Here is a 115,343-nt window from a genome sequence, read left to right as displayed (position 1 = left end):
GCGTTGAAGCCAATGCAGACCGTCAGGGTGCCGAAGTGGTCAGCGGGCCGTTGCTGCCTGGCATGCCGAATCTGCACTCTCATGCGTTCCAGCGGGCGATGGCCGGGCTGGCTGAGGTCGCGGGTAATCCCAACGACAGTTTCTGGACCTGGCGTGATTTGATGTACCGCCTTGTCGGGCGTATCAGCCCGCAACAATTGGGTGTGATCGCGCGTCAGCTGTACATCGAGATGCTCAAGGGCGGTTACACCTCGGTGGCCGAGTTTCATTACGTGCATCAGGACCTGGACGGCAAGCCCTACGCGGACCCTGCCGAACTGGCCGTGCAGATCAGCCAGGCGGCGAGCGCGACGGGTATCGGTCTGACCTTGCTGCCAGTGCTTTACAGCCATTCCGGGTTTGGCGGGCTGGCGCCGAACGAGGGCCAGCGCCGGTTTATCCACAGCACCGACAGTTATCTGGAGTTGCAGGCTCGTCTGCGACCGGTTCTGGCGGCTCAGCCAGCCCAGCAGCTTGGCCTGTGTTTTCACTCGCTGCGCGCGGTCACTCCGCAGCAGATCAGTGAAGTGCTGGCGGCCAGCGACCCGCAGTGTCCTGTGCACATCCATATTGCCGAGCAGCAAAAGGAAGTCGATGACTGCCTGAGCTGGAGCGGTCGGCGCCCACTGCAATGGCTGTACGAAAATACCCCTGTGGATAACCGCTGGTGCCTGGTCCACGCGACCCACGCCGCTGCGGATGAAGTGCAGTTGATGGCGCAGAGCGGCGCAGTGGCAGGTTTGTGCCTGACCACCGAAGCGAATCTGGGAGACGGGATCTTTCCTGCGGTGGATTACATCGCCCAGGGAGGACGCTGGGGGATCGGCTCCGACAGCCACGTTTCGCTCAGCGTGGTCGAAGAACTGCGCTGGCTGGAGTACGGGCAGCGTTTGCGTGATCAACGCCGCAACCGGTTGTATCGGAGTGACCAGCCCATGGTTGGCCGCACCTTGTACGACGCCGCGCTGACCGGTGGCGCGCAGGCGCTGGGCCAGCCGATTGGCAAACTGCAAGCAGGTCAGCGCGCCGACTGGCTGGTGCTGGATGGCAACGACCCGTACATCGCCACGGCGTCCGGCGACGCCATTCTCAACCGCTGGCTGTTCGCTGGCAACGACCGGCAGATTCGCGACGTGGCGGTGAATGGACGCTGGGTCATCCGCGAAGGAAGGCATGCCGCAGAAGAGCAGAGCAGTCGAGCGTTTGCGCAGGTGCTGAGGGAATTGCTGGGCTGATGCAAGGGAGGACGCAGAGCGTCCGGAACGGCATGCCCACGCGGAGCATGGGCACGATAGGTGTTCTCCCTGACACCTATCGTTCCTCACGCTCCAGCGTGGGAATGCCTTGAGTGACGCTCCGCGTCACAGATCTGCGCCGCGCCGCATGCTCAGGATAGGACGCAGAGCGTCCGGAACGGCGTGCCCACGCGGAGCGTGAGCACGATAATCATACACACGTGCTTTTGATTCTGGCCGAAGGCCGTAGGAGCGAACTTGTTCGCGAACTGCCGGGAACCGGCAGCAAAACCCGCTTACTTCTCGCCCTTGCCGATCTTCGAATCATCCTCGCGCCAGATCAGGCGGGTGGTGTCGTAGCCCTGCTGGCGGGCTTTGCTCAGCATGTTTTCCCTGTCTGCCTGGGACACAACCGGTGTACGCGACAGCAGCCACAGGTATTTGCGATCCGGGTTGCCGACCACCGCCGTGCGGTAGCCTTCGCTGACGTCCAGAATCCAGTAATCACCCTTGGCTACGCCCGGTAACAGACGTGAGAACCAGTTATCGAACACCACCCACAACTTGTCGGTCTTGCCCGGAACCTGTGGCGAGGCGGTGCCGGTGGCTTCTTCCCACTTGCCTTCGAGGGTGCGGCAGCGGTTGGTGACTGCCATGTTGCCGTCACCCTTGAGCGTGTACAGCGCTTCGGACTGCGCGCATTTGCGCTGGAAGAACATCGGCAAACGGGCGATCTCGTACCAGGTGCCCTGATACTGCTTGAGGTCGACGCCATCCACCGTCTTCGGCTCCAGATTGTCAGCCGAGTGAGCGAAACCGATGGCCAGAAAGCTGGCCATGACAAAAATTCCAAAACGAACCAGTAGCTTGATCATGGGTTATTTCAGACCCTGACCCGAGAACAGTACGACCTTGTCTGCCGCGTATTGCACGCTGATAAAGGTGTTCTGGTCGCCCCATGTGCAACTGGACATTCCCAGTGCGCCGGAACACTCCGTCGGGCTGCCCAGCAAGGACTCGACCTGAGCCTTCGGCATACCGGCGGAAATCTTCGAATAGTTTTCCTGAGTGATCTTGCTGCAGGCAGCCAGCAGCACGCAGAACGACAGTAACGCGACAGAGCGCAAGGACATGGATGTAGCTCCTGAACGGAAGGGGGTCGCGTCGCAGTGCAAGCTAGAGCAGTCTGGCGCTGGCGCATTACCGCAAGCTTAGAAGAGAAAAAGGGGATCTGGTTCCCGGAGCGGGAAAGGATTTGTGCGCTGTAGCCGTTGCATGGCCCGCAGCCTTGCGCTGCTGGCGTCGCCGGAATGCTCATCCGCCGAGCATTCTATGGCGTGCTGGCGATTCGACTGAGCCGAATCGCCCCTCAGGCAGTACCTGATGCGCTTACTCTTTGTGATACGCCGTAATGCGCTCGACTTCCTGTTTCGAACCCAGATACACCGCCACACGCTGGTGCAGGCCGTCCGGCTGAATGTCGAGAATACGCTGGTGGCCATCGGTCGACGCGCCGCCGGCCTGCTCGACCAGGAAGGACATCGGGTTGGCTTCGTACATCAAGCGCAGCTTGCCCGGCTTTGACGGCTCGCGGCTGTCGCGCGGGTACATGAACAGACCGCCACGGGTCAGGATGCGATGCACGTCGCCGACCATCGCGGCAACCCAGCGCATGTTGTAATTCTTGTTCAACGGACCGTCTTCACCGGCCAGCAACTCGTTCACGTAGCGCTGCACCGGCGCTTCCCAGTGACGCTGGTTGGACATGTTGATGGCAAATTCCTGAGTGGCCTCAGGGATTTTGATGTCTTCGTGAGTCAGCACGAAACTGCCCATTTCACGGTCCAGCGTGAAGCCTTTGACGCCGTCACCCAGAGTCAGCACCAGCATGGTCTGCGGGCCGTAGATCGCGTAACCGGCAGCCACCTGCTCGGTGCCGGGCTGCATGAAGGCTTTTTCGTTCAGCGGTTCGTTCTGGGTCAGGTACTGGTTAGGGCAGCGCAGGACCGAGAAGATGGTGCCGACTGGCGCATTGATGTCGATGTTCGACGAGCCGTCCAGCGGGTCGAACACCAGCAGGTACGCGCCCTTCGGGTATTTGCCCGGAATCTGGTAGGCGTTGTCCATTTCTTCGGACGCCATACCGGCCAGGTGACCGCCCCATTCGTTGGCTTCGAGCAGGATCTCGTTGGAGATCACGTCGAGCTTTTTCTGCACTTCGCCCTGTACGTTCTCGGTGCCCATGCTGCCCAGCACACCGCCCAGCGCGCCTTTGGAGACGGCGTGGCTGATTTCCTTGCATGCGCGTGCCACAACTTCGATCAGGAAGCGCAGATCGGCAGGGGTGTTGTTGCTGCGGGTCTGCTCAATCAAGTAACGACTCAGTGTGACGCGGGACATGGATAGCTCCGAAAATAGGGGGTATGAAAACCCGCGCAGTTTAACGCGAGTGGCGACGTAATACTGCTATCAGACTGGCTGATGACTGTTTCAGTTCAGATGTCGGGCAAACCGACCCTGATGAGCCGTGCGTTTCAGCGTTTCGACGCACGCAAGGTGCTGACTGCCATCCAGCCCAGAAACAGCACGCCCACCACCAGAATCGCCCACAGCCCCATGCGTTTGAAGTCGACGCTCTGCTCTGCCACTGCCGGTGCCGCCGTCATGTTGGCGACAGCGGCCGTGGCGGGTTGCGCAGTGCCGATCAACGCGAGCTTTTCCGGGCTGAAATCGGGAATAAGGGTCGCCAGCGACAGGTTCGCCGCCTTGACCGTCGGGTTGCCCACCGCCAGCGTAAATGGCCCGTTGCCGCGTGCCAGAAACACCACTTCGGTCGCAGGCACGGCCACGCTCAACTGCGGAGCCTCGCTGCCCAGCCCGCCACCGCGGTCATCCACCACCAGCTTGAGCTGCTGAACAACACGCCCGGACAGTTGCAGTTGATCCTGCAAGACATCGCTGTTGTTCTGCGACAAGCGATACAACAGGCCGCTGCTGATGGGTTGCCAAGGCTGTCTGGCATCGACACGGCCATACAGAACGGCCGGAGCGAGGCTGTTGGGCTGGGCGATGTCGACTTTCACGCGCGCTATCGGCAAGCCTGCCGGTAACTGCCAGACATACTCATTGGCGCTTTCGACGGCGCCCTTGACCGGTGGCGACCAGGTCAGTGGCGGTGTGGGAATGTTGCTGCTGGCGCTCAGCAGATGCGCGGAGATCAACAACGGAGCGCTGTGGGGCGCACGCCATAGCAGGCGCAGATAGCGCGCGCTTTGACCGGGCAGGCCGACTTCGCGCTGCTCGACCACTTCGTCGGCAAACGACAGGCGCGCCACTTGCCCCTCGCCCCAGTCGCGCCAGTGCTGCAGGTCATCGCTGGCCTCGATGCTGAAGTGCTGAAAGCCTTCACGCTCGGTGCTCCAGTCGATGATCAACTGTTCCAGCGGTGCTTTGATGGCGCTGGTGTCCAGCAGCCAGCCACGCAACACCTCTTCGCCAGCCTCGATATCGCTTTGCGGCTGGACCTCGATCACGCTGCCGTTGCTGGAGCGTTCGATGCGAATGACGGGCACCGCGTCGCCTGCTTCCTGAGTGCTGTACAGCGCGAACCATTTGACCTCGATCGGCGCGGGCTCTTGCTCGCGTGCAGGCTGACGCGGCGTGATCGCGTAGGCCTGCGGCTGACCCTCGGCGTTGAACACGCGCACATCACCGAGATCGGCCTGTCGCGCATTCAACTGCACGGCGAGCGGCAATTCGATGCGATACCACGGCCCTTCGCCGCCAAGCGTCAGTGGCGTCTGGCTGGCAAAATCTGCCGGTTTGTCTTGAGCGCTGGCGGTTATCGCCGCACACAGGGCAAGGCCAAGCACGGCGATTTTCATGACAGGATGACTCAAGAACGGCTTCCTCATGGAGTGTCGGGCGCGGCGCTCGGGCCGGGGCCAAGGTCTTCGCCAGCGTTATGTGCAGGACGCTTCGGCGGTAAGGGTGCGAAATATCCCACCACCAGTAGCAAAATGCCAACTCCGATGAACGAGACGATGCGCTCCATGCCGCCGCGATTGCTCAGTTCGACGAAGAACAGCTTGATGACCACCACCCCGATCAACGCTGCGCCGCCCAGCCACAACTCGCGGTTGGCGCGCACATGACCGCCGATCATCAGGGCCAGCGCCATCAGCGTCCAGACGATCGACAGCCCGGCCTGCACGCGCATCGACGCCAGCAGATCCTCGCTGTACCACGGCACATCGGCCCAATGATGGGCGGTGCGCATGACCATGGCCGTGACCAGTGCGAACAGCGAAGCACCGGCCAGCAGCAGGGTGTGATTGCGTCGGCGTGTCAGGTACTTGCGCATCCACAGGCAGATGCCCGCCAGTGACAGCAGCAGGCCTGTTTCCAGCGGGTTGAGCAGCGGCACGTAAGGCAGCGGATCGGCCGCGCCATCGCTGAAGATGTTCGCCAGCCAGAACCACGCCAGCATCAGGATCGCCAGCGGCGCGGCAGCCCCCACATGATAAGCCTCAGGGCAGGCTTTCACGGGCCACGGCCACTCACGGCCGGAACTCATCGCCAGCAGGAACAGGCTTGGCAGGATCGCCCAGCCCAGCCAGCGCCATGCGTTGTAATACTCGGACACTTGCAGCAGGCCGAAGCGCAGCTCCAGCGCCAGCAAGCAGAGCAACAACAGGCAGCCAGCCGTGTGGGCGACACGTTTTGCGCGGATGGACTGTAGGTCCCTCAGGTGGCGCAGGGTCAGCAGATGCACAATGAACACCGCGCTCCAGGCCAGCCAGCCTCCGCTCGCTGCCGGATTGTCATGCTTGTCGAGCGAGAGCAGCAGCAAGGGTGCGCAAACGGGCGTCAGTACGCTGCACAGGGTGGCGAGATCCGCCCAGCGCAGGCGTCCGGCGATTGCTGCCCAGAGCGCCACGCTGAGGGCGGTAGCGATCAGCAGTGCAGACGTATGGTGAGGCACTGGCGCGTGCAGATCGACCGCAATGACCAGTGAAACCAGCCACCAGAGTGCGCCCCATATGACCAGCAGTGTTCTGGCGCGTTGGGGATCGATAAGGGTCAGGGAGTTGAAGTGGAACACGCACCAGGCGCTGACCAGCGCCGCGATGGCCAGGATCATCGGCGTCCAGTAGTCGCCGGCAAAGACCTGTGCCGACCTGTCGGCGCCAGCGTCACTGAGCAGAATCGCGCTGGCGCCCAGTTGCAACAGCAGGCCGAAAACCTGTGCCAGCCGGCGCTGCTGACGCAAGCCCAGCCAGAACACCGCTGCGCCTTCCACGGCCCAGGCGCTGGTGGTCCATTGCGAACCAAGGCCCAACGGGATCGCCAGGGTGGCAAACACCACGCCCAGCGCCAGACAGGTTTCCATCAGTAATACGGTGCGAGCAGGCGCGCGCGTGGTCAGCCAGCGCGCCAGCCCCATGTAGATCAGGCCCAGTGCAAGCGCACTGAAGGCGGCACCCAGCTCCAGGTGCTCAACCAGCGCGTATTGCAGGCCGAACCCGACAATAGGCATGCCGAACAGCAGCGTGCCGTCGACGTAATCGCCCTGACGTGCCGACCAGCGCAGCAGGTTTTTGCGGGTCTCGTCTGGCGGCGGGTCGCCGAGCTCCAGTAGCGTGCGGCGGGCGAACAACAGGCCGATGGCCAGGTACATCAGGAAAAACAGAATCAAGAACGGTTCGGTGCTCCAGAACAGCTCGGGCGTGTAGGCCCTGATGCCCCAGGCAAAGCCGATGCCGAACGTGCCGAAGAAGCCGATCAGGTTGAGGATGCGCCAGGCCTTGAACCAGGCAATGGCGATGATGCCTGCGTTGAGCAGGGCGAAATAACTGAACAGCGAAACATGGCTGCCTTCCCCGGTCGAGGCCAGAAGCGGTGCCGCAAATCCGCCGAGCGCGCCAGCGCAGGCCAGTGCCAGGGAATTCTGGGTCAGCGCGAGAATGGCCGAGAAGGTGGTGATTGCCACCAGCAGGACAAAGCCCGGTGCAGGGTCCAGCAGGGCGTGCAGTTTCATCGCCGCAAACACGGTCAGATACAGGACGCCGATGCCTGCGCCTTGCAACATCAGGGCATAAGGCCCGTTGCGCAGTCGCAGCCACCAGCCAAGCCCCAGCAACGCCAACGCGCTGGCGGCCACCCAGGCATATCGAGCTTCGATCGGCACCACCATCCCTTCGGTGGCGTAACGCAGCAGAAAAGCCAGGCCGAGAAACAGCACGACCACGCCGACCCGCAATACGGTATTGCCGCCCAGTAACCAGTCTTTGGCGCGGTTGATTGCAGTGTCCAGCAGATTGGGCTGTGCCGGAGGTAATGATGGGCGGGCCGGTATGACGGGCTCAACGGTCGGTGCGGACTGCGGCGTGTCGTCGGGCAGATCCCAGATCAGCTCGGGGCCTTGGGTGGGCGCTGCGAGAATGACGGCGTCCAGCGGCAGCGGCGCGTTGTCCTGAGCGGGTGGCACGCCAGGCGCGGGCTGACGTTCGAGCACGCTCAGGCGCTGCTGAAGAGCATCAAGGGAGGTGCGGGTGGCGAGCAGTTGTTGTAACTGATCAGCAGATTGCCTGCCGAGCAAGCGCACACGAATGCCCGCCCAGACTGCCCAGCCCATGAGCGCGCCAATCAGCGCACCTGTCCACTCGTCGTAACTCAACGAGTAGCCCAGCAGCGCACCGCCCACCAGCAGACAAATCCAGAGCACGCGACGACATCCTTTTCGGTGTGTGAAGGTTTATCGAGGGCAGTATATAGGGGCGGGCTGAGAACGTTCGTACTGTTTTATGCGGCCCGCAGGCACGAGAGTTCGGGACACCTCTCGTTCCTCACGCTCCAGCGTGGTAACGCATTGGGTGACGCTCCGCGTCACGGATCTGCGCCGCAGCGCGCATTCAAGATCGGACGCGGAACGTCCGGAACTGCATGCCCACGCGGAGCGCGGGCACGAGATTCAACTGGGCGCTCAGTTAGCGACAGGTCAGTCCAGCGCCTTCCAGATATCCCCGGCGTACTCACGAATGGTGCGGTCCGAAGAGAACCAGCCCATGCGCGCGGTGTTGAGTACCGCCGAGCGCCACCATTCCTTGGAGTCGTGCCAGCGCTCTTCGACCTTGGCCTGGGCTGCCCAGTACGAATCGAAGTCGGCACAGACCAGGAAGCGGTCATACGCCAGCAACTGATCGACCAGCCCGACATAACGGTTCGGATCATCCGGCGAGAACACCCCGCCACGAATCGCCTGCAATACATCATTCAGGCGTCCCGAAGCCGCCACGTCGGCATGCGCGCTGAAGTCGCCTGCCTGCTTGCGGGCTTCGACCTGTTGCGAGGTCATGCCGAAGATGAACATGTGTTCCAGCCCGACCTGCTCGCTCATTTCCACGTTGGCACCGTCCAGCGTGCCGATGGTCAGCGCGCCGTTGAGGCCGAACTTCATGTTGCTGGTGCCGGAAGCTTCCAGGCCGGCAGTGGATATCTGCTCGGAAAGGTCGGCTGCCGGGATGATGCTTTCTGCCAGGCTGACGTTGTAGTTGGGCATGAACACCACTTTTAGCAGGCCACGCACCGTCGGGTCGCTGTTCACGGTCCGCGCGATGTCGTTGGTCAGCTTGATGATCAGCTTGGCCGAGTGATAACTGGCGGCCGCCTTGCCTGCGAAGATCTTCACGCGCGGCACCCAATCCGTACCCGGCTCGGCACGAATGGCCTGATACAGCGCCACGGTGTGGAACAGGTTCAGCAACTGGCGCTTGTATTCGTGGATACGCTTGACCTGAACGTCGAACATCGCCGCCGGATTGACTGCAATACCCAAACGTTCGTGAATGATCGCTGCCAATGCACGCTTGCTGTGCAGGCGCTGATCGGCCATCTGCCTGCGAAACGACGATTTTTCGGCGAACGGTTCAAGTTCCTTCAGGCGCGTCTCGGCGTTATCCAGCACATCTTCACCCAGTGCCTCGACGAGCATTTCGGTGAGCTTCGGATTGGCCTGGAACAGCCAGCGGCGGAAAGTAATGCCGTTGGTCTTGTTGTTGATCCGGTCCGGATAGATCTTGTGCAGCTCGGCAAAAACGGTCTTGCGCATCAACTGGGTGTGCAACGCCGAAACACCGTTGACGCTGTGCGAGCCAAGGAACGCCAGGTTGCCCATGCGCACGCGGCGGCCGTTGTCTTCTTCGATCAGCGACACCGCACGCAGTACGTTGACGTCCTCGACCCCTTTGGCACGCAGCGTATCGATATGTTGCGCATTGATCAGGTAGATGATCTGCATGTGGCGCGGCAACATCCGCTCCATCAGGCCGACTGACCAGGTCTCCAGCGCTTCCGGCAGCAGCGTGTGGTTGGTGTAGCCGAGGGTGCCGACGGTGATTTTCCAGGCGGTGTCCCACGCAATGTTGTGGTTATCGATCAACTGACGCATCAGTTCGGCCACGGCGATCGAAGGGTGCGTATCGTTCATCTGGATCGCAGCGTGATCGGCCAGATCGGTCAACGTCGCGTGCTGGTTCAGGTGGCGACGCAGCAAATCCTGCAGCGATGCCGAAACAAAGAAGTATTCCTGACGCAGGCGCAGTTCCTGGCCTGCTTCGGTCGCGTCATTGGGGTAGAGCACCCGGGAAATACTTTCGGCGCGCACCACTTCGGCGACCGCACCAAAGTGGTCACCCGCGTTGAAGCGCTCCAGGTGCAGATCTTCGACGGCGCGGGCACGCCACAGGCGCAAGGTGTTGACGCTCTTGCCGCGCCAGCCCACAACCGGGGTGTCGTAGGCGATGGCCCGGACGGTTTCGCCCGGACGCCAGGCATGGCGTGACTCACCGGATTCCGACGTGATGGTGTCGACGCTGCCGCCGAAGCCGATGGAGTACACCACCTCAGGGCGTTCGAATTCCCAGGGGTTGCCGAAGTCCAGCCAGTTTTCAGTCTGCTCCTGCTGCCAGCCATCGACGATGCCCTGACGGAACAGGCCGTGCTCATAACGAATGCCATAACCGTGAGCGGCAACGCCGAGGGTCGACATGCTTTCCATGAAGCAGGCGGCCAGACGCCCCAGGCCGCCGTTACCCAAGGCTGCATCCGGCTCCAGCAAGCGGATGCGCTCGATGTCCACGCCCAGCTCGGTCAGTGCTTCACGAGCGATTTCCAGTAACCCGAGGTTGCTCAGGCTGTCGTACAACAGCCGCCCGATCAGGAATTCCAGCGACAGGTAGTAAACCCGTTTCTGCACCTTGCGGTAGATCTGTCGCGTGTGGTCCATCCAGTGCTCGACCATGTGGTCGCGCGCGGCAAGGGCGGTCGCTTCAAACCAGTCATGCTCAAACGCATGGTCGGGGTCCTTGCCCACCGAATAGGTGAGTTTGGCGAGCACAGCGGCGCGAAAAGCAGCCACATCAGCGTCACGAACAAGTGGTTCCTGAGACATCGATACAACCTCAAGTAGTCTGACGAATGGGATATGGGATTCTTAGACTGTAGGCGTGTCGTCAGTTATTTCCTGTAAATAGAGAAATAAATCGGCTTACGACTCACGCTTCGACCCAGCCTGACTGTTCTGGTTCGCGAACCTGGCAAATTGGCAAAACGCTTGCATTGATTGTTCCATGTTAATCAATGACGTGCAGCATGCTGATTCTTCGTTTCGGGTTTATGATGCCCGACAGCAGGACATCAGAAGCCTCTTAACCGGACTTATGGAGCACTTATGCAGACTTTGTACCCGCAGATCAAACCCTACGCCCGTCACGATCTGGCCGTGGAACAACCGCATGTGCTCTACGTCGACGAAAGCGGCTCGCCTGAAGGTCTGCCGGTGGTGTTTATCCATGGTGGTCCGGGTTCCGGGTGCGATGCAAACAGCCGCTGCTATTTCGATCCGAATCTATACCGCATTGTCACCTTCGACCAGCGCGGTTGCGGTCGCTCGACGCCGCACGCCAGCCTGGAAAATAACACCACCTGGAAGCTGGTCGAAGACCTTGAGGCGATCCGCAAGCATCTGGGCATCGAAAAGTGGGTGCTGTTCGGCGGTTCGTGGGGTTCGACCCTGGCGCTGGCTTACGCCCAGACCCATCCTGATCGCGTGCATGCGCTGATCCTGCGCGGCGTATTCCTCGCCCGTCAGCAGGAAATCGACTGGTTCTATCAGGCCGGTGCCAGTCGCCTGTTCCCGGATTACTGGCAGGATTACCTCGCGCCGATCCCGCTCGATGAGCGCAACGATATCCTCACAGCCTTCCACAAGCGTCTCACCGGCCCGGATCAGATCGCCCAGATGCATGCCGCCAAAGCCTGGTCCACGTGGGAAGGCCGCTGCGCAACCTTGCGTCCCAACCCTCAGGTCGTCGACCGCTTTACCGACCCGCACCGTGCGCTGTCCATCGCGCGCATTGAATGCCACTACTTTATGAACAAGGCGTTTCTGGAAGAGAACCAGCTGATTCGCGACATGCCGAAAATCGCGCACCTGCCGGCCATCATTGTCCATGGCCGCTACGACGTGATCTGCCCGCTGGATAACGCGTGGGAGTTGCACCAGAACTGGCCGGGCAGCGAGCTGCAGGTGATTCGCGACGCAGGCCATTCGGCGTCCGAAACGGGTATTGCCGATGCGCTGGTGCGTGCTGCGGCGCAGGTTGCGCAGAGCCTGCTTGATCTGCCACCTGAAGAAGCCTGACAGCGTCCTTATGTTCTTGCCGGGGTGTGGAACGTCTTTATGAAAGGTTTGTTGCAGCGTGTGCGCAGTGCGCGCGTCGAGGTCGGTACAGAGGTGGTCGGCGCGATTGATCAGGGCATTCTGGTACTGGTCGGAATAGAGCCTCAAGACACTCGGGCCAGTGCCGATAAGTTGCTGCACAAGCTGCTCAATTATCGGGTGTTCAGTGATGCCGACGGCAAAATGAACCTGTCGTTGCGTGAAGTGCAGGGCGGACTGCTGCTGGTTTCGCAGTTCACGCTGGCCGCAGACACCAAAAGCGGCATGCGTCCGAGCTTCTCGAAAGCGGCTGCGCCGGCATGGGGTGCCGAGCTGTTCGATTACCTGCTGAGCCAGGCCAGGATCGCGCATCCGGTTGTTGCGGCGGGCCAATTTGGTGCAGATATGCAGGTGCACCTGATAAACGATGGCCCGGTCACATTTTTGCTGGACACGTAAGCTACGATTTCATCTGCTTTTTTTGCCTAATTTAAAAATCGTGCGGAAGATAAATACTTTGTCATACCTGATGCGTTGTAACGCGAGCTACTGGATAATCGCGCGTTATGGGGATCGGCACTGGTTGGTCCATTTGGTATGACACAAGCGGTTCTGACGTCGGTTGGGGAATCATTAAGCCCATTCGGAGTCGGAACAATGCTCGCCAACCTGGCATTCAATAGCTGGCCGTTGGTTTTTTCATCTGTTTTCGGCGAGGGTTGCTCGTGATTGTTAGTCCCTGTGATGCTCCAAAGACACCCGTCAAGCGGTTGCGTAGTGCGCTTCTGGCAAGCTCTGCCCTTGTCTGCCTGTTCAGTGCAGGCCAGCTCTGGGCGTTCAGTCTTGATGATGTAACGGCGAAGGCCAAAGAAATGGCCGGGCAGAAGTTCGAGGCTCCGAAGAGTAATCTTCCGAACGAACTGCGCGAAATGAAGTTCGCCGACTATCAGAAGATCCGCTTCCGTGACGACAAGGCCGAATGGGCGGGCGACAAGACGCCGTTCAAAGTGTCTTTCTACCACCAGGGCATGCACTTCGATACGCCGGTCAAGATCAACGAAGTGACCGCGACCAGCGTTGACGAAATCAAATACGATGCGAGTCGTTTCGATTTCGGTGACCTGAAGATCGACCCGAAATCCACCGAGAAACTGGGTTATGCCGGTTTCCGTGTCCTGTATCCGATCAACAAGGATGACAAACAGGACGAAATCATGACCATGCTGGGCGCGAGCTACTTCCGCGTGATCGGCAAGGGTCAGGTCTATGGTTTGTCCGCGCGCGGCCTGGCCATCGACACGGCATTGCCGTCCGGCGAAGAGTTCCCGCGCTTCAAGGAATTCTGGATCGAGAAGCCAGGCCCGGATGATAACCATCTGGTGATCTTCGCTCTGCTCGACTCGCCACGTGCCACTGGCGCTTACCAGTTGACCCTGCGTCCTGGCACCAACACGCTGGTCGACGTCAAATCGCGCATGTTCCTGCGTGACAAGGTCACCAAGCTGGGTGTTGCGCCACTGACCAGCATGTTCCTGTTCGGTGCCAACCAGCCTTCGCGTGTGCCTAACTTCCGCCGCGAGCTGCATGACTCCAGCGGTCTGTCGATTCAGGCAGCCAATGGCCAATGGTTGTGGCGTCCGCTGAACAACCCTAAACACCTGTCCGTCAGCAGCTTCTCGGTCGAGAACCCGCGTGGTTTCGGTCTGCTGCAACGCGGCCGCGATTTCAGCCAGTACGAAGACCTTGATGATCGTTACGACAAGCGCCCAAGCGCCTGGATCGAGCCTAAAGGTGACTGGGGCAAAGGTACCGTCGATCTGGTCGAGATTCCGACTGCCGACGAAACCAACGACAACATCGTAGCGTTCTGGAAGCCTGACACTCTGCCTGCTCCGGGCGAGGAAATGAGCTTCGATTACCGTCTGCACTGGACCATGCAGGAAAGCTCGATTCACTCGCCGGACCTGGGCTGGGTCAAGCAGACTCAACGCTCCATCGGTGACGTGCGCCAGTCCAACCTGGTGCGTCAGCCTGACGGCAGCCTGGCGTTCCTGGTCGACTTCGTTGGCCCGGTACTGGCTGCCTTGCCGGAAGACAAGACCATCCGTAGCCAGGTCACCACTGACGACAACGTCGAGCTGGTCGAAAACAACCTGCGCTATAACCCGGTTACCAAAGGCTATCGCCTGACCCTGCGTGTCAAGGTCAAGGATGCTGGCAAGCCGACCGAGATGAGTGCTTACCTGTTGCGTGAAATTCCTGCCGAACCGGGCAAGGAACCTGCGCTGCTCGTTGCTGATAAAGCCGACGAGAAGAAGGCTGCCGCCAAGGAAGCTGCCAAGCCGGCAGTCGCCAAAGAGTCCGCCAACGACCAGGTAGAAGTTGCCAAGGCCGACGCGCCGAAGCCTGAAGCCGCCAAGTCCGAGACCGCCAAACCTGAAGCTGGCAAGGCTGATGCCTCCAAGGCCGATGCTGCCAAAGCTGACGTTGCCAAGGCTGATGCAGCCAAAGCCGCTGTAGCCAAGGACAAGGACGGTAAAGAGATCCAGCAGCCTGAAACCGAGGCCGCACCCACCCATCCAGAACCGGCCAAGACGTTGCAAGTCATGACCGAGACCTGGAGTTATCAGTTGCCGAGCGATGAGTAATTCTCTACCGGTGCCAGTGTCTCTGAACGAGTACCTGGCGCATTTACCGATGAGCGACGCGCAGCGGGCAGAACTTGCCGGCTGCAAGACCTTCGCCGAGCTGCATGAACGCCTTTCGGCCCAGCCGGCCATCGATCAGGCCGAGGCCGCTCAGGCTTCGGTGGGTCGTCGCCTGTTGCTGTCAACGGCAGACGAGTTGCAGGACGCCGAGATGCTCGACGTCGATGCGAGCGGCCGTCTGCGCCTCAAGGCTACGCCGCCGATTCACCGGACCAAGGTTGTGCCAGAGCCATGGCGCACCAACATTCTGGTGCGCGGCTGGCGTCGCCTGACCGGCAAGAAAAACCCGCCCAAGCCGGATCACAGCGATCTGCCTCGGGATTTGCCAAAGGCTCGCTGGCGTACCGTCGGCTCGATCCGTCGTTACATCCTGCTGATCCTTATGCTGGGTCAGACGATTGTGGCCGGTTCGTACATGAAAGGCATTCTGCCGTATCAGGGCTGGTCGCTGGTTTCGCTGGACGAAATCACCCGCCAGACCTTCGTGCAGACCGCTTTGCAGGTGCTGCCGTATGCCTTGCAGACCAGCATCCTGTTGCTGTTCGGGATTCTGTTCTGCTGGGTGTCGGCCGGTTTCTGGACGGCGCTGATGGGCTTTCTGGAACTGCTTACCGGACGTGACAAATATCGCATCTCCGGTGCCAGCGCTGGCAACGAGCCGATCGAGAAGGGCGCACGTACCGCGCTGGTCATGCCGATCTGTAACGAAGACGTACCGCGGGTTTTCGCCGGTTTGCGCGCTACGTTCGAATCGGTAGCGGCCACGGGTGACCTGGACCGTTTCGATTTCTTTGTGCTCAGCGACACCAACGAAACCGACATCGCCGTTGCCGAGCAACAGGCCTGGCTGGACGTATGCCGCGAGACCAAAGGCTTCGGGCGGATTTTCTATCGCCGCCGTCGCCGTCGCGTCAAACGTAAAAGCGGCAACCTCGACGACTTCTGCCGTCGCTGGGGCAGCGAGTATCGCTACATGGTCGTGCTGGATGCCGACAGCGTCATGAGCGGTGAATGTCTGACCAGCCTGGTTCGTCTGATGGAAGCCACGCCAGACGCCGGTATCATCCAGACTGCGCCACGTGCGTCGGGCATGGACACGCTGTATGCCCGCATGCAGCAGTTCGCGACCCGCGTCTATGGTCCGCTGTTCACTGCCGGTCTGCACTTCTGGCAGCTGGGTGAATCCCACTACTGGGGCCACAATGCGATCATCCGCATGAAGCCGTTCATCGAGCACTGCGCCCTGGCGCCGTTGCCCGGTAAAGGTGCGTTCGCCGGTGCGATCCTGTCCCACGACTTCGTTGAAGCTGCGCTGATGCGCCGTGCCGGCTGGGGCGTGTGGATTGCCTATGATCTGCCGGGCAGCTATGAAGAACTGCCACCGAACCTGCTGGACGAACTCAAGCGTGACCGTCGCTGGTGCCACGGTAACCTGATGAACTTCCGGCTGTTCCTGGTCAAGGGCATGCACCCGGTTCACCGCGCCGTGTTCCTGACCGGCGTGATGTCGTACCTGTCAGCGCCGTTGTGGTTCTTCTTCCTCGTGTTGTCCACAGCCCTGCTGGCGGTGAACACCCTGATGGAGCCGACCTACTTCCTGGAACCTCGTCAGTTGTATCCGTTGTGGCCACAATGGCACCCGGAGCGCGCTGTTGCGCTGTTCTCGACCACCATCGTTCTGTTGTTCCTGCCTAAACTGCTCAGCGTCATTCTGATCTGGGCGAAAGGTGCGAAGGGCTTCGGCGGCAAGTTCAAGGTCACCGTATCGATGCTGCTGGAAATGCTGTTCTCGGTGCTGCTGGCTCCGGTGCGCATGCTGTTCCACACTCGCTTCGTACTGGCGGCCTTCCTCGGCTGGGCCGCGACCTGGAACTCGCCGCAACGTGACGACGACTCCACGCCGTGGCTCGAAGCGGTCAAGCGTCATGGTCCGCAGACCTTGCTGGGCGCGTGCTGGGCACTGCTGGTGTTCTGGCTGAACCCGAGCTTCCTGTGGTGGTTGGCGCCGATCGTGGTGTCGTTGATGCTGTCGATTCCGGTGTCGGTGATTTCCAGCCGTACCGGTCTGGGCCTCAAGGCGCGTGACGAGAAATTCTTCCTGATCCCTGAAGAGTTCGAGCCACCGCAAGAACTGATCTCCACCGATCAGTACACCCACGAGAACCGTTGGCACGCCCTGAAACACGGCTTCATTCGGGCGGTGGTCGATCCTCGCCAGAACGCACTGGCGTGCGCCCTGGCAACCTCGCGTCACCGCCAGGCTCAGCCGATCGAAGTGGTGCGTATGGAACGCGTTGATCATGCGCTCAAGGTGGGGCCGGCGAAACTCGACAATCAGGAACGCCTGATGCTGTTGAGCGACCCGGTTGCCCTTGGCCGCTTGCACGAGCGTGTCTGGAGCGAAGGCCACGAAGAGTGGCTAGCCGCCTGGAGAGCTTCCATCGAAGCTGATCCACACGCGCCATTGCTGCCGTTGCAGCCTGTCGACAAAGCCTCGGAGCCGGTGTTGGTCTAAAACCACCCGGCGACGAAAAAGCCCCTGAAGCATAGTGCTTCAGGGGCTTTTTATTGGGCGCTGTCCCAAGAGCGGACGCAGAGCGTCCAGAACGGCATGGCGACGCGGAGCGTCGCACGATAGTTGAGGTTATCGTTCCTCACGCTCCAGCGTGGGAATGCCTGTCGTGACGCTCTGCGTCACCCATCCGCGCCTAGCGCACGTACCTGTCAGCTCACCCGGAATTTCCCCATCAGCCCTTGCAGATGGACGCCCAGCCTCGCCAGTTCAACGCTGGAGGCGGCTGTCTGTTCGCTGGCTGCGGCGGTCTGTTCGGAGATGTCGCGCACGCGGATGACGTTGCGGTTGATCTGTTCGGCGACCATGCTCTGTTCCTCGCTGGCGGTGGCGATCTGTTCGTTCATGTGCTGGATGGTCGCCACCGTACGGGTGATCTGCTCCAGCGAGCTGCCGGCGCGGCGGCTGAGTTCTACCGTGTTGTCGGTCAGGCTGCGGCTGCTGTCCAGCGTGCAGGCAACCTGCTGGGTGCCAGTCTGTAAGGCAGCGATCAAATCTTCGATTTCCTCTGTGGACTTCTGGGTTCGTTGTGCCAGGCCGCGTACCTCATCGGCGACCACGGCAAACCCGCGTCCGGCTTCGCCAGCCCGCGCCGCCTCGATGGCCGCATTCAGCGCCAGCAGGTTGGTTTGCTGGGAAACAGACTTGATCACGTCGAGAACACCGACAATCTTGCTGCTTTCCTGTTTGAGTTGGTTCATGGCCTGGGTCGAGCTGACCACCTCACGGGCAAGTTGCTCGATCTGGCCAATCGCCTGGCCCACGACCTCGTCGCCACTGCGCGCCTGTTGGTCAGCCTGAGCAGCCGCCTGAGAAGCATCCTGCGCACTGCGGGCCACTTCCTGCACGGTGGCTGCCATCTCGTTCATGGCCGTGGCCACCTGATCGGTCTCGTCTTTCTGACTGTTGACCCCTGAGCAGGTCTGCTCGGTGACTGCCGACAGCTGCTCGGCCGCGCTGGCGATTTGCGAAACACCTTCGCCAATACCACCGATCAACTCGCGCAGGCTGACGGTCATGGTCTGCATGCTTTGCTGCAACTGGCCCATTTCATCATGCCGTGTCACGTTCAGGTCCTGACTCAGATCGCCTTGAGCGATACGCGCAGCGGCAATCAGGCTCTGGCGCAACGGTGCGGTAATCTGCCGCGTCATGATCCAGGCCGCGAGCAGTCCGATCAACAAGGCCATTGCGGCAACGCTCATCAGCATGGCACTCGCGTTGTCTGCTTCGCTGTCACGCTGTGCGGTATGCAGGCGGGTCAGCGTGCTGACGGACTCCAGCAGCTTTTCACCAAGCTCGCGCATGCCCTCCTGTTCAGCTTCGGCTTTGAACTGGATCTGCTTGAACTCACCCAGTTGCTTGCGATATCCCTGCAGCGCCTCAGTGGCTGGCACCAGCCCCTCAAGTTTGTCTTCACTCTGATCCTGAGCAATTTGCTGAATCTCCTTGAGCGCTTCGTCGATAGAGGCGATAGCTGCAGTTTCATCTGCTTCTCGGGTGGTATAGGTGTAGGCCTGAACCTGATACCGGGCTGTCTGAATCTGCTCTCTGAGCTGCGAAATATTAGTGAACTCGTCCATTCGCTCGCTGCTGTCCTGCTCCTGGCTCACAGCCTTGAGCACCTCGGCTTCCACCCGGGCAATGGCTTTAAGCGCTTGTTCCGATCGCTGATTCAGTAGTCCGAGGACCTGATCGCGGGTCTGGCGATTGGCGCGGATAGAAATAAAAGACTTTTCCATGTCATTGACGAGCTGGCGTTGCGCGTTGAACAGTGCAATGGTCGTCTGCTCCTCGCTCAGCCTGTTCAATGAGTCGAGCAGCACTTTCATCTCGTCGAGCTTGTTCTTGACCAGCGCTGCACTCTCCGGGGTTTTTTCCACCCGATCCGTAATCCGCTCGGCACGCAGGTCTTTGGTCAGGCTGTTGAGCTGAGCAATTTCCGAGAGCGATTCGGAGCGGTCGATCATGGTGTACAGCCCGTGCCAGCCTGTCAGGGTGATGACCAGTGTCAACAGCAGCACCAGCCCGAACCCCAGTGACAGCTTGAATCTGACGTTCATGTTCTCAAGCGTGTGATTGATCAATCGAAACATTGCAACCTCCTGCAATAAGCCAACATAAGCAAGTCCCGAGCGAGTCTGGACATGCGTTGTGAGCGCATCGGCAGGGCAATGTGTCGCGTGACCTGAGAAGGTCGTAGGAGATTTCCGAGCAGAAAGCAGGGGTGACGGGCGTCACATTTTCAAGGGTATGAGCACCCCCGCACCCCCGGTGGAGCGCAGGAGCCGCTGCGTTTTATCAGACGGTGAAGCGACTCACCAATACCTGGAGATGATTACCCAGTCGCGCCAGCTCGACGCTGGATGCGGCTGTTTCTTCGCTGGCCGACGAGGTCTGTTCCGAGATGTCGCGCACATTGATGATGCTGCGGTTGATCTCTTCGGCGGTCGCGCTCTGCTGTTCAGCGGCCGCTGCGATCTGCTGGTTCATCGACTGGATCGCCGAGACGGTTTTAGTGATGTTCTCCAGCGACCCACCGGCGCGGCGCGTCAGTTCTACGCTGCTGGCACTCAGCTCGCGGCTGCTGTCCATGACGGTTGCCGCCTGCTGCGTGCCGCTTTGCAGACGAGCGATCAGGGCTTCGATCTCTTCGGTAGACTTCTGGGTGCGTTGCGCCAGGCTGCGCACTTCGTCGGCGACCACCGCAAAGCCGCGACCTGCCTCTCCGGCCCGGGCGGCTTCGATGGCGGCGTTCAGGGCCAGCAGGTTGGTCTGTTGGGCGACGGACTTGATGACGTCCAGCACGCTGCCGATCTGGTTGCTTTCCTGTTTCAGGGTGCCCATCGCATCGCTGGAATTGCCCACGGCAACGGCAAGACGTTCGATTTGCGCGATCGCCTCGTTGACCACTCGCTCGCCGTCCCGTGCCTGTTGATCAGCAGCTACCGCTGCTTCGGAGGCCTCTTCGGCGTTACGCGCAACTTCCTGAACGGTCGCGGTCATTTCGTGCATGGCCGTGGCCACCTGATCAGTCTCCACTTTCTGGCTGTTGACCCCGGCACTGGTCTGCTCGGTCACGGCTGACAGTTCTTCTGCGGCACTGGCGATCTGTGTCACGCCATCGCGAATCCCCCCGACCAGCTCACGCAGGTTGACCGTCATGCGCTGGATGGTGCTTTGCAGCCTGCCCAGCTCGTCCTTGCGATCAACCTGCAGGTTGCGACTCAGATCGCCCGAGGCGACTCGCTCTACCACTTCAAGGGTTTCATTGAGTGGCACGGTGATCTGACGGGTGATGACCCAGGCGGCCAGAATGCTCAACACCAGGGCCAGAGCGGTGGCAGCCGCGATCATCATCGCCGACTTGTCGCTTTCGATATCCCGGCTCTTGTTTTGCCTGGCGATCATGTCATTGCTGATAGCCAGCATGTCAGTGCCCAGCGTGGTCATCTTGTCCAGCGCGGCCTTGCTGGCCGCCTGAGCGTCACGGTATTGCCCTACGGCTTCACGATAACCCTTGAGGCCGACAACCGCTTGCTGCAGCAATGGCAGGTATTCAGAAGAAACGTCACCGGCCAGGGTATTGATCCCGGTAATCGCTTCATCAATGGCCTGATTGGCGTTCTTTTCAAAATCGGGACGGCCGCTGTAGGTGTAACCGCGAACCTGGAAGCGTGCCTGTTGAATCAGCTTGCTGACGCCAACAATGCCGTTGAAAGCGAGAATGTTGTCTGCCTTGAGCAGCTCGGCTTCGACCTTGTCTGCCTGATCCACCGCCTTGTCGGCGTTGGCGCCCATCTGGGTGCGGCTGGTCTCGCGCAGGCCAATGGCGTCGGTCATGTCCTTGAACGACCGGCGATACTCGTTCGTCGTCTCAATCTGGCGATCCAGAAGCTGGATGTTTTCAGCAGAGCGCAGCAGGCCTCTGGCGACCAGCAGGGCGGCGTCGAGTTGATCGAGGTTGGTTCTTACCGTGCCCGCGGTCTCTGCGTCGTACAGATCCTCATAGCGCATACGGTTGATGCGCAGTTGCAGTGTGAGCTCGTTGATCTCTGCAATGGCAGTCACGCGATCACCGCGGTCAATCAGCGCCTTGTTGCTGAACCAGCCGGTTGCCGAGATCATCAGGGTCATCAACAGCACCAGGCCAAAGCCTACTGCCAATTTCAGGCTGACACTCGCATTAGCGAGACTTCGAGATAACCCACGAGACATGACTGCTCCTTTGTCTATTATTCATTAATTCCATTTTCATCGGCTGCGCCCCAACTAACTGAAGCGGTTTAGTCGATGTAATAGAACTTAGAACAGACGGGCGAGCAGGGCCGTTACAGCCGTTTCGACACGCAGAATGCGTTCGCCCAGTTGCACGGGTTGCAACCCGGATTGACGCAACAAGTCGACTTCATACGGAATCCAGCCGCCTTCGGGGCCGATGGCGAGTGTGACCGGTCCTGTTACGGCGCGCGGGCAGGCAGGGAAATCGCCGGGATGACCAACCAGGCCCAGCGTATCGGCCGCCAGTTGCGGCAGGCGGTCTTCGACGAACGGTTTGAAGCGCTTTTCGATGACGATTTCGGGCAGCACGCTGTCGCGCGCCTGTTCCAGACCGAGAATCAACTGCTCGCGGATGGCAGCCGGTTCCAGAAAGGGCGTCTGCCAGAAGCTTTTCTCGACCCGATAGCTGTTCAGCAACACCACCCTGGGCACGCCCATAGTTGCAACGGTCTGAAAGACCCGGCGCAACATCTTGGGACGCGGCAGTGCGAGCAGCAAGGTCAGCGGCAGCTTTGCGGGCGGCTCGACGTCCAGTACAACACGCAGCTCGGCCTCATGGGTTTCAAGGCGCAGCAGTTCGGCACTGCCGAGCGGCCCGTTGATTCGGCCCACCCGCAAACTGTCGCCGACTTCGGCGCGATGCACCTCTTGCATGTGCTTGAGGCGACGATCGCGCAGGATAACCCGGTCGGCCGCAATGAAATCGGCTTCTTCAAGCAACAGCAGATTCACGGCGTGGTCGCGGGTGGCTGATCTGGCTTGTCGGTGTCTTGCGCTTGATCGTCCGGGTGTTCGCCGCGCTTCTTGATCATCGAACTGCACAGGATGCCCAGTTCGAACAGCAACCACATCGGTACCGCCAGCAGGGTCTGCGAGAAGATGTCCGGCGGGGTCAGAATCATGCCGATCACAAAGCAGCCAATGACCACATAAGGACGAATCTTCTTCAGGTACTTCACGTCGACGATGCCGATCCAGACCAGCAACACCACCGCCACCGGAATTTCGAAGGCCACGCCGAAGGCGAAGAACAACGTCATCACGAAGTCCAGATAACTGGCGATATCGGTCATCATCGACACGCCTTCCGGCGTCACGCTGGCGAAGAAGTGGAAGATGATCGGGAAGACCAGAAAGTAGGCGAATGCCATACCCGCGTAGAACAGGATGATGCTGGAGACCAGCAGCGGAATGGCCACACGCTTTTCGTGCTTGTACAGGCCCGGTGCAATGAACCCCCAGATCTGATGCAGGATCACCGGCATGGACAGGAACAGCGCAACCATCATGGTCAGCTTGAACGGCGTGATGAACGGCGAGGCCACGTCCGTGGCGATCATCGTTGCGCCTTCAGGCAGATAGACTCGCAGCGGTGCCGACACCAGCGTGTAGATCTTCTGCGTGAAGTAGAACAGGCCGGCAAAAATCAGGAACACTGCCGCAACACAACGCAACAGACGTGTACGCAGCTCGGTGAGGTGCGAGATCAGCGGCATCTGCTGATCGTTTTCCGGGATATCAGCGCTCATGGGGCTCGCGGTGGCAATGACGAATCGTGGACGGGAGGCGTCGGAGGCGGCACGGAAGCGTCAGTAGGCTTCGCGGTTTTTTCCAGCGACAGAGCGGTTTTCGGTACCGCAGGTTCTGCGGGACCGATCTCGTGATGGGCTGGGGCTGCGGGTTCCGCCTGCGCCGGTGCGGGTGCCGGGCTTACCGGTTCGTAAGGCGTTTCGGGGTGCTGATTCTGAGCGAACATTTTCCGCGCTTCGTCTTCCAGCGAAACAATATGCTCGTTGTGCAGCTGCCGACGAATTTCATCGGCACCGATTTCGCGTTCAACTTCCTGTTTGATCGCATTGAAGCTGCGCTTCAACCGACCGATCCATAAGCCTGCGGTGCGTGCGGCACCTGGCAGGCGCTCGGGACCCAGCACCAGCAAGGCAACCAGGCCGACAAGCAGCAGTTCAGAGAAGCTGATACCGAACATGGGCTTAAACCTGGTCTTTGCGAATCGGCTCGTCGACTTTATGCGCTTGCGCGTCGATGGTGTGCGGCTGGTTCAGAGGCGAGCCCTGAGGCGCAGGTTGTGCCTGCTGCGGTTGCGGAGCCGGTTGCTCTTCAGGTTTGTCATCGTCATGCATGGCCTTGCGAAAGCCTTTGATCGACTCACCGACATCACTGCCCAGGCCCTTGAGTTTCTTGGTCCCGAAAACCAGCACTACGACGATCAGGATGACGATCCAGTGTTTCCAGTCAAAAATACCCATGAAACAGTCCTCGTAGAAGATTTCAAGCTTGAAAGGGGGTAAGCGTTATTCTGCCGTGCGAGCGGCTTTTTCGGCGTGTCCGGACAGCCCGAAGCGGCGATCCAGCTCGTCGAGCACGGCCTGTGGATGCTGACCCAGTGCGGCCAGCATTACCATGCTGTGAAACCACAGGTCAGCCGTCTCGTAGATCACATCGCTGCAATCACCACTGACCGCAGCGTCCTTGGCGGCGATGATCGTTTCAATCGACTCTTCGCCCAGCTTCTCCAGAATCTTGTTCAGGCCCTTATGGTACAGGCTGGCCACGTAAGAGCTGTCGGCAGCTGCGTCCTTGCGTGACTCCAGCACCTCTGCCAGGCGGGACAACGTATCAGTCATGTTCAGTGGCCTGCAGGGTAAATAGCGTCAGGATCTTTCAAAACCGGGTCTACGGTTTTCCAGCCTGAATTGTCGTATATCCGGTAGAAGCAACTTTCGCGGCCGGTATGGCAGGCGATGCCACCGATCTGCTCGACCATCAGGATAATGACGTCGGCGTCACAGTCGAGGCGCAGTTCATGCAGCTTTTGCACATGGCCTGATTCTTCACCCTTGCGCCAGAGTTTGCCACGCGAACGCGACCAATAGATTGCACGATTTTCAGATGCCGTCAGGCTCAGCGCCTCGCGGTTCATCCAGGCCATCATCAGTACCCGACCGGTCTTGTGGTCCTGAGCGATTGCAGGCACCAGACCGTCGCTGTTCCAGTGAATCTCGTCCAGCCAGTCTTTCATATCTACTCCGGCAGCCGGACTTCAGGCCCGGCGGATTGAACAGTGTGCCAGCGCCATACGCTGCTGGCTATCGGCGAACGATCAGATACAACCCTGCGATCAGCATGATGGCGGCAGGCCAGGCCGTCAGCGTCAGCAGCTGCGTGGCGGCCTCGCTCATCACCCAGCCCTGGATCGCGCCGCCCACCAGCAGCGCGGCACCGATAAGCCGCAGGATCGGCTCGTCCTTGCGTTCGTGCCAGGGACGAGGCGGGTCCGAGGCGTGCGGGCGCGACATGCGTTCCAGCAGATCGCGGGTCATGCCTGCAATATGCGGCAGTTGCTCGACCTGTGATTGCAGGTTGCCCAGCAGGGTTTTCGGGCTGACCCGCTCACGCATCCAGCGCTCCAGATAGGGCTGCGCGGTGCTCCACAGGTCCAGCTCCGGGTACAGCTGACGACCCAGCCCTTCAATGTTGAGCAGGGTTTTCTGCAGCAGCACCAGCTGCGGCTGGACTTCCATGTTGAAACGACGCGCGGTCTGGAACAGGCGCATCAGCACCTGACCAAAGGAAATGTCCTTGAGCGGCTTTTCGAAGATCGGCTCGCAGACCGTGCGGATTGCTGCCTCGAATTCGTTGAGTTTGGTTTCTGCCGGGACCCAGCCCGAGTCGATATGCAGCTGCGCAACCCGACGATAATCCCGTTTGAAGAAGGCAAACAGGTTGCGCGCCAGATAATCCTGGTCTTCCGGGGTCAGGCTGCCGACGATGCCGCAGTCGATGGCGATGTATTTCGGGCTCCACGGGTTGACCGTGCTGACGAAAATGTTGCCGGGGTGCATGTCGGCGTGGAAGAAGCTGTCCCGGAAAATCTGCGTGAAGAAGATCTCCACACCGCGCTCGGCCAGCAGTTTCATGTCGGTGCGCTGATCGGCCAGCGCGGCCATGTCGGTCACCTGCAGGCCATAGATACGCTCCATGACCAGTACTTTCGGACGGCACCAGTCCCAGTAGACCTGCGGCACATAGAGCAGATCGGAACCTTCGAAGTTACGCCGCAGCTGACTGGAGTTGGCCGCTTCGCGCAGCAGGTCCAGCTCGTCGTAGATGGTCTTCTCGTAGTCCATCACCACCTGGACCGGGTGCAGCAGGCGTGCATCGGCGGATACGCGCTCGGCTATCCGGGCGAGAATGAACAGCCATGCGATGTCCTGGCCAATGATCGGCTTGAGCCCGGGCCGCACAACCTTGACCACCACCTCTTCACCGGTCTTCAGGCACGCCGCGTGCACCTGCGCCACCGACGCGGATGCCAGGGGTTTTTCGTCGAAACGGCTGAACACATCACAGATTCGGGCGCCCAGTTGTTCTTCGATCAGCTTGATCGCCAGTTGCTGATCGAACGGCGGGACACGGTCCTGGAGCAGCATCAGTTCGTCGGCGATGTCCTCGGGCAGCAGATCACGCCGGGTTGACAGCAGTTGCCCGAACTTGATGAAGATCGGCCCGAGGTCTTGTAACGCCAGGCGAAAGCGCACGCCACGGTTCAGCTCGGACTTGCGTCGCGGCAGCCAGCGCCAGGGCAGCACGAAGCGCACCGCGAGCATCCACCACGGCAGGGGCAGGGCGAACAACAGGTCATCGAGGCGATAGCGAATAACGACACGTTGAATGCGAAACAGACGGCGGACGGCAAGCAGCTTCATGCGTTATCGCTGGTATTAAGGGAGTGGGCGAGACGTGCAAAGCGCGCCTCAAGACGTTCCAGATCCAGTTTGATCTGATCGAGTTCGGCAAAACGTGCTTCGGCTTCGTGCTTGCCTACCAGTGTGCGCGATTCTTCGCTCAGATAGTCGGCCACATTCTGACTCAGGCTGGCGACGCTTTCACGCGTCCAGCGGCCGCTGTTGCGCAGTTGGCTGCTGAATACCTGGCTGGCAACCGGGCCCATCCACTTTGAAAGCTCGTGTTCCCAGTCAAGCTCAAGGTCCTGAAGGATGCCGACCAGCTCCAGCAGCACGCCGCTGTCACCGTCGAGTTCAACGTCAGGGCCATGCAGTATTGCGGTCTTGTCCTTGCTCAGGGCCAGGCGCAACAGGCTGGAAGCCGGCGCACGCAGTGTGCAATCGGCATCGGCCGCCCACTCAGGGGCCAGCAACAGACCTTCGTCGCTCGGCAGGATAAACAGTTTCAGGGACGGATCTCGGCAATCGACCGCAATGACGTGCCCGGACAGGCGCGCCATGCGCGGCAGCGCAGTGCTGTCGAGGCGCAACACCCGATTGATACCGTGCTCGATGCTGGCGAGCAGCCCCCGAAGCAACATCAGGGTTTGATACCGCGATGCAGGGCGACAATGCCGGAGGTCATGTTGTGGTAGGTCACCCGGTCAAAACCGGCTTCTACCATCATTGACTTGAGGGTCTCCTGGTTAGGGTGCATGCGGATCGACTCGGCCAGGTAGCGGTAGCTTTCCGCATCGTTGGTGACCAGTTTGCCCATCAATGGCATGAACGCGAACGAGTAGGCGTCGTAGGCCTTGGACATCAGCTTGCTGGTCGGCTTGGAGAATTCCAGCACCAGCAGGCGACCGCCTGGCTTGAGCACGCGCAGCATGGAGCGCAGTGCGTCTTCCTTGTGCGTCACGTTGCGCAGGCCGAAGGCGATGGTCACGCAGTCGAAATGGTTGTCCGGAAACGGCAGCTTTTCAGCGTCTGCCTGGACGAACTCGACATTGCCCGCCACCCCGAGGTCCAGCAGGCGGTCCCGCCCGACCTTGAGCATGGAGGCGTTGATGTCGGCCAGGACCACATGGCCGGTCGGGCCGACCAGTTTCGAGAATTTGCGGGTCAGGTCACCCGTGCCGCCGGCAATGTCCAGCACACGGTTGCCGCTGCGAACGCCTGAGAGCTCGATGGCAAAACGTTTCCACAGACGGTGCATGCCGCCAGACAGAAGATCGTTCATCAGGTCGTACTTGGCCGCAACCGAATGGAAAACCTCAGCGACTTTCTCTGCCTTCTGGCTTTCCGGCACATGTTTGTAACCGAAGTGAGTCGTAGGTTCGGCATCGCTGCCTTTGCGCTGATCGTTCATATCGCTTCACCGGAATAGAGTGCGGTCATTCTAATCGCCAAGGCCGGCTTTGTCTTGACAAGGCTCACCAGCAACGCTTTCTTGGATGCAGGCGGATGTATATAGTTGCGCCGCATTTCATCCGACGATCAAGGAACTCCCCCATGGCCAAGATAACCGTTGAACGCCCGCACACACTGGGCCTGGAAAAGGCGCGGACGAAGGCTGATCAGTTGGTCGAGAAACTGGCCGAAAAATATGGTCTGGCCCATGAGTGGGCGGGCGATACGGTAAAGCTTGAAGGCAAAGGCGCCAAAGGCCGGGTCGAGGTGGAGGAAGCGCTGATTCGCATCAACATCGAGCTGAACTTCATCCTCTCGGCGATGAGCGGTTCGATCAAGAGCGAAGTCGAGCGTGTGCTGGACAAGGCACTGGCGGCCTGAACCCGAATCCAGACTAGGGTGAGCATTCTAATTTTTCTCCGTAGCGTCAGGCCTATGCCCTTTGCAGGGGCGGTTCCTTCAACTTTCGAGCATGAGGTGCACCATGGCCAGAGCGAACACGAAGAAAAAAATCGAAGACGAACAGGCTTCCACACTCACTGACGTGCGGCTGTATGCGCGCAAGATCTGGCTGGCCGGCCTCGGGGCCTATGCCCGGGTCAATGAAGAAGGCTCGCAGTACGTCAGAGAGCTGATCAGGACGGGCGAAGAAACCGAGAAAGACGTCCGCAAAACCGTCGACGCTCAACGTCTTGCCGCCAACAGCGAGATCGATTCGATCAAGGGCGAAGTGTCTTACGCCAAGGGCCGCGTCGGGGCACAACTCGACAGAATCGAGAGTGCTTTTGACCGTCGCGTCGCAAAAGCCTTGAACCGGATCGGTATCCCGTCTAAACATGATGTAGACACGCTCTCTGCCAAGCTCGACGAGCTGACGGCATTGCTTGAACGTGTCGCGCCCCAAAAGCTCGAACGCTCCGGGCCACAACGGCTCAAACGTTCCGGGTCTGGACAATAAGGAGAGCAGGATGGCTGGCAAGAAGAAAATCGACAAAGAAGGCAGCTCATGGATTGGCGAGGTTGAGAAATACTCGCGGCAGATCTGGCTGGCGGGTCTGGGGGCTTATTCCAAAATAAGTAACGACGGCAACAAGCTTTTCGAGACGCTGGTAAAGGACGGCGAGAAGGCCGAGAAACTGACCAAGGTCGAAGCGCAGAAGCAGCTGGATGATGTCAAGGACACTGCCAAGACCGCCAAGTCCCGCGTCGGTGACGTGAAAGACCTCGCGCTGGGCAAGTGGAGTGAGCTGGAAGGGGCTTTCGACAAGCGCCTGAACAGCGCCATTTCACGTCTGGGCGTACCGAGCCGCAACGAAGTTCAGTCGCTGCACAGCAAGGTCGATCAGTTGACCCGGCAGATCGAGCTGTTGACCGGCGAGAAAGCCCGGCCTGTTGCTTCGCGCACCCCGGCGGCCAAACCCGCGCCCAAGACTGCGGCCAAACCGTTGGTCAAGGCGGCCGTCAAGCCCGTTGCCAAAGCGGCGGATAAAGCAGCCAATAAAACCGCAGCGGCCAAACCTGCCGTGAAGAAAGCAGCGGCCAAGCCGGTAGCGGCGGCCAACAAAGCCGCGACTGCGACCGCCAGCAAAGCCAAGGCAGCCGCCAAACCTGCGGCAGCGAAAAAGCCTGCAGCCAGAAAGCCGGCTGCCAAACCCGCCGCCAAGCCAGCTGCGTCGGCAACTCCGTCCACCACCTCCACTGCCGCACCCGCACCGTCGGCTGCACCGGAAACACCCGCCAGCCAGTCCTGATAACACGCAGTAACCACAAAGCCCGCCCTGCAAAACAGGCGGGCTTTGTGTTTTTCAGGCGCACACACTCAAGACCGGACGCAGAGCGTCCAGAACGGCATGGCGACGCGGAGCGTCGCACGATAGTTGAGGTTATCGTTCCTCACGCATGGGCACGATAACCGCACGCTTACCCGCCCAGATACTCCATCGCCAGTTGCTCGGCGGCGTATCTTGAGGTGGGCAGCAGGTGGGGGGTGACCAGCATCATGATCTGGTAGACCACCACGCGCACTTCACCCTCGCGGCCGAGGATGCGTTGGTAGTCCAGGGAGAACAGCAGGGTCATGCTGATCTGTTCCACCAGTTGCCCGAGCGCTCGGGTTTCGCTGACCAGTTGCCCCTGGGATTTCAGGCGCGCCAGCAGCGAGGCGAGGGTGCGTTTGAGCGAGTTGAGCAGGTTGCGGATACCCCGAGCCAGCCTGGGCAGCCGTCCTGCAAGATTGGACAGGTCCTGAAACAGAAACCGATAGTGCGACAGCCGCTCGACGATCAGATGCAGGAACATCCAGTAATCCTCGGCCTCAAGCCGGGCATCCGAGGGCGGGTCGAGGAGCGGCGCCAGCTCGGTTTGAAACCGCGCGAACAGCTCCAGAATCAATGGCTCCTTGCCATGAAAGTGGTAATACAGATTACCGGGGCTGATGCCCATTTCATTGGCGATTTCCAGCGTGGTCACGTTGGGCTCGCCCTGCTGGTTGAACAGCGTCAGTGCGCATTCGAGAATACGGTCGCGGGTCTTCATCCGGTCTTCTTGTTCGAGAGTCTGAAATCCGTGATCGGGCTCACGCCCGAGTCAGCGGTTTCTGGGTGGCATCGGCTGCGGGTGCACCACTGCGCGATGCCGTTCCTGCTGCAGAAAGCCCATGATGATCGGTGCCACCGCTTCCGCCCGGGTGATCAGGAACAAATGCCCGTCATCGATGATGTGCAGTTCGGCATTCGGTATCCGCCAGGCCAGCAGGCGCATATTGACCAGCGGGATCAGCGGGTCATCATCGCCAGCCAGCACCAGGGTCGGCTGACGAATCTTGTGCAGCCAGTGCACGCTGGTCCAGCCCATGCCCGCGAACAGTTGCCAGTAGTAACCCAGCTTGCCGGACGAGCGCACCTTGGCAGCATGGTTGGCCGCCAGATGGGGATCACGCCGAAACGCACCGCCGTAGATTTCCGGCGCAATACGAATCACATGGGACGGCTGGATATAGCGCCGCGGACTCGCCATCAGCCACAGCACGCGCGGTTTGCCCGGCACCATCGCCATACCTGCGGAAGTCGCCGCCAGCACCAGCTTCTTGCAGCGCTCGGGATAGTCATGGGCAAACTGCTGAGCCAGCGCACCGCCCCATGACACGCCAATCGCGTTGACCTGCCCGTAGTTCAGGTAATCGAGCATGCGTGCCGCCAGCTTCGCCAGGCCGGGAAACCGATAGGGACGTCTGGGCGTCGATGAGCCGCCAACGCCGGGCACATCGAAAGCAATGACTTCCAGGTCCGGGTCCAGCGCCTCGACAAACGGAAACACCAGTTCCAGGTTGGCCCCGATCCCGTTGAAAATCAGCAGCGGCGTCAGATGATTCTTGCCTGGGCGCACTGCTGTACGGAGCGTGTGCCCGTTCAGATCGATGGAGCGAAAAACAAACGGTTGCGGCATGCATGAAGCCCTGTAGGTTGAACCGCTGGGAACGCTGTCTGCGTCTGTCCGTGCCTAACGTTCGTGAACGTAGGTCCCAGGCGCTGCCTGGGCGGGCGGGAATGCCTTATTGCCGAGCGCCGTCGGTGCCTTTTTCAGCTTGCCCGAGCGCGTGGCCTGCCAGTCTTGCCAGTGCAGCCACCAGGAATCCGTGTGTTTGGTAGCGTTTTCCTGCCAGACCGCCGGGTCTTCAGGCAGCTCGTCATGGGTCATGTAACGCGATTTAGGGTTGCCCGGCGGGTTGAGAATGCTCTGGATATGTCCGCTGCTGGACAGCACGAATTCAGTCTTGCCGCCAAACAGCCGCGCCGATTTGTAACAGGAAGCCCATGGGGTGATGTGGTCGTTGGTGCCCGCCAGACAGAACACATCGGCGGTGACCTGCTTGAGGTCGATCGGCGTGCCGCAGACTTCCAGCGCATTGGCACGGATCAACGGGTTGTTCTTGAACATTTCGATCAGATCGCCATGAAAGGCGGCTGGCAGGCGGGTGGTGTCGTTGTTCCAGAACAGGATATCGAACACCGGCGGCTCGTTGCCCAGCAGGTAATTGTTGACCCAGTAATTCCAGATCAGGTCGTTGGGCCGCATCCAGGCGAACACCTTGGCCATGTCGCGCCCTTCCAGCACCCCCGCCTGATAGGAATGGCGCTTGGCGGACTCCAGCGTCTGCTCGTCGACGAACAGCGCCACTTCGGTGTCCAGCGTGGTGTCGAGCACGCTGACCAGCAGGGTCATGGCGTTGACTTTCTTCTCACCCAGCGCGGCGTAGTGACCCAGCAGCGCGGTACAGGTGATCCCACCCGAGCAGGCACCGAGCATGTTGATATCCTTGCTGCCGGTGATCGCCAGCACCACATCGACCGCTTCCTTGAGGGCCTCGATGTAGGTCGACAGCCCCCATTCACGTTGCGCCTTGGTCGGGTTGCGCCAACTGATGATGAAGGTCTGCACGTTACTGCGCAGGCAAAACCGCGCCAGACTCTTTTCCGGGCTCAGGTCAAAGACGTAGAACTTGTTGATTTGCGGCGGGATCACCAGCAGCGGGCGTTCGTGGACTTGTTCGGTGATCGGTGTGTACTGGATCAGCTCCAGCACCTCATTGCGAAATACCACCGCGCCTTCAGTGGTGCCCAGGTTCTTGCCGACCTCGAAGGCATCCATATTGACCTGACTTGGCATGCCACCGTTGTTCACCAGATCTTTGGCCAGGTTCGACAGGCCATCGAGCATGCTTTTGCCACCGGTGTCGAAAAAGCGCTTCACTGCAGCCGGGTTGACGGCGGAGTTGGTCGGTGACATGGCTTCAGTCATCAGGTTGATGACGAAGTGGGCACGGCTGATGTCCTGCGGGGTGAGGCTGCTGGCGCCGATCCACTCATGCAGTTCCTTGCGCCAGGCCAGGTAGGTCTGCAGATAGCGGCGATACAGGGGGTTCTGGCTCCAGGCCGGATCATTGAAGCGACGATCCTCCGGGGTCGGTTGCAAGGCCGATTTGCCGAACAGCACGTTTCTGAGTTCAGCGCCGAGGTGCGCAACGTGTTTGATGCTATGGACAGGTTGCTTGAAGGCCTGACGCAGCACCAGGCGTGCGGTGCTCAGCAAGTCCTTGCGCTGCAGACCTACGACCGGGTTAAGCCCAAGTGTGTGCTCGGAGGCCTGGCGTTGCAGGTCATCGTCTTTCGGGTTACTCATCTACGACGCTCCATTGTCTTGAGACGAACACTGACATTCCTTGCCTGTGAACCAGTGACACAGGCGTGTTAGCCGGTACTACTGCTCGTGTGACGTGCCGACAGGTTTCGCATCAATCCGACGCAGGAAACTTGCCACACCCATTGGTTACGCGAGATTTCAAAAAATCGCAAGCAGCGTCGGTCATTGAGCGCTGCCTGGATCAGAGCATCAGCTTGACGACATGCTCGGAAGGGTCGCGGGATTTGCCGGCGTTCTCAAGCGCTTGCACGTAGTCTTCCCACAGAGACTCCTGGCGTCTGGCCAGTTGGTACAGGTAATCCCAGGTAAACAGACCGCTGTCGTGACCGTCGTCGAAGGTCAGCTTCAGCGCGTATTGCCCCGCAGGTTCGACCTTGGTCAGTCCGACGCCCAACTTGCCGAATTGCAGAATCGGCTTGCCGTGCCCCTGAACCTCGGCAGACGGAGAATGCACGCGCAGAAACTCGGCGGGCAGGTGATATTCCTCATCCGGCGCATATTTCAGGGTCAGGGTTCTGGAGGCTTTGTGCAGCTGAATGGCAGTGGGGAGCATTGAAAGCAGCCTCAAGTTTTAAGCTTCAAGCTTCAAGCAGAAGCAAAAAAGCTGCAAGCGTGAACAACCGCTTGCAGCTTGCAACTGACAGCTTGCCGCTCTAGAGAATATAGCGCGACAGGTCTTCGTTTTCCGCCAGGTCGCCCAGGTGGCTGTTGACGTACTCGGCATCGATTTCGATCGGTGCGGCGTCCGGGCTGATGGCCAGGTCGCCTGCGCTGAACGAGACTTCTTCCAGCAGACGCTCAAGCAGCGTATGCAGACGGCGAGCGCCGATGTTTTCAGTCTTTTCGTTGACCTGCCAGGCGATCTCGGCAAGACGCTTGATGCCTTCCGGCTTGAACTCGATCTTCAAGCCTTCGGTTTTCAGCAGCTCGCGGTACTGCTCGGTGAGCGATGCGTGCGGCTCGCTGAGAATGCGTTCGAAATCCTGCGGCGACAGCGCCTTGAGTTCGACGCGGATCGGCAGGCGACCTTGCAGCTCGGGCACCAGATCACTCGGTTTGCTGAGGTGGAACGCGCCGGACGCGATGAACAGGATGTGGTCGGTCTTGACCATGCCCAACTTGGTATTCACGGTGCAGCCTTCGATCAGCGGCAGCAGATCGCGCTGTACACCTTCGCGGGACACATCGACGCCGCCTGAATTACCGCGTTTGGCGACTTTGTCGATCTCGTCGATGAACACGATACCGTGCTGCTCGACCGCTTCCAGCGCCTTGGCCTTCAGCTCTTCTTCGTTGACCAGACGGCCAGCCTCTTCTTCGCGCACCAGCTTGAGCGCATCCTTGACCTTGAGCTTGCGGCTCTTGGTCTTGCCCTTGCCCATGTTGGCAAACAGGCTCTGCAGCTGATTGGTCATCTCTTCCATGCCGGGCGGCGCGGAAATATCGACACCCACGGTCTCGCTGATCTCGAGTTCGATCTCCTTGTCATCCAGCTGGCCCTCGCGCAGGCGCTTGCGGAACAGTTGGCGAGTGTTGGAGTCGCTGCTCTGCGCCGGGTCTTCGTTGAAACCCACGCGGGCGGGCGGCAGCAGGGCGTCGAGGATGCGCTCTTCGGCAGCATCTTCAGCACGATGACGGACCTTGACGATTTCCTGCTCGCGCAGGAGCTTGATTGCGGCATCAGCCAGATCGCGGATGATCGACTCCACATCACGACCGACATAGCCGACTTCGGTGAATTTGGTCGCTTCGACCTTGATGAACGGCGCGTTGGCGAGCTTGGCCAGGCGACGGGCGATTTCGGTTTTGCCGACACCCGTCGGACCGATCATCAGAATGTTTTTCGGCGTCACTTCGACGCGCAGCTCTTCAGGCAACTGCATGCGGCGCCAGCGATTGCGCAGGGCAATGGCGACGGCGCGCTTGGCATCGTCCTGGCCGATGATATGGCGGTTGAGTTCGTGGACGATTTCGCGGGGAGTCATGGCCATGGTTATTCACGGTCCTCTGGCACGGAAAAGCCGATGGGGCCGCAACGCATGCGGCCCGGCAAGGGCTTAATCGGCGAGGTCCTGCTCCTCAATAGTGATGTTGTGGTTGGTGAACACGCAGATATCGCCAGCGATATGCAGAGAAGTTTCGGCGATTTCGCGTGCTGACAGATCGGTCTTGAGCAGCAGGGCGCGCGCGGCGGCCTGAGCAAACGCGCCGCCGGAGCCCATGGCAATCAGGCCATCCTCGGGTTCGACGACGTCACCGTTGCCGGTGATGATCAGCGAAGCGTCCTTGTTGGCGACTGCCAGCATGGCTTCAAGACGGCTCAATGAGCGATCGGTACGCCAGTCCTTGGCCAGCTCGACGGCTGCGCGAACCAGATGCCCCTGGTGTTTTTCCAGCTGGGCTTCAAAGCGCTCGAACAGCGTGAATGCATCGGCGGTGGCACCGGCAAATCCGGCGATCACTTCACCGTGATACAGGCGGCGCACCTTCTTGGCGTTGCCTTTCATGACGGTGTTGCCCAGGGAAACCTGGCCGTCGCCAGCCATGACGACTTTGCCGTGACGGCGCACTGATACGATGGTGGTCAAGGGGAGAGTCTCCACACAGCGGGGCGAAAATGCCCTGATGCAAACTCATATGGGGGTGGGGGCGGGGATTTCAACCTTGGGGGTGAAGACCGGGATGAGGTGGCGCAGCGCAGATTTGTGACGCGGAGCGTCACCCAAGGCGTTCCCACGCAGAGCGTGCGGAACGAGCGGTGTCAGGGAGAACACTTCTCGTGCCCATGCTCCGCGTGGGCATGCAGTTCTGGACGCTCCGCGTCCGATCTTGATCAGGCGGCCTGAAAGGCCCGGTTTCCCGGGCTCATCGGGTATTTCGTTACTTGAGCTTTTCGTCCGCCCGGAACATGTTGCGTATCCCGCGCACGGCCTGGCGGATGCGGTCCTGGTTTTCGATCAGCGCGAAACGCACGTGATCGTCGCCGTACTCACCAAAACCGACACCCGGTGAAACGCAGACTTTGGCTTCGGCCAGCAGCTTCTTGGCAAACTCCAGCGAGCCCAGGTGCGCGTAGGCCTCGGGAATCTTCGCCCAGACATACATCGACGCCTTGGGGTTCTCGACCATCCAGCCCAGTTCATGCAGGCCTTTGACCAGTACGTTGCGGCGCTGGCGATACTGCTCGGCGATGTCGAGTACGCATTGCTGATCGCCTTCCAGTGCGGCAATAGCAGCGACCTGCAACGGCGTGAACGTGCCGTAGTCGTGGTAGCTCTTGATGCGCCCCAGTGCGTTGACCAGCTCCGGGTTGCCGACCATGAAGCCGATTCGCCAGCCCGCCATGTTGTAGCTCTTGGACAGAGTGAAGAACTCGACCGCGATGTCCTTGGCCCCCGGAACCTGCATGATCGACGGGGCTTTCCAGCCGTCGTAGACGATGTCGGCATACGCCAGGTCATGCACCACCAGCACATCGTACTGTTTGGCCAGGGCCACCACGCGCTCGAAGAAATCCAGCTCCACACATTGCGCCGTCGGGTTCGACGGGAAGCCGAGAATCATCATTTTCGGCTTGGGAATCGAGCCGCGAATCGCCTTTTCCAGTTCGGCGAAGAAATCCACACCCGGCACCAGTGGCACCGACCGCACCTGGGCGCCGGCAATCACGGCACCGTAGATGTGGATCGGATAGCTGGGGTTGGGCACCAGCACCGTATCGCCCTGATCCAGCGTGGCCAGCATCAGGTGCGCCAGGCCTTCCTTGGAGCCGATGGTGACAATCGCTTCAGTTTCGGGGTCGATATCGACCTCATAGCGCTTCTTGTACCAGTTGGAAATCGCCCGGCGCAGGCGCGGAATGCCGCGTGAGGTGGAGTAACCGTGAGTGTCTTCGCGCTGGGCGACGGTGACCAGTTTTTCAACAATGTGCGGCGGCGTCGGCCCGTCGGGGTTGCCCATGCTCAAGTCGATAATGTCCTCACCGCGACGGCGAGCAGCCATTTTCAGCTCGGCGGTGATGTTGAACACATAAGGGGGGAGTCGATCTATGCGCGCAAAGCGGCGCGGCGAACCTTGGTCGGCCATGGTTATCTCGCAAACGTAAGCGCCCGGAACCGTCCGAGCGACGCGGCCACATGAGGCGGCCTGGCGAAGAAGATAAGTGCGCTGACAGCGTTTTGTCCACCGGGATTTGCAGCGCATGGCCGGTGGCGATATTCGGACCCCATCGAATGATCCCGGCGGTGTAGAATCGGCGCTATTCATCGCCAGTCATCCCCCGGCGGGTTTATGAGCTCAGGCCGAGTACACGGTGATCCCGTGGTGTTCGGTTTCTTCGCTGCCTGCGGTCACTGCCGCACGCCCGCGACGTCAATAGAAGCTCACTCCCTTCCTGATCAGCCTTAATGTTTGCCGGAGTGCTCCAATGCCTGATTACCGCTCGAAAACATCTACCCACGGCCGCAACATGGCCGGCGCCCGTGCCCTGTGGCGCGCTACGGGCATGAAAGACGAAGATTTCAAGAAACCGATCATTGCCATCGCCAACTCCTTCACCCAGTTCGTACCGGGCCACGTCCACCTCAAGGACATGGGCCAACTGGTCGCTCGTGAAGTCGAACGTGCCGGTGGCGTGGCCAAGGAATTCAACACCATTGCGGTCGATGACGGCATCGCCATGGGCCACGACGGCATGCTCTATTCGCTGCCGAGCCGCGAGATCATTGCCGACTCGGTCGAGTACATGGTCAACGCGCATTGCGCCGACGCCATCGTGTGCATTTCCAACTGCGACAAGATCACCCCTGGCATGCTGATGGCCGCGTTGCGCCTGAACATCCCGGTGGTCTTCGTCTCCGGCGGGCCGATGGAAGCGGGCAAGACCAAACTGGCCAGCCACGGTCTCGACCTGGTCGACGCCATGGTCATCGCCGCCGACTCGACGGCCAGCGACGAAAAAGTCGCCGAATACGAGCGCAGCGCCTGCCCGACATGCGGTTCCTGCTCGGGCATGTTCACCGCCAACTCGATGAACTGCCTGACCGAAGCGCTGGGCCTGGCATTGCCGGGCAACGGTTCGGCCCTCGCCACCCACAGCGACCGCGAGCAACTGTTCCTGCAGGCGGGTCGGACCATCGTTGACCTGTGCCGACAGTACTACAAGGAAAACGACGCGTCGGTGTTGCCGCGCAACATCGCCAACTTCAAGGCGTTCGAAAACGCCATGACGCTGGACATCGCCATGGGCGGCTCGACCAACACCATCCTGCACTTGCTGGCCGCCGCTCAGGAAGCCGAGATCGACTTCGACCTGCATCATATCGACCGTCTGTCGCGCAAAGTGCCACAGCTGTGCAAGGTTGCGCCGAACATCCAGAAGTACCACATGGAAGATGTACACCGCGCTGGCGGGATCTTCAGCATCCTCGGCGAGCTGGCCCGTGGCGGCCTGTTGCACACTGACCTGCCGACCGTACACAGCAAGACCATGGCCGAAGGCATCGCCAAATGGGACATCACCCAGACGGACGACGAAGCGGTGCACACCTTCTTCAAGGCAGGCCCGGCAGGCATCCCGACGCAGACCGCGTTCAGTCAGTCGACCCGCTGGGAAAACCTGGATGACGACCGTGAGAACGGCTGTATCCGCAGCGTCGAGCATGCCTATTCGCAGGAAGGTGGCCTGGCCGTGCTGTACGGCAACATCGCGCTGGATGGCTGCGTGGTGAAAACCGCAGGCGTCGACGAGTCGATCCACGTCTTTGAAGGCAACGCGAAGATCTTCGAAAGTCAGGACAGCGCCGTGCGCGGGATTCTCGCCGACGAAGTGAAGGCGGGCGACATCGTGATCATCCGTTACGAAGGCCCGAAAGGCGGTCCGGGCATGCAGGAAATGCTCTACCCGACCTCGTACCTCAAGTCCAAAGGGCTGGGCAAGGATTGCGCGCTGCTCACTGACGGCCGTTTTTCGGGCGGCACCTCGGGCCTGTCCATCGGCCATGCGTCGCCGGAAGCGGCGGCAGGCGGTGCGATTGGTCTGGTCCGCGATGGCGACAAGGTGCTGATCGACATTCCGAATCGCTCGATCAACCTGCTGATCGACGACGCCGAGATGGCCGAGCGGCGTGCCGAACAGGACAAGAAAGGCTGGAAGCCGGTCGAGTCGCGGCCACGTAAAGTGACCACTGCCCTCAAGGCCTACGCGCTGCTGGCGACCAGCGCCGACAAGGGCGCGGTACGTGACAAAGCGTTGCTGGACAAACTGGTGCCTTGATCTGCATCGCTGACAACAAAAAGCCCGGCAGAGATGCCGGGCTTTTTGCTGCGTTCGAACAAGCAGCGCTTACTTGCGGTCGGCAATCACGCCGATCAACACCAGCACCACCAACAGCACCGGGGCCAGGCTGTAATTGTTGAACTGGCTGAGGCCGCGCACTACCCATGGCGTGGCGTAGATCAGTGCCGCGCCGCTGCCAACCGCACAGAGCAGGGCGATGAGCGGGATGCGCAGGGCGCCGGTCATGCTGCTGATGCGTTGTTCGATCCAGCCTTTGATGTCCGAGCCGAACAGCACCAGCAGGCAGCCCACCAGGGCCAGTGCGATTTCCGAAAGATTGCTGCGACTCCAGCGCGAAACGGTGGCGAGCAAGTCGAGTACGAAATCCATGCAGGGTCCTTAGATCAGAAAGTATTGCAGCAAGTCATTGAGGAACAACTGGCCTTGTGGCGTGGCGACCAGGCGTGTCGGGTCATCATGCAGCAGGCCCTTGTGCTCGGCCTGTCGCCGGGCTTGGGCCAGTGAGTCGACGCTTAGACCCGTTCTTTCGCGAAATAACGCAGCCTCCACACCATTTGTCAGTCGCAGCGCGTTCATCAGGAATTCAAACGGCAATTCGTCCAGCGGCAGCAGCTTCGAGCCCGCTTGAAACGGCTTGTCCGGGTTCAGATAGTCCTTCGGCAGGCGGGTCTTCCACGTACGGATGATGCGCCCGTCCGGATGGCTCAGCTTGCCGTGTGCGCCCGCGCCGATGCCGATGAAATCACCGAACGCCCAGTAATTGAGATTATGTCGCGCCGGTTTCCCGGCTTGCGCATAAGCCGACACTTCGTACTGCGCGTACCCATGAGTGGCCAGCAACTGCTGTCCGGTTTCCTGAATATCCCAAAGAATGTCGTCTTCCGGCAAAACCGGCGGCTGATTCCAGAACACCGTGTTGGGTTCCAGTGTCAGTTGATACCAGGACAGATGGGTCGGCGCGAGGGCGATGGCCTGACGCAGATCGTCGAGCGCTTCGTCCTGGGATTGATCCGGCAGGCCGTGCATCAGGTCCAGGTTGAAGTTGTCGAACCCGGCCAGGCGCGCCATGTCGGCGGCGCGAATGGCTTCGTCGCCGTTGTGGATGCGGCCCAGCGCTTTGAGTTTGGACTCTTGAAAGCTCTGAATACCGATCGACAGCCGATTGATCCCCAGGCCGCGATAGGCGCTGAATTTCGCCTGTTCGAAGGTGCCAGGGTTGGCTTCCAGGGTGATCTCGATGTCGCTGGCAAAACGGATGCGCTGTTCGACACCTTGCAGCAGACGGCCCAGCGCATCGGCGCTGAACAGGCTCGGCGTGCCACCACCGAAGAAAATCGATTGCAGCTCGCGGCCGTAGACGTGCGGCAGGTCCAGATCCAGATCGGCGAGCAGGGCGTCGACGTATTCCTGCTCCGGCAGCACCGGGCTTGCGGTATGTGAATTGAAATCGCAGTACGGGCATTTGCGCACGCACCACGGAATGTGGATGTACAGCGACAGGGGCGGCAGGTGCGGCAGCGCAGGGCGTGGGCTCTCTGACGAGAAACCGCTCGCGCCGAGAAACAGCGGCTGCGCTGGCGAATCGTGGGTCATTGCAGGCCCAGGCGTTGCCGCAACAGGACCATGGCACGGGCGCGGTGGCTGAGCTGGTTTTTCTCGGTCGGGCCGAGTTCGGCACTGGAGCAGTCACGCTCAGGCACCCAGAACAGCGGATCGTAGCCAAAACCGTGTTCGCCGCTGGCGGCGTGCAGAATGCGCCCGTGCCACAGGCCTTCGCAGAGGATCGGCAGCGGGTCGTCAGCGTGGCGTACCAGCGCCAATACGCAGACGAATTGCGCGCCGCGTTGCTCGTCCGGCACGTCTTTCAGCGCCTCCAGCAGCTTGGCGTTATTGGCAGCGTCGCCCTTACCGTCGTCGTAACGAGCGGAATAAATGCCCGGCGCACCGCCGAGAAAGTCCACCGCCAGCCCCGAGTCGTCGGCCAGCGCAGGCAGACCAGACAGGCGCGCGGCGTTGCGTGCCTTGAGGATTGCATTCTCGACGAATGACAGGCCGGTTTCTTCCGGCTCCACCAGGCTGAACTCGCTGACCGAGCGCAGCGTCACGCTGCCGCCGAGCATGGCCTGGAGTTCTTTGAGTTTGCCGCCGTTGTGGCTGGCCAGTACGAGTTGAGTGAGGTTCATGGTTGGCCTGTCGTGGTACTTGAAAACGGTCGGTTAAACGGCAATCCTGTGGTCGGTCAGCCCGGGGCTGGTGACCCGGTAGATACCGATTTCGCCCAGCAGATTGGGCCATAGCTTGCTGGCCCAGCCGTGACGGTGCTGCTGATCGACCGCCAGCCTGTCGAGCACTTGCGCATCGCGCTCGCGGCACAGCTCTTCGAAGTCGCCGAATGTGCAGAAGTGAATGTTCGGCGTGTTGTACCAGGTATATGGCAGGAATTCGGAAACCGGCATGCGGCCCTTGCTCGCCAGATACCAGCGGCAACGCCAGTGGCCGAAGTTCGGGAAGGTGATGATGCACTGGCGACCGACGCGCAACATCTCGTCAAGGATTCGGTCCGGGTAATGCACCGCTTGTAGGGCCTGGGTCATGACCACCACGTCAAAGCTGTTGCTGGCAAAGTTGCCCAGCCCCTTGTCGAGGTCTTGCTCGATGACGTTGATGCCCTTGGCGACGCATTCGGCGATGTTGGCTGCGTCGTTTTCCAGCCCGTAGCCGGTAACCTGCTTATTGTCACGCAGCCAGGTCAGCAGTTCGCCGTCGCCGCAGCCCAGGTCGAGTACGCGGCTGCCTGCGGGGATCCATTCCTGGATGATTTCCAGATCGGCTCTCATGACATCCTCACAACGAAATTCGGTTCATGTAATTACCGAAAGCCTGCAAGTAGCGCGGAATCGGGATCAGGAAGGCGTCGTGCCCTTGGGGCGCGTCGATTTCCAGGTAGCAGACGTCCTTGCGGGCCGCCATCAGGGCGTCCACCAGTTCCCGCGAACGGGCTGGCGAAAAGCGCCAGTCGGTGGTGAACGACATCACGCAGAACTTCGCCGTCACGTGGGCGAATGTCTTGGCCAGGTCGTCGTTGAAGTTGGCGGCAGGGTCGAAGTAATCCAGCGCTTTGGTCATCAACAGGTAGGTATTGGCGTCGAAACGCCCGGAAAACTCCTCGCCTTGATAACGCAGGTAGCTTTCGACCTGAAACTCGACGCTGTGAAAATCGTAGTTGAGTTTTTCGCTTTTCAGGCCTCGGCCGAATTTCTCGCCCATCGAATCATCGGACAGGTAGGTGATGTGCCCGACCATCCGCGCCAGCATCAGGCCGCGCTTGGGAATCACGCCGCGCTCCTGGAACGAACCGCCGTGGAATTCCGGGTCGGTGAGAATCGCCTGCCGGGCCACTTCGTTGAAGGCGATGTTCTGCGCCGAGAGCTTGGGTGCCGAAGCGATTGCCAGACAGTGGCGCACGCGATCCGGGTAACTGATGGTCCATTGCAGCGCCTGCATGCCGCCCAGACTGCCGCCGATCACCGCTGCCCACGTGTCGATGCCCAGCAGATCGGCCAGCCGTGCCTGACTGTTGACCCAGTCTTCGACGGTCACGACCGGGAAGTTGGCCCCGAACGGCTTGCCGGTGTCCGGGTCGATGCTGCTTGGGCCGGTCGAGCCGTTGCAGCCGCCCAGATTATTGAGGCTGACGACGAAGAACTTATTGGTGTCGACCGGCTTGCCGGGGCCGATGCAACTGTCCCACCAGCCGGGTTTGCGGTCATCGGCGCTGTGAAAACCAGCGGCATGGTGATGCCCGGACAGCGCGTGACAGATCAGCACGGCATTGCTGCGTGCGGCGTTGAGCTGACCGTAGGTTTCGTAAATCAGGTCATAGGCTGGCAACGAACGACCGCAGGCCAGCGCCAGAGGCTCGCTGAAATGCGCCGTTTGCGGTGTGACCAGTCCGACAGAATCGTGGGGGAATACCGTGGGCATCGACCCTGCTCTCGCGTGAATGAGGCGTAAGTCTAAAGACCGCAGGGTGCAGCGGCAATAAGGGATGTTGTCAGGCGCAAATCAGCAGCAACCTCGGGACAGGACGCAGAGCGTCCAGAACGGCATGGCGACGCGGAGCGTCGCACGATAGTTGAGGTGATCGTTCCTCACGCTCCAGCGTGGGAATGCCGTGGGTGACGCTCCGCGTCACAGATCCGCGCCGCGCCGCCCGCTCAGGATTGGACGCAGAGCGTCCAGAAAGGCGTACCGACGCGGAGCGTCGGTACGATAGTCACGGAGTTCGCTTACATCAACAACCGCAGTACATCCGGCATGCCGCTCATGGCGGCGAGGTTGTTGATGACCAGCATGTCCAGCAGCTTGAGGACCAGGAACGCCAGGATCGGCGAGATATCCAGGCCGCCCAGGTTCGGGACGATCTTGCGGAACGGCGCCAAGGCGGGTTCGCAGATCTGGTTGACCAGTTCCGCGCCAGGGTTATGGCTGGCCGGGGCGACCCACGACAGGATTACGCTGATGATCAGGGCAAAGAAGAAGATCTTCAGGAACAGTGCCGTCACGCCAATGATGGACCAGAGCAGCAAGTGCAGCGGATCACCGGTGGTGCCGAACATCAGCAGCAAGGTCAGCGCCATCAGAATCATCTGCACGATGATCGCCAGCACCAGCGACGACATGTCCAGCCCGAACAGGCTGGGAATGATGCGCCGCAACGGCTTGAGCAGAGGCTGTGTGGCGCGCACGATGAACTGGCACAGCGGGTTGTAGAAGTTGGCCCGCACCAGTTGCAGCACGAAGCGCATCAGAACGATCAGCAGGTACAGACTGCCAAGCGTTTGCAGGACGTAAATTGCAGCGGTGTTCAATCCGATCATCAATCTGCTCCAGAAAAAACCTAAATTATTTGCCCAGTTGTTCAGCCAGTTCGGCTGCACGGTGATCGGCAGCCGTCAGCGCAGTTTCCACCAGTGTTTCAAAGCCGCCCGCCTGGAATGCCTTGATCGCAGCCTCGGTGGTCCCGCCCGGCGAGGCGACACGACGCCGCAGCTCGCCTGCGTCTACCTCGCTGCCAGTCGCGATCAGGGCCGAGCCCAGCGCGGTTTGCAGGGTCAGCTTTTTAGCGATGTCCTCCGGCAGACCCAGTTTCACGCCTGCCGCTGTCATCGCTTCCATCATCAAAAAGAAATACGCCGGACCACTGCCGGACACTGCCGTAACAGCGTCCATGTGTTTTTCCTGCTCAACCCAGACTGCGATGCCGACCGCAGCCAGCAACTGCTCGGCCTGCTCATGTTGCGCTGGCGTCACCTTGTCGGTCGCGTACAGCCCGCTGGCACCCTGACGCAGCAATGACGGTGTATTGGGCATGCAGCGCACGACAGGCCGCTCGCCCAGCCACTGGGTCAGGCTGGCGCAGGTAATACCGGCCGCAACCGAAACGATCAACTGATCAGGCCCAAGACTGGATTTCAGCGCCTGGCAGACGCTTTTCATCATTTGCGGCTTGACCGCCAGCACCACCACGTCAGCGTCTTTGACGGCGTCGGCATTGTCGGCAAATACTTTGATGCCGTGCTCGGTGGAAATCCGCTCGCGGGTTTCGGCACCTGGCGCACTGGCGCAGATCAGGGCCGCGTCCACACCTTGGGCGCGCAGGCCGCCGATCAGGCTGGCAGCCATGTTTCCGGCGCCGATGAAGGCGATACGAGTCTTGTTCATGACGGGGTTCCTGTGTGCAAATTCAGTGTGTGCAACGTTAGGGCTGCCCATAGTCGCGAGCGCCAAACAGGGCCGTGCCGATCCGCACCCAGGTTGCGCCTTGTGCGATGGCGGCCTCCAGATCGTGGCTCATGCCCATGGACAGTGTGTCGAGCGGCAGGCCCAGCTGCTCCTGCAAGGTACGCACGGCGGCAAACGAGGCGGCCTGCTCGACAGGATCATCCGTCGGCTCGGGAATCGCCATCAGCCCGCGCAGCTTCAGCCGCGGCAGGGCGTTGATGGCGGCGGCCAGATCCGCCAGGTCCTGAGGCGCGCAGCCCGACTTGCTGGCTTCACCGCTGACATTGACCTGAATGCAGATGTTCAGCGGCTCAAGCGCTTCGGGCCGCTGTTCGGACAGGCGTTGAGCGATTTTCAGGCGATCCACTGAATGCACCCAGGCGAAGTGTTCGGCGATAGCGCGCGTCTTGTTCGATTGAATGGGGCCGATGAAGTGCCAGCACAAGGGCAGGTCGCTCAGTTCGGCCTGTTTCGCGAGTGCTTCCTGTAAATAATTTTCGCCGAAGTCGCGCAGGCCTGCGGTGTAAGCTTCACGCAGGTCGCTGGCGGGCTTGGTTTTACTCACCGCCAGCAGGCCGACGGACGCCGGATCGCGGTCAGCCGCGAGGGCTGCGTCGCGAATTCGCTGTTCGAGCGTTGAAATGTTCGCTGCTATCGTGGACATTGATTTGCGCCAGTCAGGCTAAGGTCTGCGGCATTCTATGTGATTGAGGAGCTGTATGGATATTACCGAGCTGCTGGCCTTCAGTGCCAAACAGGGCGCGTCGGACTTGCACCTCTCTGCAGGTCTGCCGCCGATGATCCGTGTCGATGGTGATGTGCGGCGCATTAACCTGCCCCCGCTGGACGCGAAGGAGGTCAAGGCGCTGATTTACGACATCATGAACGACAAGCAGCGTCAGGATTTCGAAGAGCGTCTGGAAACCGACTTTTCCTTCGAAGTGCCGGGGGTGGCGCGCTTCCGGGTCAACGCATTCAACCAGAATCGCGGTGCGGGCGCGGTGTTCCGGACCATTCCCTCGAAAATCCTGAGCATGGAAGACTTGGGCATGGGCAGTGTGTTTCGGAAGATTACCGACGTAGCGCGCGGCCTGATTCTGGTCACCGGGCCGACCGGTTCAGGCAAGTCGACGACCCTTGCGGCCATGATCGACTACCTCAATTGCAACAAGCATCACCATATCCTGACCATCGAAGACCCGATCGAATTCGTCCACGAGTCCAAGAAGTGCCTGGTCAACCAGCGCGAGGTGCACCGCGACACACTGGGCTTCTCGGAAGCCCTGCGCTCGGCGTTGCGGGAGGACCCGGATGTGATTCTGGTCGGCGAGATGCGCGATCTGGAGACCATTCGTCTGGCCTTGACCGCTGCGGAAACCGGTCACCTGGTATTCGGCACGCTGCACACCACGTCGGCGGCAAAGACCATCGACCGGATCGTGGACGTGTTCCCGGCTCAGGAAAAGTCGATGATTCGCTCGATGCTCTCTGAATCACTGCATGCGGTGGTCTCGCAGGCGCTGCTCAAGAAAGTCGGCGGCGGACGCGTGGCCGCGCACGAAATCATGATGGGCACCCCGGCGATTCGTAACCTGATTCGCGAGGACAAGGTGGCGCAGATGTATTCGTCGATCCAGACCGGCGGCTCGGTTGGCATGCAGACGCTGGATATGTGTCTGGCTGATCTGGTCAAGAAGGGCCTGATCACCCGCGAAAGCGCACGCGAGCGAGCCAAGGTGCCGGATAACTTCTGACCGGAGCCGGGTGCGACGGTGGCCTGGCGCGAATGAAAAAAGGGGCCCTGAACGAATTCAGGGCCCCTTTTTGTCAGGCAGAGATCAGATCAGCGCTGGACGACGCGCATCTGTCCTGGCTGCTTGGGCAACACACGCTTGGCGATCTTGTAGTGGCTGTTCCAATACGGTTTGTTCAGCGTATCGACAGTAACCGCCTTGCCACGGCGCGGCGCATGAACGAACTTGTTGTCGCCCAGGTAAATGGCGACGTGGTTGATGTTGCGGCTCTTGATGTTGAAGAACAGCAGATCACCCGGTTTCAGGTCCTTGCGATCCACCGTCTGACCATGACCCTGGGCCATGGCGTTGGAGGTGCGCGGCAGGTCGACTTCACGGACGTCCGTGTAGGCGTACTTGACCAGACCGCTGCAATCGAGGCCTTTACCGGGCGTAGTGCCGCCCCAGCGATAAGGCGTTCCGACTGCCTGCAGGGCGCGTTTTACAACGGCACTGCCCTGTTTGGCCGGGACGGAAGCCTGCAAGGCCGCAGCCTTGTTGGCGTTCTTGCGGGAAAGCGGCTTCTGGACTGTGCGGGTGTTGCCAGTCTGGATTCGGGTGGTAGTGGCTTCCTGAGGTGCAGTGCGAGTCGCGAGTGCCGGTGAAGAGTGACTTTTGGCGGTGTAGCCCGTGAAGCTCGCAGGAAGTTGTTGCTCACGATTGGTGGCGTGGGCGGCCAGTGGCACAAATAGGCAAATGGTTAGCCATGTCTTGAAAAAAGGACGCATTCGGCAGGGCTCATAGTGGTCAGCGCGCAACTTTATAACAGCTTTTTTGAAAAATCTGACCCCATTTGTCGAGTGCGTCACACTGGCATCGTTACGTTTTATGCGACAGATTCTTTCCCTTTTTTCGCTAATCCCTTTAGCGACAAGGGCTTGGCGGCATAAAACCGCCTCGGTTGCCATACGTCGGAATGGCGAAACCAAGTCACAAATTTGTTATGTATTTTTTTCTATCAGCGCAGAGAGGGTAAAAATGAACGGCTATCGTTCTGACACACACAGCAAGGTCATGGGCTACCTGATGTGGATTTTCGGGTTTCTCGGGGCGCATCGTTTCTATTACGGCAAGCCGGTGACCGGGACCCTTTGGTTCTTCACGTTTGGCTTGTTTGGTATCGGCTGGCTGATCGACCTGTTCCTGATCCCGTCGATGGATCGCGAGGCTGACCTGCGCTTCACCCCCGGCTCGACCGATTACAGCGTGGCGTGGGTGCTGCTGACCTTCCTTGGCCTGTTTGGCGTACACCGCATGTACCAGGGCAAATGGATCACCGGTGTGATCTACCTGTTTACCGGCGGGTTGTTTCTGATCGGCATTCTGTATGACTTCTGGACGATGAATGACCAGATCTCGATGAAGAACGCCCAGCGCGGTTGATGGTTACAGAGCTATCGTTCCTCACGCTCCAGCGTGGGAATGCCTTGGGTGACGCTCCGCGTTACAGATCTGCGCCGCGCCATAGATTCAGGATCGGACGCAGAGCGTCCAGAACGGCATGCCGACGCAGAGCGTCGCACGATAATTGGAATTATCGTTCCTCACGCTCCAGCGTGGGAATGCCTGTCGTGACGCTCCGCGTCACAGATCTGCACTACGCCACAGATTCAGGATCGGACGCAGAGCGTCCAGAACGGCATGCCGACGTGGAGCGTCGCACGATAGCTGGGATTATCGTTCCTCACGCTTCAGCGTGGGAATGCCGTGGGTGACGCTCCGCGTCACAGATCTGCGCCGCGCCATAGATTCAGGATCGGACGCGGAGCGTCGCACGATAGTTGGGATTATCGTTCCTCACACTCTGGCGCGGGAACGATAGCTCAAGGCGGACTCAACGGCTGTAGCTGATCCGTCCATCCACCAGCGTGTAGCGCACCGAGCCCGGCAGGCAGTGGCCGATGAAGGGGCAGTTTTCGCCTTTTGACAGCCAGGTTTCTCCGGCAAGGGTCGACGCAGCGGGATCGAACAGCACGATGTCCGCTGGCGAGCCGGCGCTCAGTTTACCGGCTGGCAGACGCAGCGCGGCGGCGGGGCCGCTGCTCAGCCGGGCGAGCAGGGTTGGCAAGTCCAGCAGGCCGTCTTCGACCAGGGTCATGGCCAGTGGCAACAACAGCTCCACACTGCTGATGCCTGGCTCGGTGGCGCCGAACGGTGCCAGCTTGGCATCGCGCTCGTGCGGTTGGTGGTGGCTCGATATCGCCTGAATCACCCCCGACTTCACGGCCTCACGCAGACCATCGCGGTCAGCGCGGGTGCGCAGCGGCGGCTGAACGTGATACAGGCTGGAAAAGTCGATCAGCGCTTCATCGGTCAAAATCAATTGGTACAACGCGACATCCGCCGTCACCGGCAACCCGCGGCCCTGTGCCTGGGCGATCAATGCCGCGCCTCGCGCACTGGTCAACTGGCTGAAGTGCGCACGCACGCCGCTTTGCTCGACCAGCAGCAGATCACGCGCCAGCGCCACTGTCTCGGCGGTTTCAGGAATGCCTGCCAGGCCCAGAAAGCTGGCGGTCGGGCCTTCATGCGCCAGGCCACCTTCGGCCAGGTCACGGTCCTGAGAGTTGAAAATCACGGTCAGGTCGAAAGTGGCCGCGTACTCCAGTGCCCGGCACAGCGTACGGGTGTTGCTGAAGCTGCTCAGGCCGTTGCCGAATGCTACGCAGCCAGCGTCGCGCAGGGCGATCAGTTCTGCCAGCTGCTCGCCTTCCAGGCCCTTGCTCAGCGCACCGATCGGGAACACCTTGCTGAAACCGGCTTCACGGGCGCGGTCGAGGATCAGTTCGGCCACTGCCGACGTGTCGAGTACCGGTTTGGTACGTGGCGGGCAGCACACGCTGGTCACGCCGCCTGCGACGGCCGCACGGGTTTCGCTGGCGATGCTGCCTTTGCGGCTGTAGCCCGGCTCGCGCAGGGAGACATTGAGATCGACCAGCCCGGGGGCGGCCACCAGCCCGCTGGCGTCGATGGTTTGCACGGGCTCGAAACCAGTCGGTGCGGCACCGATCGCGGCAAGCTTGCCTGCCTCAATGTGCAGGTCGGTAATCTGATCCAGCCCGCTGACCGGGTCGATGACGCGAGCGCCGAGGATGCTGAGCTTCACTGGGCGTTCTCCTGCTCGAATTGTCGTTGGGCGTTTTGCCCGCTCATGGCCATGGACAGCACCGCCATGCGCACGGCGATGCCGTAGGTCACCTGATTGAGAATCACCGAATGCGCTCCGTCGGCCACCGCCGATTCAATTTCCACCCCGCGGTTGATCGGGCCGGGGTGCATGACAATCGCGTCCGGTTTTGCCACCGCCAGACGCGCAGTGGTCAGGCCGAACAGGCGATAGAACTCGCCTTCGCTGGGCAACAGGCCACCGGTCATGCGCTCGCGTTGCAGGCGCAGCATGATGACCACGTCGACGTCCTTCAACCCTTCGTTGAGGTCGGTGTAGACCTTGACGCCGTACTGCTCGACACCGATCGGCAGCAGGGTTTTCGGCCCGATCACGCGGATGTCCGGGCAGCCCAGTGCCTTGAGCGCGATCATGTTGGAGCGCGCCACGCGCGAATGCAGGATGTCGCCGACGATGGCCACCGACAGGTTCTCGAAGCCGCCCTTGTGGCGACGGATCGTCAGCATGTCGAGCATGCCCTGGGTCGGGTGGGCATGGCGGCCGTCACCGCCATTGATGATTGCCACGTCCGGGCATACGTGCTCGGCAATGAAGTGCGCTGCGCCCGAGTCTGCATGGCGCACGACGAACATGTCGGCGGCCATCGCCTCAAGGTTGCGCAGGGTGTCGAACAGCGTTTCGCCCTTGCTGGTGGACGAGGTCGAGACGTTCAGGGTAATCACGTCGGCCGACAGCCGCTGTGCCGCCAGTTCAAAGGTGGTCCGGGTGCGTGTCGAGTTTTCGAAGAACACGTTGCACACCGTCTTGCCGCGCAACAACGGGACCTTCTTCACCGCTCGGGCGCCGACTTCTAGGAACGAGTCTGCGGTGTCGAGGATTTCGGTGAGCAGCTCGCGGGGCAAGCCGTCCAGAGACAGAAAATGGCGCAGCTGGCCCTGATGGTTGAGCTGCAGCGGGCGCTTGGCGTCGAGAGGCGTCATCGCAATGGACTCTTAAAGGGCGGTGGAGAGGTCTTGAAGTTCGAGCGCCATCGGTTCGGGGCCGGACAGCTTGATACGTTCGTGGGGTGCCAGCGACAGGGTTGCGCCGACCACATTCGGGCGGATCGGCAGTTCCCCGGCGTCCAGGTCCAGCAGGCAGACCAGCGTGACGCTGGCCGGGCGTCCGTAATCGAACAGTTCGTTGAGCGCGGCGCGAATGGTGCGGCCGCTCATCAGCACGTCGTCGATCAGCACCAGGTGCTGTCCTTCGATCTCGAAAGGCAGTTCCGAAGGGCGCACCTGCGGGTGCAGGCCGTTCTGGCTGAAATCATCGCGGTAGAACGACACGTCCAGGGTGCCGAGCGGCGAGGGCGTGTCCAGCTCCTTGAGCAGTGCCTGGGCGACCCACACGCCACCGGTGCGAATACCAATGAAACGAGGCTCGCTGATGCCGCGCTTGCTCAGATGAGCGTTCAGGTCAGTGGCCATCTGACGAATCAGTTCGGCGGGATTGGGCAGGCTCATGGTTGCTCCTTTGAGGCTCGGGCAGCGTCCATCCATGGCGCATTGCTCAAGCGATAACGTCTGATCCGGATATCTCGAAGCGACAGGGCGTGTAAAAGTCACACATTCAACAGTTCGGGGTGCGCGTCCAGCCAGCCTTGCAGCAGCAGCGCAGCGGCGATGGCGTCCACCGGATTATCCCGGTAGCTGCCTTTCTGGCCGCCGCGTGCCATGCGCTCGCCTTTGGCTTCGAAGGTGGTCAGGCGTTCATCATGGGTGTAGACCGTTACACCAAAGCGTCCGTTGAGTTTGCGCGAAAACTTTTCGGCGCGGGCGCTCATGTCGCTGGGCGTGCCGTCCATGTTCAACGGCAGGCCGACCACGATGGCGTCAGGTTTCCATTCGCTAATCAGCGCCTGGACCTTGTCCCAGTCCGGCACGCCGTTCTGTGCCTTGAGCGTACACAGCTCGCGAGCCTGGCCGGTAATCGCCTGGCCGACCGCAACGCCGATCTGTTTGGTGCCGTAATCAATCCCGAGCAGCAAGCGTAGCGCGGCCATCAGGCGTGTCCTGCCTGGGTCGAGATAAGGCTGAGATTGACGCCGAGGCGTCTGGCGGCGGCATCGAGGCGCTGCTCGCTGTCGATGTCGAACAGGATGGCCGGGTCAAACGAACAGGTCAGCCAGGCGTTGTCGGCCATTTCGGCATCCAGTTGGCCTGCGTCCCATCCGGCGTAGCCAAGGGTGATCACATTTTGATCAGGCCCATAACCGTCAGCGATGGAAAACAGCACGTCCTGCGAGGTGGACAGCGAGATCCCGCCCGGCAGCGCGACTGTGGCCTGAAACATCTGGCCACTGGGGTGCAGGACAAAGCCGCGGTCGGTCTGCACCGGGCCGCCTGAATGAATGGCGATTTCCTGGCAGCGCTTGGGTGCCGGCAGCTCCGGTCGCAGTTGTTCAAGCACATCCGCCAGGGTCAGGCTTTGCGGGCGGTTGATCACCAGCCCCATGGCGCCATTGGCGTTGTGCTCGACAACGTAGGTCAAGGTCTGAGCAAAGTTCTCGTCATGCATGTGAGGCATGGCGATCAGGAACTGGTGCTTGAGATAACTCGGAGAGACTTTTTTCATGAGTCCTAGTGTGGCGTCGTGTTACTGGCCTGACAACTGGCACTTATACCTGTAAAGCATCCGTCGGCAAAAATGTCAGTTGCTGGAGAGTTTATCGCCGCGTGCAAATTTCCAGGTGCGAATGATCTCGAGCCGGTCGATGTCTGCCAGATCGCCGGTGAACGGTGCAAAAGGCGCAGCCAGACGCACGATTCGCTGCGCGGCCTGATCCAGCAGCGGTTGTCCCGAGGACTCCAGCACCAGCACTTCGTACAGCGAACCATCCCGATTGATCGACACAAGAAGTCGCAAATTGCCGTAGATCTGCTTGCGGCGTGCTTCTTCAGGATAGTTCAGGTTCCCGACCCGTTCGACCTTCTTGCGCCAGTCGTCCTTGTACCAGGCACCTTTGTCGCGCATGGTCGAGGCTGCGTTGAGGCGGTGGATCTTCGGCCGCTTGGCGTACGCCTGCTGCTCGTTCGAGAGTTCGGCTTCGAGGCTGGCAATTTCGTTGCTCAGTTCCGAGCTGTCAAACGTCGGCGCGGCCTTGGTCGCCGGATCTGGCTTGACCTCTTCGCGCTTGGCCACGGTTTTCTGCTGGCTGGGCGCGGTGGTCGCGACGGCGGTCTTAGGCGCTTCCTGCTTGACCACCGGCTTGCTGGCTGGCGGCGGAGTGACCTTGTTGACCTTGGTGTCCTGATAAGGCGCCAGTTCGGTGGTCTTCAGCGTTTCGGCCTTGTCCAGCGTGCCGCTGCCTTGCTGATCGTCCTGCGCCAGAAAGTCTGCCTGTTTAGGCTTCTCGTCGCTCTTGAAGGTAGCGAGGGTGATTTCCAGCGTCTGCGAGATATGTTCCGGTTTGACGTAGGTAAAACCCACGCCAAGGATTATCGCCAGGTGAATCAGCGCTGCAATCAACAGGGTAAAACCCAGGCGATCAGCGGGGCGCACACCCACGTTGGTGAGTTCGAGGGGGAGGTCGTTTCGGGCCATGGAGGTCATTGGCGGTTCAGCATCTCGTCAGCCTGCATGTCAAAATCCGTGTCGTGTCACAGGTGGCGCATGATAACGCAATGTGCGGTGCAGCCTGGTTGCGGATCGGACGAAGGGAATCGCCTTCGCCGTTGTACGGGCGTTACCCGTCGTCAACGGCGTCAGCAACCGATCAGCCTTTGCGCGCTTGCAGCTTCTTCTCGATCGCATCCATCAACAGGCTGCCAATATTGGTGCCGAAGGCGTTGTCGATTTCGCGGATGCAGGTCGGGCTGGTGACGTTGATTTCGGTCAGGTGCTCGCCGATCACGTCGAGGCCGACGAACAACAGGCCTTTTTCGCGCAGGGTCGGGCCGATCTGCTCGGCGATCCAGCGGTCCTTGTCGCTCAACGGGCGTGCTTCGCCACGACCACCAGCCGCCAGGTTGCCACGCGTCTCGCCCGCTGCCGGGATTCGCGCCAGACAGTACGGCACTGGTTCGCCATCGACCATCAGGATGCGCTTGTCGCCGTCCTTGATGGCCGGCAGGTAGCCCTGCGCCATGATCTGTTGCGTGCCATGGGCGGTCAGGGTTTCGAGGATCACCGACAGGTTTGGGTCACCCGCACGGTGGCGGAAGATCGATGCGCCGCCCATGCCGTCCAGCGGCTTGAGGATCACGTCACCCTGTTGCTCGGCGAATTCGCGAATGATGTCGGCGCGGCGGCTGACCAGCGTCGGCGGGGTACACTGCGGAAACAGCGTGGCAAACAGCTTTTCGTTACAGTCACGCAGGCTCTGCGGCTTGTTGACCACCAGCACGCCAGCGCGCTCGGCCTGTTCCAGCAGGTAGGTGGTGTAGACGAATTCCATGTCGAACGGCGGATCCTTGCGCATCAGGATCACGTCCAGATCATCAAGGCCTGCGTCGATTTCGGCTTCGAATTCGAACCATTTGGCCGGATCGGCGAACACCTTGAGTGGCTTCATGCGCCCGCGGGCCTGGCCGGCGTTCTGGTAAAGGTCTTTCTGTTCCATGTAGAACAGCGACCAGCCGCGTTCCTGTGCGGCAAGGAGCATGGCCAGCGAGCTATCCTTTTTATAGGAGATGCGCTCAATGGGGTCCATGACAATCCCTAGGCGAACGCTCATGGGCAATATCCTCTGATCGGTAAAGGCCGCGATGGCCGTAAAAATTGGCATCAGGGTGGCGCTCCGATTGCTCCCGGTCAAGGGGCAGGCCTGCCACGGTGCACTTTATGGATTGCGTCTGGAGAGTGTGCTAAAAAGGCTCGGCATCCGGTCTTCGGTCCCTGTGGATCATTGAACCGATACCGTCGGGCTCCCAGTGCCTCGCAGAATGCGCAAAAATTCGCTGCGGCGATGGAAGAGCAGCTTATGGAACAACACGCCTCCGCCTTGAAAGTCATGGTCATCGATGACTCGAAGACCATCCGCCGCACCGCCGAAACGCTGCTCAGAAACGCAGGTTGCGAAGTCATCACTGCGATAGACGGTTTCGACGCCCTGGCCAAGATCGCCGATAACCACCCGCGAATCATATTCGTCGATATCATGATGCCGCGTCTGGACGGTTATCAGACCTGCGCGCTGATCAAGAACAACCGGGCATTCAAGTCCACGCCGGTCATCATGCTGTCGTCGAAGGACGGGCTGTTCGACAAGGCCAAGGGGCGGATCGTCGGTTCCGACCAGTTTTTGACCAAGCCTTTCAACAAGGAAGAACTGCTCAGCGCGATCAAGGCTCATGTGCCTGGCTTCGTTGCAGCAGAACAACATCTATCGTGACGCCCGCGCCTTGTGTCGCGCGCTTGTAATCTGACGGGGAACACCCATGGCTCGAATATTGATCGTCGATGACTCGCCGACTGAAATGTACAAACTCACCGGCATGCTGGAAAAGCACGGTCATGAAGTGCTGAAAGCCGAAAACGGTGCTGACGGTGTGGCTCTGGCCCGTCAGGAAAAGCCCGATGCCGTACTGATGGACATCGTCATGCCGGGCCTCAACGGCTTTCAGGCCACGCGCCAGCTGACCAAGGATGCCGACACCAGCATGATCCCGGTGATCATGATCACCACCAAGGACCAGGAAACCGACAAGGTCTGGGGCAAACGCCAGGGCGCTCGGGATTACCTGACCAAGCCGGTGGATGAAGAAACCCTGATGAAAACCCTGAATGCGGTGCTGGCCGGCTGATTGCCGGGACTGCCATGGCCGAGCCTCGTACCGCCTTTGAACTGCTGCTGGACATGGATCGGCGCTGCCGTTCGCTGGCGGCGGGCCTGCCGCTGCAGGAAACCCATCAGCAAGACTGGGTCGGCATCGGTTTCCGCATGGGCGAACAGCGTTTTGTCGCACCTATCGGCGAAATCGCCGAAATTCTCCATGAACCCCGTTATGCCGCAATACCGGGCGTGAAACCCTGGGTTGTGGGCGTCGCGAACCTGCGTGGCCGACTGCTGCCGATCATGGATCTGTGCGGCTTCTTCGGTCATGAACTGGTGCCGGTCCGCAGGCAGCGGCGGGTCATGGTTGTCGAGCACAACGAAGTGTTCACCGGTCTGCTGGTGGACGAAGTGTTCGGCATGCAACGTTTCAGTCAGCCGAGCCTCATACCCCAGATACCACAAGACATGGAGCAGCGCATGGTGCCGTTCCTGCGCGGGCAATTCATTCGCGAGCAGGCCTGGCAGGTATTCAGCCCGTGGGCCGTCGTGCAGTCCGGGGATTTCATGGACCTGGCGTCCTAAAATGCGAGCCTGGTTTGTTTCACATCTGATTTGGATTTAGGCGGGGGCCTGATTGATGGGTAGTACAGGCAGGTCACTGGAAGGTGCGCGAAGCAGAACGCAGATTATTCTGCTGTTCGTCGCGCTCATCGTCTTCATCATGCTGTTGTTCGCCAACTTCGCGTACCTCAACACGCAGTCGAACTACGACAAGCAATACATCGGGCATGCCGGCGAATTGCGCGTGCTGTCCCAGCGCATTGCGAAAAACGCCACTGAAGCGGCGGCGGGCAAAACCCCGGCGTTCAAGTTGCTGGCCGACGCACGCAACGATTTCGACGTGCGCTGGGGTTACCTGAAAAAAGGCGACCCTGCCACCGGATTGCCGGCCGCACCGGATCTGATCCGTGACGAGCTGCGCACCGTTCAGAAAGACTGGGAAGGGCTGCGCAAGAGCACCGACGTGATCCTGGCGAGCGAGCAGACGGTCTTGTCGCTGCACCAGGTGGCCGCCACGCTGGCGGAAACCATCCCGCAATTGCAGGCCGAGTACGAGAAAGTGGTCGAGATCCTCCTGCAAAGCCGTGCGCCCGCCGCGCAGGTGGTGGTTGCCCAGCGTCAGGCGCTGCTGGCCGAACGTATTCTGGGCTCGGTGAATACCGTGCTGGCCGGTGATGAAACGGCGGTTCAGGCTGCCGACGCGTTTGGCCGCGACGCCAGTCAGTTCGGCCGTGTGCTGAACGGCATGCTGGAAGGCAACGCAACGCTGCGCATCTCGCAGGTCGAAGATCGCGACGCCCGGGCACGACTGGCGGAAATTGCCGAACTGTTCGAGTTCGTGTCCGGTTCGGTGGACGAGATTCTTGAAACCTCGCCCGAGCTGTATCAGGTGCGCGAGGCGTCCGGCAACATTTTCAACACGTCGCAAACCCTGCTCGATGAAACCTCGGTACTTGCCAACAGCCTGGAAAACCTGGCCAAGCGCCGCACCATGAACACCGTCGGCGGTTATGTACTGGGTCTGCTGGCGCTGATGTCGATCATCCTGATCGGTCTGGTGATGGTCCGGGAGACCAATCGGCAGTTGCGCGAAACCGCACAGAAGAGCGAGCGCAATCAGAACGCGATCATGCGCCTGCTGGACGAGATCGAAAGCCTTGCAGATGGCGACCTGACCGTGACCGCCTCGGTGACCGAGGACTTTACCGGCGCGATTGCCGATTCCATCAATTACTCCATCGACCGGCTGCGCGAACTGGTGGTGACCATCAACCTTACGGCCGAGCAGGTCGCGTCTGCGGTCACCGACACCCAGGCCACGGCCATGCAGCTGTCTGCGGCGTCCGAGCATCAGGCGTTGCAGATCAGCGCGGCGTCGACTGCCGTCAATGACATGGCAGCGTCCATTGATCAGGTCTCGGCCAACGCGTCGGAGTCCTCGGCGGTGGCAGAGCGCTCGGTGGCGATTGCCAACAAGGGCAACGAAGTGGTGCATAACACCATTCATGGCATGGACAACATTCGCGAGCAGATTCAGGACACCTCCAAGCGCATTAAACGGCTGGGCGAGTCTTCGCAGGAAATTGGCGATATTGTCAGTCTGATTGACGACATTGCCGACCAGACTAATATCCTGGCGCTTAATGCGGCGATTCAGGCCTCCATGGCCGGTGATGCCGGGCGAGGCTTTGCGGTGGTGGCCGACGAAGTGCAGCGGCTGGCCGAGCGTTCGTCGTCCGCAACCAAACAGATCGAAACCCTGGTGCGCGCCATCCAGAACGACACCAACGAGGCGGTTATCTCGATGGAGCAGACCACCAGCGAGGTGGTGCGCGGCGCGCGGCTGGCGCAGGATGCCGGTGTGGCACTCGGCGAAATCGAAGGGGTTTCCAGAGTGCTGGCCGAGCTGATCGAAAGCATCACCGACGCCGCCCATCAACAGGCCGAGTCTGCCGGGCAGATTTCCCAGACCATGACCGTGATTCAGCAGACCACCTCGCAGACCACCTCGGGCACTGCGGCGACGGCCGAGAGCATCGGCAACCTGGCGAAAATGGCCAGTGAAATGCGTCGCTCGGTATCGGGCTTCACCCTGCCGCCATCGAAGAAGATCGGATGATGTTCAAGAAATGAACAATCTTGATGGGATAACAGGCGGAAACCGTCATGGCTGATCGTCACGATTACGTGGCCCTTGAATGGCTCAAGGGCGAGATCGCCGAGACGCTTCGTCAGGCACGCCAGGCGCTCGACGCCTTCATAGAAGACCCGACCAACCGTGCGGCGATGGCCGACTGCCTGGACCTGGTGCATCAGGTTCACGGCAGCCTGCAAATGATCGAATTCTACGGTGCCGCGCTGCTGGCCGAGGAAATCGAGCAACTGGCGCTGGCCGTGCAGCAGAATCGCGTGAGTCATCCGGTAGAGTCCGAACAGCTGTTGATTCAGGCCATGAGCCAGCTGCCGGTTTATCTGGAGCGCATACATTCCGCGCGTCGCGACCTGCCACTGGTGGTCTTGCCGCTGCTCAATGACCTGCGCAGTGCACGGGGCGAAAGCCTGCTTTCGGAAACCAGCCTGTTTGCCCCGCAACTGGTCAGTGTCCCGCCGCTCGATGATGACGAACTGGCGCGCCGCAATACGCCAGAACTGCCAAACCTGTTACGCAAACTGCGCCAGACCTTGCAGGCCGCACTGGCCGGCCTGATGCGCGAGCAGGGCGTGCAGACCCAGCTCGGTTACATGGCCAAGGTGTTTGCCCGGCTGGAGCAACTGTGTGAAGACGCGCCGCTTGGCCCGCTCTGGCGCATCGCCACGGCGTTGGTCGAAACCATGCTCAATGGCAACTTCACCAACAGCCCGGCGCTGCGCAGCCTGTTGAAGGATGCCGACAAGGAACTCAAGCGTCTGACTGAACAGGGCGTCACCGGCATCAACCAGCCGGCGCCTGAAGAATTGCTGAAAAGCCTGCTGTTCTACATCGCCAAATCCGACAGCGTGGCGCCGAAGATGCTCGATCTCAAGGATCAGTACGCGCTGGCGGATGCCTTGCCCGGCAACGATGTGGTCGATGAAGAGCGCGCGCGGATGGCCGGGCCTGACCGTGATGCCATGCGCTCGGTGATCGTGGCCTTGTGCGAAGGGCTGGTGCGGGTCAAGGAGCGGCTCGACGTGTTCGTGCGCGGCGACCGCCAGCACGTCAGTGAACTCAATGCCTTGCTGCCACCGCTGCGGCAGATTGCCGACACCCTGGCGGTGCTGGGTTTTGGCCAGCCACGCAAGGTGATCATCGATCAACTGAGTGTCGTGCTGGGGCTGGCGCAGGGGCAGCGTGAGCCCAGCGATGCCGCGCTGATGGATGTGGCGGGGGCCTTGCTGTACGTCGAGTCGACCCTCGCGGGCATGGCGGGCAGCAGCGAGCCGTCCAGCCGCGAAGAAAGCCGTTTGCCGACCACCGACCTGACGCAGATCCATCAACTGGTGATTCGCGAAGCGCGCACTGTGTTGCAGCAGGCCAAGGACGTGATCGTCGATTACATCGACGGTGAGTGGGACCGGCAACGGCTCGATCCGCTCTGTGCCCTGCTGGTGCAGGTGCGCGGTGCGCTGGCGATGATCCCGCTGGCGCGTGCGGCCAGCCTGCTGGCGGCCTGCAATGAATACATCCAGGAACACCTGCTGATCGACGACACCCGGCCTGGCTGGGTGCAACTCGATTGCCTGGCCGACACCATTACCGGGATCGAGTATTACCTGGAGCGCATGCTCGAAGACCACGAGACGCCGGGTGATCAGATTCTCGACATGGCACAGCAAAGCCTGGCGCGTCTGGGCTATTCGCCCGCAGCAGACACCCTTGACGTGCCACTGCTCGACGAAATCATCACCCAGGACGAACTGCTCGAACTGGACGACCGCAAGGCGCTGGTCAGCCCGACGCAAACCATTGCTCAAGTCCTTGCCAGCCCGGTGTCTGCGGTCAATCCGCCGGCCCGTAACGTACCGACCAGCCTGCTGCCGCCCTCGGCCGGGGAAGAGGCAGTCGACGACGAGTTGCGCGATGTCTTTCTCGAAGAGGCAGACGAAGTGCTCGATGCGCTGCGTGAGTACCTGCCGCGCTGGTTTGCCTCGCTGAGCAGCGGTGGCCATTGGGACAGTACGGCGCTGACCGAAGTACGCCGGGCGTTCCATACGCTCAAGGGCAGCGGGCGGATGGTGCGCGCGCTGATCCTCAGCGAACTCGCCTGGTCAGTCGAAAACCTGCTTAACCGGGTGCTGGAAGGCAGCGTGCTGCCGGGCCTTGAAGTGCAACAACTGATGCACGAGGTGCTGGCGCTGCTGCCCTCCGTCATCCGTGATTTCGCCGAGAATGCGCAGCGCCAGCGCAACGATGTCGACCTGCTGGCGGCCCGTGCCCACGCGCTGGCCAATGGTCTTGAGCCGCCCTCACTGGCCACGCCCGACGATCACGCGTCAGGCGAAACACTTGATCCGCAATTACTGGAGATTTTCCGTCAGGAAGCGCAGGGCCATCTGGGCACCTTGAGCCGTTTCCTCGAGACGGCCGAGCACGTGAACTCACCGTCGATCAGCGACAGCCTGCTGCGCGCCCTGCATACGCTCAAAGGCAGCGCGCACATGGCCGGGGTGTTGCCGATTGCCGAACTGGCCAGCCCGCTTGATCAACTGGTGCGTGAGTACAAGGCCAACCTGATCGACATCGGCGCGCCAGAACTGGACCTGCTACGCAGCGCCGAACCGCTGTTTCGCCTCGGCCTGGAGCAACTGGACACAACCCCGCTGGCAGAAATACCCGGCGCGGCCGGACTGATCGAGGCTGCCCATGCACTGCTCGACGACCGGCTCGCGGCGGTGCTGCGCGAGTCAGACAACGGGCTGCGCATCAAGCGCAACCCCCAGCTGATTGCCAGCTTTCTGGCCGAAGGCATGGACATCGTCCTCGACGCCGAAAACCTGTTGCGGCGCTGGCGTCAGCACCCCGGTGAACGTCAGGAGTTGAGCGCACTGCTCGATGAGCTGACGACGCTCGGGCATGGCGCGCATCTGGCCGATCTGCCTCAGGTGGATGAGCTGTGCGAGGCCTTGCTCGACCTGTATGGCGCTGTCGAGGAAGGCAGTCTGGCGGTCAGTGAACGGTTTTTCGATGAGGCGGAGCACGCCCACGAAGCCTTGATCAACATGCTTGATCAGGTGGCGGCCGGTCAGGATGTCGAGCCCCGCCCGGAATGCGTCCGTGCCTTGCATGAGTTGCTGGCCCAGGCGCTGGACCCGTCGGCAACCGGCCTGATCAAGAGCGACGGTCAGCATACCTTGAGCGTTACAGAACTCAACGCGGCGACCGAGCAACTGGCCAGAGAAGAAGTGCAGCCCGAGGCCTCCAGCCTTGACGACGAGATCGTCGAGATCTTTCTGGAAGAGGCCGTTGATATCCTCGATAGCGCCGGACAGGCCCTGCAACGCTGGTTGGCTGACCCGGAAAACCCGGCACCGTTGAGCTCGCTGCAACGTGATCTGCACACCCTCAAAGGCGGGGCGCGGATGGCTGAGGTGGCCGAGGTCGGCGACCTCGCGCATGAACTGGAGAACCTTTACGAGGGCCTGATCGACCGGCGTTTCAGTTTTTCTCCCGAGCTGGCGGAATTACTGCATGAGAGCCATGACCACCTGGCAATCCTGCTGGAGCAGCTGTATCGGCATGAAGCGCTCAGCGATCCTTCGGCGTTGATCGAGGCGCTGGGCCACTGTCGTAACGCTGGGCATGCAAAGCCTGAGGTGCCAGTACCTTCCGAGGCGAGTGACGAGCCGCCCGAGCACGACACCGAGCTGCGTGAAATCTTCCTCGAAGAAGGTTTCGACATCATCGAGAGCTCCGGTGCCGCGCTGGTCCGCTGGCAGGCCGATCCGCACAACCTGCTGGAAGTCGAGAACCTGCTGCGCGACCTGCACACCCTCAAGGGCGGCGCGCGCATGGTCGAAATCGCGCCCATCGGCGATCTCGCGCACGAGCTGGAAACACTCTACGAAGGGCTGTCCACGGGCAGCATGCAGCCTGACTCATTGATGATCGGCCTGTTGCAGAGCGGTCATGACGTACTGGCCGACATGCTTGATGCCGTGCGCACTGACAAGCCGATGCCCGATGCCACGTTGCTGATCGACAAGATCCGCGCCCTGGCCAGTCTTGAGCCGGGTGCCAGAGTGGCGGTTGCTGCCACACTGGAAAGCGCTGCGGAACCTGTGGTGGCGGTCGCACCGGTGGCTGACGTCGACGCCGAGCGCGGCGGCCCGGAAATGGTCAAGGTGCCCGCCGAGCAGCTGGAAAATCTGGTCAACCTGGCGGGCGAGACGTCGATCTTCCGTGGGCGAATCGAACAGCAGATGCTGGATGCGCAGGTCGCGCTGGTGGAGATGGAAACCACCATCGAACGGATGCGCGATCAATTGCGGCGCCTTGATATGGAAACCCAAGGGCGGATTCTCAGCCGCGAACAGGTCCAGGCCGAGCGCCTGGGTTATGAAGAATTCGACCCGCTGGAAATGGACCGCCATTCCCAGCTGCAACAATTGTCGCGCGCGCTGTTCGAGTCCGCGTCCGACCTGATGGACCTCAAGGAAACCCTCGGCGCGCGCGCCCGCGACGCAGAAACCCTGTTGTCACAACAAGCCAGGGTCAACACCCAGTTGCAGGAAGGCCTGATGCGCACGCGCATGGTGCCGTTCGAGCGGCTGGTGCCGCGCTTGCGTCGTGTGGTGCGCCAGGTGGCTTCGGAGCTGCACAAGAAAGTCCATTTCGAGGTCGGCAATGCCGAGGGGGAAATGGACCGCAATGTGCTGGAACGCATGGTCGCGCCGCTGGAGCACATGCTGCGCAACGCCGTCGATCACGGCCTTGAAAGCACTGAAAAGCGTGTTGCCGCTGGCAAAGCGGAGCAGGGCCGGATCAGTCTGGAACTGATGTACGAGGGCGGTGATATCGTGATCGAGCTGAGCGATGACGGCTCGGGCGTCGATCTGGCGGCGGTGCGCCGCAAGGCTATCAAGCGCGGCATGATTGACCCGGACGCCGACCTGTCCGATCACGAAGTACTGCCCTTCATCCTTCAGGCAGGTTTTTCCACCAGCGAGATCATCACCCAGATTTCCGGACGCGGGGTCGGGATGGACGTGGTGCACGCCGAGGTCAAGCAGCTGGGCGGCTCGATGGTCATTGACTCGGTACCCGGCAAAGGCACGCGCTTCCGTATCCGGCTGCCGATCTCGGTGTCGGTCAACCGTGCGCTGATGGTGACCTGCGGCGAAGAACAGTATGCGGTGCCGCTCAATACCGTCGATGGCATTGTGCGGGTGATGGCCAACGAACTGGATGCCTATTACCAGACCATTCCGCCGCGTTATCAATATGGCGGGCGCAGCTACGAGTTGCGCTATCTTGGCGAACTGCTGGGCAACAGCCCGCCGAGGCTGGTCGGCCAGTTGCAGCCGCTGCCGGTGTTGCTGGTGCATTTGCAGGATCAGTGGGTCGCGGTGCAGGTTGATGCGCTGGCCGGTTCGCGAGAAATCGTGGTCAAGAGCCTTGGCGCGCAGTTTTCCGGCGTGCAGGGTATCTCCGGCGCGACCATTCTGGGCGACGGCCGTGTGGTGCTGATTCTGGACCTCATGGCGCAGATTCGTACCTTGCAGGGCCTGCCGTTCCGAGGGCTGACGCCTGTCTCGTACAGCGAAGTCGAGCACGCCCGGCCGCTGCTGGTGATGGTCGTGGACGATTCGGTGACCGTGCGCAAAGTCACCAGCCGCTTGCTCGAACGGCACGGCATGCACGTGCTGACCGCCAAGGACGGGATAGATGCCATGAGCTTATTGCAGGAACACACCCCCGACATCATGTTGCTGGACATCGAAATGCCGCGCATGGACGGTTTTGAAGTCGCCAGTCAGATTCGCCAGGATGAAGAACTCAAAGGTCTGCCCATCATCATGATCACCTCCCGCTCCGGCCAGAAACACCGCGACAGGGCCATGGCGCTGGGTGTCAACGAGTACCTGAGCAAGCCTTATCAGGAAACCGTGTTGCTGGAGAGCATTGCCTACTGGAGTCAGGTCCATGTCTGAAGGAACGTTCCAGACCAGCCGCCTCACCAGCCTGACCGGGCTGTTGTTGCCGCTGAGCGACCGCCATCTGCTGGTGCCGAACGTCGCGGTTGCCGAGTTGATCGACTATCAGGATTGCAGCGCCGGTCCGGACGCCCCCGAATGGTACCTGGGGCCGATCAGCTGGCGCGAACTGACCTTGCCGCTGCTCAGCTTCGAAGCCGCCTGCGGAGGACGCACACGGGTCGGAGGCCGGGCCCGAATCGTGGTGCTCAATGCGCTGGGCGGACGCAACGAGGTCCGCTTCCTGGCGCTGCTGACCCAAGGCATCCCGCGTTCCTGCAAGGTGGATAGCCAGCTGAGCTACGTCGACGTGCCACTGGCCGAACTGGAACTCGCTGCCGTACAGATCGGCGAAACCGTCGCCCGCATCCCCGACCTGGAAGGGCTGGAACAGTGGTGGGTGGACACGGGGCTTGTGCTCTAGCGTTGATTTCCGGACACCTCTCGACCGGACGCGGAGGGTCGCACGATTGATGAGGTTATCGCGCCGGCTTGGGAATGCCCTGAGTGACGCTCCGCGTCACAAATCTGCGCCGAGCTGCACATTCAAGAGCGGACGCAGAGCGTCCAGAACGGCATACCCACGCGGAGCATGGGCACGATAGTGTTCTTTCGGAAGCCTATCGTTCCTCACGCTCCAGCGTGGGAATGCCTTGTGTGACGCTACGCGTCACAATTCTGCGCCGCGCTGCACATTCAAGAGCGGACGCAGAGCGTCCAGAACGGCATACCCACGCGGAGCATGGGCACGATAGTGTTCTACGCCTATCGTTCCTCACGCTCCATGGGCACGATAGGTGTGTCGCCCTCACGACGAGCAACTGATCTCCAGGTGCTTGCCCCAGTCCGGTGGGCGCTGGGCATAGCCTTGCATGTCGGGTTGTTCGGTAAAGGGGTTGCAGAGCACCTGATGCAGGCGGCGGACTTCTGCGTAGTCGCCTTTTTCAGCCGCTTCGATGGCGTTCTGCGCCAGGTAGTTACGCAGGATGTACAGTGGATTGACCGCGTGCATGCGGGTCTGACGGTCCTGCTCGGTACCGTTGTCTTCGCGGGCGATACGCGCCAGATACGTTTCGGCCCAGCCATCGAAACCCTTGATATCGACGAAGTCGTCACGCAGCGCACGCAGCGCTTCGGCGGCCGGTTGATCACCCAGGCGGCGGAAGAACAAGGTGTAATCCACCGCGCTGCTCTGCATCAATTGCAGTAACCGGCTGACCAGTTTGTCATCCTGCTCCTCGGCAACCGTAAGGCCCAGGCGACGGCGCATCAGGTCCAGGTAGTGCGCTTGATACAGCGGCAAAAACAGGCCAATTGTCTCGCGCAGCGCTTCCACACTGATGAAGGGCGTCAAGGCCTGTGCCAGCGCGCTGAGGTTCCATTGCGCAATGGGCACTTGATTGCTGAAGGAGTAACGGCCCTCGTGATCGGAGTGATTGCAGATGAAGTGCTCATCGAAATCATCCAGAAACGCAAACGGACCGAAATCGAAGGTAATGCCCAGAATCGACATGTTGTCGGTATTCATCACCCCGTGACAGAAACCATAGGCCTGCCACTTGGCGATCAACTCGGCATTACGTTCGACGATCTCGCGAAACATCGCCAGGTAGGGTTCCGGCTGTTCCTGACACTGCGGGTAATGCATCGTCAGCACATGCTCGGCCAGCGTCTTCAACTGCTCCGGCTGCTTGGTGTAGAACAGGTATTCAAGGCTGCCGAAACGCACATGGCTCTGCGCCAGACGCAGCACCATGGCGGCATATTCCTGGGTTTCGCGCCATACCGGCGTGCTGGAACTGACCACACAACCCGCACGGCTGCTGGGAATGCCCAGCGCATGCAATGCTTCGGACGCCAGAAATTCCCTGATCGAAGACCTCAGCACAGCCCGCCCATCGCCCATTCGCGAATACGGCGTTCGGCCAGCGCCCTTCAGGTGCAGATCCCAATGCTCGCCCGCGTCGTTGTAGACCTCGCCCAGCAGCAGACCACGGCCATCGCCCAGACGCGGATTATAGGAACCGAACTGATGGCCGGAATAAACCATTGCCCGTGGTTCCGCCTCTGACCAGAGCTTGTGGCCGCTGAAAATCTCCGCGAACAGCGGCAGGTCAGCCTGTTCCGGGGCCAGGTCCAGCAATGCCAGCGCTGACGTGCTGGCGACCACCAGCCGCGGCGCATCGATAGGCTCTGGCAAGACATGGGTGGAAAACGCATCGCCCAGGCGGGCAAAGCGATTGTCGAAAATGAGTTCGTCGAGTGCTTTCACAGCGTGTCGCCTCCAGAGGAGAGTTTCAGGCGTGCAACGGAACGGCGGCCTGTGTGGCTCGTCGGGCGGGTTTCAGCGCTCAGAACCCGTAGACCCGGACCATCAGTGGTAGTTCTGGCGATCAGGTGTCAGGCCTGACTGCCGGTTCGGCTGCGCTGGAAAGCGGCCAGAATCGTCCGTTCCGATTGCACCAGATAGTCTTCCAGCATCCGCGTCGCCTCGTCGGTCTGGCCGGCGTCAAGACAGCCGAGAACAGCGGCGTTCATGTCCAGATAAGGCGAGTGAAGCAGTTCGGGGTTGTTCAGCAGCCCGAACGCGAGGCGCAATTCTGCCGAAATCTGCCCGTAAAACGTGACCAGTCGCGGGCTGTCCGCCAACTCGACGATTGCCTTGTGGAACATCATGTTGGCCGTGCCGACCGCCACCCAGTCGCGGGCTTCGCGGGCCTTGATACCGGCGTCGACCGCCGCGCGCATGCGCCGCACGCCAGGGTGTTGCGGGTAGCCCTGGGCAATGGCTGTGCATTCGATAAAGCGGCGCACACGGTAGATGTCGATGATCGACGCCATATCCGGTTCGGCCACCGTCACGCCACGGTTGGGCTCATGCTTGAGCAAGCCCTCGCGGGTCAGGACTCTGAACGCCTCTCTCAAGGTGTTGCGGGAAACCTGCAGGCTGTCCGCCAGCGCCGCTTCCGACAGCCGTTGCCCGGGGACCAGTTCGCCTTCCACGAGCATTCTGCGCAGTTCCTGGGTGAGGGATTCTCCACGCGTACGGGGCAGGGAGAGAGGGGCGTCATTCATAAAGGATCCAGTAAGGGAAAAGCGGCTTTGATATTCCACGAGAGCTTGATGGCTGGCAAGGAGGATGGCCGGTATGTGCTTCATCGGGTAGCACATATGAGCGCAAGGGTAACAATGTGGTGCATTTGGAAGGGCGATAGATATTACATTGTTCAACAATATTATCGTTATACATCTACAGCTTGGCAGCGTTGACTGAGCCTTGGCATGGTGATTGCTGAGGCAGAGTATCCCTCATCTCAGGAATGCCGCTGTGACACAGACTGCCAATGAGTTCACCAAGGCGCGCCGCGCCTCATTGATTGCCGCGATCTTCATGATGGCGACCTCTGCCATCGGCCCGGGCTTTCTGACCCAGACCGCCACCTTTACCGCCACGCTCGGGGCGGCCTTTGCCTTCGGCATTCTGGCGTCGATCCTGATCGACTTCGTGGTGCAACTGAATGTCTGGCGTATCGTCACGCTGACCAAAATGCGTGCGGCGGATCTGGCCAACGTGGCGATTCCGGGCAGCGGTTATCTGCTGGCGGTGCTGGTGATTTTCGGCGGGCTGGTGTTCAGCCTGGGCAACATTGCCGGTGCAGGCCTGGGCCTGAATGCGCTGACAGGCCTCGACCCCAAGTGGGGTGGTGCCTTGAGTGCGCTGATCGCCATTGCGATCTTTTCCTCGCATCGAGCAGGCATCGCGATGGACCGCATCATGATGGTGCTGGGCACCTTGAAAGTCGGTCTGATCCTGTTTGCCGCCTTTGCCTCGCATCCGCCGCTGGGTGAAGCGTTGCGCCAGACGATCCTGCCGGACATGGTCGATTTCGCCGCCATCACGACTATCGTCGGCGGCACGGTGGGTGGCTACATCACCTATGCCGGTGCTCATCGCCTGCTGGATCGCGGCACCGTTGGGGTCGAAAATATCGATGTGGTGTCCAAGGCGGCGCTGACCGGTATTCTGGTCACCGGGGTTGTCCGTTACATATTGTTTCTCGCGATTCTCGGCGTGGTCGCCAGTGGCGTTGTCATCGACGTATCGGGCAAGGGCGCAAACCCTGCGGCCCAGGCGTTTACGGCGGCGGCTGGCAACTTTGGCCTGATCATGTTCGGCCTGGTGCTGTGGGCTGCCGGTATCAGCAGCGTGATCGGCGCGTCCTATACGTCGATGTCGTTCATTACGGTGTTTTCGAAACGCATCACCGAGCGAGCGCGCAATCTGGCGACGGTCGGTTTTATTCTGATCACCGTGGTCGTATACGTCATGCTCGGCAAACCGCCTGCCGCACTGTTGATATTTGCCGGTGGCTTCAACGGCTTGATCCTGCCGCTCGGCCTGAGCATTTTCATGTACGTCGGCTGGCGCCGGTCCGACATGATGGACGGCTACCACTATCCTCGCTGGCTATTGGTGCTGGGCGTGCTGACGTGCCTGTTGTCGTGGTACATGGCGTTCAAGTCAGTCGGTCCCATCTTTGCCTTTATCAATGCAGCCTGATCCGGAGAGCAAGAAATGCCTGCGATAGACCTGAACAGCGATCTCGGCGAAAGCTTCGGCGCCTGGAGCATGGGTGATGACGAAGCGATTCTCGATGTGGTCAGCAGCGCCAACGTGGCCTGCGGCTTTCATGCCGGTGATCCGGCGGGAATCCTGCGCACCCTTGAAGCCGCTGCCGCACGCGGCGTGTCGATCGGTGCCCACGTGGCGTACCCGGACCTTGTCGGCTTCGGCCGTCGCAACATGGACATCCCGACTGATCAGTTGATGGCCGACGTCATCTATCAGATCGGCGCACTGCAAGGCCTGGCCCGCAGCGCCGGGACGTCGGTGAGTTACGTCAAGCCCCACGGCGCGCTGTACAACACCATTGCTGGCGAACCGCGTCAGGCGGCGGCGGTCATTCAGGCATTGTTGCGCGTCGATCCGGCCTTGAAGCTGGTGTGCCTGGCCAATTCGCCACTGCTCGATTGGGCGCGTGAAGCGGGATTGTCTTGCGTGGCCGAAGCCTTCGCCGACCGTGCCTACACCGCTGAGGGCACGCTGGTGTCCCGTTCGCGGCCCGGTGCCGTGCTGCACGACGCCGAGCTGATCGCCGAGCGCATGCTGCGGCTGGTGCGCGACGGGGTTATCGAGGCCGAAGACGGACGCGAGATCAGCCTGCAAGCTGATTCGATCTGCGTACATGGCGACAGCCCCGGCGCGGTGAACATCGCACGCATCCTGAAAAACCGCCTGCACGACGCAGGCGTCACCGTCCGCGCATTCAGTCGAGGCTGATCATGAACAGCACACTGCAACATGCCCGTCAGGCAGCCATTGAAGCCCGCGCTCGTTACCGCAAAGGGTTGGTCTCGCCGACTGCTGGCCAGGCCCCTGGTCTGACCCAGTGCAACATGATCACGCTGCCACGTGACTGGGCTTACGACTTTCTGCTGTTCGCCCAGCGCAACCCGCAGGCCTGCCCGGTGCTGGATGTGACCGAGCCCGGCAGTTACACCACGCTGCTGGCCGAGCAGGCCGACTTGCGTACCGACCTGCCGTTGTATCGGGTCTGGCGCGATGGCCAACTGGCTGAAGAAGTCAGCGACGCACGCGAAGTCTGGGCGCAGCACGGCGATCTGGTCAGTTTTCTGATCGGTTGCAGCTTCACTTTCGAAACCGACCTGATGAACGCCGGGATCGATGTACGGCACATCAGCGAAGGCTGCAACGTGCCCATGTACCGCAGCAATCGGATCTGTCGGCCTGCCGGTCGTCTTCAGGGCGAAATGGTGGTGTCGATGCGGCCGATTGCAGCAGACCGGGTCGCGGAAGCAGCGCGGATCACCGGCCGGTATCCTGGCGTGCACGGCGCGCCGGTGCATGTCGGCGAGCCTGAATTGCTCGGCATCAAGGACCTTGCGCGTCCGGACTTCGGCGATGCGGTGACCATCAAACCCGGCGAGATCCCGGTGTTCTGGGCTTGCGGTGTCACGCCACAAGCGGTGGTCATGGCCTCCCGCGTGCCGTTTGCGATTTCTCATGCGCCGGGCCACATGTTCATTACCGATATCCCGGACAGCTACTACCACGTATAGGAGAGGCTCATGCGTTTCTACCCGGCCAACCTGGATGCGCTCCTGGTTGAACTGTCGAATCTGGACGAGACCCTGGCCCTGTTCGAATCGCTGCAGCAGGTGCCCATCGCTGGCGTGGAGGAAATCGTTCCGGCTGCGCGGACCCTGCTGGTGCATTTTCGCCCCGCAGCGATTGGCTTCGACGCCTTGGCAACGCAGATAGCGTCACGCGACATTCGCGGTCAGGCGCGCGAGCCCGGCAAGCTGATCGAAATTCCGGTCCACTACAACGGCGAAGACTTGGCCGACGTCGCCCGCGAGCTGGATATCAGTGTCGAAGAGGTAATCAAACGCCACACCGGCAGCGACTACAACGTGGCGTTCTGCGGCTTCGCGCCCGGCTTTGCGTACCTGAGCGGTGGTGCCGGTTTCGTGGTCCCGCGGCGCAGCACGCCACGCACTCGCATTCCGGCGGGGGCGGTGGCGCTGGCCGGTGGGTTCAGCGGGATTTATCCACAGGCCAGCCCCGGCGGCTGGCAGATCATCGGTGTCACCGAATCGAGAATGTGGGATTTGCAGCGCGACGAACCCGCCTTGCTGCAGCCCGGATATCGCGTGCGTTTCGTTGATGCCGGTCCGCTGCCTGCCACCCGCGTGTCGGTGGCTGCGCCTGCTCGTCAGCAGGCTTCGACGCTCACCGAGGATTATCTGGACATCACTGCGCCGGGCCTGCAAACCCTGTTTCAGGACCTGGGCCGTCCCGGTCAGGCCGGGCAGGGCGTTTCGGCCTCCGGCGCGCTGGACCGTGGTGCGTTGCGTGCGGCTAATCGCGCAGTCGGCAATGACCCGGCCAGCGCTTGCCTGGAAATTCTCATGGGTGGCCTGACGTTTACCTGTCAGGGGCAAGCCGTTGTCGCGGTGACTGGCGCTCAGGTCCCGGTCGAGGTGCTGACCGCCGACGGCCAACGGCTACAGCCGCCGCTTTACGCGCCTTTTTCGCTGCAGACCGGCGATCAGGTCAGCGTCGGTTCACCGACTGCCGGGCTGCGCAGTTATCTGGCGGTTCGCGGTGGTTTCGTTCAGGAGCCGGTGCTCGGCAGCCTGTCGACGGACACGCTGGCCCAGGTCGGGCCCCCAGCGCTGGCGGCCGGTGACCGGCTGGGCTTCAGGCGCAGGACCGGCGGCCCTGCTGTGTCAGTGGCCGAGCAACCGGCCTTCGACATGCCGCGTGCCGATCAGGTCATCACGCTGGACGTAGTCATGGGCCCGCGCAGCGACTGGTTCACCGCCGAGGCGCAGCAATTGCTGGCGCAACAGACCTGGTTGGTAACGCCGCAATCGAACCGCATCGGTATCCGTCTGGCGGGCGAGCAGTCGCTGGAGCGCGCCGTCAGTGGTGAGCTGCCCAGCGAAGGCACCACGGTCGGCGCCATTCAGGTGCCACCAAGCGGCCAGCCGGTGCTGTTTCTGGCCGATCATCCGTTGACCGGCGGCTACCCGGTCATCGGCGCTGTCGCCACCTACCACCTCGACAAGGCCGGGCAGATTCCGGTCAATGCGCGCATTCGCTTCAACCCGCTGGGTGCCTTCGAGCCAGTGCATCCCGCCACTTCAGACGAGACCAATAACCGATGAAAAAGGTTCTGATTGCCAACCGTGGCGAAATTGCCGTCCGTATTGCCCGTGCCTGCCGTGACTATGGCGTCGCTTCGGTGGCGGTGTATGCCGATGCTGATATCGATGCGCTGCATGTGCGCCAGGCCGATGAAGCGTACGGCTTGCAGGGCGAACGCCCGACCGACACCTACCTGAACATCGAGAAACTGCTGGCGGTGGCGGCCCGTGCGGGGGCCGACGCGGTCCATCCAGGCTACGGCTTCCTCTCGGAACGCGCCGAATTCGCTCGCGCGGTGATCGACGCCGGCCTGACCTGGATCGGCCCCGATCCTGCGACCATCGACGCACTGGGCGACAAGGTTCAGGCCCGACGTATCGCGCTCAAAGTCGGCGCGCCGCTGGTGGCCGGTACTGAAAACCCGGTAAACGACGCCTCCGAAGTGGTCGCCTTTGCCGAGCAGCACGGCCTGCCGATTGCCATCAAAGCGGCGTTCGGCGGTGGTGGCCGTGGTTTGAAGGTCGCCTGGAAACTCGATGAAGTTGCCGAGCTGTACGAGTCTGCGGTGCGCGAAGCCGTTTCGGCGTTTGGCCGTGGCGAGTGCTTCGTCGAGCGCTTTCTGGACCGCCCACGGCATATCGAAGCGCAGATCATTGCTGACCGTCATGGCCGGGTGGTCGTTGTAGGTACGCGCGACTGCTCACTGCAACGTCGCAACCAGAAGCTGATCGAAGAGGCTCCGGCGCCCTACCTGAACGACGACTTGCGCCAGCGCATCCACGAGTCAGCCCGTGCGGTCTGCGCCGAAGCCGGTTATGTCGGTGCCGGAACCGTGGAGTTCCTGCTCAGTGGCGATGGCACGCTGTCGTTTCTGGAGGTCAACACGCGCTTGCAGGTTGAGCACCCGGTCACTGAAGAAACCAGCGGTATCGATCTGGTCATCGAACAATTGCGCGTCGCCGACGGTCTGCCGCTGTCGTTCGACGGCACGCCTGTACCTCGCGGCCACAGCTTCGAATTCCGCATCAACGCCGAGGATGCAGGCAACGGCTTTCTGCCGACGCCGGGCAGCATCGACGTCTTCCAGCCACCCTCCGGGCCGGGCGTGCGTCTGGACACCGGCGTGACTGAAGGCTCACGGGTATCACCGAATTTCGATTCGATGATCGCCAAGCTGATCGTCACCGGCGCAACCCGTGAACAGGCCATCAGCCGCGCCCGTCGCGCCCTGGCCGAATTCAAGGTGGAGGGCGTCGCCACCGTGCTGCCGTTCCATCGGGAGGTCATGGACCATGCCGACTTTACCGCTGCCGACACCTTCGCGGTACACACCCGCTGGATCGAAACCGACTTTGCCGAACAGGTCACCATTGCACAGCGCAACACTGCGCCGGTCGACCCTGGCGTGCTGCGCACCTTCGTCGAAATCGACGGCAAACGCCACGAGTTGGGCCTGCCTGCTGCGCTGCTGCGTGGCATGAGCCTGAACTCGCCAGCACCGGCTGACGCCAGCCAGCCCGCTGCCGAGGCCCCGGACCCGCACGCCGTGCTGACGCCGGTTGCCGGTAATCTGCACGCCTGGGCGGTCGAGGAGGGCGCAACGGTGGAGAAAGGTCAGGTGATCGCGATCATGGAAGCGATGAAGATGGAAACTTCAATTCTGGCGCCGTGTGCCGGGCAGTTGAAGGTAGGCAAGGAGCCTGGCGGCTACTTCGAAGCCAAGTCAGTAATCGGGCGCATAGAGGGCTGATTCAGCGATGTTCACGCGCAACCGGGTTATTGCCCGGTTGCGCGTATGCGCGGGAAAGAACTGATTCAATCCAGGCGTAACTCAGGCGGCTCTGGCGCATCCTTGGTTGCCGGGGCGACTTTGGTGTCCACCGGTTGCAGGGTGGTTTTTCCGGTAGGAGCGTCGCCTTTTTCGGCTGGTTCGGCGGGGACCAGTTTGTATTCCAGGCCCTGAGTGTTCTTGAGGTAGATCTCCATCTGGCGGAACGAGATGTTGATGTGCTGCCTCTTGAACTCGCGGTTGATGAAGCGGTTGATCTCGTCCAGCACCGGGTTGCGGTCGCCCAGGTCGCGTACGTGCATGCGCAGTTCGTGGTCGAGGGTGCTTTCGCCGAAATTCAGGAAGTAGACGATCGGCTCTGGTTCTTTGAGCACCCGAGGGTTTTCCCGCGCGGCTTGCAGCAGCAATGAACGCACCAGATCCAGATCAGAGCCGTAGTCCACGCCCAGCTTGAGCGTCACGCGGGTGACTGTGTCGGTCAGTGACCAGTTGATCAACTGGCCGGTGATGAAGGTCTTGTTCGGGACGATGATGTCCTTGCGGTCGAAGTCGGTGATGGTCGTGGCACGAATGCGGATCTTGCTGACCGTACCCGACAGGGCGCCGATGGTGATGGTGTCGCCGATCCGTACCGGGCGTTCGAACAGGATCATGATGCCGGAAATGAAGTTGGCGAAGATCTCCTGCATGCCGAACCCCAGGCCGACCGACAGCGCCGCGACCAGCCACTGCAATTTGTCCCAGCTCACGCCCAGCGTCGACAGCGTGGTCACGAACCCGATGCCGGCGATGGTGTAGGACAGCAACGTGGTCGTCGCGTAGGCACTGCCTTGCGCCAGGTTCATGCGTGACAGCACCAGCACTTCCAGCAGGCCGGGCAGGTTGCCCGCCAGCACGAAGGTGGTGACGATGATCACGCCGGCGCCGAGGAAGTCGCTCAGGCTGATCGGCACCATGCTCATGTTGGCGCCGGTGCCGCTGGTGTATTCGTAGAGAATGATGTTGTCGAGGTAGGCGAACACTGTGATCAGCTCGGCCCAGACCAGGTACAGCGCGCCGACAAAACCGGCCAGCAAGGCCAGTCGAATCAGGCGTAGCGACTGCTGGTTAACCTGCTCGATGTCCAGCTTCGGTTCTTCGACCGGAATATCGCTGTCGCCGCTTTCTCGCGCTGCCTGACGCTTGGCCAGTGCGCGCTGGTAGGCCAGCCGCCGTGCCGCAACGCCGAGGCCACGGACGAAGGTCGCTTCGACCATCAGCCAGATCATCATCAGGTACAGGGTGTCGATCAGCCGGTCGCTGAGCTTGAGTGCGGTGTAGTAATAGCCGAAGCACACCGCCAGAAACAGCGCGACGGGCAATGCCGTGAACGCCACGCCGATGGCCTTGCGGAACAGTGAAGCGTTGTGGTGCGTCGGGCTTGAGATCAACAGGCGGCCCAGCAGCCAGGTCATCAGCGCGTAACAGGTCAGTACCACGCCGATACCCAGCACATCGTCGGCCAGCGCCGCAGGCTGGTGTTCGGCAACCGCGACCACCGCCACCAGCGCCAGTACCACCAGGCCCAGACGACGAATCCAGCCACGCAGGAATTCGACCTGCGCCGTTTCCCAGCGGAAGTGCAATTGCGCGACGCCTTGCGGGGCCAGCACGCGATACGCGGTGTAGAACACTAGCCAGGCCAGGGCGATCTGCAGCAAGGCCTCGCCCAGATTGGCGTTTTGCCCACGGGCGTCGATTTGCAGGGCATAGCCGCACAGGGCCAGCCCCAGTGCAACCGGCATCGCCAGCAGCACGTTGATCAGCAGGGCCAGCGGCGTTTTCCACTGGCTGTCACGTTTGAAGTGGCCAATGTCGGCATGCAGCCGGTTGAGCTTCTGGTACAGCGCCTTGCGCCTCCAGGTCAGCACACCGATCAGCAACAGCAGAGGCAGAAACAGCAGCGGGCGCTGGGTCAGACCGTCCGACAGTTCGCTGAGGCTGGATGTCCAGGGCAGGGTCGCAATCTGTTTTTCCAGGCGCGGCCAGATGTTCTGGAACCACTCCAGATCCAGCGGCTTGTTGCTGGGGATCCAGAACATCTGCTCGTCCAGCGTGGAGCGCAGGCTGAGCGCGGTGCTGGTCAGCTGTTTCTGGTTCAGTTGCAGGGTGATGGATTCGTTGAGCAGCGCGCTCAGTTCGCGGTTCAGACGTTCCAGCAGGTCGCTGCGGGTGATCGCCAGGTCCAGCAGCGTTCTGCGCAGTTGCGGCGTGACGTTTTCGGGCGGTTGAGTGGCGAGCAGACGATCAACGTACGCGTTCGGGGTGCTCATCTGCTCGCGCTTCTGATTGATGTCGAACTGGTACAGGCGGATGTTGGCGATTTCGTCAGCCAGGCCTTTGTCCAGCTCCAGATGCGGCAGGGACTGTTTCTGTTTGTAGAGGATTTTCGACAGCAGCAGGCTGCCGCTCAGGACATTGATCTGCTCGCTCAAGGCCTGATCAGTCTGGGTCAGGTTGTCGAGCTGCTGTTTGGTCTTGAGGTTCTGTTGGGTCAGTTCGTTGAGGCGATCGGTGCCACGCAGCAGGTAGTCGGAGAGCTTGAGGTTTTCAGCACTTTCGGTCGCCAGCAGGCTGCTGCCACCGGACTTCTGCGCTTCAAGTGACAGCTCGGCCACGGTTTTCTGCGACTGGGCGCGGCGCTTGTCGTTGATCAGGGTTTGCAGGTCCTGAATTTCCTGCTCCTGACGAGCGACTTTTTCGGTCAGCAGGTCATGCTGGCTGCCGCCGAGGTCCTGCAACTGGCTGTTGCCCGCCAGTTCCTGACGACGTAACAGGTTCAAGGCGTTGATCGACGCCAGTTCGGCATTGAGCAGGTTGCGTTGATCTGCGGTCAGCGTCTTGCCGTTATCCTTGCCGTTCTTGAGGATGTTGTTGATCTGCTGGATACGCGTCTGGTTGGCACTGATTTCAGCCTGCGCTCGCTCCGGTCGGGTCTGGGCGGTGATGGTCAGGCTGTTGGCGTCGTTGAGTTCTTTCTGCAGGTCGCTTTGCTGGGTGCTGCGCTGGCTGAGCAACTGCTCAAGCTGCGGTACGTCCAGGCCACCATAACGCTGCGCGACCGGAACGATCTTGCTTTCCTTCAGGCGGGCCAGCTCGCGCTGGTTCTCTGTGGTCTGTTTCGGGGCTTCATTGAGCTGCTGTTTGAGTGCCTTGAGCTTCTGCTCGCTGTCGTCCTTGCTGGCCAGGAAACCGAGCGTTTGCTCGAGCACCTGCTGCAATGCCTTCTGATCGGCATCCGATAGCTTGCGGTCGGCGATCTTGTCGAGGCTTTGCTGGACAGCCTGAGCGGTTGGCGGGTCGGCGGCCAGCGCCGGAAATGTAGACAGGCAGAGCGCAAACAGTGCGGCAGCACAAATGGAACGCAGGGAAAACATAGACACCGGTCGCATGATGGTACGTGTGGATTGGCAGTTTAAAGGAACAGTCCGGGGCCCGGGCGGGTTCCTTCGGGGAATTTGACGCCGACTTTCTGGATCTTGTTCCCGTCCATCACGGCAACCGTCCAAATAGTTCCATTCCATTCAATCTGGTCGCCTACCACCGGCTCGCCACGGTTCTTCTGCACAATAAACTGACTGAGCGGCATATTCGGGTCGATACCGTCGAGTTTCAGGCCATACAGCGCCGCGACTTCACCCAGCCGAGCGTCGCCTTCGAGCACGAAGTCGCCGAAGAAACGCAGGTCCTGACCACGCTGCGGGGCTTGGCTGAACAGTTTGCCCAGCGCCGGAAGGTCATGCTCATGGCCGATGACACACAGCAGGTCGCCGACTTCCAGGGTCGTACTGCCGGACGGGTGAAGCAGTTGCTGGCCGCGGAACAAGGCCGCGATGCGGGTGCCTTCCGGCATTTTCAATTCGCGCAGTGCCGCGCCGATGCACCACTTTTCGGCACCCAGACGGTACACGAACAGTTCCCACTCGCTGGTCACGTGAACTTCCAGTGCGGCCCGGGAAATGGGCGCCGGATCAGGCGGAACCGTGACCTTGAGCAGCTTGGCCATCCACGGCAGGCTGGTGCCTTGCAGCAGCAACGAGACCAGCACGATGAAGAACGCCAGGTTGAAGTACAGCTGGGCATGCGGCAGCCCGGCCATCAGCGGGAACACCGCGAGAATGATCGGCACCGCGCCGCGCAGGCCGACCCAGGCGATAAACGCCTTCTCGCGACCATGGAATGCTTTGAACGGCAGCAGACCGACCATCACCGACAACGGGCGTGCGACCAGAATCATCCACAGCGCCAGACCCAACGCCGGTATCGCAATCGGCAGCAGGTCGTGCGGCGTGACCAGCAGGCCCAGCACCAGGAACATGCCGATCTGCGCCAGCCAGGCCATGCCGTCGAGCATGTGCAGGATGCCATGGCGGCTGCGAATCGGCCGGTTGCCGAGCACCAGGCCGCACAGATACACCGCCAGGAAGCCGCTGCCGTGAATGGCGTTGGTCAGCGCGAAGATCGCCAGACCACCGGCAATCACCAGAATCGGATACAGGCCAGCGGCCAGGTTGATGCGGTTGACCAGTTGCAACAGAATCCAGCCGCCGCCCAGACCGATGAAGCTGCCGATGCCGAATTCCTGAATCAGATGCCCCAGCAGGCCCCAATGCAGGCCGGTCTGGCCGCTGGCGATCATGCCGATCAGGGTCACGGTGAGAAACACCGCCATGGGGTCGTTGCTGCCCGATTCGATTTCCAGGCTGGCAGTCACCCGCTCATTGAGGCCTTTGCCGCCGAGCAGGGAAAACACCGCTGCGGCGTCTGTCGAGCCGACGATCGCGCCGATCAACAGCCCCTGAATGATGCTCAGATTGAACAACCAGGCGGCCATCATGCCGGTCAGCACGGTGGTGATGAGGACGCCGACCGTCGCCAGCGACAAGGCTGGCCATAGCGCGACCCGAAAACTGGACACCCGCGTGCGCAGGCCGCCGTCGAGCAGAATCACCGCCAATGCCAGGTTGCCGACCAGATAAGCCGCTGCGTAGTTGTCGAAGATGATGCCGCCGCCATCCACACCCGCCACCATTCCGACAGCGAGGATGATGACCAGAATCGGAATGCCGAGGCGCGACGAAAGAGAACTGACCAGGATGCTTGCGGCTACCAGCAACGCGCCGATCAGGAACAGGCTGTTGATGGTGGTGGCGTCCAAAGGCGGTACTCCGTAGAAAACTGAATTGAAGCGGGAAGGGCGAAAGCTGACCATGCAGTCCGCGTGCCAAGCGATTTAACCTGTTGAATTGCTTGGCTGTCAAAGAGCAATTTCGAGCGATTGACGCAGGCCGGCGCTCTCGGGCTCACGATTGGTTGCAATCCAGCGGCTGACACATACCTATATACCGCAGACTTGTCCTTCATGGGCCCTAGTGTCGGGGCTCCAACCATCAAGAAGGTTTTTCATCATGGACGATGAATTTGCAGCGCATTACAACTTCGACGATTTCGACGATGACGACAGGGATGGCGATGATGACTCTGACGCAGAGTTCTGGGCGCGGGTGCGTGAAGACTTTTCGGTCAGCGATCACTTCCGGCTTCACCCGATCAACCTGCAGTCACCTGCCGCCCTTGCTGCGCGGGATGTGGCACAGGAGTGCCAGTCAAGGTGGGGTGTCGAGATCGATCCGGACGACACCCTGATCGCCACGCTGTATATCGAAGACCCGAAGCTCTATCCCGCTCCTCACCGTGCCAATGTCGCTCACTCGATGACGCTGACCGAGGCGCTGCTGCGCAACTGGCAGCAAAAGGGCAATGGCGACTGGTTTGATCACCTCGGGCATTTGCAGCCCCATCATGAGGACGGTCTCGACTCTCAGGTCGTGGATGAAACACTGCCGCCCTATGACTGCGTCGCTTATGAAGCGGTGTATCGGAAATCCGATCCGCAGCACTACGATTCGACGACCCAGCTTCGCCTGACGGCCGAGGCGTTCAAACAGTACATCTGGGATCACAACCTGCAAGCCGGTTATCTCGCTTATCTGAACCAGTTCTGGCAGGCGCACGCCGACGACTACAACCTGATGCTCAAGGCCGGTCTGTTCAGGGCGGCCTGGCTGCAAGCGGAGGAAAACACGCTCAAGGCCGAGCACAAGGACATGGTACTGGAGGCGCTCGGGCTGCCCGCTGATCAGGGTTGGAAACAGCTGAGTTTCGACGCTTTTGTTGCCGCCCCGATTTCCACTCGCGTGACGATTTCCGAATTGCACGTGCATGGCTATAGCGCGGTCGACATCATGGTCATCCGCAGTGCCGATTCGCCGACCGTCCTGCTCTATATCCCCGGCAACTCGTCACCCATTCATGCGTTCGCCAACGCCGACGCACTCAAGGACTGGGTCGCGCTGATGTGCAAGGATCCGGGCAAACGCCGGTCTTTAGAGGGGCATTTCAATGCCGCGGATGACGTCGATGGCTTTTTCTACAGTGGCGTTGCCACCGCCCTCAGAGGTTTCGCTGTCTACCCGAAACTACTGGACGCCGCGACCGGCGCGTGGAACCCGCGCAAACTGGTGCAGTTCGGCGAGCCGCTGCAGCCCTGGCCGTTCTCGCACTTCAAGGATCGGGTCAAGGCGAAGTCTGAAGCTGACGCGCTGCAAAAAATACGCAGCCATGGCGATTACTGGAAAGAGGAAGCCAGCAGCGGTTTGAGTGAGTGTGTGTCTGTCCTGGGCGGCGTTGCCATCGTCTTTCCCGAACTGATTCCGGTCATCGCGGGGCTGTCCCTTGCACTGGTCGGACTGGGCGTCGACGCGGCGGTCAATGGCCGCACGCTGGACGAGCGCCAGGCGGGGCTTGGGCGGATTGCCTTCGGGGTATTGAACGCGTTGCCGATCCTTGCCGAGGAGGGCGCTGCGGTGGAGGCTGGCGCCGAAACCGGGCTGATTGACGAGACGGGAGACGGTTACGAAGTTTCTGGCCCAACCACCCCGATCGACCCTGCTGTCGAGGTCGAGCCGATTCCGGTGTTCAGGGAAGAGCCGCCGGCCTTGCGTTCGCTCGATGCCAAAATGCGCCGCCTGTTGCGCGCGCTCGAAGTGACTCAAAATCTGCCAGGACTGGCGTCGGGGGAAGTGGCGGGCCTTTATCCGCTGCAAGGCAAAAGTTACATCGAACTGCATGATCAGGCTTTTCGGGTCGAGTGGGTGCCACAGGAAAAACAGTACCGGATTCGCTCTGATGCCGATCCGCGTGTCTGGGGACCCTACGTGAAGACTATCGACACCGGCTATTGGGATCTGGACCTCAAGCTCGGTTTGCGTGGCGGGGAGAGCTTCGATGGTTCGCAGTTGCCGCCGGCCAGCGAGGCGGAGAGCGCCGTGGTGGCGGTCATACCTGATGAGCCGGCGATCAAGGTTCAGCGCTGGGGACCCAAAGTGCAGGTCGAGTTGCCTCTGGATCAGATCATGGTCGAAGAAGTCCTGAGCCAGGCAAAAGGGACGGTCGTAGAGAAGTACTTCATTCAGATTGGAGGGATCAGGAGGAACGTCTATTACGATGCCGATATTCCGTGCTGGCGAACTGATCCGTCCTCAAGCGGCGTTGTCTGGCTGGACCGTAACGGGGTCTGGAACAGCGGGTCGGCAGATGCATTCAGGAAGGTAGAGGCAAAACTGCCACAGAGCCGCCGCTTCGAAATCTATTCCTTCCCTCGTGTGCCCAGGTTACCTGCAGATGCCGAGCCCGTCAGCCGTGTGGTTCATCACATATGGCTGGGCGAACGCATGCCGGGCGATAATCTGCTGCAAAAGATGCTGGACAACATGCGCACCAGCCCGGACTTGCGCTTTGAACTGCATATCGATATCAACCATCCGACGGCGCATCAGCAGTTGGTGGATTACTTCAGCGCACATCCGCAGATGCAGATTTCCAGACTCAAGGAAGACGCGTTCTTTGCCGATTTCCTGAGTGGCGAAAATGGCGAGGCGTTCAACTATTTCATGCACTCGGACAATCGTAATTATGCGGCTGCGTCGGACATTCTGCGTTATCGGCTGATCAACGAATACGGCGGTATTTATCTTGATTGCGATGACACCATTGACGTCCCTTTCGCAGGCACGCCATTGAAAGCAGGTCCCAATGATGTATTGCTGGGAAGGCGTCTGGATGCGCCGCAATTAAGTTACAGCGGGCCGGGTAACAGCCATTTCGCCAGCCATCCGGACAACCCGGTCCTGAAGAGGATCCTGAAAGAAATAAACACGCGTTTCCAAAATGAAAAGCAGGCCAATAAGGCGTTTTTCAGTACGCGCAGACCCTTCATCGACCGCAGCAGCGAAGCCTTGCGCAGCGCCTCGAGAGACAGAATGACACCCTACATGACGCGCATTTCGGACCTGACCGGCCCCAAGCTCATGTCAGACGTCTTGAGAAAGCTGCGGCCTGACTATTTCGATCTGCTGGAGCGCTCCTATCTGCCGGTTGATGAAGTCCTGTCCGCGTTATATATCGATCACCTGAACCAAGCCGTGGACTTTTACTTCCCGTTCAAAGCCAGGGCGAAGATAACGCCTGGCTCTGAAAACGGCTGGTAGCCGTCACCGTCTGCTGATGGCTTTAAGACGTGGCGCTGTAAATAGTTAGTGCCACGAACGGTGCGGTGAGTGATTACGTACATGACTTCTCAATACAGGAAGACGTCATGACATCCCCCTCTCTGGACATACCTGAAACCGATCAGAAACTGCTGCGCGAGCGCGCGCGGCAGTTTGTTCTCGATTATCCCGATCTGCACGATCTGGCCTGTGATGCGGCCAGCAAGATCATTCTTCAGCACACCCACAGGGCGTTCAATCCTGAAAAGGTGTACTGGCATCGTTTCGGTTCCGCCAGCAGCAGTTCGCGCACGTTCACCGGTTGGCAGCATTCCGGGAAACCGCTGCAGTCGATGACGTTGATCGAACTGCTCATGCAGCACTTCAGTGCCCACGATCAGGAAGCCAGTGACGAGCTTTCTCTGTACGGCGGTTTCTATACCGATGGCCCGGATCATGGCTTTTTTGACGAGCGTAATGAGGTGCCGATGTTGCCGCAGGCTGTGCTTGCAGACATGTGGACGCTCGACTTCAGTGCGCTGTACTCGCGCCGTATGGAGCGTTTCTGGAACACGCACAGTGAAAACTTCTGCATTCTTGCCAAGGCGCGCTATCTGGTTGCAGCCGGGAATTGCCTGCGCAAGGGTCAACTGTCGCCAGAGGATTTCAAACAGGTCACTCGCATCGTGACTGCTGATCCATTGCTGGCACCAACGCTGAAGTCCCTGCGGGAATCGCCTCCGGCAACGTCTGGTCTTGCAGTGCATACGCTGGATATAAACGGCATCGCGGCCCATGACATTCTGCGTATTGTCATCGCTGACGGGCGGGAGGTGATTTACCTGCCCGATGCCGAACAGCCTTTTCAGGTATTCGATAACGAACGCGCTTTGTACTCCTGGCTCAAGGGTCAGTTCATGAACGAGCAGACCAATAAGGCCATAACGACCCATTTCCTGCGGGGGGAAGCGTCCCGAGAAAAAGACAGCGCCAGGTTTTTTCGCGGGGTGAGCGATGTGCTCGCCCAAGACTGGCGTGTCGACGTTCGGCTTATCAATCAATGTCAGGCACCTGTTGTGGGTGATCCCTTTGTCTACCTGCGTGACATCGCTCGTCAGGTCATGGCCGCCGACGCGGGTCAGTTGCTGAACTCCAATGCCGACCTGCGCAAGCAGATGTGGATCGGTTATCTGAGTGCGTTTCTGCAGGTTTTTGGCGGACTTGCGCCACTGGGCTGGCCAATCGCTTTGACGCTGGTTGGCGCAAGCCTTGCCAATACCGGTCTGAACATCGATCAGGCGGTCAATGGCAAAACTCCGGCGCAACGCAAGGCTGGCGTGTTGGGGGCGATTCTCAACACGCTTTATCTGCTTTTCAATCTGCCGCTATTGATGTCGATACGTGCTACGTCCCAACCATTACGGGTGGCGCAAGAGGACGTTGCGTTGATCCCCGGCGAAGTCATGGAGGGCGACAACCCGCTTACTGACCCGCTGAATAACCTGGAAGGAAATCTGCTGCTGGACACGCTTACGCCTTCAGCCGACGAGGGCAGGTTGCGTGGCATTTATACGCTGGGCAATGGCGAAACCTGGATCAAGCTCGCGCAATTGCCGTACCGCGTGATGTTCAGTGAGCAACAGCAGTGCTGGTTAGTCGTCAATCCTGATAATCCGTTTGCATTCATCGGCAGCAAGCCGGTCCGGCTGAACGCCGAAGGGCAGTGGACGCTGGTAGAGTCGCCCGGCTTGCAGGGCGGCTCTCCCATGGATGTGCAGGGGCCGTCCGGCAGCTCATCTGGCGCGGCGGGCACACCTTATGTGACGGTGCGTTCCACGTTCTGGGACCGGTATCTGCAAACTGATATTTTCAATGAGCAGCACTTTGCAGAAACCGCTCTGGCCCGGCAGAAAGAGGTCATGGACATCTGGCAGCCAGCTCCGGATGACGTGCTGGAGTCCGACTCTTCACCGGATGGCGACGAAGTGTACAGGGACCCCTGGCAGGGTAAACATCGGGTTTTCAAACTCGGTGAGGACGACTATCACGGAGCCAATATCACGCTCTACACCCAGGATGATTCGGAATTCAACCGGTTCCTGCGCACAGGTGAGCGTAAGGGCAGAAACCAGATCAGAGCGATAGAGCGGCTGGCCGATGACATCAATGTGGTGGGGTACAACAATGATGTCGAGTTGTACCGAGGCGGCAGTGGTGATCGAGGGACTTCGGGTGCCGTGTTCCGCGGCGGGCAGATCAAGGTCGGGGATGTGCTGGTCAATACCGATGTCACTTCGTTCAGCGAAAACCCTTATGTGGTGGGTACTTTCGCCAGCAGTCGGGCCGGTGCGCCGGCCAGCGCCATGCTTGGGCCGGTCACGTTCGATGACACCTCGGTGGTTTTCGTTTTGCCCAAAGGGCGTTATCTGAGGGCTACGCCGATTGCGCCATTCTCGGCCTCACCCGAGGAGGCCGAATCGATCTTTCTGCCCGGATGTTACTTCCAGATCGACAGCATCGAAGAAGTGAGCGGCGAGTTTTATCGCATCATGAAAGTCCAGATACAGGAGGTTGACCGTCCCATTCAGGCGCGGGCGCTTTATGATCTGCGTACAGGCGAGCCGTTCAGTCGAGAGCAATACGCGCTTAAACTGGGGACAGATGCCAAGGTACTGGTCGACCGATTCTTTCCACAGGACCCACTGGCTGACCTGTTCAGTTCTCACTGATCAATAACCCGCCAGGTTGTCATCAGAACCAGTCATCGCGCATTGCCAGGCACGTGTCATCACGGTTTTCCAGAATCGTCAGTTCGTGATGGCAGCCCGGTATTTCCCAGGTCAGGAAGTACCGGGCAGCTTGCAATTTGCCGTTGTAAAAATCGCTGTCGGCCGGATTGCCTTTGCTCAGACCCTGTTCGGCTCGAATGGCCTGCTCCAGCCAGCGCCAGCCGATGAGGGTGTGCCCGAATACCTTGAGGTACAGCGCCGAGTTGGCGAGCGTGCTGCTGATTCTGCCTTGCGCCAGGTCAGTCAATAGCCCGAGGGTGACAGCCTGCAAGCGCGTGACCAGTTGCTCCAGTGGCTGGCGCAGTTCATCCAGTGATTCATGCACCAGCGCTTGCTCGCATGTGCCGGAGATCAGGCGCAGCAGTTGCTTGAGGCCTGTACCGCCATTCTGCGCCAGTTTACGCCCCAGCAGGTCCAGGGACTGAATACCTTGTGTGCCCTCATGGATCGGGTTGAGACGGTTGTCCCGGTAATACTGCTCGACCGGGTACTCGCGGGTATAGCCGTGGCCACCGAGGACTTGAATCGCCAGCTCGTTGGCTTTCAGGCAGAACTCCGAGGGCCAGGACTTGACGATGGGGGTCAGCAGGTCGAGTAACTCGTGGGCCTGTTTGCGGACATCTTCGGTTTCGCCGGTCTGCGTATCATCGAACAGCCGTGAGGCGTACAGGCAGAGGTCGAACGCGCCTTCCACGTAGGCTTTCTGGGTCAGTAACATGCGTCGCACGTCAGCGTGCTGGATGATCGGCACCGGCTTGCTTTCCGGGCTTTTGCTGTCTGGCAGGCGTCCCTGAGGCCGGTCGCGTGCGTACTCCAGCGAGTAAAGGTAACCCGAGTAACCCAGCATTGTGGCGCCAAGGCCCACGCCGATGCGCGCTTCGTTCATCATCTGGAACATGTAACTCAGACCCTGGTGCGGCTTGCCCACCAGATAGCCGACGCACTCACCGTTATCGCCAAAGTTAAGCGCCGTGGACGTGGTGCCTTTCCAGCCCATCTTGTGAAACAGCCCGGCCAGCAGCACATCGTTGCGCTTGCCGAGGCTGCCGTCCTGATTGACCAGGAACTTGGGCACGATGAACAGCGAGATGCCTTTGACCCCGCCGGGCGCATCCGGCAGTTTTGCCAGGACCATGTGCACAATGTTTTCCGACAGCGAATGATCGCCCCCGGAAATGAAGATTTTGTTGCCGCGCAGCCGATAGGTGCCGTCGGATGCAGGTTCGGCGCGCGTGCGAATATCCGACAGCGACGAGCCAGCCTGCGGCTCGGTCAGCGCCATGGTGCCGAAAAAACGGCCCTCGATCATCGGTTGCAGAAAGCGCTGCTTCTGTTCGTCGTTGCCGAAGCTCTCGATCAGATTGGCGGCACCCATCGTCAGAAACGGGTACGACGTAGTCCCGACATTGGCCGCCTGGAAATGTGCAAAACAGGCTTGCGACAGCAAGGTAGGCAACTGCATGCCGCCTGCCTCGAAATCACGCGACGCATTGAGAAAGCCAGCCTCAAGAAACGCATCGACTGCCGGCTTGACCTCCGGAATCAGAATGGCCTCGCCGTTCTCATAGCGCGGTTCATTCTCGTCGGCCTTGCGGTTGTGTGGCGCGAAGTACTTTTGCGCAATGGCTCGCGCCGTCCCCAGCGCTGCATCGAAGGTTTCCCGCGAGTGCTCGGCAAACCGTTCACGCCGGATCAGCCCCTCGGCGTCCAGCACTTCATACAGCTCGAAAGCCAGATTTCGGGAACTGAGCAGCGACTCGGACATGATGGCGTACCTATTCTTGGAATGGATCGAGTCTAGGTCGGGTTGCGTGGGGAGGGTAGCAAGATTGATTCGCGTGATGGGTGTTCTTTCGGACGCTTATCGTTCCTCACGCTCCGCGTCACAATTCTGCGCCGCGTCGCGTGCTCGAAATTAACGCAGAGCGTCCAGAACGGCATGCCGATGCGGAGCGTCGCACGATAGTTGAGGTTATCGTTCCGTACGCTCCCGCAAGGGAATGCCTTTCGTGGCGCTCTGCGTTATTGGCTAAAGCACGGCATCAGCCAATCGTCATCAAGCTCGCATTGCCACCCGCCGCTGCGGTGTTGACGCTCAAGGCACGTTCGATCACCAGGCGCTCCAGCGGGATGTTGGTTTCACCGTGGGACAGGCCGTTGACGCCGACGATTGCGCCACTGCGCTGGGCGATCTGCTGGCAGATGGCGCGCAGCTGGTCGGAGTCGCCGTGGTGCAGGACGGCGTCGATGGCGACTTCGTCCTTGCTCCAGTCCGGGATCAGTTTGATGCGGGCCTGCACGTCCTTCGGCAAACGGGCGCGCAGCGGTTTGCTGACGTCGCTTTCCGGCCAGATGGCCGAGCCGCCGACTGCCAGCACTGCTGCCAGTTGAATCAGCAGGTCGTTCTCGTCGTCAGCCAGGCACAGCACGTGTTCGCGCGGCAGGATGGCGTAGCTGTTGCGCTCGCCGGTGGGGCCGGCCAGTTGACGGGTGATGCCGCTTTGCGATTGCTCGGCGTACTGACTGCACAAGGCCTCCAGTTCCGACTGCTGATTGCTGGCGGCCCAGGTTTTCAGCGCGTGCAACGGTTTGCTCAATACATCACGCAGACGAGTATCCGGCGCAGACAGCGCGTCGCTGCGCACGAACGATTTCTCGATGGCGTCCTGCGGGCGGGTCGACAGCAGGCGATACAGGTACAGTGGGCCGCCGGCTTTAGGGCCGGTGCCGGACAAGCCCTCGCCACCAAACGGTTGAACACCGACCACGGCACCGACAATGTTGCGGTTCACGTAGACATTACCGGCGTTGACGTTATCGACGACCTTGGCGATGGTCTCGTCGATGCGGGTATGCACACCAAGGGTCAGGCCGTAGCCGGAGGCATTGATCTGCGCGAGCAACTGGTCCAGCTCCTTGCGCTTGTAACGCACCACGTGCAGTACCGGACCAAAGATTTCGCGTTGCAGCTCGTCGAAACTTTCCAGTTCGATCAGCGTTGGCATTACATAGGTGCCGCGCTTGAGTTCGGCGCTGTCGGCGATGGCAACCTGATAGACCATGCGGCCCTTGTCGCGCATGGCCTGGATGTGTTTTTCGATACCGGCCTTGGCTTCGGCATCGATCACCGGCCCGATGTCCACCGACAGGCGCTCAGGGTTGCCAAGACGGTTTTCAGCCATCGCGCCCTTGAGCATTTCGATGACGCGATCAGCAGAATCCTCCTGCAGGCACAGCACGCGCAATGCCGAGCAACGTTGGCCGGCGCTGTCGAACGCCGAAGACACCACGTCGATGACCACCTGTTCGGTCAGCGCCGAAGAGTCAACGATCATTGCATTTTGACCACCGGTTTCGGCGATCAGCGGAATGGGCCGGCCCTGCGAGTCAAGGCGGCCGGCTACGTTGCGTTGCAGCAGACGGGCGACTTCGGTGGAGCCGGTGAACATGACGCCTTTGACGCGTTCATCGCCCACCAGCCCGGCACCTACGGTTTCGCCACGGCCCGGCAGCAGTTGCAGCACGCCTTCCGGAATGCCGGCTTCAAGCAACAGGCGGACAGCCTGGGCAGCAATCAATGGGGTTTGTTCGGCAGGTTTGGCCAGCACCGGATTACCGGCGGCCAGCGCAGCAGCGACCTGACCGCTGAAGATCGCCAGCGGGAAGTTCCACGGGCTGATGCACACCACCGGCCCCAGTGGGCGGTGGCCGTCGTTGGTAAAGTCGTTGCGGGCCTGCACCGCGTAGTAGCGCAGGAAGTCCACGGCTTCACGCACTTCGGCGATGGCGTTGGCAAACGTCTTGCCCGCTTCGCGGACCAACAAGCCCATCAACGGTTGAATCTCGGCTTCCATCAGGTCGGCAGCGCGCTCCAGAATCGCGGCGCGCTCGGCAGGCGGTGTAGCCTGCCAGATCGGGCCAGCGCTCAGGGCGCACTGAATAGCGTTGTCGACGTCTTGCAGGGAGGCTTCTTGCACATGACCTACCACGTCACGTGAATCCGAGGGGTTCAACGCAGCGCTCAGGCTGCCAGCCCCGGTCGGACAGCCAAGCATTGGCGCGGCTTTCCAGTCGTTGTGCGCGGTCGCCAGCAGCGCCGAAGAAAGCGAAGCCAGACGATGCTCGTTGGCCATGTCGATGCCGCTGGAGTTGGCGCGCTCGGCACCGTACAGGTCACGCGGCAGTGGAATGCGCGGGTGCGGCAGACCAAACCCGCCTTCCTGGGTGGCCATGCGTTCGATCTGGCTGACCGGATCGGCCACCAGTTCCTGTATGGAAATCGAGTGATCGGCAATGCGGTTGACGAATGAGGTGTTGGCGCCGTTTTCCAGCAGGCGACGCACCAGATAAGCCAGCAGGGTTTCGTGAGTACCGACCGGCGCGTACACGCGGCACGGACGATTCAGCTTGCCGTCGGCGACTTTGCCTACAACCTGCTCATAAAGCGGTTCGCCCATGCCGTGCAGGCACTGGAATTCGTACTGGCCGGGGTAATAGTTCTGACCGGCAATCTGGTAGATGGCCGCCAGGGTATGGGCGTTGTGCGTGGCAAATTGTGGATAGATGACTTCCGGTGCCGCCAGCAGCTTGCGGGCGCAGGCGATGTAGGACACGTCGGTGTACACCTTGCGGGTGTAGACCGGATAACCTTCCAGGCCTTCGACCTGAGCGCGCTTGATCTCGCTGTCCCAATACGCGCCTTTGACCAGACGAATCATCAGGCGATGGCGACTGCGGCGTGCCAGGTCGATCACGTAGTCAATCACATACGGGCAGCGCTTCTGATACGCCTGGATCACGAAGCCGATGCCGTTCCAGCCAGTCAGCTGCGGCTCGAAGCACAGCCGTTCGAGCAGATCCAGCGACAGCTCCAGACGGTCGGCTTCTTCGGCATCAATGTTCAGGCCAATGTCGTACTGCTTGGCCAGCAGCGTAAGCGACAGCAGGCGTGGGTACAGTTCTTCCATCACGCGTTCGTACTGGGCGCGGCTGTAGCGCGGATGCAGTGCCGACAGCTTGATGGAAATGCCCGGGCCTTCGTAGATGCCGCGGCCATGGGACGCTTTGCCGATCGAGTGGATGGCCTGCTCGTAGGACGCCAGATATTTCTGCGCGTCATGTTCGGTCAGCGCGGCTTCACCCAGCATGTCGTAGGAATAGCGAAAACCTTTGGCCTCAAAGCGACTGGCGTTGGCCAGTGCTTCACCGATGGTTTCGCCGGTGACAAACTGCTCGCCCATCAGACGCATGGCCATGTCGACGCCCTTGCGGATCATCGGCTCGCCGCTTCTGCCGATAATGCGGCTCAGCGAAGAGGTCAGGCCTGCTTCATTGTGCGTGGCGACCAGTTTGCCGGTCAGCAGCAGACCCCAGGTTGCCGCATTGACGAACAGCGACGGGCTATTGCCCAGGTGTGGCTGCCAGTTACCGTTGCTGATCTTGTCGCGGATCAATGCGTCGCGCGTGCCCTTGTCCGGGATGCGCAGCAGCGCTTCGGCCAGACACATCAGGGCGACCCCTTCCTGGGACGACAGCGAAAACTCCTGCAGCAGGCCCTGAACGATACCGGCGCGGCCACCTGCACTTTTCTGGTTACGCAGCTTTTCGGCAATCGATGCCGCCATCTTGTTGGTGGCTTCCGCAACCGGCGCGGTCAGGCGCGCCTGCTCCAGCAGCATCGGCACGACTTCCGGCTCCGGACGACGGTAGGCGGACGTGATCGCTGCGCGCAACACGGATTGAGGCTGAATGCTTTCGGCAAAATCCAGAAAGCATTGCAGCCCTGCGTCTTCTGCCAGTTCACCCCGGTCGTCACTGTCTTTGGCAGCCGAACCATTGAGTTCCAGCAGGGTTGCACCACTCTCCAGCTTTTCCAGGTAATTGAAGATCGCCTGCTTGATCAACCAGTGCGGCGTGCGGTCGATGGATTGGGCGGCGGCTTTCAATCGCTCGCGGGTCGGGTCGTCGAGCTTGACGCCCAGAGTGGTGGTGGCCATGTCTTGTCCTCGTTATAGCCACTCGAAGGTGGCATCGGCTTTGACGCAGATTAGCTGTGGTTCGGGGTGGGGTGCAACCGAGTGCAACCCTGTTTGGAGAATATTTTGTGACATTTGCGCCGAGTGACACGCGAAAGTCTAAGGGCGCTCACTGCTGGTGCGTCTTTTTTTGCGAGTCGGGCCAAAAGCGCCCTAAAATGGGGCGAAAAAGCGTTCGCACGTGGTTTTTTGTAACAGGTGCAACTTGTTCGATGAAATGGGTTGCACCTTCTCGGGTTTGTTTCATAGGATCCGTCCCCTCGGTGCAACCGTGACTGTCATCCTTTCAGGAAGCAGTCAGCGCGGCGTCGGGTGCACAGCTCCGGGAACACTGAAGCCGGTGGTCCCTTGCGCATCAGGTGCCAACATAAAAACAATGCCAAGGCAGAACTTATGAGTGTCAGCAACCCTACCTTGATCACGTTCGTGATCTACATCGCAGCAATGGTACTGATCGGTCTGATGGCCTATCGCTCCACCAATAACCTGTCGGATTACATTCTCGGTGGTCGCAGCCTGGGCAGTGTGGTGACTGCGCTCTCGGCCGGTGCCTCGGACATGAGCGGCTGGCTGCTGATGGGCTTGCCGGGGGCGATCTACATGTCCGGCCTGTCGGAAAGCTGGATCGCCATCGGGCTGATCATCGGTGCCTACCTGAACTGGCTGTTTGTCGCCGGCCGTCTGCGCGTGCAGACCGAGCACAACGGTGACGCCCTGACCCTGCCGGACTACTTCAGCAGCCGTTTCGAAGACAGCAGCGGTGTGCTGCGCATCATTTCGGCGATCGTGATTCTGGTGTTCTTCACAATCTATTGCGCCTCGGGCATCGTTGCCGGCGCGCGCCTGTTTGAAAGCACCTTCGGCATGTCCTACGAAACTGCCCTGTGGGCCGGCGCCGCAGCAACCATTGCCTACACCTTCGTCGGCGGCTTCCTGGCCGTCAGCTGGACAGACACCGTGCAGGCCACGCTGATGATCTTCGCCCTGATCCTGACGCCGATCATCGTCCTGCTGGCGACCGGTGGTGTCGATGCCACGTTCCTGGCGATCGAGGCGAAAGATCCGACCAGCTTCGACATGTTCAAGAACACCACCTTCATCGGCATCATTTCCCTGCTCGGCTGGGGTCTGGGCTATTTCGGTCAGCCGCATATTCTGGCGCGCTTCATGGCGGCGGATTCGGTCAAGTCGATTGCCAGCGCCCGTCGCATCTCCATGGCCTGGATGATTCTGTGCCTGGCCGGCACGGTGGCAGTGGGCTTCTTCGGCATTGCCTATTTCTCCGCACACCCGGATGTCGCCGGGCCGGTGGCTGAAAACCCGGAGCGGGTCTTCATCGAACTGGCCAAGCTGTTGTTCAACCCGTGGATTGCAGGCGTGCTGCTCTCGGCGATTCTGGCTGCGGTCATGAGTACGTTGAGCTGTCAGTTGCTGGTGTGTTCCAGTGCGCTGACCGAAGACTTCTATAAAGCTTACCTGCGCAAAAACGCTTCGCAGGTCGAGTTGGTCTGGGTCGGTCGTGCCATGGTGTTGTTGATCGCAATCATCGCCATTCTGCTCGCTGCCAACCCCGAAAACCGCGTGCTGGGTCTGGTGAGCTACGCCTGGGCCGGCTTCGGTGCAGCGTTCGGCCCTGTGGTGCTGATCTCGGTGCTGTGGAAAGGCATGACGCGCAACGGCGCATTGGCGGGGGTGATTGTCGGTGCTGCCACCGTGGTGCTCTGGAAGCAGTTCAGCACAATGGGCCTGTATGAAATCATTCCCGGTTTCATTCTGGCCAGTATCGCCATCGTGGTGTTCAGTCGGATCGGCAAACCGGCGTCGGCTTCGATGCAGGCTCGCTTCCTCGCGGCTGAGCAGGACTTCAAGGCCAATCGCTGATAGCACTGCGCTAATATGAAAACGGCCCGCCTTCCAGTGAAGAGCGGGCCGTTTTTGTTTGTGCTGGAGCTGTGGGGCACTCAGCTTTATTTATTGTGATCGATGTCGAGGTTGTAGAACGTAGCCTTGCCGCCTTCCGAGGTATAGCCCGTGTTGTCCTGGGTATATACGCCCGCCTTGAAATACAGCGGCTTGTCGCTCCAGGTCTTGCTGATGCGTTTGCTCCAGTCGGTGTCGTTGACACTGACCCTCAAGTTGCCGCCCTTGGTCAGGTTAATGACGTACTTGAATGTCTCGTTCAACTTCACGCCTTTGACGATCGTGTAGACCTTGCTGTCGTCGTCATCGTAGCGGTTGCGAACTTTCGCAACGATATCGCCTGCCTTGGTGTCTTCATCATATTGATATTCGACTTTCAGGAGCGGTTCGGTACTTTCATAGGCATGGATCTGCCCGATCACGATCTTGCCTGAAGACGGCACCTGATCAACTTCCAGTTTGGCGTTCAGGTAATTGTCTGCATCGGTGTATAGCCAGTTATGCAGTGATCCGTCCGGCCAGGTTTCTCGTAGTTCTGTGCGCGAGTATTTGGCGTTTTCCGTCTTGGTGCCTGTGACGGGAGACCAGAACACAATGGCTTTGGACGTAGACGTGAAATATTTCCCGTCATAACCCTTGACCAGTTGAGAGGTTTCGATGGTCTTGGGCGGGGAGTCCATCGGGATGCTTAGATTCCAATATCCAAGATCAATCATTAGCGGTCCTTCCGTACATGTTTTTGCCAGCGGGAGAGATCGCTGATGTGTTGCTAGAGTTTTCGCTGCTTTTATACGGCGTGTAGGACAATTTGTTAACGGAAAATTGTCGAACGAATGACGTCAAAGTGCTGTCACTTTTCCTGCAGGGCAGAGTTTTAAAGGTCTGCAGGGAATGACCGTTAGTCGGTTAGATAGAACTTTTGCGCTGGGGAAGAGGGGCCTTGCTTCTGCTTTTGGCGAGACGGGGCTAGAGTTGGAACCAAAGTATGACGGTCATCCTGAGACTCAGGCGTCATGCCCACACAGAGAAGCAGCATGGAACGCGTGCCACCCCAGCCAGATGATGGCTCTTCAGTTTTACTTGTTGTAGATGATTACCCGGAAAATCTGGTAACGATGTGCGCTGTCCTGCAAAGAACAGACTGGCGCATCGTGACGGCCAGTTCAGGCATCGAAGCGCTGACCGTACTTCTCGAGCAGGAAGTGGATCTGGTTTTGCTGGATGTACAGATGCCGGGCATGGACGGCTTTGAAGTTGCACGTCTGATGCGCGGCAGTCAGCGTACCCGGCTGACGCCGATTATCTTTCTGACCGCCAACGAGCAGACCCAGGACGCTGTACAGAAAGGTTATGCGAACGGTGCAACGGATTACCTGTTCAAACCCTTCGACCCCAACGTCCTCAAGCCCAAGGTACAGACGCTGCTGGAGCAGCAGCGCAATCGTCGTGCGCTGCAACAGCTTTCGCACGAACTGGAGTCGGCGCGCACGTTCAATGCATCGGTGCTGGCCAACGTTGCCGAAGGCATTCTGGTGGTTGATGAGTCAGGGATCATCAGTTTTGCCAACCCCGCTATCTGCCAGCTGCTGAACGCATCGGTCGATCAACTGTGCGGAACCCAGGTGCTGGACTACATCATCGAACCGCACGTCGGGGAATGGACGGAGTCGGGCTTCTACAAGCATTACCGCAAGGCCGATACCTATCGGGTACATGATGCTGTGTTGCGCACCGCGCAGGGCTCGCAGCTACCGGTTGCGCTGTCCTGTGCGGCGCTGCCTGCCGAACAGAAGGCCATGGTGCTGACCGTGCTCGATATGTCGGTGGTCCGCGATCTTTATCAGCAGCTGGAAAAGCAGGCCGTCACCGATGCCCTGACCGGGCTGCTCAACCGCCGTGGGTTGTACCAGGCGGTTGAAGGCATGCTGTTGCGCAATGAGCAGGCGGACAAATATCTGGTCGTGCTGTTCATGGACCTGGATGGCTTCAAGCAAATCAATGATTCACTCGGCCACGATGCTGGTGATCAGGTGTTGCTGTGGGTCGCTCAACAGTTCAAGGAGTGCATGCGGCCCTATGATGTTCTGGCGCGTGTCGGGGGGGACGAGTTTACGGTGGTGATCGATGGCCTCGACTATCCGGAACAAGCGGCCAAAATCGCCGAAAAACTGATTGAACGGGTATCCAGCAAGCGCCAGATCGACGGTGTAGATATCGCCCTGGGTGCCAGCGTGGGGATCGCCACTTACCCGGACTGCGGTTCGAACCTGGACGGTTTGCTGCGTGCGGCAGACATCGCCATGTACGAGGCCAAGCGGGCCGGTCGCAAGCAATACCGGTTCTACGACCAGAACATGAATGGACGCGCGCGCTCGCGACTGATGCTGGAAGAGAGCGTGCGCACGGCTATCGACGGCAAGGATTTTTCGGTGGTCTATCAGCCGCAGATTCATGTGGCCGACGGTCGCTTGCGCGGTTTCGAGGCCCTGCTGCGCTGGCAGCATCCTGCGGTAGGCGAGGTGCCTCCCGCGCTGTTCATCCCCTTGCTCGAAGAGACGCGGCTGATCAACCGGCTGGGTAGCTGGATATTCGATCAGGGCGCCGAACAGCGTCAGGCGTGGAGCCGCGTGTTTGCCTCGGATGTGGTGGTCAGCGTCTGCGTCAGCCCCACGCAGTTCTGCATGCCCAACCTGGCGTCGGAACTCAAGCGTGCCATGGATCGCTTTGAGCTGGAGCCCGGCCAGCTGGAGGTGGAAATCACCGAAAGCTCGCTGGTCAACAACCTCTCGCACAGCCATAAGCAGCTGGCGTTGCTGCATGACGTTGGCGTACGCATCGCGCTGGACGACTTCGGAACGGGTGATTGCTCGCTGTCGCATCTGCGTAATCTGCAGCTGGATACGCTCAAGCTCGACCGGCGTTTTGTGGCCAACATCGTCGGCTCCAGGCGCGAGTCTGCGCTGGCCAGCAGCATCATCGACCTGTGTCGTAATCTGGACATGCTGGTGATTGCCGAGGGTGTCGAAACCCACGAGCAACATCAATGGCTGGCCGATAACGGCTGCCAGGTCATGCAGGGGTTTCTGATCGCCCATCCGATGGTTGCCGAGGACGCTCTGGGTTTTCCGGGGTACTTTGAGGTGTCGGCTTTGAAGCGCAATGTATTGTTGTAGAATGGCGCCTTTCTGAACAGTGTCAGGCCCTATGACCGCATCCAGCCGTGCCCCGCTGAAATACCTGCAAGCCTACCCGCAGGCGTTGCAGGATCAGGTGCAGCAATTGATCGATCAGGGGCGACTGGCAGACTACCTGGAACAGCGCTATCCGGCTCGGCATCAGATCCAGAGCGACAAGGCGCTGTATGCCTACGCTCTGGCCCTGAAGCAGGACCATCTGCGCAACGCACCCACGATCAGAAAAGTCCTGTTCGATAACCGTCTGGACCTCACCCACCGTGCGCTCGGGCTGCACACCAAGATATCCAGGGTGCAGGGCGGCAAGCTCAAGGCCAGTAACGAGATTCGCGTAGCAGCCTTGTTCAAGGACGCGCCACCGGAGTTTCTGAAAATGATCGTCGTCCATGAGCTGGCGCATTTTCGGGAGTCTGATCACAACAAGGCGTTTTACCAGCTGTGTGAGCACATGCTGCCTGGCTATCATCAGCTGGAATTCGACCTGCGCGTTTATTTGACTTATAGCGAGCTGCAAGCTTCAAGCGGCAAGCTTTAAGCCAGAAGCCAGAAGCCAGAAGCTTTGCTTCATGTATTTAGCTTGAAGCTTGAAGCTGCCTTTCCCAAGCTCTTTACGTAAACCCGGGAAATACGGTGTTCTGTAAAGTACGCCGTCGATTACTCACGCCTCATGTCAATTTCAATCAACTTCTCGTCTATGAACCGAAGATATTGATAGGAGCCGCCATTAGGGCCGTAAACAAATACAGTTATAGTCGCCGCGTTAAGTCTGGGAACTCCGTTGGGGCGCCTGGCGGGACCCTCGCTGCTCTTTCTTGATGGAGGGCCGCATTTGGCCAGAACCGTCGACTTTGAGTCGCCCTCACTGATGAGCGCCGTGCCACACCTCATGGTCGCATTGGCGGGACTGATAAACGCAGTGACAATAATACCTGCGCTCAAAAGGAGTATATGTTTAATCAGCATTAGTATTCGCTCCTTTGGGTTGGCGCACACACGGTGCGCCAATTTACACTATCAGCCAGCAGCTCTGACGATATCCAGATAATTTTCAACGCTATAATTGGTCACGCCCACAGATGTGACAACAATTGATGTCGTGGGTTGAGCCACTTCGATACCTCGAACGACGACATTTCCCTGAGCCTCTGTGTCGGTTATTTGAGATCCGTTATAAGATAACACCATGTTAGTTTGGGCTGAAGATTGTATGATTGGCAATATATAAGAGAGGGGCGGATACTGCATGGTATTCACAGAGATGGTATGTGAAGTATTGGCAGCTGTTACGACTTGCTGAAGCTTGTCGCCGTTGACAGGGTCAACCGATAGCTGCCGGCCATTAAAGTCAAGAGTCAATTTTTTACCCCCATTGAGCGTTAAGATATCGAGTAGGTCGGTGGTCATCAGTACTTGAGATGTTGTCACCGTGATCGAGGTGTTGGGGCCTGCGGAAGCGATAAAGCTTTTAAGGTTAGGGACTGTGAAGTCGGGGGCGTCAAAGGTAATGGCAAATTTTTTGGCTCCAGCCGAGGCTAGTATCTGAGACATCGCATCGGCGTTAATGAATCGAGAGTTGAAGAGTGAGATATTTGAGTTTTCACCAATCTTACCAATCGTTTCTATGATGCTGGTGGGGCTTGATAATGAGCCGTCTAGAGAAATATTATAGGCTTTACTTCCAATGGCTTCTAATATAATGGTGATTGCTTCATCTACCAGTGAGTTTAGAGAAGTCAATGTGAGGGGAGTGTTAGGGTTGCTAAGTGTATTTATTAGTGGCGGAGCGGTGGTTTGATTAACAGCTCCCCCATTAATGGTTATGGGGTAAGGCTTCGCGCCGATTGTAGCCACAATTTGATCTACGCTCGTAACCGGATAATTGTTCATCTCGTCTATGGAGATTACGGTGTTCGCTCCTGTCGCTGTATTGATCATCTCAATGAGTCCAGGTGCAGAGATTGACCTGCCAGAGACTTGGAGCGAAAGTTTCTTTGTGTTCGCAGTGGCTATCAAAGGCAGTATATTTGCGGGAGGTAAAGCATTTGCGTCGGACAGTGAAATTGTAGAGTTAAGGCCTGTGGCGTTAAATATAGTTTGAAATTGGTTGAAGGAGATTGACGTCCCCACACACTGCATATTTACATTCATTGATCTATCCTTAGTAAACTAAATGAAAATTCAGCGTAATAATTTCAAAAAGAACTGTCAACCACATCAAGAGTTTTGCTCGTCAATAGTAACGAAATCCTAATATCCGGGCGCTAATGTCAAGCAATACGATTTTCTGTAAAACACGCCGTCATTAAAGTCAGGAGGCCAAGATGGCGACGCGGTATGAGCTTCCCGACGCCGCCTGGGATCTGGTTGCAGATATCTTCACCAAAACCCTGCGCACCGGGCGCCCTCGGGCCGATGGTCGCATGATGCTTAACAGTATCCTCTGGGTGCTTTGCTCTGGCGCAGCCTAGCGAGATATGCCCGAGCAATTCGGTCCTTGGTCAACGATTTATCAACGTTTCCGAAAAATGCCGCGCTTGTTTGATTGCCCCAAATATCGGCAGTGCAACATCCAACGTCATCGAGCGCATATTCGGCTGGCTGAAGGAGATTTGACGCATCGTGACGCGCTTCGACGATCTCGCAACAAGTTTTGCAGCGATTTTCTCATTGGTCTGTGCCAGGCCGTGCTTGCGACAATACTTTTGATACTGAGCCTAAGGATACCCAAGCACCGCTTTGATGCCAGTCAGGTTGCGGGCGATCCAAACCTTGTCGATGGCGCCCCAGTTACGAATGTAGTAACTGCCAGCGTGATTGCGAGCGCCTTCCTGTTGTTCGAATTCGCACTCGATGTCCAGGTCGGAGAGCGCGCTGATAGTGTCCTGCGCAGTGCGGCGCGGCATGCCGGTCACTGCGGTCAGTTCGGGTACGCTGCAGGCGAGCTTTGAATCAATCAGATACGCCACGTAAAGCCGGCGATAGAAACTGCTCTTGGTCTTGCTGACTTCCATCGACGAATCCTTTTCAATGCATTCAACTTGCAGCTTGCAGCTTACCGCTGCTTCTAATCCAAATCGCGACGCATGCCGATGTGGGGGATGTCGTCTTCGAGGTAGATCTCGCCAATCGGGTCGAAACCGTAACGACTGTAATAACCCTGCAGGTGGGCCTGAGCCGAGAGGTAGATCGGCTGATCAGGCCATCGGCGTTCGGCGTTCTCCAGGGCCTGGACCATCAGTTCGTGGCCAATGCCTCTGCTGCGAATCGAAGGGGCAGTCACAACGCGGCCGATGGTCACGTCGCCGCCTTGCTGGATCGGATCAAGCAGGCGAAGGTAAGCCACCAGCTTGTCTCCCTGCCAGGCCATCAGATGACAGGTATCGCCTGTCAGGTCCTGTCCGTCGACGTCCAGGTAGACACATTGCTGCTCGACCACAAACACCTCGGCACGCAGTTGCAGCACGGCGTAGAGTTGCTGAATACTCAGTTCGGTGTGATGTTTGCAGATCCATTCGATAGACATGTTGCAGACTCGCAGGGAAACCAGAAGCGAAGTCTAAACGTATCCTGCGCCATTCCCAATAAACACCGTGAAGATCGGCATGCAGCGCCACAGAACGTGTTCCTCCCGCCTGTTGTCTATTGAGTGCTTCAGGCCTTCAACAAAAATGTATAAGCACTCTCATGAGTGACGGTTTTGCTGCCGATAGGTTGGAATCGGGCATGCCGCCCTTTCAGGAACCTGAGCATGTCGCAGAGGCTTCGAGCGGTTGGGTTGCTGGTCTTTTTGCTGATGGCGTCCGCCAGCGCAGCGGAGAAACTGCGGCTTGTCGCTGACCCCTGGCCGCCCTTCACCGATGCACTGCTGCTCAATGGCGGGCTCGCGACTGACATCGTCAACACGGCCCTGCGCCGCGCCGGATACACGACGGTTTACGAGCAGGTGCCGTGGGCACGGGCGCTGCTGGGGCTGAGCGAAGGGCGTCACGATGTGCTGATCAATGCATGGTTCAGCGAAGATCGCACGCGGATCGGCGAGTTTTCTGCGGAATACCTGCTTAATCGGATTCGCTTCATCAAGCGCAAGGAATCGGTGATCAGCCTCTTGTCCCATGAAAAATTGCATCACTACATGATCGCCGTGGTGCGTGGTTACGCCTATTCACCGGCGTTCGATAGCGACACGTTGCTCAAGAAGGTCCCGGTGCAGAATTTCTCCACCGCCGTGCGCATGCTGGCTGCGGCTCGCGTCGACCTCGCACTGGAAGACGAATACGTCGCGCGTTACAACCTGTCGCTGGAGTCTGACGAGGTTCGCAACCGGGTCGAATTCATGCCGGGGTCATTGAGCGAGAACAGCCTGCATATTCTGGTCAGCCTGAAAAACCCGCTCCACGCAAAGATCGTCGCCGATTTCGATCATGAAATCGCCGCCATGAAAGCCGACGGCACTTACGAAGAATTGCTCAGGCTGCACGGTCTGCAACAGTCTCCGGAGCTTTGATCAGGTGTGCGGCCAGGGTCCGTAGCGGTGCCAGTTGACGACAGATCAGCGCCAGTTGCGCCTGCACCAGACGCTGACTCTCATCCATTTCTTCCGGCAATTGTTCCAGCTCTGCGGCCAGGGCTTCTTCCGCATCGCTGTGCACGGCAACCGGTTGCTTCTCGGCCAGGCTCTGGGCGATCTCGTCGATGCTGGCGGCCAGTGTCGCACCGGCGCCATCGATCAGGTGCTCGTGGACGTCACTCGGCAGCTGCGTGTCGCGGTGGGCGCCAAGGCCTGACAGATAGCTCAACAGCGTGTGCGACAGCACCAGGAAGCGAAAGCCGACGTCGGCTTCCTTGCGGAAATGGCCGGGCTCCATGAGCATGTTGGCCAGCGTGGTGGACAGCGCGGCATCGGCGTTGTGGGCGTTGCGCCGGGCCAGTCGATAGGCCAGGTCATCACTCTTGCCCTTGGCATACTGCTGCATGATCTGGCGCAGATAGATGCTGTTGCAGGTCAGCGTGTTGGCCAGCACTTTGTTGAGACGTCGTCCCTGCCAGTCAGGCAGGAACAGGAACACCGCGAGGCCGGCGATCAGGCTGCCCAACAGTGTGTCGAACAGGCGCGGCAGAAACAGGCCGTAACCGTCGCCGACCTGATTGAAGCAGAACAGCACCATCACGGTGATCGCGGCGGTCGACAGGGTGTAGCGCGTGGTGCGGTTGACGAAGAACACCACCCCGGCGAGTACCGCGCACATCGATTGCAGAATCGGGCTGGTGACCAGATCGAACAGCACCCAGCCGACGGTCAGGCCAATCGCGGTGCCGATGATCCGCTGCCCGAGCTTGCGCCGGGTCGCGCCATAGCTGGGCTGGCAGACAAACACCGTGGTCAGGATGATCCAGTAGCCTTGCGACGGGTGAATCAGGTGCACCATCGCGTAACCGATGGTCAGCGCCAGCGGCAGCCGCAAGGCATGGCGAAACAGCAGCGAGGTCGGGGTCATCTGCAGGCGCAGGCGCGTCCAGACATCCTTGAGGTTGCGCGGCGAGCGGTCCAGCAGGCTGCTGTCAGTGGCATCGGCGACAGCGTCCGGGTTGCTGGCATCGCTGATCAGCCGGTCCAGCGTGCCGAGGTTGGTCGCCAGTGCGCGCAGTGAACGCAGCAAGCCGCGCCACGCCGGGTTGCTCTGGATGCGCAGGTGCTCAAGCGACGCGTGCAGGTCTTCCATGGCTTCTGCGAAGCTCGGGTCATACACGAACGGCTGACGCAGCTGGATGGACTCTGAGAGCGCCTGACAGGCAACGCCTTGCTGACGCAGCAGGCGCTGACAACGGAACAGCACATCACTGTGGAAAAACGCTTCGGCCAGCGAGTTGTACGGGTAGTGCGACGAGCTGGCGCGCTCGTGAATGTCCTGAGCGATGAAATACAGCTTCAGGTAGCGACTGACCTTCGAGCCGGGACGACCGCTGCCGACGCGGTGCAGGATGATTTCCTTGGTCGAGTTCAGCGCCGCGACCACGCGACCGTTCTGCTGCGCCAGCTCCAGGCGGCGAGCTTCCACGTTGAGGTTGCGAATGGGCTCGAACAGCGTCGATTTCAGTTTCAGGTACTGCCCCAGCTCGCGAAACAGCCGCGCCAGCGCCTGCTGCACGGGCTGATTGGAAAACAGCATCTGCCACAGCACCGACAGCAGGCCGTACCACGCGGCTCCGGCGACCAGCAGCATCGGCTCATGCCAGAAGTCGGTCACCTGACCGCCGCGCTGGTCGACCCCGATCATGGTGTACACCGACAGAATCAGCGTGCCATAGGCAATCGCGCCATAGCGTTCGCCCAGCGCGCCGAGCATGGTCAGGCAAAAGCTGGCCAGCGCCAGTGAGCAGACGAACAGCCAGGGGTAGGGGAATAACAGTTCGACAGCGAGGGCGGCGATGCTGAAACACACCAGTGTCACGGCCAGCGCATTGAGCCTGCCCTGCCAGCTGTCGTCTGTTTCTGCCAGCGCGCAGGCGATGATTCCGAGAAACAGCGGAATCAGCAGGGCCATCTCGTTTTGGTACCAGCACAGCAGCATGCTGCCGGTCAGGGCGATGAAGACACGAACGCTATAGCTGAATTTATCCAGCGCCCACAATCGACGGAATGTATGACGGAGAGATTTCGATGCCATGGATAAGCTGACGGCCCTGTTCGCAATTGATCGATCGTGCAGGAGGATATGTACAGCCCAAATGGCTGGCTGTACATCCGCCTTGCCAAATTTATACGATTCGCAGTGTTGCGATGTTAGTTCAAACGGTCAGGTCAGACGTACTGCGCGGCTGCGTAGGCCGATGCCCAGGCCCACTGGAAATTGAAACCGCCCAGGTGGCCGCTCACGTCCAGCACTTCGCCGACGAAATAGAGCCCGGGTGACTTCAGCGACTCCATGGTCTTGGAAGACACTTCGCGAGTATCAATGCCGCCCAGTGTCACCTCGGCCGTGCGGTAGCCTTCGGTGCCTGCGGGGACCACTTGCCAGCTCGCCAGTTTCTCAGCGATCTCGGCCAGCTCGGCGTGGGTGTACTGCTTCATGGGTTTTGACGCGAACCAGTGTTCGGCGATCAGGTTGGCCATCTTTTTGGTGAAGAGTTCGCCCAGCAGGGTTTTCAGCTCGCTGTTGGGGCGCTCGGCTTGTTGCTGCGAGAGCCACGCGGGTACATCGTGATCAGGCAGCAGATTGATGTCGACGGTGTCGCCGGGCTGCCAGAACGAGGAAATCTGCAAGATGGCCGGGCCACTGAGGCCGCGGTGGGTAAACAAAATATTTTCCCGGAAGCTGTTGTCGTTGCAGCTCACCAGGCTGTCCACCGAAGTGCCGGACAGCTCGGTGCATAAATCCTTGAGCTGATCGGTGATGGTGAACGGCACCAGCCCGGCGCGGGTGGGCAGCAGGCTGTGGCCGAATTGCTTGCCGACCTGATAGCCGAAACCGGTCGCGCCGAGCGTCGGGATAGACAGCCCGCCGGTGGCAATCACCAGCGATTCGCAGTTCAACGGGCCCAGCGTGGTGTGCAGGCTATAACCGGATTCGGTCTTTTCGATCTGCTGCACCGAGGTGTCCATGTGCAGGCTGACACCGGCCTGACGGCATTCTTCCAGGAGCATTTCCAGAATGTCGCTGGACTTGTTGTCGCAGAACAGCTGACCGAGCTTCTTCTCGTGATACGGCACACCGTGTTTGGCGACCATCGCGATGAAGTCCCACTGGGTGTAACGGGCCAGTGCCGATTTGCAGAAATGCGGGTTCTGCGACAGGAAATTGGCCGGTTCGGTGTACATATTGGTGAAATTACAGCGCCCGCCACCGGACATGAGGATCTTCTTGCCAGGTTTGTTGGCATGATCGATCAACATCACCCTGCGCCCGCGAGCGGCTGCGGTGAATGCACACATCAAACCTGCGGCGCCAGCGCCAATGATTACAACGTCAGTAACGGGCACAGCGTGTTTCCTCGATCGGTAGGTCACGATCGTTCCCATGCTCCGCGTGGGAATGCCTCTCGTGACGCTCTGCGTCACATACCTGCGCCGCACCACATATTCAAAATCGGACGCAGAGCGTCCAGAACTGCGTCCCCACGCGGAGCGTGGGGACGATGATCCAGCTAACGACTATTTCAGAGGATCCGCACACGCAGCGACTTGCCTTTGATCTTGCCATTGTTCAGGCGCTCCAGCGCCTGTTTGGCCATGCTGCGTTCGACGGCGACATAGGCCTGGAAGTCGAAGATCGCAATTTTGCCAACCTGGGTGCCCGGAATACCGGCTTCACCGGTCAATGCGCCAAGAATGTCGCCAGGGCGCAGTTTGTCTTTACGGCCTGAACCGATGCACAGGGTGGTCATGGCCGGCAGCAGTTTGCCGCCTTCCTTGATGCTCAGGTTGTCGTATTGCTGCCAGTTCAACGGGGCTTTCTGCAATTCTTCGATGGCGCGGGCGCGCTGGCTTTCCGACGGTGCCACGAGGCTGACCGCGATGCCTTTCTCGCCTGCGCGACCAGTACGGCCGACACGGTGAATGTGGATTTCCGAGTCACGCGCCAGCTCGACGTTGATCACCATGTCCAGCGCATCGATGTCCAGGCCGCGTGCGGCCACGTCGGTAGCGACCAGGACCGAGGTGCTGCGGTTGGCGAACATGGCCAGCACCTGATCACGGTCACGCTGCTCCAGATCGCCATGCAGGCCGACCGCAGACATGCCTTTGGCGGTCAGGTGATCGACCACTTCCTGAACCTGCTGCTTGGTGAAGCAGAACGCCACGCAGGATGTCGGGCGGAAATGGCCGAGTACCTTGACCACCGCTTCCAGACGCTGCTCCGGGGAGATCTCGTAGAAAATCTGCTCGATCTGGCTGTCGGCATGCAGCGCTTCGACCTTCACCGTCTGTGGGTCGCGCATGAACTTGGAAGACAGCTGCTTGATGCCGACCGGGTAGGTAGCCGAGAACAGCAGGGTCTGACGGCGCTGCGGGGTCTGCTCGATGATGTCGGCGATGGAGTCGTAGAAACCCATGTCCAGCATGCGGTCGGCTTCATCGAGAATCAGTGTGTTCAAGCCGTCCAGCACCAGTGAACCCTTGCGCAAGTGCTGCTGAATGCGGCCAGGCGTGCCGACGATGATGTGCGCGCCGTGCTCCAGCGAACCGATCTGCGGGCCGAAAGACACGCCGCCGCAGAGGGTCAGCACCTTGATGTTGTCTTCCGAGCGGGCCAGGCGACGGATTTCCTTGGCCACCTGATCGGCCAGCTCGCGGGTCGGGCACATGACCAGGGCCTGGCAACCGAAGAAGCGCGGGTTGATCGGGTTGAGCAGGCCGATACCGAACGCTGCGGTCTTGCCGCTGCCGGTCTTGGCCTGGGCAATCAGGTCCATGCCCTTGAGGATCACCGGCAGGCTCTGCGCCTGAATCGGCGTCATTTCGGCATAACCAAGCGACTCCAGGTTAGCCAGCATGGCAGCGGACAGAGGCAGAGAATTGAAAGCGGTGTTAGTCACGACGGTGGACCTGCAAAACAAAAATGTCGCGCAGTGTATCACCCGCCAGCCAGACCTCACACTGACGATAAGGTCGAGATCGAACGCAGAGCCTCCGGAACTGCATGCCGACGCAGAGCGTCGCACGATCGTCGAGATGATCGTTCCTCACGCTCCAGCCTGGGAATGCCGTTCGTGACGCTCTGCATCAACCCTTTGCGCCGCGCCACGATATCCAAGGCAAAAAAATCCCCGCTGGAGGGCGGGGTTGAGGTTCGAGCGTGGCAGCTCGCAAACGTGTACGGCAAGGCCCGCCGTGTGGCGGGCCTGCTGGCTTACAGCAGGATTGTGCGGATATCCGCCAGCAATTCGCTCAAGCGCTTGGTGAAGCGGGCAGCCGCTGCGCCGTTGATCACGCGGTGATCGTAGGACAGCGACAGGGGCAGCATCAGTTTCGGCTGGAAGGCTTTGCCGTCCCAGACGGGCTGGATGGTTGCCTTGGAAACACCGAGGATCGCCACTTCCGGCGCGTTGACGATCGGCGTGAAGCCGGTGCCGCCAATGTGACCCAGGCTGGAAATGGTGAAGCACGCGCCCTGCATGTCGTTCGCCGTCAGCTTCTTGTTGCGCGCCTTTTCCGCCAGTGCGGCGGCTTCGGCGGCCAGTTGCAACAGGCTCTTCTGGTCGACGTCGCGGATGACCGGGACCAACAGGCCGTCCGGGGTGTCTACGGCAAAGCCGATGTGCACGTACTTCTTGCGGATCACAGCCTTGCCGCTCGGCGCCAGCGAAGCGTTGAAGTCCGGCAGTTCCTTGAGCAGGTGCGCGCAAGACTTGAGCAGCAGCGGCAGCACGGTCAGCTTGACGCCGGCCTTCTCGGCAGCGCCTTTCTGCGCGACGCGGAAAGCTTCCAGGTCGGTAATGTCGGCCTGGTCGAATTGCGTGACGTGCGGGATGTTCAGCCAGCTGCGGTGCAGGCCCGAGGCGCCCAGTTGCATCAGGCGAGTCATCGGCACTTCTTCGATTTCGCCGAAACGGCTGAAATCGACTTCCGGGATCGGCGGGATGCCCGAGCCGCCGCTTGCGCCACCGGCTGGAGCGTCCTTGGCCTTCTGCATCATGGCCTTGACGTAAACCTGAACGTCTTCTTTCAGTACTCGACCGTGCGGGCCTGTGGCACTGACAGCGCTCAGTTCGACGCCGAATTCGCGGGCCAGCTGACGAACCGCCGGGCCAGCATGAACCTTGGCGCCGTCTTTGGCCGGTGCGGCCGGAGCAGGTGCCGCTTCGGTCTTCGCTGCCGGAGCAGGAGCCGGAGCAGCCGCTTCAGCCTTGGCCGGAGCGGCTGCCGGTGCGCTGGCGGCCGGGGCCGGGGCAGCAGCAGGTGCAGCGCCTTCGACTTTCAGCTTCAGAATCAGGTCGCCGGTGCCGACTTCCTGATCCAGTTTGACTTCAATGCTTTCCACAACGCCTGCGGCAGGAGACGGGATCTCCATGCTGGCCTTGTCGGATTCCAGTGTGATCAGCGACTGGTCAGCCTGAATGGAGTCACCGACCTTGACCATCAGCTCGATGATCTTGGCCTTGCCCGACGAACCGATGTCCGGCACGTGGATGTCCTGAACCGAAGCGCTGGCAGCCGGAGCAGGAGCAGCCGGTGCAGCTTCAGCCGGTTTCTCGGCAGCCGCCGGTGCAGGCGCAGCAGCAGGTTCGGCAGCCGGCGCCGGAGCAGCAGCGGCTTCGCCTTCCACTTCAAGCTCAAACAGCTCGTCGCCTTCTTTCAGGCGATCGCCCAGCTTGACCTTCATGGCCTTGATGACGCCAGCCTTGGGAGCAGGGATTTCCATGCTCGCCTTGTCCGACTCAAGGGTCAGGACGCTCTGGTCGGCTTCGATACGATCGCCAACCTTGACCATCAATTCAATGACTTCACCTTCACCGTTACCGATGTCGGGTACGCGAATTAACTCACTCACTATGTCTCTCCTTGGGAGAACCTGTTCACTCACGAATACGCTGGTTCAGTTACAACGAAACAGCCTTGGATGCTCATTTACGCTGAGTAAATTCCGCATCCTCGGCTGTTTACGCTCTGATCAGCGCTCTTGAAGCAGACTCTTAGCAGTCCAGTGGATTGCGTTTTTCAGGATCGATGCCGAACTTGACGATGGCTTCCGCCACGACTTTAGGTTCGATATCGCCACGATCAGCCAAGGCTTCCAGGGCTGCCAGCACCACGAAGTGGCGATCGACTTCAAAGAAGTGACGCAGCTTCTTGCGGCTGTCGCTACGGCCGAAACCGTCGGTGCCCAGGACTTTGTATTCCTTGGTCGGAACCCACTGACGAATCTGGTCAGCGAACAGTTTCATGTAGTCGGTAGAGGCAATGACCGGGCCTTTGCGACCGTTGAGGCACTGCTCAACATAGCTCAGTTCCGGCTTCTGGCCAGGGTGCAGGCGGTTGTTGCGCTCTACAGCCAGGCCGTCGCGGCGCAGTTCGTTGAAGCTGGTAACGCTCCACACGTCAGCACCGATGTTGAACTCGTCACGGAGAATCTTCGCCGCTTCGCGAACTTCACGCAGGATGGTGCCCGAGCCCAGCAACTGGACGTGGTGCGCCGCTTCCTTGGTGTCTTCTTCGAGCAGGTACATGCCCTTGACGATGCCTTCTTCCACACCGGCCGGCATGGCTGGCTGGGCGTAGGACTCGTTCATCACGGTCAGGTAGTAGAAAACGTCCTGCTGCTCTTCGAACATCCGGCGCATGCCGTCCTGGATGATCACTGCCAGTTCGTAACCGTAAGTCGGGTCGAAGGTGCGGCAGTTCGGGATGGTCGACGCCAGGATGTGGCTGTGACCGTCTTCGTGCTGCAGGCCTTCGCCGTTCAGCGTGGTCCGGCCGGCGGTGCCGCCGATCAGGAAGCCACGGGTACGGCTGTCGCCAGCGGCCCATGCCAGGTCGCCGATACGCTGGAAACCGAACATCGAGTAGAAGATGTAGAACGGAATCATCGGCTGGTTGTGGCTGGAATACGACGTACCGGCAGCGATGAAGGAGGACATGGCGCCCGCTTCGTTGATGCCTTCTTCGAGAATCTGGCCTTTCTTGTCTTCGCGATAGAACATCACTTGTTCTTTATCGACTGGCTCGTAGAGCTGGCCGACCGACGAGTAGATGCCCAGCTGGCGGAACATGCCTTCCATACCGAAGGTACGGGCTTCGTCCGGGATGATCGGCACGATGCGCTGACCGATTTCCTTGTCCTTGACCAGTTGCGTCAGGATGCGCACGAAAGCCATGGTGGTGGAGATTTCGCGGTCGCCCGAGCCATCAAGGATGGCCTTGAGGGTCTCGAGTGGCGGGGTCGGCAGGCTGAAGCTCTGCGCGCGACGCTGCGGTACGAAGCCGCCCAGCGCAGCACGACGCTCGCTCAGGTAACGGGCTTCGGCGCTGCCTTCTTCCGGCTTGTAGAACGGCAGGGATTCCAGCTCGGCGTCCTTGATCGGGATGTCGAAACGGTCACGGAAGTGACGCAGGCTGTCGACATCGACCTTCTTGGTGTTGTGCGCAGTGTTTTTCGCTTCGCCAGCGCCGGTGCCATAACCTTTGATGGTCTTGGCCAGCACCACGGTCGGTTGACCCTTGTGGTTGACGGCTTCGTGGTACGCCGCGTAGACCTTGTACGGGTCGTGGCCGCCACGGTTGAGCTTCCAGATCTCGTCGTCGGACAGATCGGCAACCATTGCTTTGAGTTCAGGCGAATTGAAGAAGTGCTCGCGAACGAACGCGCCGTCCTTGGCCTTGTAGTTCTGGTATTCGCCGTCGATGACTTCGTCCATACGACGTTGCAGGATACCGTCGACGTCCTTGGCCAGCAGCGGGTCCCAGAAACGGCCCCAGATGACTTTGGTGACGTTCCATTGCGCGCCACGGAACACGCCTTCCAGTTCCTGGATGATCTTGGCGTTGCCGCGAACCGGGCCGTCGAGGCGCTGCAGGTTGCAGTTGACGACGAAGATCAGGTTGTCGAGCTTCTCGCGACCGGCCAGGGCGATGGCGCCCAGGGATTCCGGCTCGTCGGTCTCGCCGTCACCCAGGAAGCACCAGACTTTCTGCTTGCCTTCCGGGATGTAACCGCGGTGCTCCAGGTACTTCATGAAGCGCGCCTGGTAGATCGCCTGGATCGGGCCAAGGCCCATCGATACAGTCGGGAACTGCCAGAAGTCTTTCATCAGCCACGGGTGTGGGTAAGACGACAGGCCGTTGCCGTCGACTTCCTGACGGAAGTTGTTCATTTGCTCTTCGGTGATGCGGCCTTCCATGAATGCACGGGCGTAAACGCCTGGCGATGCGTGACCCTGGAAGTAGATCAGGTCGCCGCCGTGTTCGTCGGTCGGGGCCTGGAAGAAATAGTTGAAGCCGATGTCGTACAGCGTGGCACTGGAGGCGAAGCTGGAGATGTGGCCGCCCAGATCCGGGTCGCCGATGTTGGTTTTGACAACCATGGCCAATGCGTTCCAGCGCACCAGCGAGCGAATGCGGCGTTCCATGAACAGGTCGCCAGGCATGCGTGCTTCGTGGGTGACAGGAATCGTGTTGCGGTATGGCGTGGTGATGGCGTACGGCAGCTGCGAACCACTACGGGTGGCCAGCTCGCCCATACGGGTCATCAGGTAGTGAGCACGGTCTTCGCCTTCTTTGTCGAGAACCGATTCCAGGGCGTCCAGCCATTCCTGGGTTTCGACGGGATCGAGGTCTTGCATGGCTTGCTCCAGGGCGGAAAGGCTTCCAGAATCGGTTGCCTGAGTTTGCGACTGGCCTTGTGGGCAGACGACATAAATTCTTGGATTACCGGAAGGTGGGATCCGGCGGCGTGTAGTTTTACTACAAATCGACGCCGATTTCAGCCCTCCAGGTAACGTACCCAGTAGTAAAACTACAGAGAAGCGACTTAATCGCTCCTGTTGTGTTGTAACTTAAAACGTTACTGTTGATCGCTATTGAATATCTTGCCGGTAAAAAGCGGATTTTTATGCTTCTAATTTGATTTTTCCAGCAATTTATAACCTTTGTTCGACAAGCGGTGCTGGCAGACGCGTCTCGCATTCACGACGAGCGGCCGTTTGCACGCCGATCAAGGATAGACCATGAGCCTACCTTCACTGACCGAATTTCCGGCCATTCTGCTGCCATTGGTGAACCGCGCCCGACAATCCTTCTGCACTGCACTGGCTGCTGTGTCGGACGAAGCTCTGGCGTCTTTCGAGGCCTGGCCCGAGGCGCGCCGCAAGGCATTCGACCGGGTCTGCGCCGCCAGTGATTTTGTGACCGAACAGATCTGTCGCGACCCGCAGATGCTGCTGCAACTGGCTGATGCGGGCGCGCTTGAGCGTAGCTTCTCTGCCGGTGAACTGCGCGGGCAAATGGCCGAAGCGCTGCAGAACGCCGCCAGCGAAGACGAGTTGGGGCGTAATCTACGTCGACAGCGAGCGCGCCAGCAAGTCCGGATTATCTGGCGCGACCTGACGCGTCAGGCCGACCTGATCGAGACCTGCCGTGATCTCTCGGAAATGGCCGATGCGTCGATCGATCTGGCCTATCAATGGTTGTATCCACGGCATTGCCAGCAGTTCGGCACGCCGACCGGTCGCCATTCGGGGCAGCCGCAGCACATGGTCATCCTTGGCATGGGCAAGCTTGGCGCGGTCGAGCTGAACCTGTCGTCGGACATTGACCTGATCTTCGCTTACCCGGAGGGCGGCGAGACAGAAGGCACCAAGCGCGCACTGGATAACCAGGAGTTCTTCATTCGCCTGGGTCAGCGGCTGATCAAGGCGCTGGACCCGGTCACCGTCGACGGTTTCGTGTTTCGCGTCGACATGCGCCTGCGGCCCTACGGTTCATCCGGGGCACTGGTGCTCAGTTTCAATGCGCTGGAGCAGTATTACCAGGATCAGGGCCGCGACTGGGAACGCTACGCGATGATCAAGGCGCGGGTGGTCGGCGGAGATCAGGCAGCCGGTGCCGAATTGCTGGAGATGCTGCGCCCGTTCGTGTATCGCCGTTACCTGGACTTCTCCGCCATCGAAGCGCTGCGCACCATGAAGCAGTTGATTCAGCAGGAAGTGAAACGCAAGGGCATGGCGGCCAACATCAAGCTGGGTGCCGGTGGTATCCGCGAAGTGGAATTTATTGCTCAGGCCTTCCAGTTGATTCACGGCGGCCGCGACCTGAGCCTGCAACAGCGTCCGCTGTTCAAAGTGCTCAAGACGCTTGAAGGGCAGGGCTATCTACCTTCGGCGGTAACCGAGGAGCTGCGCGAGGGCTATGAGTTTCTGCGTTACACCGAGCATGCGATTCAGGCCATTGCCGACCGTCAGACGCAAATGCTGCCGGATAACGAGCAGGATCAGGCGCGTATTGCGCTGATCATGGGCTTTGCCGACTGGGCCAGCTTTCACGAGCGGCTGATGTACTGGCGCGGCAGGGTGTCCTGGCACTTCCGTCAGGTCATCGCTGACCCTGACGCTGATCCCGACGACCAGCAAGACGACAACAGCGAAGTGGTAGTCGGCGGCGAGTGGCTGCCGCTGTGGGAAGAGTCGCAGAACGAGCAGGCCGCTGGCCAGCAGTTGCAGCAGGCCGGTTTCGTCAATGCCGACAAGGCGCTCAAAGGCCTGGCCAGTTTGCGCAGCAGCCCGAGCCTGCGCTCGATGCAGCGGCTCAGCCGCGAGCGCCTGGACGCTTTTATTCCAAGGCTGCTGGCACAGGCGGTAGAGCATGAAAAGCCCGATCTGGTGCTGGAGCGCGTGCTGCCGCTGGTGGAGGCGGTCGCCCGGCGCTCGGCGTATCTGGTGCTGCTGACCGAAAATCCGGATGCATTGCGGCAACTGCTGACCCTGTGCGCGGCGAGTCCGTGGATCGCGGAGCAGATCGCGCGTTTTCCGCTGTTGCTCGATGAACTGCTCAATGAAGGTCGCCTGTTCAATCCGCCCTTGGCGCCGGAACTGGCCGCTGAACTGCGTGAGCGGCTGATCCGTATTCCCGAGGATGATCTTGAGCAGCAAATGGAAGCGCTGCGGCATTTCAAGCTGGCCCACAGCCTGCGCGTGGCGGCTTCGGAAATTTCCGGCAGCCTGCCGTTGATGAAAGTCAGTGATTACCTGACCTGGCTGGCTGAAGCGATTCTGGATCAGGTGCTGGCGCTGGCCTGGCGTTACAGCGTGGCCCGTCATGGCACGCCACTGCGCCCGGACGGAACATTGTGCGATCCGGGGTTCGTGATCGTCGGTTACGGCAAGGTCGGTGGCATCGAACTGGGGCACGGTTCCGATCTGGACCTGGTGTTCATTCATGACGGTGATCTGCAGGCCGAAACCGACGGTGCCAAGCCCATCGACAGTGCGCAGTTCTTCACCCGACTGGGGCAGCGGGTGATTCACTTGCTGACCACGCAGACCAACTCCGGTCAGTTGTATGACGTCGATATGCGCTTGCGGCCGTCCGGCGCCTCCGGGCTGCTGGTCAGCTCGCTTGGCGCGTTTGCCCGCTATCAGGCCAATGAGGCCTGGACCTGGGAGCATCAGGCACTGGTGCGCGCGAGGGTGCTGACCGGCAGCCCGGATGTGGGCCGCGAATTCGAGAAAGTGCGCGCCGCTGTTCTGGGTCGCGAGCGCGATCTGGACACGTTGCGTGCCGAAGTCAGCGAGATGCGCGCCAAGATGCGCGATAACCTAGGCACCCGGCTGACAGCAGCGGGCAGGGCGGCCAATGCCTTCGAAGCCGCGATGCCGTTCGACCTCAAGCAGGATGCCGGAGGTATCGTCGATATCGAATTTATGGTGCAATACGCCGCCTTGGCGTGGTCGAGAGCGCATCCCGCGCTGCTGCAATACACCGATAACATCCGGATTCTCGAAGGGCTGGAGGGCGCCGGGCTGCTGCCCGACGCGGATGCCAGCCTGTTGCGCGAGGCCTATAAAGCCTATCGCTCGGCGGCGCACCGTCAGGCCTTGCAGAAGCAGGCCGGCGTGGTCAGCGGCGATCAGTTTCATGCCCAGCGGCGTGAAGTGATGCGGATCTGGACGCAGATGGGGTTGAGCTGAGCCTCAAGGGCAACGCTCTGTGACAGTGCAACACTCTATAAAGCTATGACAGGGAGGCGACAGATTGTGTGGGAACGTCACGCAGTCTGATCGGCCTCCCTGATCGTTTCTGGTCGTTTTTGGATGGAACATGAAAATTCTGATCGTTGGGCCTAGCTGGGTCGGTGACATGGTGATGGCACAAACGCTGTTCCAGTGTCTGAAACAGCGTCATCCCGAGTGCGAAATCGACGTGCTGGCCCCTGAGTGGAGTCGTCCGATCCTGGAGCGCATGCCAGAGGTGCGCGCTGCGCTCAGTTTTCCGCTCGGCCATGGCGCCCTCGAGCTGGCGACCCGTCGCCGGATCGGCAAGTCACTGGCTGGCCAGTACGATCAGGCAATCCTGCTGCCCAACTCGCTGAAATCGGCGCTGGTGCCGTTTTTCGCCGGTGTCCCGAAACGCACCGGCTGGCGCGGCGAGTTCCGCTACGGCCTGCTCAACGACGTGCGCAGCCTCGACAAACAGCGTTATCCGCTGATGATCGAGCGTTTCATGGCGCTGGCCTTCGACAAGGGCGCTGAGTTGCCGCGTCCTTATCCCACGCCGAGCCTGCGTATTGACCCAACGACTCGCGACGCCGCATTGAGCAAGTTTGGCCTGACCCTCGACCGTCCCGTGCTGGCGCTGTGCCCCGGTGCCGAGTTCGGCGAGTCCAAGCGCTGGCCGGCCGAGCATTACGCGCAGGTGGCTGAAGCCAGCATTCGTGAAGGCTGGCAGGTCTGGCTGTTCGGTTCGAAGAAGGACCATCCGGTGGGTGAAAGCATTCGTCAGGAGCTGATTCCCGGCTTGCGTGAGGAGTCTGTCAACCTCAGTGGCGAAACCTCGCTTGCCGAAGCGATTGATCTGCTGTCCTGTGCCGACGCTGTGGTGTCCAACGATTCCGGCCTGATGCATGTGGCCGCAGCGCTCAACCGGCCCCTGGTGGCGGTGTACGGTTCCACCTCGCCGGGCTTCACACCGCCGCTGGCCGATGCAGTCGAAGTGGTCCGGCTGGGCCTTGAATGCAGCCCGTGCTTTGACCGCACCTGTCGTTTCGGCCATTACAACTGCATGCGTCTGCTTGAGCCGGACGCCGTGATCCAGGCATTGACCCGCCTGAACATCACACCGGTGGAGGTGGCCTGATCTTGCGGGTACTGCTGATCAAGACTTCCTCGCTGGGCGATGTGATCCATGCCTTGCCCGCGCTGACCGATGCGGCACGGGCGCTGCCCGGCATCCGCTTCGAC

87 protein-coding genes and 3 pseudogenes (2 of these 90 cut by a window edge) are annotated in these 115,343 nt (G+C 60.3%); 32 read left to right on the top strand and 58 right to left on the bottom strand.

Translation table 11 applies throughout. The features are described 5' to 3' along the window. Positions 1-1,274: the 3' portion of a formimidoylglutamate deiminase gene (locus I9H07_RS22110; RefSeq protein WP_058824318.1), read on the top strand. The gene continues 91 nt to the left of window position 1, outside the view; the window shows 1,274 of its 1,365 coding nt (coding positions 92-1,365); its start codon lies beyond the left edge, outside the window; it ends in the stop codon at positions 1,272-1,274. 296 nt (positions 1,275-1,570) lie between these two features. Here the strand turns inward: I9H07_RS22110 and I9H07_RS22105 are convergent, their stop codons facing one another. The 6 genes from I9H07_RS22105 to I9H07_RS22080 all read right to left on the bottom strand — a co-directional run bounded on the left by I9H07_RS22105 (position 1,571) and on the right by I9H07_RS22080 (position 10,725). Beyond that, the gene (locus I9H07_RS22105) at positions 1,571-2,149 is read right to left on the bottom strand and encodes a lipocalin family protein (RefSeq protein WP_024675474.1); all 579 of its coding nucleotides are present in this window, start codon (positions 2,147-2,149) and stop codon (positions 1,571-1,573) included. A gap of 3 nt (positions 2,150-2,152) precedes the next feature. Further along, the gene (gene bamE / locus I9H07_RS22100) at positions 2,153-2,407 is read right to left on the bottom strand and encodes an outer membrane protein assembly factor BamE domain-containing protein (RefSeq protein WP_024675475.1); all 255 of its coding nucleotides are present in this window, start codon (positions 2,405-2,407) and stop codon (positions 2,153-2,155) included. A 256-nt stretch (positions 2,408-2,663) separates the two neighbouring features. Continuing rightward, positions 2,664-3,674, bottom strand: a complete 1,011-nt coding sequence (locus I9H07_RS22095) for a class 1 fructose-bisphosphatase (protein WP_024675476.1) — start codon at positions 3,672-3,674, stop codon at positions 2,664-2,666. A 134-nt stretch (positions 3,675-3,808) separates the two neighbouring features. Beyond that, on the bottom strand, positions 3,809-5,158 hold the full coding sequence (locus tag I9H07_RS22090) for a DUF3999 domain-containing protein (protein WP_236423709.1): 1,350 nt from the start codon (positions 5,156-5,158) through the stop codon (positions 3,809-3,811). A 26-nt stretch (positions 5,159-5,184) separates the two neighbouring features. Continuing rightward, positions 5,185-8,001: a DUF2339 domain-containing protein gene (locus I9H07_RS22085; protein ID WP_236423677.1), complete on the bottom strand. Its 2,817-nt coding sequence runs from the start codon at positions 7,999-8,001 to the stop codon at positions 5,185-5,187. Between the two features lie 273 nt (positions 8,002-8,274). Continuing rightward, positions 8,275-10,725: a glycogen/starch/alpha-glucan phosphorylase gene (locus I9H07_RS22080; protein ID WP_236423675.1), complete on the bottom strand. Its 2,451-nt coding sequence runs from the start codon at positions 10,723-10,725 to the stop codon at positions 8,275-8,277. A 279-nt stretch (positions 10,726-11,004) separates the two neighbouring features. On the opposite strand from I9H07_RS22080, the gene pip reads away from it, so the two are divergent. From pip to mdoH, 4 genes are all read left to right on the top strand, one after another. Then, positions 11,005-11,976: a prolyl aminopeptidase gene (pip, locus tag I9H07_RS22075; protein ID WP_024672594.1), complete on the top strand. Its 972-nt coding sequence runs from the start codon at positions 11,005-11,007 to the stop codon at positions 11,974-11,976. Positions 11,977-12,015: 39 nt separating this feature from the next. Next, the gene (gene dtd / locus I9H07_RS22070) at positions 12,016-12,453 is read left to right on the top strand and encodes a D-aminoacyl-tRNA deacylase (RefSeq protein WP_024672595.1); all 438 of its coding nucleotides are present in this window, start codon (positions 12,016-12,018) and stop codon (positions 12,451-12,453) included. A gap of 266 nt (positions 12,454-12,719) precedes the next feature. After that, positions 12,720-14,642 carry a glucan biosynthesis protein G gene (locus I9H07_RS22065; RefSeq protein WP_058390797.1) on the top strand — a complete coding sequence of 641 codons (1,923 nt, stop codon included), beginning with the start codon at positions 12,720-12,722 and terminating at the stop codon, positions 14,640-14,642. Next, the gene (mdoH, locus tag I9H07_RS22060) at positions 14,635-17,217 is read left to right on the top strand and encodes a glucans biosynthesis glucosyltransferase MdoH (RefSeq protein ID WP_058390731.1); all 2,583 of its coding nucleotides are present in this window, start codon (positions 14,635-14,637) and stop codon (positions 17,215-17,217) included. The genes I9H07_RS22065 and mdoH overlap by 8 nt, the downstream gene beginning before the upstream one ends. Before the next feature lie 209 nt (positions 17,218-17,426). On the opposite strand, the gene I9H07_RS25210 is transcribed toward mdoH, so the two are convergent. From I9H07_RS25210 to ubiE, 13 genes and pseudogenes are all read right to left on the bottom strand, one after another. Then, positions 17,427-18,143, bottom strand: coding sequence for a methyl-accepting chemotaxis protein (locus I9H07_RS25210; RefSeq protein ID WP_419178539.1), 717 nt, complete (start codon positions 18,141-18,143; stop codon positions 17,427-17,429). A gap of 141 nt (positions 18,144-18,284) precedes the next feature. Next, a pseudogene (locus tag I9H07_RS25205) lies at positions 18,285-19,244 on the bottom strand (methyl-accepting chemotaxis protein); the annotation flags it as partial. Positions 19,245-19,575: 331 nt separating this feature from the next. Next, a complete protein-coding gene (locus I9H07_RS25200; protein WP_419206009.1) occupies positions 19,576-20,280 on the bottom strand; it encodes a methyl-accepting chemotaxis protein in 705 nt (234 codons plus the stop codon). Between the two features lie 198 nt (positions 20,281-20,478). Continuing rightward, positions 20,479-21,402: pseudogene (locus I9H07_RS25195) on the bottom strand (methyl-accepting chemotaxis protein); the annotation flags it as partial. A 177-nt stretch (positions 21,403-21,579) separates the two neighbouring features. Beyond that, positions 21,580-22,287, bottom strand: coding sequence for a 16S rRNA (uracil(1498)-N(3))-methyltransferase (locus I9H07_RS22045; protein ID WP_058390733.1), 708 nt, complete (start codon positions 22,285-22,287; stop codon positions 21,580-21,582). Then, positions 22,284-23,084 (bottom strand): twin-arginine translocase subunit TatC, encoded by an 801-nt coding sequence (gene tatC, locus I9H07_RS22040; RefSeq protein ID WP_024672473.1) that lies wholly within the window; start codon positions 23,082-23,084, stop codon positions 22,284-22,286. The genes I9H07_RS22045 and tatC overlap by 4 nt, the downstream gene beginning before the upstream one ends. Then, a complete protein-coding gene (gene tatB, locus I9H07_RS22035) occupies positions 23,081-23,542 on the bottom strand; it encodes a Sec-independent protein translocase protein TatB (protein WP_058390734.1) in 462 nt (153 codons plus the stop codon). Before tatB ends, tatC begins: the two co-directional genes overlap by 4 nt. Before the next feature lie 4 nt (positions 23,543-23,546). Then, complete coding sequence (locus I9H07_RS22030) at positions 23,547-23,822, bottom strand: twin-arginine translocase TatA/TatE family subunit (protein ID WP_024645017.1); 276 nt, start codon at positions 23,820-23,822, stop codon at positions 23,547-23,549. A 45-nt stretch (positions 23,823-23,867) separates the two neighbouring features. Beyond that, positions 23,868-24,200 (bottom strand): phosphoribosyl-ATP diphosphatase, encoded by a 333-nt coding sequence (locus I9H07_RS22025; RefSeq protein ID WP_002551631.1) that lies wholly within the window; start codon positions 24,198-24,200, stop codon positions 23,868-23,870. A gap of 2 nt (positions 24,201-24,202) precedes the next feature. After that, the gene (hisI, locus tag I9H07_RS22020; RefSeq protein WP_024672475.1) at positions 24,203-24,595 is read right to left on the bottom strand and encodes a phosphoribosyl-AMP cyclohydrolase; all 393 of its coding nucleotides are present in this window, start codon (positions 24,593-24,595) and stop codon (positions 24,203-24,205) included. A gap of 67 nt (positions 24,596-24,662) precedes the next feature. Beyond that, positions 24,663-26,282: a ubiquinone biosynthesis regulatory protein kinase UbiB gene (ubiB, locus tag I9H07_RS22015; RefSeq protein WP_024672476.1), complete on the bottom strand. Its 1,620-nt coding sequence runs from the start codon at positions 26,280-26,282 to the stop codon at positions 24,663-24,665. After that, the gene (locus I9H07_RS22010) at positions 26,279-26,902 is read right to left on the bottom strand and encodes a ubiquinone biosynthesis accessory factor UbiJ (protein ID WP_024672477.1); all 624 of its coding nucleotides are present in this window, start codon (positions 26,900-26,902) and stop codon (positions 26,279-26,281) included. Before I9H07_RS22010 ends, ubiB begins: the two co-directional genes overlap by 4 nt. Beyond that, a complete protein-coding gene (gene ubiE, locus I9H07_RS22005; RefSeq protein WP_024672478.1) occupies positions 26,902-27,672 on the bottom strand; it encodes a bifunctional demethylmenaquinone methyltransferase/2-methoxy-6-polyprenyl-1,4-benzoquinol methylase UbiE in 771 nt (256 codons plus the stop codon). The genes I9H07_RS22010 and ubiE overlap by 1 nt, the downstream gene beginning before the upstream one ends. A 143-nt stretch (positions 27,673-27,815) precedes the next feature. Between ubiE and I9H07_RS22000 the strand changes: the two genes are divergently transcribed. The 3 genes from I9H07_RS22000 (at position 27,816) to I9H07_RS21990 (ending at position 29,464) form a co-directional block, all read left to right on the top strand. Continuing rightward, the gene (locus tag I9H07_RS22000) at positions 27,816-28,094 is read left to right on the top strand and encodes a polyhydroxyalkanoic acid system family protein (RefSeq protein ID WP_024672479.1); all 279 of its coding nucleotides are present in this window, start codon (positions 27,816-27,818) and stop codon (positions 28,092-28,094) included. A gap of 103 nt (positions 28,095-28,197) precedes the next feature. After that, positions 28,198-28,671, top strand: coding sequence for a phasin family protein (locus tag I9H07_RS21995; RefSeq protein ID WP_024672480.1), 474 nt, complete (start codon positions 28,198-28,200; stop codon positions 28,669-28,671). Between the two features lie 10 nt (positions 28,672-28,681). After that, positions 28,682-29,464 (top strand): phasin family protein, encoded by a 783-nt coding sequence (locus tag I9H07_RS21990; protein ID WP_236423670.1) that lies wholly within the window; start codon positions 28,682-28,684, stop codon positions 29,462-29,464. Between the two features lie 169 nt (positions 29,465-29,633). Here the strand turns inward: I9H07_RS21990 and I9H07_RS21985 are convergent, their stop codons facing one another. From I9H07_RS21985 to alaC, 7 genes are all read right to left on the bottom strand, one after another. Next, entirely contained in the window at positions 29,634-30,248 is a 615-nt protein-coding gene (locus tag I9H07_RS21985) for a TetR/AcrR family transcriptional regulator (RefSeq protein ID WP_024673313.1), read from the bottom strand. 51 nt (positions 30,249-30,299) lie between these two features. Continuing rightward, positions 30,300-31,157 carry a poly(3-hydroxyalkanoate) depolymerase gene (gene phaZ / locus I9H07_RS21980; protein WP_024673312.1) on the bottom strand — a complete coding sequence of 286 codons (858 nt, stop codon included), beginning with the start codon at positions 31,155-31,157 and terminating at the stop codon, positions 30,300-30,302. Positions 31,158-31,211: 54 nt separating this feature from the next. Then, complete coding sequence (gene phaC, locus I9H07_RS21975) at positions 31,212-32,891, bottom strand: class II poly(R)-hydroxyalkanoic acid synthase (protein WP_024673311.1); 1,680 nt, start codon at positions 32,889-32,891, stop codon at positions 31,212-31,214. Positions 32,892-33,093: 202 nt separating this feature from the next. Then, the gene (locus tag I9H07_RS21970; RefSeq protein ID WP_236423669.1) at positions 33,094-33,465 is read right to left on the bottom strand and encodes a gamma-butyrobetaine hydroxylase-like domain-containing protein; all 372 of its coding nucleotides are present in this window, start codon (positions 33,463-33,465) and stop codon (positions 33,094-33,096) included. Between the two features lie 100 nt (positions 33,466-33,565). Continuing rightward, positions 33,566-34,903, bottom strand: coding sequence for an ATP-dependent protease ATPase subunit HslU (gene hslU, locus I9H07_RS21965; protein WP_024673309.1), 1,338 nt, complete (start codon positions 34,901-34,903; stop codon positions 33,566-33,568). A gap of 66 nt (positions 34,904-34,969) precedes the next feature. Continuing rightward, the gene (hslV, locus tag I9H07_RS21960) at positions 34,970-35,500 is read right to left on the bottom strand and encodes an ATP-dependent protease subunit HslV (RefSeq protein ID WP_003378861.1); all 531 of its coding nucleotides are present in this window, start codon (positions 35,498-35,500) and stop codon (positions 34,970-34,972) included. Between the two features lie 292 nt (positions 35,501-35,792). Further along, positions 35,793-36,998: an alanine transaminase gene (gene alaC, locus I9H07_RS21955; RefSeq protein ID WP_024643501.1), complete on the bottom strand. Its 1,206-nt coding sequence runs from the start codon at positions 36,996-36,998 to the stop codon at positions 35,793-35,795. Positions 36,999-37,338: 340 nt separating this feature from the next. Here alaC and ilvD point away from each other — a divergent pair, with 340 nt between their 5' ends. Next, a complete protein-coding gene (gene ilvD, locus I9H07_RS21950) occupies positions 37,339-39,186 on the top strand; it encodes a dihydroxy-acid dehydratase (RefSeq protein WP_236424197.1) in 1,848 nt (615 codons plus the stop codon). 69 nt (positions 39,187-39,255) lie between these two features. On the opposite strand, the gene I9H07_RS21945 is transcribed toward ilvD, so the two are convergent. From I9H07_RS21945 to I9H07_RS21910, 8 genes are all read right to left on the bottom strand, one after another. Next, positions 39,256-39,579 (bottom strand): DUF3392 domain-containing protein, encoded by a 324-nt coding sequence (locus tag I9H07_RS21945; RefSeq protein ID WP_024643503.1) that lies wholly within the window; start codon positions 39,577-39,579, stop codon positions 39,256-39,258. Positions 39,580-39,588: 9 nt separating this feature from the next. Beyond that, the gene (hemW, locus tag I9H07_RS21940) at positions 39,589-40,803 is read right to left on the bottom strand and encodes a radical SAM family heme chaperone HemW (protein WP_058824305.1); all 1,215 of its coding nucleotides are present in this window, start codon (positions 40,801-40,803) and stop codon (positions 39,589-39,591) included. Continuing rightward, positions 40,800-41,393, bottom strand: coding sequence for an RdgB/HAM1 family non-canonical purine NTP pyrophosphatase (gene rdgB, locus I9H07_RS21935; RefSeq protein WP_236424199.1), 594 nt, complete (start codon positions 41,391-41,393; stop codon positions 40,800-40,802). Before rdgB ends, hemW begins: the two co-directional genes overlap by 4 nt. A gap of 33 nt (positions 41,394-41,426) precedes the next feature. Further along, a complete protein-coding gene (gene metW / locus I9H07_RS21930) occupies positions 41,427-42,047 on the bottom strand; it encodes a methionine biosynthesis protein MetW (protein ID WP_024672844.1) in 621 nt (206 codons plus the stop codon). A gap of 7 nt (positions 42,048-42,054) precedes the next feature. Next, the gene (gene metX / locus I9H07_RS21925) at positions 42,055-43,194 is read right to left on the bottom strand and encodes a homoserine O-succinyltransferase MetX (RefSeq protein ID WP_024672843.1); all 1,140 of its coding nucleotides are present in this window, start codon (positions 43,192-43,194) and stop codon (positions 42,055-42,057) included. Positions 43,195-43,499: 305 nt separating this feature from the next. Further along, the gene (locus tag I9H07_RS21920) at positions 43,500-44,090 is read right to left on the bottom strand and encodes a YggT family protein (protein WP_007252044.1); all 591 of its coding nucleotides are present in this window, start codon (positions 44,088-44,090) and stop codon (positions 43,500-43,502) included. 25 nt (positions 44,091-44,115) lie between these two features. Then, positions 44,116-44,934 (bottom strand): pyrroline-5-carboxylate reductase, encoded by an 819-nt coding sequence (proC, locus tag I9H07_RS21915; protein ID WP_236424201.1) that lies wholly within the window; start codon positions 44,932-44,934, stop codon positions 44,116-44,118. Positions 44,935-44,971: 37 nt separating this feature from the next. Beyond that, a complete protein-coding gene (locus I9H07_RS21910; protein WP_024673479.1) occupies positions 44,972-45,658 on the bottom strand; it encodes a YggS family pyridoxal phosphate-dependent enzyme in 687 nt (228 codons plus the stop codon). Between the two features lie 55 nt (positions 45,659-45,713). On the opposite strand from I9H07_RS21910, the gene I9H07_RS21905 reads away from it, so the two are divergent. Continuing rightward, complete coding sequence (locus I9H07_RS21905; RefSeq protein ID WP_007252041.1) at positions 45,714-46,748, top strand: type IV pilus twitching motility protein PilT; 1,035 nt, start codon at positions 45,714-45,716, stop codon at positions 46,746-46,748. 89 nt (positions 46,749-46,837) lie between these two features. Here I9H07_RS21905 and I9H07_RS21900 read toward each other — a convergent pair whose 3' ends face one another. Continuing rightward, entirely contained in the window at positions 46,838-47,515 is a 678-nt protein-coding gene (locus tag I9H07_RS21900; protein WP_050585258.1) for a C40 family peptidase, read from the bottom strand. A 250-nt stretch (positions 47,516-47,765) separates the two neighbouring features. Here I9H07_RS21900 and I9H07_RS21895 point away from each other — a divergent pair, with 250 nt between their 5' ends. Continuing rightward, a complete protein-coding gene (locus I9H07_RS21895) occupies positions 47,766-48,170 on the top strand; it encodes an NINE protein (RefSeq protein WP_024673477.1) in 405 nt (134 codons plus the stop codon). A gap of 451 nt (positions 48,171-48,621) precedes the next feature. Here I9H07_RS21895 and I9H07_RS21890 read toward each other — a convergent pair whose 3' ends face one another. From I9H07_RS21890 to gshB, 7 genes are all read right to left on the bottom strand, one after another. Beyond that, positions 48,622-49,893 carry a dihydroorotase gene (locus I9H07_RS21890; protein WP_236424202.1) on the bottom strand — a complete coding sequence of 424 codons (1,272 nt, stop codon included), beginning with the start codon at positions 49,891-49,893 and terminating at the stop codon, positions 48,622-48,624. Beyond that, on the bottom strand, positions 49,890-50,894 hold the full coding sequence (locus tag I9H07_RS21885) for an aspartate carbamoyltransferase catalytic subunit (protein WP_024645441.1): 1,005 nt from the start codon (positions 50,892-50,894) through the stop codon (positions 49,890-49,892). The genes I9H07_RS21890 and I9H07_RS21885 overlap by 4 nt, the downstream gene beginning before the upstream one ends. A gap of 12 nt (positions 50,895-50,906) precedes the next feature. Continuing rightward, positions 50,907-51,419 (bottom strand): bifunctional pyr operon transcriptional regulator/uracil phosphoribosyltransferase PyrR, encoded by a 513-nt coding sequence (gene pyrR, locus I9H07_RS21880; protein WP_024671838.1) that lies wholly within the window; start codon positions 51,417-51,419, stop codon positions 50,907-50,909. 98 nt (positions 51,420-51,517) lie between these two features. Continuing rightward, positions 51,518-51,958, bottom strand: coding sequence for a Holliday junction resolvase RuvX (gene ruvX / locus I9H07_RS21875; protein ID WP_024671839.1), 441 nt, complete (start codon positions 51,956-51,958; stop codon positions 51,518-51,520). After that, positions 51,958-52,530, bottom strand: a complete 573-nt coding sequence (locus I9H07_RS21870) for a YqgE/AlgH family protein (RefSeq protein WP_024671840.1) — start codon at positions 52,528-52,530, stop codon at positions 51,958-51,960. The genes ruvX and I9H07_RS21870 overlap by 1 nt, the downstream gene beginning before the upstream one ends. A gap of 75 nt (positions 52,531-52,605) precedes the next feature. Continuing rightward, entirely contained in the window at positions 52,606-53,508 is a 903-nt protein-coding gene (locus I9H07_RS21865) for an energy transducer TonB (RefSeq protein ID WP_024671841.1), read from the bottom strand. Between the two features lie 163 nt (positions 53,509-53,671). Next, positions 53,672-54,631, bottom strand: coding sequence for a glutathione synthase (gene gshB, locus I9H07_RS21860; protein WP_236424204.1), 960 nt, complete (start codon positions 54,629-54,631; stop codon positions 53,672-53,674). Between the two features lie 246 nt (positions 54,632-54,877). Between gshB and pilG the strand changes: the two genes are divergently transcribed. From pilG to I9H07_RS21830, 6 genes are read left to right on the top strand one after another with little or no spacing between them, the layout of a single operon-like run. Beyond that, positions 54,878-55,288: a twitching motility response regulator PilG gene (pilG, locus tag I9H07_RS21855; RefSeq protein WP_007252030.1), complete on the top strand. Its 411-nt coding sequence runs from the start codon at positions 54,878-54,880 to the stop codon at positions 55,286-55,288. Between the two features lie 46 nt (positions 55,289-55,334). Next, complete coding sequence (gene pilH / locus I9H07_RS21850) at positions 55,335-55,700, top strand: twitching motility response regulator PilH (RefSeq protein ID WP_003316741.1); 366 nt, start codon at positions 55,335-55,337, stop codon at positions 55,698-55,700. A 14-nt stretch (positions 55,701-55,714) separates the two neighbouring features. Further along, positions 55,715-56,254: a chemotaxis protein CheW gene (locus I9H07_RS21845; protein ID WP_024671843.1), complete on the top strand. Its 540-nt coding sequence runs from the start codon at positions 55,715-55,717 to the stop codon at positions 56,252-56,254. A gap of 55 nt (positions 56,255-56,309) precedes the next feature. After that, on the top strand, positions 56,310-58,352 hold the full coding sequence (locus tag I9H07_RS21840) for a methyl-accepting chemotaxis protein (RefSeq protein WP_024671844.1): 2,043 nt from the start codon (positions 56,310-56,312) through the stop codon (positions 58,350-58,352). Positions 58,353-58,399: 47 nt separating this feature from the next. Further along, positions 58,400-64,363 carry an Hpt domain-containing protein gene (locus I9H07_RS21835; RefSeq protein ID WP_236424206.1) on the top strand — a complete coding sequence of 1,988 codons (5,964 nt, stop codon included), beginning with the start codon at positions 58,400-58,402 and terminating at the stop codon, positions 64,361-64,363. Next, entirely contained in the window at positions 64,356-64,829 is a 474-nt protein-coding gene (locus I9H07_RS21830; RefSeq protein ID WP_024645432.1) for a chemotaxis protein CheW, read from the top strand. Before I9H07_RS21835 ends, I9H07_RS21830 begins: the two co-directional genes overlap by 8 nt. A 384-nt stretch (positions 64,830-65,213) precedes the next feature. On the opposite strand, the gene selO is transcribed toward I9H07_RS21830, so the two are convergent. Both selO and I9H07_RS21820 read right to left on the bottom strand, forming a co-directional pair. Next, complete coding sequence (gene selO / locus I9H07_RS21825) at positions 65,214-66,677, bottom strand: protein adenylyltransferase SelO (protein ID WP_024675511.1); 1,464 nt, start codon at positions 66,675-66,677, stop codon at positions 65,214-65,216. A gap of 128 nt (positions 66,678-66,805) precedes the next feature. Beyond that, on the bottom strand, positions 66,806-67,480 hold the full coding sequence (locus I9H07_RS21820; protein WP_080266705.1) for a GntR family transcriptional regulator: 675 nt from the start codon (positions 67,478-67,480) through the stop codon (positions 66,806-66,808). Positions 67,481-67,733: 253 nt separating this feature from the next. On the opposite strand from I9H07_RS21820, the gene I9H07_RS21815 reads away from it, so the two are divergent. Genes I9H07_RS21815 through I9H07_RS21795 form a run of 5 tightly spaced genes read left to right on the top strand, consistent with a single transcriptional unit; the run spans position 67,734 to position 73,890 of the window. Next, positions 67,734-68,966 carry an NRAMP family divalent metal transporter gene (locus I9H07_RS21815; RefSeq protein WP_024645429.1) on the top strand — a complete coding sequence of 411 codons (1,233 nt, stop codon included), beginning with the start codon at positions 67,734-67,736 and terminating at the stop codon, positions 68,964-68,966. Positions 68,967-68,981: 15 nt separating this feature from the next. Beyond that, a complete protein-coding gene (locus I9H07_RS21810) occupies positions 68,982-69,746 on the top strand; it encodes a LamB/YcsF family protein (RefSeq protein ID WP_024675514.1) in 765 nt (254 codons plus the stop codon). Positions 69,747-69,748: 2 nt separating this feature from the next. Beyond that, positions 69,749-70,546 (top strand): putative hydro-lyase, encoded by a 798-nt coding sequence (locus tag I9H07_RS21805; protein WP_236424208.1) that lies wholly within the window; start codon positions 69,749-69,751, stop codon positions 70,544-70,546. Between the two features lie 9 nt (positions 70,547-70,555). Next, positions 70,556-72,160 carry a 5-oxoprolinase/urea amidolyase family protein gene (locus I9H07_RS21800; RefSeq protein ID WP_236424209.1) on the top strand — a complete coding sequence of 535 codons (1,605 nt, stop codon included), beginning with the start codon at positions 70,556-70,558 and terminating at the stop codon, positions 72,158-72,160. After that, complete coding sequence (locus I9H07_RS21795; RefSeq protein ID WP_236424211.1) at positions 72,157-73,890, top strand: acetyl/propionyl/methylcrotonyl-CoA carboxylase subunit alpha; 1,734 nt, start codon at positions 72,157-72,159, stop codon at positions 73,888-73,890. The genes I9H07_RS21800 and I9H07_RS21795 overlap by 4 nt, the downstream gene beginning before the upstream one ends. Positions 73,891-73,955: 65 nt before the next feature. Here the strand turns inward: I9H07_RS21795 and mscK are convergent, their stop codons facing one another. Beyond that, positions 73,956-77,345 (bottom strand): mechanosensitive channel MscK, encoded by a 3,390-nt coding sequence (gene mscK, locus I9H07_RS21790; RefSeq protein ID WP_024675518.1) that lies wholly within the window; start codon positions 77,343-77,345, stop codon positions 73,956-73,958. Between the two features lie 38 nt (positions 77,346-77,383). Next, a complete protein-coding gene (locus I9H07_RS21785; protein ID WP_024675519.1) occupies positions 77,384-79,126 on the bottom strand; it encodes a potassium/proton antiporter in 1,743 nt (580 codons plus the stop codon). A 250-nt stretch (positions 79,127-79,376) separates the two neighbouring features. On the opposite strand from I9H07_RS21785, the gene I9H07_RS21780 reads away from it, so the two are divergent. Next, positions 79,377-82,517: a dermonecrotic toxin domain-containing protein gene (locus I9H07_RS21780; RefSeq protein WP_058390758.1), complete on the top strand. Its 3,141-nt coding sequence runs from the start codon at positions 79,377-79,379 to the stop codon at positions 82,515-82,517. A gap of 107 nt (positions 82,518-82,624) precedes the next feature. After that, positions 82,625-85,246: a dermonecrotic toxin domain-containing protein gene (locus tag I9H07_RS21775; RefSeq protein WP_236424213.1), complete on the top strand. Its 2,622-nt coding sequence runs from the start codon at positions 82,625-82,627 to the stop codon at positions 85,244-85,246. A gap of 22 nt (positions 85,247-85,268) precedes the next feature. Here the strand turns inward: I9H07_RS21775 and I9H07_RS21770 are convergent, their stop codons facing one another. Together I9H07_RS21770 and putA are read right to left on the bottom strand one after the other, a co-directional pair. Continuing rightward, positions 85,269-87,071: an acyl-CoA dehydrogenase gene (locus tag I9H07_RS21770; RefSeq protein ID WP_236424214.1), complete on the bottom strand. Its 1,803-nt coding sequence runs from the start codon at positions 87,069-87,071 to the stop codon at positions 85,269-85,271. A 277-nt stretch (positions 87,072-87,348) separates the two neighbouring features. Next, complete coding sequence (gene putA, locus I9H07_RS21765; protein ID WP_236424216.1) at positions 87,349-91,302, bottom strand: trifunctional transcriptional regulator/proline dehydrogenase/L-glutamate gamma-semialdehyde dehydrogenase; 3,954 nt, start codon at positions 91,300-91,302, stop codon at positions 87,349-87,351. 432 nt (positions 91,303-91,734) lie between these two features. Between putA and putP the strand changes: the two genes are divergently transcribed. Continuing rightward, on the top strand, positions 91,735-93,222 hold the full coding sequence (gene putP, locus I9H07_RS21760) for a sodium/proline symporter PutP (protein WP_024675936.1): 1,488 nt from the start codon (positions 91,735-91,737) through the stop codon (positions 93,220-93,222). 86 nt (positions 93,223-93,308) lie between these two features. Here the strand turns inward: putP and I9H07_RS21755 are convergent, their stop codons facing one another. After that, positions 93,309-93,977, bottom strand: a complete 669-nt coding sequence (locus I9H07_RS21755; protein WP_024675935.1) for a polysaccharide lyase family 7 protein — start codon at positions 93,975-93,977, stop codon at positions 93,309-93,311. Positions 93,978-94,295: 318 nt separating this feature from the next. Between I9H07_RS21755 and I9H07_RS21750 the strand changes: the two genes are divergently transcribed. After that, entirely contained in the window at positions 94,296-96,434 is a 2,139-nt protein-coding gene (locus tag I9H07_RS21750; protein WP_024675934.1) for an EAL domain-containing protein, read from the top strand. A gap of 31 nt (positions 96,435-96,465) precedes the next feature. Continuing rightward, entirely contained in the window at positions 96,466-96,990 is a 525-nt protein-coding gene (locus tag I9H07_RS21745) for a M48 metallopeptidase family protein (RefSeq protein WP_236424218.1), read from the top strand. 119 nt (positions 96,991-97,109) lie between these two features. Here the strand turns inward: I9H07_RS21745 and I9H07_RS21740 are convergent, their stop codons facing one another. Both I9H07_RS21740 and I9H07_RS21735 read right to left on the bottom strand, forming a co-directional pair. Next, positions 97,110-97,343 carry a DUF2845 domain-containing protein gene (locus tag I9H07_RS21740; RefSeq protein WP_235181203.1) on the bottom strand — a complete coding sequence of 78 codons (234 nt, stop codon included), beginning with the start codon at positions 97,341-97,343 and terminating at the stop codon, positions 97,110-97,112. Between the two features lie 126 nt (positions 97,344-97,469). After that, a complete protein-coding gene (locus I9H07_RS21735; RefSeq protein ID WP_236427018.1) occupies positions 97,470-98,390 on the bottom strand; it encodes a hypothetical protein in 921 nt (306 codons plus the stop codon). Between the two features lie 386 nt (positions 98,391-98,776). On the opposite strand from I9H07_RS21735, the pseudogene I9H07_RS25190 reads away from it, so the two are divergent. Beyond that, positions 98,777-98,920: pseudogene (locus I9H07_RS25190) on the top strand (transposase); the annotation flags it as partial. Between the two features lie 249 nt (positions 98,921-99,169). Here I9H07_RS25190 and I9H07_RS21725 read toward each other — a convergent pair. Together I9H07_RS21725 and I9H07_RS21720 are read right to left on the bottom strand one after the other, a co-directional pair. Beyond that, a complete protein-coding gene (locus tag I9H07_RS21725) occupies positions 99,170-99,466 on the bottom strand; it encodes a winged helix-turn-helix domain-containing protein (RefSeq protein ID WP_236425263.1) in 297 nt (98 codons plus the stop codon). 53 nt (positions 99,467-99,519) lie between these two features. Further along, positions 99,520-99,978 (bottom strand): GNAT family N-acetyltransferase, encoded by a 459-nt coding sequence (locus I9H07_RS21720; protein WP_024675930.1) that lies wholly within the window; start codon positions 99,976-99,978, stop codon positions 99,520-99,522. Positions 99,979-100,203: 225 nt separating this feature from the next. Here I9H07_RS21720 and I9H07_RS21715 point away from each other — a divergent pair, with 225 nt between their 5' ends. Next, positions 100,204-100,959, top strand: coding sequence for a substrate-binding periplasmic protein (locus I9H07_RS21715; RefSeq protein ID WP_236425262.1), 756 nt, complete (start codon positions 100,204-100,206; stop codon positions 100,957-100,959). Here the strand turns inward: I9H07_RS21715 and yccS are convergent. The 5 genes from yccS to aceE all read right to left on the bottom strand — a co-directional run bounded on the left by yccS (position 100,922) and on the right by aceE (position 110,732). Then, positions 100,922-103,120 (bottom strand): YccS family putative transporter, encoded by a 2,199-nt coding sequence (gene yccS, locus I9H07_RS21710; RefSeq protein WP_058390766.1) that lies wholly within the window; start codon positions 103,118-103,120, stop codon positions 100,922-100,924. The two genes, I9H07_RS21715 and yccS, sit on opposite strands and share 38 nt — an antisense overlap. A gap of 134 nt (positions 103,121-103,254) precedes the next feature. Further along, complete coding sequence (locus I9H07_RS21705; RefSeq protein ID WP_058390767.1) at positions 103,255-104,433, bottom strand: NAD(P)/FAD-dependent oxidoreductase; 1,179 nt, start codon at positions 104,431-104,433, stop codon at positions 103,255-103,257. Between the two features lie 176 nt (positions 104,434-104,609). Beyond that, positions 104,610-105,989 carry an ATP-dependent RNA helicase DbpA gene (gene dbpA, locus I9H07_RS21700; RefSeq protein ID WP_007252001.1) on the bottom strand — a complete coding sequence of 460 codons (1,380 nt, stop codon included), beginning with the start codon at positions 105,987-105,989 and terminating at the stop codon, positions 104,610-104,612. A gap of 314 nt (positions 105,990-106,303) precedes the next feature. Further along, positions 106,304-107,944 (bottom strand): dihydrolipoyllysine-residue acetyltransferase, encoded by a 1,641-nt coding sequence (gene aceF, locus I9H07_RS21695; protein ID WP_024674277.1) that lies wholly within the window; start codon positions 107,942-107,944, stop codon positions 106,304-106,306. 142 nt (positions 107,945-108,086) lie between these two features. Then, a complete protein-coding gene (gene aceE / locus I9H07_RS21690; protein WP_024674276.1) occupies positions 108,087-110,732 on the bottom strand; it encodes a pyruvate dehydrogenase (acetyl-transferring), homodimeric type in 2,646 nt (881 codons plus the stop codon). A gap of 384 nt (positions 110,733-111,116) precedes the next feature. On the opposite strand from aceE, the gene glnE reads away from it, so the two are divergent. The 3 genes from glnE to waaC all read left to right on the top strand — a co-directional run. Continuing rightward, positions 111,117-114,074: a bifunctional [glutamate--ammonia ligase]-adenylyl-L-tyrosine phosphorylase/[glutamate--ammonia-ligase] adenylyltransferase gene (gene glnE / locus I9H07_RS21685; RefSeq protein ID WP_236425260.1), complete on the top strand. Its 2,958-nt coding sequence runs from the start codon at positions 111,117-111,119 to the stop codon at positions 114,072-114,074. Between the two features lie 130 nt (positions 114,075-114,204). After that, positions 114,205-115,239: a lipopolysaccharide heptosyltransferase II gene (gene waaF / locus I9H07_RS21680; protein WP_058390770.1), complete on the top strand. Its 1,035-nt coding sequence runs from the start codon at positions 114,205-114,207 to the stop codon at positions 115,237-115,239. A gap of 2 nt (positions 115,240-115,241) precedes the next feature. Continuing rightward, positions 115,242-115,343: the 5' end (the start) of a lipopolysaccharide heptosyltransferase I gene (gene waaC, locus I9H07_RS21675; RefSeq protein ID WP_024674273.1), read on the top strand. 963 nt of this gene lie beyond the right edge of the window; 102 of the gene's 1,065 nt are visible here — the first part of the coding sequence; it begins with the start codon at positions 115,242-115,244; its stop codon lies off the right edge, out of view.

This window comes from Pseudomonas syringae (genome assembly GCF_023278085.1).
In the GTDB taxonomy this organism is placed as follows: Bacteria; Pseudomonadota; Gammaproteobacteria; order Pseudomonadales; family Pseudomonadaceae; genus Aquipseudomonas; species Aquipseudomonas syringae_Q.
The sequence above is the reverse complement of the archived record's forward strand: the minus strand, read 5'-3'. Positions and strand labels throughout refer to the sequence as shown.

What these genes read in the sequence shown, in the direction of transcription:
- I9H07_RS21895 (WP_024673477.1), top strand. Translation starts at nt 47,766, where the DNA reads ATGAACGGCTATCGTTCTGACACACACAGCAAGGTCATGGGCTACCTG.
- mdoH (WP_058390731.1), top strand. Translation starts at nt 14,635, where the DNA reads ATGAGTAATTCTCTACCGGTGCCAGTGTCTCTGAACGAGTACCTGGCG.
- phaC (WP_024673311.1), bottom strand. Translation starts at nt 32,891, where the DNA reads ATGAGTAACCCGAAAGACGATGACCTGCAACGCCAGGCCTCCGAGCAC.
- tatC (WP_024672473.1), bottom strand. Translation starts at nt 23,084, where the DNA reads ATGAGCGCTGATATCCCGGAAAACGATCAGCAGATGCCGCTGATCTCG.
- putA (WP_236424216.1), bottom strand. Translation starts at nt 91,302, where the DNA reads ATGGCCACCACCACTCTGGGCGTCAAGCTCGACGACCCGACCCGCGAG.
- I9H07_RS22030 (WP_024645017.1), bottom strand. Translation starts at nt 23,822, where the DNA reads ATGGGTATTTTTGACTGGAAACACTGGATCGTCATCCTGATCGTCGTA.
- I9H07_RS25200 (WP_419206009.1), bottom strand. Translation starts at nt 20,280, where the DNA reads ATGACCGCGACCGTTCAGGAAGTTGCGCGTAACGCCGAAGAGGCCTCC.
- I9H07_RS21795 (WP_236424211.1), top strand. Translation starts at nt 72,157, where the DNA reads ATGAAAAAGGTTCTGATTGCCAACCGTGGCGAAATTGCCGTCCGTATT.
- I9H07_RS21800 (WP_236424209.1), top strand. Translation starts at nt 70,556, where the DNA reads ATGCGTTTCTACCCGGCCAACCTGGATGCGCTCCTGGTTGAACTGTCG.
- I9H07_RS25210 (WP_419178539.1), bottom strand. Translation starts at nt 18,143, where the DNA reads ATGAACGAGATGGCAGCCACCGTGCAGGAAGTGGCCCGCAGTGCGCAG.
- waaF (WP_058390770.1), top strand. Translation starts at nt 114,205, where the DNA reads ATGAAAATTCTGATCGTTGGGCCTAGCTGGGTCGGTGACATGGTGATG.
- I9H07_RS21720 (WP_024675930.1), bottom strand. Translation starts at nt 99,978, where the DNA reads ATGTCTATCGAATGGATCTGCAAACATCACACCGAACTGAGTATTCAG.
- I9H07_RS21970 (WP_236423669.1), bottom strand. Translation starts at nt 33,465, where the DNA reads ATGCTCCCCACTGCCATTCAGCTGCACAAAGCCTCCAGAACCCTGACC.
- mscK (WP_024675518.1), bottom strand. Translation starts at nt 77,345, where the DNA reads ATGTTTTCCCTGCGTTCCATTTGTGCTGCCGCACTGTTTGCGCTCTGC.
- I9H07_RS21870 (WP_024671840.1), bottom strand. Translation starts at nt 52,530, where the DNA reads ATGAAAAAAGTCTCTCCGAGTTATCTCAAGCACCAGTTCCTGATCGCC.
- I9H07_RS22095 (WP_024675476.1), bottom strand. Translation starts at nt 3,674, where the DNA reads ATGTCCCGCGTCACACTGAGTCGTTACTTGATTGAGCAGACCCGCAGC.
- I9H07_RS21835 (WP_236424206.1), top strand. Translation starts at nt 58,400, where the DNA reads ATGGCTGATCGTCACGATTACGTGGCCCTTGAATGGCTCAAGGGCGAG.
- rdgB (WP_236424199.1), bottom strand. Translation starts at nt 41,393, where the DNA reads ATGAACCTCACTCAACTCGTACTGGCCAGCCACAACGGCGGCAAACTC.
- ilvD (WP_236424197.1), top strand. Translation starts at nt 37,339, where the DNA reads ATGCCTGATTACCGCTCGAAAACATCTACCCACGGCCGCAACATGGCC.
- proC (WP_236424201.1), bottom strand. Translation starts at nt 44,934, where the DNA reads ATGAACAAGACTCGTATCGCCTTCATCGGCGCCGGAAACATGGCTGCC.
- I9H07_RS22090 (WP_236423709.1), bottom strand. Translation starts at nt 5,158, where the DNA reads ATGAAAATCGCCGTGCTTGGCCTTGCCCTGTGTGCGGCGATAACCGCC.
- I9H07_RS21750 (WP_024675934.1), top strand. Translation starts at nt 94,296, where the DNA reads ATGGAACGCGTGCCACCCCAGCCAGATGATGGCTCTTCAGTTTTACTT.
- I9H07_RS21995 (WP_024672480.1), top strand. Translation starts at nt 28,198, where the DNA reads ATGGCCAGAGCGAACACGAAGAAAAAAATCGAAGACGAACAGGCTTCC.
- I9H07_RS21740 (WP_235181203.1), bottom strand. Translation starts at nt 97,343, where the DNA reads ATGAGGTGTGGCACGGCGCTCATCAGTGAGGGCGACTCAAAGTCGACG.
- glnE (WP_236425260.1), top strand. Translation starts at nt 111,117, where the DNA reads ATGAGCCTACCTTCACTGACCGAATTTCCGGCCATTCTGCTGCCATTG.
- I9H07_RS21910 (WP_024673479.1), bottom strand. Translation starts at nt 45,658, where the DNA reads ATGTCCACGATAGCAGCGAACATTTCAACGCTCGAACAGCGAATTCGC.
- I9H07_RS22025 (WP_002551631.1), bottom strand. Translation starts at nt 24,200, where the DNA reads ATGACTGATACGTTGTCCCGCCTGGCAGAGGTGCTGGAGTCACGCAAG.
- yccS (WP_058390766.1), bottom strand. Translation starts at nt 103,120, where the DNA reads ATGGCATCGAAATCTCTCCGTCATACATTCCGTCGATTGTGGGCGCTG.
- I9H07_RS21905 (WP_007252041.1), top strand. Translation starts at nt 45,714, where the DNA reads ATGGATATTACCGAGCTGCTGGCCTTCAGTGCCAAACAGGGCGCGTCG.
- I9H07_RS21840 (WP_024671844.1), top strand. Translation starts at nt 56,310, where the DNA reads ATGGGTAGTACAGGCAGGTCACTGGAAGGTGCGCGAAGCAGAACGCAG.
- I9H07_RS21715 (WP_236425262.1), top strand. Translation starts at nt 100,204, where the DNA reads ATGTCGCAGAGGCTTCGAGCGGTTGGGTTGCTGGTCTTTTTGCTGATG.
- I9H07_RS22105 (WP_024675474.1), bottom strand. Translation starts at nt 2,149, where the DNA reads ATGATCAAGCTACTGGTTCGTTTTGGAATTTTTGTCATGGCCAGCTTT.
- pip (WP_024672594.1), top strand. Translation starts at nt 11,005, where the DNA reads ATGCAGACTTTGTACCCGCAGATCAAACCCTACGCCCGTCACGATCTG.
- I9H07_RS21805 (WP_236424208.1), top strand. Translation starts at nt 69,749, where the DNA reads ATGAACAGCACACTGCAACATGCCCGTCAGGCAGCCATTGAAGCCCGC.
- I9H07_RS21900 (WP_050585258.1), bottom strand. Translation starts at nt 47,515, where the DNA reads ATGCGTCCTTTTTTCAAGACATGGCTAACCATTTGCCTATTTGTGCCA.
- ubiB (WP_024672476.1), bottom strand. Translation starts at nt 26,282, where the DNA reads ATGAAGCTGCTTGCCGTCCGCCGTCTGTTTCGCATTCAACGTGTCGTT.
- I9H07_RS21745 (WP_236424218.1), top strand. Translation starts at nt 96,466, where the DNA reads ATGACCGCATCCAGCCGTGCCCCGCTGAAATACCTGCAAGCCTACCCG.
- I9H07_RS21865 (WP_024671841.1), bottom strand. Translation starts at nt 53,508, where the DNA reads ATGACCTCCATGGCCCGAAACGACCTCCCCCTCGAACTCACCAACGTG.
- hemW (WP_058824305.1), bottom strand. Translation starts at nt 40,803, where the DNA reads ATGACCCACGATTCGCCAGCGCAGCCGCTGTTTCTCGGCGCGAGCGGT.
- I9H07_RS21725 (WP_236425263.1), bottom strand. Translation starts at nt 99,466, where the DNA reads ATGGAAGTCAGCAAGACCAAGAGCAGTTTCTATCGCCGGCTTTACGTG.
- metW (WP_024672844.1), bottom strand. Translation starts at nt 42,047, where the DNA reads ATGAGAGCCGATCTGGAAATCATCCAGGAATGGATCCCCGCAGGCAGC.
- pilG (WP_007252030.1), top strand. Translation starts at nt 54,878, where the DNA reads ATGGAACAACACGCCTCCGCCTTGAAAGTCATGGTCATCGATGACTCG.
- I9H07_RS22000 (WP_024672479.1), top strand. Translation starts at nt 27,816, where the DNA reads ATGGCCAAGATAACCGTTGAACGCCCGCACACACTGGGCCTGGAAAAG.
- I9H07_RS22080 (WP_236423675.1), bottom strand. Translation starts at nt 10,725, where the DNA reads ATGTCTCAGGAACCACTTGTTCGTGACGCTGATGTGGCTGCTTTTCGC.
- I9H07_RS22010 (WP_024672477.1), bottom strand. Translation starts at nt 26,902, where the DNA reads ATGTTGCTTCGGGGGCTGCTCGCCAGCATCGAGCACGGTATCAATCGG.
- I9H07_RS21780 (WP_058390758.1), top strand. Translation starts at nt 79,377, where the DNA reads ATGGACGATGAATTTGCAGCGCATTACAACTTCGACGATTTCGACGAT.
- pyrR (WP_024671838.1), bottom strand. Translation starts at nt 51,419, where the DNA reads ATGAGCCTGCCCAATCCCGCCGAACTGATTCGTCAGATGGCCACTGAC.
- I9H07_RS21830 (WP_024645432.1), top strand. Translation starts at nt 64,356, where the DNA reads ATGTCTGAAGGAACGTTCCAGACCAGCCGCCTCACCAGCCTGACCGGG.
- putP (WP_024675936.1), top strand. Translation starts at nt 91,735, where the DNA reads ATGAGTGTCAGCAACCCTACCTTGATCACGTTCGTGATCTACATCGCA.
- I9H07_RS21755 (WP_024675935.1), bottom strand. Translation starts at nt 93,977, where the DNA reads ATGATTGATCTTGGATATTGGAATCTAAGCATCCCGATGGACTCCCCG.
- I9H07_RS21985 (WP_024673313.1), bottom strand. Translation starts at nt 30,248, where the DNA reads ATGAAGACCCGCGACCGTATTCTCGAATGCGCACTGACGCTGTTCAAC.
- phaZ (WP_024673312.1), bottom strand. Translation starts at nt 31,157, where the DNA reads ATGCCGCAACCGTTTGTTTTTCGCTCCATCGATCTGAACGGGCACACG.
- hisI (WP_024672475.1), bottom strand. Translation starts at nt 24,595, where the DNA reads ATGAAAGACTGGCTGGACGAGATTCACTGGAACAGCGACGGTCTGGTG.
- aceE (WP_024674276.1), bottom strand. Translation starts at nt 110,732, where the DNA reads ATGCAAGACCTCGATCCCGTCGAAACCCAGGAATGGCTGGACGCCCTG.
- tatB (WP_058390734.1), bottom strand. Translation starts at nt 23,542, where the DNA reads ATGTTCGGTATCAGCTTCTCTGAACTGCTGCTTGTCGGCCTGGTTGCC.
- ubiE (WP_024672478.1), bottom strand. Translation starts at nt 27,672, where the DNA reads ATGAACGATCAGCGCAAAGGCAGCGATGCCGAACCTACGACTCACTTC.
- I9H07_RS21990 (WP_236423670.1), top strand. Translation starts at nt 28,682, where the DNA reads ATGGCTGGCAAGAAGAAAATCGACAAAGAAGGCAGCTCATGGATTGGC.
- I9H07_RS21735 (WP_236427018.1), bottom strand. Translation starts at nt 98,390, where the DNA reads ATGATCAATACAGCGACAGGAGCGAACACCGTAATCTCCATAGACGAG.
- ruvX (WP_024671839.1), bottom strand. Translation starts at nt 51,958, where the DNA reads ATGGCCGCGCTACGCTTGCTGCTCGGGATTGATTACGGCACCAAACAG.
- I9H07_RS21810 (WP_024675514.1), top strand. Translation starts at nt 68,982, where the DNA reads ATGCCTGCGATAGACCTGAACAGCGATCTCGGCGAAAGCTTCGGCGCC.
- I9H07_RS21845 (WP_024671843.1), top strand. Translation starts at nt 55,715, where the DNA reads ATGGCCGAGCCTCGTACCGCCTTTGAACTGCTGCTGGACATGGATCGG.
- I9H07_RS21775 (WP_236424213.1), top strand. Translation starts at nt 82,625, where the DNA reads ATGACATCCCCCTCTCTGGACATACCTGAAACCGATCAGAAACTGCTG.
- bamE (WP_024675475.1), bottom strand. Translation starts at nt 2,407, where the DNA reads ATGTCCTTGCGCTCTGTCGCGTTACTGTCGTTCTGCGTGCTGCTGGCT.
- I9H07_RS21885 (WP_024645441.1), bottom strand. Translation starts at nt 50,894, where the DNA reads ATGACGCCTCTCGACGCCAAGCGCCCGCTGCAGCTCAACCATCAGGGC.
- pilH (WP_003316741.1), top strand. Translation starts at nt 55,335, where the DNA reads ATGGCTCGAATATTGATCGTCGATGACTCGCCGACTGAAATGTACAAA.
- metX (WP_024672843.1), bottom strand. Translation starts at nt 43,194, where the DNA reads ATGCCCACGGTATTCCCCCACGATTCTGTCGGACTGGTCACACCGCAA.
- dtd (WP_024672595.1), top strand. Translation starts at nt 12,016, where the DNA reads ATGAAAGGTTTGTTGCAGCGTGTGCGCAGTGCGCGCGTCGAGGTCGGT.
- I9H07_RS21920 (WP_007252044.1), bottom strand. Translation starts at nt 44,090, where the DNA reads ATGATCGGATTGAACACCGCTGCAATTTACGTCCTGCAAACGCTTGGC.
- I9H07_RS21770 (WP_236424214.1), bottom strand. Translation starts at nt 87,071, where the DNA reads ATGTCCGAGTCGCTGCTCAGTTCCCGAAATCTGGCTTTCGAGCTGTAT.
- alaC (WP_024643501.1), bottom strand. Translation starts at nt 36,998, where the DNA reads ATGGCCGACCAAGGTTCGCCGCGCCGCTTTGCGCGCATAGATCGACTC.
- I9H07_RS21820 (WP_080266705.1), bottom strand. Translation starts at nt 67,480, where the DNA reads ATGAATGACGCCCCTCTCTCCCTGCCCCGTACGCGTGGAGAATCCCTC.
- I9H07_RS21945 (WP_024643503.1), bottom strand. Translation starts at nt 39,579, where the DNA reads ATGGATTTCGTACTCGACTTGCTCGCCACCGTTTCGCGCTGGAGTCGC.
- gshB (WP_236424204.1), bottom strand. Translation starts at nt 54,631, where the DNA reads ATGAGCGTTCGCCTAGGGATTGTCATGGACCCCATTGAGCGCATCTCC.
- hslU (WP_024673309.1), bottom strand. Translation starts at nt 34,903, where the DNA reads ATGGCCATGACTCCCCGCGAAATCGTCCACGAACTCAACCGCCATATC.